The organism is Streptomyces sp. NPDC087422 (assembly GCF_044744145.1).
Taxonomy (GTDB): Bacteria; Actinomycetota; Actinomycetes; order Streptomycetales; family Streptomycetaceae; genus Actinacidiphila.
Genome location: NZ_JBIUXT010000018.1, coordinates 1 through 95,772, shown reverse-complemented (window position 1 = coordinate 95,772; position 95,772 = coordinate 1). Strand labels below are relative to the sequence as shown.

At 71.7% G+C, this 95,772-nt stretch carries 71 protein-coding genes, 1 tRNA gene, 1 rRNA gene and 3 pseudogenes; 21 read left to right on the top strand and 55 right to left on the bottom strand.

Annotated elements, in window-relative coordinates; genetic code table 11:
* Positions 1-90: 90 nt before the first annotated feature.
* Both ACIO6U_RS35125 and ACIO6U_RS35120 read right to left on the bottom strand, forming a co-directional pair.
* A pseudogene (locus tag ACIO6U_RS35125) lies at positions 91-1,077 on the bottom strand (DUF3631 domain-containing protein); the annotation flags it as partial.
* 139 nt (positions 1,078-1,216) lie between these two features.
* Entirely contained in the window at positions 1,217-1,423 is a 207-nt protein-coding gene (locus ACIO6U_RS35120; RefSeq protein WP_401725373.1) for a helix-turn-helix transcriptional regulator, read from the bottom strand.
* Positions 1,424-1,560: 137 nt separating this feature from the next.
* Between ACIO6U_RS35120 and ACIO6U_RS35115 the strand changes: the two genes are divergently transcribed.
* Together ACIO6U_RS35115 and ACIO6U_RS35110 are read left to right on the top strand one after the other, a co-directional pair.
* Positions 1,561-2,058 carry a helix-turn-helix transcriptional regulator gene (locus ACIO6U_RS35115; RefSeq protein ID WP_401725370.1) on the top strand — a complete coding sequence of 166 codons (498 nt, stop codon included), beginning with the start codon at positions 1,561-1,563 and terminating at the stop codon, positions 2,056-2,058.
* Positions 2,059-2,079: 21 nt separating this feature from the next.
* On the top strand, positions 2,080-3,195 hold the full coding sequence (locus ACIO6U_RS35110) for a tyrosine-type recombinase/integrase (protein ID WP_401725367.1): 1,116 nt from the start codon (positions 2,080-2,082) through the stop codon (positions 3,193-3,195).
* A gap of 94 nt (positions 3,196-3,289) precedes the next feature.
* Here the strand turns inward: ACIO6U_RS35110 and ACIO6U_RS35105 are convergent, their stop codons facing one another.
* The gene (locus ACIO6U_RS35105; RefSeq protein WP_355338286.1) at positions 3,290-5,410 is read right to left on the bottom strand and encodes a DNA topoisomerase IV subunit B; all 2,121 of its coding nucleotides are present in this window, start codon (positions 5,408-5,410) and stop codon (positions 3,290-3,292) included.
* 442 nt (positions 5,411-5,852) lie between these two features.
* Between ACIO6U_RS35105 and ACIO6U_RS35100 the strand changes: the two genes are divergently transcribed.
* Positions 5,853-6,083, top strand: coding sequence for a hypothetical protein (locus ACIO6U_RS35100; protein WP_188286081.1), 231 nt, complete (start codon positions 5,853-5,855; stop codon positions 6,081-6,083).
* Positions 6,084-6,222: 139 nt separating this feature from the next.
* Here the strand turns inward: ACIO6U_RS35100 and ACIO6U_RS35095 are convergent, their stop codons facing one another.
* From ACIO6U_RS35095 to ACIO6U_RS35070, 6 genes are all read right to left on the bottom strand, one after another.
* Positions 6,223-7,086 (bottom strand): S1 family serine peptidase, encoded by an 864-nt coding sequence (locus tag ACIO6U_RS35095; RefSeq protein WP_401725363.1) that lies wholly within the window; start codon positions 7,084-7,086, stop codon positions 6,223-6,225.
* Between the two features lie 169 nt (positions 7,087-7,255).
* Positions 7,256-8,818 (bottom strand): RNA polymerase sigma factor, encoded by a 1,563-nt coding sequence (locus ACIO6U_RS35090; protein ID WP_391048985.1) that lies wholly within the window; start codon positions 8,816-8,818, stop codon positions 7,256-7,258.
* A gap of 306 nt (positions 8,819-9,124) precedes the next feature.
* The gene (locus tag ACIO6U_RS35085) at positions 9,125-10,033 is read right to left on the bottom strand and encodes a FadR/GntR family transcriptional regulator (RefSeq protein ID WP_401725360.1); all 909 of its coding nucleotides are present in this window, start codon (positions 10,031-10,033) and stop codon (positions 9,125-9,127) included.
* A 105-nt stretch (positions 10,034-10,138) separates the two neighbouring features.
* Positions 10,139-11,917 carry an ATP-binding cassette domain-containing protein gene (locus ACIO6U_RS35080; protein WP_401725357.1) on the bottom strand — a complete coding sequence of 593 codons (1,779 nt, stop codon included), beginning with the start codon at positions 11,915-11,917 and terminating at the stop codon, positions 10,139-10,141.
* 48 nt (positions 11,918-11,965) lie between these two features.
* A complete protein-coding gene (locus ACIO6U_RS35075) occupies positions 11,966-12,700 on the bottom strand; it encodes an NUDIX domain-containing protein (RefSeq protein ID WP_188286086.1) in 735 nt (244 codons plus the stop codon).
* Between the two features lie 107 nt (positions 12,701-12,807).
* Positions 12,808-14,796 (bottom strand): glycogen debranching N-terminal domain-containing protein, encoded by a 1,989-nt coding sequence (locus tag ACIO6U_RS35070; protein ID WP_401725354.1) that lies wholly within the window; start codon positions 14,794-14,796, stop codon positions 12,808-12,810.
* 195 nt (positions 14,797-14,991) lie between these two features.
* Between ACIO6U_RS35070 and ACIO6U_RS35065 the strand changes: the two genes are divergently transcribed.
* Positions 14,992-16,302, top strand: a complete 1,311-nt coding sequence (locus ACIO6U_RS35065) for an alpha/beta fold hydrolase (protein WP_401725351.1) — start codon at positions 14,992-14,994, stop codon at positions 16,300-16,302.
* Here the strand turns inward: ACIO6U_RS35065 and ACIO6U_RS35060 are convergent.
* The gene (locus ACIO6U_RS35060) at positions 16,214-17,317 is read right to left on the bottom strand and encodes a DUF4192 domain-containing protein (RefSeq protein WP_401725348.1); all 1,104 of its coding nucleotides are present in this window, start codon (positions 17,315-17,317) and stop codon (positions 16,214-16,216) included. The two genes, ACIO6U_RS35065 and ACIO6U_RS35060, sit on opposite strands and share 89 nt — an antisense overlap.
* Positions 17,318-17,585: 268 nt before the next feature.
* On the opposite strand from ACIO6U_RS35060, the gene ACIO6U_RS35055 reads away from it, so the two are divergent.
* Positions 17,586-19,766, top strand: coding sequence for a DEAD/DEAH box helicase (locus ACIO6U_RS35055; protein ID WP_401725345.1), 2,181 nt, complete (start codon positions 17,586-17,588; stop codon positions 19,764-19,766).
* Between the two features lie 196 nt (positions 19,767-19,962).
* The gene (locus tag ACIO6U_RS35050; RefSeq protein ID WP_355338259.1) at positions 19,963-20,553 is read left to right on the top strand and encodes a hypothetical protein; all 591 of its coding nucleotides are present in this window, start codon (positions 19,963-19,965) and stop codon (positions 20,551-20,553) included.
* A 3-nt stretch (positions 20,554-20,556) separates the two neighbouring features.
* Here ACIO6U_RS35050 and ACIO6U_RS35045 read toward each other — a convergent pair whose 3' ends face one another.
* The 5 genes from ACIO6U_RS35045 to ACIO6U_RS35025 all read right to left on the bottom strand — a co-directional run bounded on the left by ACIO6U_RS35045 (position 20,557) and on the right by ACIO6U_RS35025 (position 24,590).
* The gene (locus ACIO6U_RS35045; protein WP_401725342.1) at positions 20,557-21,234 is read right to left on the bottom strand and encodes a hypothetical protein; all 678 of its coding nucleotides are present in this window, start codon (positions 21,232-21,234) and stop codon (positions 20,557-20,559) included.
* A 54-nt stretch (positions 21,235-21,288) separates the two neighbouring features.
* Entirely contained in the window at positions 21,289-21,975 is a 687-nt protein-coding gene (locus ACIO6U_RS35040; RefSeq protein WP_355338254.1) for a ribonuclease HII, read from the bottom strand.
* 49 nt (positions 21,976-22,024) lie between these two features.
* Entirely contained in the window at positions 22,025-22,930 is a 906-nt protein-coding gene (locus ACIO6U_RS35035) for an ADP-ribosylglycohydrolase family protein (protein ID WP_401311896.1), read from the bottom strand.
* Between the two features lie 69 nt (positions 22,931-22,999).
* Positions 23,000-23,662, bottom strand: a complete 663-nt coding sequence (locus ACIO6U_RS35030) for a histidine phosphatase family protein (protein ID WP_391049005.1) — start codon at positions 23,660-23,662, stop codon at positions 23,000-23,002.
* A 58-nt stretch (positions 23,663-23,720) separates the two neighbouring features.
* Complete coding sequence (locus ACIO6U_RS35025; RefSeq protein WP_355338245.1) at positions 23,721-24,590, bottom strand: SDR family NAD(P)-dependent oxidoreductase; 870 nt, start codon at positions 24,588-24,590, stop codon at positions 23,721-23,723.
* Between the two features lie 72 nt (positions 24,591-24,662).
* Here ACIO6U_RS35025 and ACIO6U_RS35020 point away from each other — a divergent pair, with 72 nt between their 5' ends.
* The gene (locus ACIO6U_RS35020; protein WP_401311887.1) at positions 24,663-25,418 is read left to right on the top strand and encodes a TetR/AcrR family transcriptional regulator; all 756 of its coding nucleotides are present in this window, start codon (positions 24,663-24,665) and stop codon (positions 25,416-25,418) included.
* Here ACIO6U_RS35020 and ACIO6U_RS35015 read toward each other — a convergent pair.
* The 4 genes from ACIO6U_RS35015 to nrdR all read right to left on the bottom strand — a co-directional run bounded on the left by ACIO6U_RS35015 (position 25,381) and on the right by nrdR (position 30,880).
* Positions 25,381-26,217 (bottom strand): sigma factor-like helix-turn-helix DNA-binding protein, encoded by an 837-nt coding sequence (locus tag ACIO6U_RS35015; protein ID WP_401725337.1) that lies wholly within the window; start codon positions 26,215-26,217, stop codon positions 25,381-25,383. The genes ACIO6U_RS35020 and ACIO6U_RS35015 overlap by 38 nt on opposite strands.
* Positions 26,218-26,378: 161 nt before the next feature.
* Complete coding sequence (locus ACIO6U_RS35010; protein ID WP_391049019.1) at positions 26,379-26,984, bottom strand: DUF4937 domain-containing protein; 606 nt, start codon at positions 26,982-26,984, stop codon at positions 26,379-26,381.
* 365 nt (positions 26,985-27,349) lie between these two features.
* Positions 27,350-30,247: a vitamin B12-dependent ribonucleotide reductase gene (locus tag ACIO6U_RS35005; protein WP_355338233.1), complete on the bottom strand. Its 2,898-nt coding sequence runs from the start codon at positions 30,245-30,247 to the stop codon at positions 27,350-27,352.
* A gap of 120 nt (positions 30,248-30,367) precedes the next feature.
* On the bottom strand, positions 30,368-30,880 hold the full coding sequence (gene nrdR, locus ACIO6U_RS35000) for a transcriptional regulator NrdR (protein ID WP_366567504.1): 513 nt from the start codon (positions 30,878-30,880) through the stop codon (positions 30,368-30,370).
* Positions 30,881-31,385: 505 nt separating this feature from the next.
* Here nrdR and lexA point away from each other — a divergent pair.
* Positions 31,386-32,159, top strand: a complete 774-nt coding sequence (gene lexA, locus ACIO6U_RS34995; RefSeq protein ID WP_355338227.1) for a transcriptional repressor LexA — start codon at positions 31,386-31,388, stop codon at positions 32,157-32,159.
* A 164-nt stretch (positions 32,160-32,323) separates the two neighbouring features.
* Here lexA and ACIO6U_RS34990 read toward each other — a convergent pair whose 3' ends face one another.
* A complete protein-coding gene (locus ACIO6U_RS34990) occupies positions 32,324-34,306 on the bottom strand; it encodes an ATP-dependent DNA helicase (protein ID WP_355338224.1) in 1,983 nt (660 codons plus the stop codon).
* 103 nt (positions 34,307-34,409) lie between these two features.
* Here ACIO6U_RS34990 and ACIO6U_RS34985 point away from each other — a divergent pair, with 103 nt between their 5' ends.
* Positions 34,410-35,579 carry an FHA domain-containing protein gene (locus ACIO6U_RS34985; RefSeq protein WP_391163810.1) on the top strand — a complete coding sequence of 390 codons (1,170 nt, stop codon included), beginning with the start codon at positions 34,410-34,412 and terminating at the stop codon, positions 35,577-35,579.
* A gap of 39 nt (positions 35,580-35,618) precedes the next feature.
* Positions 35,619-36,818: a serine/threonine-protein kinase gene (locus ACIO6U_RS34980; RefSeq protein WP_401725331.1), complete on the top strand. Its 1,200-nt coding sequence runs from the start codon at positions 35,619-35,621 to the stop codon at positions 36,816-36,818.
* Here the strand turns inward: ACIO6U_RS34980 and ACIO6U_RS34975 are convergent.
* The 5 genes from ACIO6U_RS34975 to ACIO6U_RS34955 all read right to left on the bottom strand — a co-directional run bounded on the left by ACIO6U_RS34975 (position 36,796) and on the right by ACIO6U_RS34955 (position 43,445).
* Positions 36,796-37,377, bottom strand: a complete 582-nt coding sequence (locus ACIO6U_RS34975) for an FHA domain-containing protein (RefSeq protein ID WP_401725328.1) — start codon at positions 37,375-37,377, stop codon at positions 36,796-36,798. The genes ACIO6U_RS34980 and ACIO6U_RS34975 overlap by 23 nt on opposite strands.
* A gap of 101 nt (positions 37,378-37,478) precedes the next feature.
* The gene (locus tag ACIO6U_RS34970) at positions 37,479-39,245 is read right to left on the bottom strand and encodes an IucA/IucC family protein (protein WP_401725325.1); all 1,767 of its coding nucleotides are present in this window, start codon (positions 39,243-39,245) and stop codon (positions 37,479-37,481) included.
* 123 nt (positions 39,246-39,368) lie between these two features.
* Complete coding sequence (locus ACIO6U_RS34965; protein ID WP_401725383.1) at positions 39,369-40,142, bottom strand: GNAT family N-acetyltransferase; 774 nt, start codon at positions 40,140-40,142, stop codon at positions 39,369-39,371.
* A gap of 55 nt (positions 40,143-40,197) precedes the next feature.
* On the bottom strand, positions 40,198-42,099 hold the full coding sequence (locus ACIO6U_RS34960) for an IucA/IucC family protein (protein WP_401725322.1): 1,902 nt from the start codon (positions 42,097-42,099) through the stop codon (positions 40,198-40,200).
* Complete coding sequence (locus ACIO6U_RS34955) at positions 42,096-43,445, bottom strand: diaminobutyrate--2-oxoglutarate transaminase family protein (protein WP_401725380.1); 1,350 nt, start codon at positions 43,443-43,445, stop codon at positions 42,096-42,098. Before ACIO6U_RS34955 ends, ACIO6U_RS34960 begins: the two co-directional genes overlap by 4 nt.
* 292 nt (positions 43,446-43,737) lie before the next feature.
* On the opposite strand from ACIO6U_RS34955, the gene ACIO6U_RS34950 reads away from it, so the two are divergent.
* Positions 43,738-44,901, top strand: coding sequence for a trypsin-like serine peptidase (locus tag ACIO6U_RS34950; protein ID WP_391052229.1), 1,164 nt, complete (start codon positions 43,738-43,740; stop codon positions 44,899-44,901).
* A 105-nt stretch (positions 44,902-45,006) separates the two neighbouring features.
* Here ACIO6U_RS34950 and hflX read toward each other — a convergent pair whose 3' ends face one another.
* The 5 genes from hflX to miaA form a co-directional block, all read right to left on the bottom strand.
* Complete coding sequence (gene hflX / locus ACIO6U_RS34945; RefSeq protein ID WP_391130308.1) at positions 45,007-46,503, bottom strand: GTPase HflX; 1,497 nt, start codon at positions 46,501-46,503, stop codon at positions 45,007-45,009.
* A 344-nt stretch (positions 46,504-46,847) separates the two neighbouring features.
* A complete protein-coding gene (locus ACIO6U_RS34940; RefSeq protein ID WP_391163803.1) occupies positions 46,848-49,019 on the bottom strand; it encodes an HD domain-containing protein in 2,172 nt (723 codons plus the stop codon).
* Between the two features lie 185 nt (positions 49,020-49,204).
* On the bottom strand, positions 49,205-50,122 hold the full coding sequence (gene dapF / locus ACIO6U_RS34935) for a diaminopimelate epimerase (protein WP_401311859.1): 918 nt from the start codon (positions 50,120-50,122) through the stop codon (positions 49,205-49,207).
* Positions 50,123-50,174: 52 nt separating this feature from the next.
* Positions 50,175-50,693, bottom strand: a complete 519-nt coding sequence (locus tag ACIO6U_RS34930; RefSeq protein ID WP_355338786.1) for a hypothetical protein — start codon at positions 50,691-50,693, stop codon at positions 50,175-50,177.
* Between the two features lie 105 nt (positions 50,694-50,798).
* Complete coding sequence (gene miaA, locus ACIO6U_RS34925; protein WP_355338191.1) at positions 50,799-51,713, bottom strand: tRNA (adenosine(37)-N6)-dimethylallyltransferase MiaA; 915 nt, start codon at positions 51,711-51,713, stop codon at positions 50,799-50,801.
* 120 nt (positions 51,714-51,833) lie between these two features.
* Here miaA and ACIO6U_RS34920 point away from each other — a divergent pair, with 120 nt between their 5' ends.
* Positions 51,834-52,070, top strand: coding sequence for an Rv0909 family putative TA system antitoxin (locus ACIO6U_RS34920; RefSeq protein WP_391052242.1), 237 nt, complete (start codon positions 51,834-51,836; stop codon positions 52,068-52,070).
* A gap of 86 nt (positions 52,071-52,156) precedes the next feature.
* Here the strand turns inward: ACIO6U_RS34920 and ACIO6U_RS34915 are convergent, their stop codons facing one another.
* A complete protein-coding gene (locus ACIO6U_RS34915) occupies positions 52,157-52,906 on the bottom strand; it encodes a hypothetical protein (RefSeq protein WP_401725316.1) in 750 nt (249 codons plus the stop codon).
* Between the two features lie 99 nt (positions 52,907-53,005).
* Positions 53,006-54,493, bottom strand: coding sequence for a tRNA (N6-isopentenyl adenosine(37)-C2)-methylthiotransferase MiaB (gene miaB / locus ACIO6U_RS34910; RefSeq protein ID WP_401725313.1), 1,488 nt, complete (start codon positions 54,491-54,493; stop codon positions 53,006-53,008).
* A gap of 112 nt (positions 54,494-54,605) precedes the next feature.
* On the opposite strand from miaB, the gene ACIO6U_RS34905 reads away from it, so the two are divergent.
* Entirely contained in the window at positions 54,606-55,622 is a 1,017-nt protein-coding gene (locus ACIO6U_RS34905; protein WP_355338179.1) for a TAXI family TRAP transporter solute-binding subunit, read from the top strand.
* Between the two features lie 97 nt (positions 55,623-55,719).
* Here ACIO6U_RS34905 and ACIO6U_RS34900 read toward each other — a convergent pair whose 3' ends face one another.
* Together ACIO6U_RS34900 and ACIO6U_RS34895 are read right to left on the bottom strand one after the other, a co-directional pair.
* Positions 55,720-57,210, bottom strand: coding sequence for a HAMP domain-containing sensor histidine kinase (locus ACIO6U_RS34900; protein ID WP_355338176.1), 1,491 nt, complete (start codon positions 57,208-57,210; stop codon positions 55,720-55,722).
* 18 nt (positions 57,211-57,228) lie between these two features.
* Positions 57,229-57,996, bottom strand: a complete 768-nt coding sequence (locus ACIO6U_RS34895; RefSeq protein WP_355338173.1) for a response regulator transcription factor — start codon at positions 57,994-57,996, stop codon at positions 57,229-57,231.
* A gap of 299 nt (positions 57,997-58,295) precedes the next feature.
* Between ACIO6U_RS34895 and ACIO6U_RS34890 the strand changes: the two genes are divergently transcribed.
* Positions 58,296-60,002: an FAD-dependent monooxygenase gene (locus ACIO6U_RS34890; RefSeq protein ID WP_401725309.1), complete on the top strand. Its 1,707-nt coding sequence runs from the start codon at positions 58,296-58,298 to the stop codon at positions 60,000-60,002.
* A gap of 197 nt (positions 60,003-60,199) precedes the next feature.
* Here the strand turns inward: ACIO6U_RS34890 and recX are convergent.
* The 3 genes and pseudogenes from recX to ACIO6U_RS34875 all read right to left on the bottom strand — a co-directional run.
* Positions 60,200-60,811: pseudogene (gene recX / locus ACIO6U_RS34885) on the bottom strand (recombination regulator RecX); the annotation flags it as partial.
* Complete coding sequence (recA, locus tag ACIO6U_RS34880) at positions 60,768-61,901, bottom strand: recombinase RecA (RefSeq protein ID WP_355338167.1); 1,134 nt, start codon at positions 61,899-61,901, stop codon at positions 60,768-60,770. The gene recA and the pseudogene recX, both read right to left, overlap by 44 nt.
* 237 nt (positions 61,902-62,138) lie before the next feature.
* Positions 62,139-62,333, bottom strand: coding sequence for a DUF3046 domain-containing protein (locus ACIO6U_RS34875; RefSeq protein ID WP_188286122.1), 195 nt, complete (start codon positions 62,331-62,333; stop codon positions 62,139-62,141).
* A gap of 101 nt (positions 62,334-62,434) precedes the next feature.
* Here ACIO6U_RS34875 and ACIO6U_RS34870 point away from each other — a divergent pair, with 101 nt between their 5' ends.
* Positions 62,435-63,337 carry a hypothetical protein gene (locus tag ACIO6U_RS34870; protein WP_391163794.1) on the top strand — a complete coding sequence of 301 codons (903 nt, stop codon included), beginning with the start codon at positions 62,435-62,437 and terminating at the stop codon, positions 63,335-63,337.
* 94 nt (positions 63,338-63,431) lie between these two features.
* On the opposite strand, the gene ACIO6U_RS34865 is transcribed toward ACIO6U_RS34870, so the two are convergent.
* From ACIO6U_RS34865 to ACIO6U_RS34855, 3 genes are read right to left on the bottom strand one after another with little or no spacing between them, the layout of a single operon-like run.
* Positions 63,432-63,758 carry an AzlD domain-containing protein gene (locus ACIO6U_RS34865; protein WP_391163793.1) on the bottom strand — a complete coding sequence of 109 codons (327 nt, stop codon included), beginning with the start codon at positions 63,756-63,758 and terminating at the stop codon, positions 63,432-63,434.
* Positions 63,755-64,618: an AzlC family ABC transporter permease gene (locus tag ACIO6U_RS34860; protein ID WP_401725305.1), complete on the bottom strand. Its 864-nt coding sequence runs from the start codon at positions 64,616-64,618 to the stop codon at positions 63,755-63,757. Before ACIO6U_RS34860 ends, ACIO6U_RS34865 begins: the two co-directional genes overlap by 4 nt.
* A gap of 10 nt (positions 64,619-64,628) precedes the next feature.
* Positions 64,629-65,477 (bottom strand): AraC family transcriptional regulator, encoded by an 849-nt coding sequence (locus ACIO6U_RS34855; RefSeq protein ID WP_355338155.1) that lies wholly within the window; start codon positions 65,475-65,477, stop codon positions 64,629-64,631.
* 105 nt (positions 65,478-65,582) lie between these two features.
* Here ACIO6U_RS34855 and ACIO6U_RS34850 point away from each other — a divergent pair, with 105 nt between their 5' ends.
* Positions 65,583-70,226 (top strand): ATP-dependent helicase, encoded by a 4,644-nt coding sequence (locus tag ACIO6U_RS34850; RefSeq protein ID WP_401725302.1) that lies wholly within the window; start codon positions 65,583-65,585, stop codon positions 70,224-70,226.
* Between the two features lie 240 nt (positions 70,227-70,466).
* On the opposite strand, the gene ACIO6U_RS34845 is transcribed toward ACIO6U_RS34850, so the two are convergent.
* Both ACIO6U_RS34845 and ACIO6U_RS34840 read right to left on the bottom strand, forming a co-directional pair.
* A complete protein-coding gene (locus ACIO6U_RS34845) occupies positions 70,467-71,063 on the bottom strand; it encodes an ankyrin repeat domain-containing protein (RefSeq protein WP_401725299.1) in 597 nt (198 codons plus the stop codon).
* A 159-nt stretch (positions 71,064-71,222) separates the two neighbouring features.
* Positions 71,223-71,789 carry a heme-binding protein gene (locus ACIO6U_RS34840; RefSeq protein WP_401725296.1) on the bottom strand — a complete coding sequence of 189 codons (567 nt, stop codon included), beginning with the start codon at positions 71,787-71,789 and terminating at the stop codon, positions 71,223-71,225.
* 254 nt (positions 71,790-72,043) lie between these two features.
* On the opposite strand from ACIO6U_RS34840, the gene ACIO6U_RS34835 reads away from it, so the two are divergent.
* From ACIO6U_RS34835 to ACIO6U_RS34820, 4 genes are all read left to right on the top strand, one after another.
* Positions 72,044-73,477 (top strand): histidine kinase, encoded by a 1,434-nt coding sequence (locus tag ACIO6U_RS34835; protein ID WP_401725293.1) that lies wholly within the window; start codon positions 72,044-72,046, stop codon positions 73,475-73,477.
* A gap of 62 nt (positions 73,478-73,539) precedes the next feature.
* A complete protein-coding gene (locus ACIO6U_RS34830; RefSeq protein ID WP_401725377.1) occupies positions 73,540-74,238 on the top strand; it encodes a LuxR C-terminal-related transcriptional regulator in 699 nt (232 codons plus the stop codon).
* A gap of 99 nt (positions 74,239-74,337) precedes the next feature.
* A complete protein-coding gene (locus ACIO6U_RS34825) occupies positions 74,338-75,141 on the top strand; it encodes a DNA-formamidopyrimidine glycosylase family protein (RefSeq protein ID WP_391052271.1) in 804 nt (267 codons plus the stop codon).
* Between the two features lie 33 nt (positions 75,142-75,174).
* Positions 75,175-75,972 (top strand): SDR family NAD(P)-dependent oxidoreductase, encoded by a 798-nt coding sequence (locus tag ACIO6U_RS34820; protein ID WP_401725291.1) that lies wholly within the window; start codon positions 75,175-75,177, stop codon positions 75,970-75,972.
* On the opposite strand, the gene ACIO6U_RS34815 is transcribed toward ACIO6U_RS34820, so the two are convergent.
* The 10 genes and pseudogenes from ACIO6U_RS34815 to ACIO6U_RS34770 form a co-directional block, all read right to left on the bottom strand.
* A complete protein-coding gene (locus tag ACIO6U_RS34815) occupies positions 75,904-76,239 on the bottom strand; it encodes a hypothetical protein (RefSeq protein ID WP_401725288.1) in 336 nt (111 codons plus the stop codon). The genes ACIO6U_RS34820 and ACIO6U_RS34815 overlap by 69 nt on opposite strands.
* A gap of 416 nt (positions 76,240-76,655) precedes the next feature.
* Positions 76,656-77,126, bottom strand: coding sequence for a DNA starvation/stationary phase protection protein (locus ACIO6U_RS34810; protein ID WP_355338135.1), 471 nt, complete (start codon positions 77,124-77,126; stop codon positions 76,656-76,658).
* A 292-nt stretch (positions 77,127-77,418) separates the two neighbouring features.
* Positions 77,419-77,811, bottom strand: a complete 393-nt coding sequence (locus ACIO6U_RS34805) for a helix-turn-helix transcriptional regulator (RefSeq protein ID WP_355338132.1) — start codon at positions 77,809-77,811, stop codon at positions 77,419-77,421.
* A gap of 94 nt (positions 77,812-77,905) precedes the next feature.
* Entirely contained in the window at positions 77,906-78,457 is a 552-nt protein-coding gene (locus ACIO6U_RS34800; RefSeq protein ID WP_355338129.1) for a CinA family protein, read from the bottom strand.
* Positions 78,454-79,242, bottom strand: coding sequence for a CDP-diacylglycerol--glycerol-3-phosphate 3-phosphatidyltransferase (pgsA, locus tag ACIO6U_RS34795; protein ID WP_355338126.1), 789 nt, complete (start codon positions 79,240-79,242; stop codon positions 78,454-78,456). Before pgsA ends, ACIO6U_RS34800 begins: the two co-directional genes overlap by 4 nt.
* 182 nt (positions 79,243-79,424) lie before the next feature.
* A pseudogene (gene rimO / locus ACIO6U_RS34790) lies at positions 79,425-80,948 on the bottom strand (30S ribosomal protein S12 methylthiotransferase RimO); the annotation flags it as partial.
* Between the two features lie 83 nt (positions 80,949-81,031).
* Positions 81,032-81,841: a RodZ domain-containing protein gene (locus tag ACIO6U_RS34785; protein ID WP_188286150.1), complete on the bottom strand. Its 810-nt coding sequence runs from the start codon at positions 81,839-81,841 to the stop codon at positions 81,032-81,034.
* 363 nt (positions 81,842-82,204) lie between these two features.
* Positions 82,205-84,985 (bottom strand): DNA translocase FtsK, encoded by a 2,781-nt coding sequence (locus ACIO6U_RS34780; RefSeq protein WP_401725283.1) that lies wholly within the window; start codon positions 84,983-84,985, stop codon positions 82,205-82,207.
* 127 nt (positions 84,986-85,112) lie between these two features.
* Positions 85,113-85,811, bottom strand: a complete 699-nt coding sequence (locus ACIO6U_RS34775; protein ID WP_401725280.1) for a two-component system response regulator — start codon at positions 85,809-85,811, stop codon at positions 85,113-85,115.
* A gap of 253 nt (positions 85,812-86,064) precedes the next feature.
* Entirely contained in the window at positions 86,065-91,548 is a 5,484-nt protein-coding gene (locus ACIO6U_RS34770) for a HAMP domain-containing protein (RefSeq protein ID WP_355338118.1), read from the bottom strand.
* A gap of 325 nt (positions 91,549-91,873) precedes the next feature.
* On the opposite strand from ACIO6U_RS34770, the gene ACIO6U_RS34765 reads away from it, so the two are divergent.
* Positions 91,874-94,546 carry a SpoIIE family protein phosphatase gene (locus ACIO6U_RS34765; RefSeq protein WP_355338115.1) on the top strand — a complete coding sequence of 891 codons (2,673 nt, stop codon included), beginning with the start codon at positions 91,874-91,876 and terminating at the stop codon, positions 94,544-94,546.
* A gap of 134 nt (positions 94,547-94,680) precedes the next feature.
* On the opposite strand, the gene ACIO6U_RS34760 is transcribed toward ACIO6U_RS34765, so the two are convergent.
* From ACIO6U_RS34760 to rrf, 3 genes are all read right to left on the bottom strand, one after another.
* Positions 94,681-94,753: transfer RNA gene (locus ACIO6U_RS34760), tRNA-Thr, on the bottom strand.
* A gap of 71 nt (positions 94,754-94,824) precedes the next feature.
* Positions 94,825-95,553: a DegT/DnrJ/EryC1/StrS family aminotransferase gene (locus ACIO6U_RS34755; RefSeq protein WP_355338780.1), complete on the bottom strand. Its 729-nt coding sequence runs from the start codon at positions 95,551-95,553 to the stop codon at positions 94,825-94,827.
* A 133-nt stretch (positions 95,554-95,686) separates the two neighbouring features.
* Positions 95,687-95,772 (bottom strand): 5S ribosomal RNA (gene rrf, locus ACIO6U_RS34750); the annotation flags it as partial.

Sequence of the window (95,772 nt, the reverse complement as noted above, 5' to 3'; positions counted from 1 at the left end):
GCATCGCCCGCCTTCACAACCTCACCCTCACCGGATAACAGGCAAACGAGCAGTTCAGCCTGCATGCCTCAGATCATTTACGGGACATCCTCTAGCGCCGCCGGGGTTGTCCTCCTCCGCCTGTGCTTCGTTGGCGACCATCCGCACGCACGCTTGCCGGGCCAGGTCGGGCCACGGTCCGCCCGCGAGGTCGGCGACGATGACCAGCGGCTCCCAGGTGTCGGCGGCACGGTCCTCCACCGGCAGCTCCGGCTCCAGGTCCGCGGCCGTATCCACCAGCGGTCCGGACCACGAGACGATGCGCTCCCGCAGGGCGTGGAGAGCGGGGGTGTCGCGCCTGGACCGGAACGGGTGGACCCGCTCGCCCTCGGCCCGGCGGCGCATCCGGATCACCACCGACCGGTCCATGATCGTGTCGGGGAGGTCGCCGATCCCGGCGAGCGCGGCCATGGCGAAGGTGGCGAACCGGTGCGGGGTGTGGTCATTGCCGACCACGCGGGTGACGTAACGATTGCGCTGGTGACCGGCGTTGAGCAGGCCGCGCAGCTCCTCGTTCTTCTCCGCGACCTTCACGCTGCCGAAGATCGTGTCGGCTTCGTCCACCAGAAGGGTTGGCGGCTGGTCGCCGATGGACCGGAAAACCGCAGCCGGGGTCGTGTTGACCGTCAGCATCGGTTCGTGAACCGTCTCGGTCAGCACGTCCAGCAGCCGGGACTTGCCGCACCGCTTGGCCGGGCCGACTACTGCCAAGCGCGGGGCGTGCTGCCAGGCGGCCTGCAGGTGCGTGGCCGCTACCCACAGCGTGGCCGCGTCAAGCGCGTGCGTGGAAGGCAGGATGACGAAGCGGGCTATCTGCGAGCGCAGTGCTCCCAGGAGCCGTGAGCCCTCGGCAGCACCCCAGTCCAGGGGCTTCGGCGCCGCGACATGCGCTGCCTCCACCGCCTCCGCTTCGGCCCGCTCGACAGCCTCGGCAGAGGCCGTGTCGGGCGTGTGGCGGCTCTGCTGACCCGGCACGGCGACCGGTGGCCATGGAGGCATCGCGGATGCGCCGTCGGGAGTCGGGGGCGTAGCATTCATGCTGAACTCCTCTCGGTGAGGCTGTGGCTGGCAGGCCCGCCTTCACCGTGGTGAATCGATAGCTCGGTTGCTGGGATGTTCACGAGGCCCTCGGCGTTGGTAGCGCCGGGGGTCGTTTCGTTTTCCGGGGCTGCGCGCATCAGGCCCCCAGGGTCCAGTCGTCGCGGCTGGGGCTCTGGTGGGCCAGGCGCTGCTCGAAGAGGGTGAGTTCGGCCTCGCTGTACAGGACGCGGCGGCCGATCCTCACCCCCTTGGGCCCGTAGCCGATGTGGCGCCAGTACCGCACGGTGCTGTCAGCCGTCCGGTAGCGCTCGGCCACCTCGGCGGTGGTCAGGTAGCGGTCCATCTCTCCCCTTCGACTAGATCGCTAGCGGTTTTGAATAATGGTCCCACACAAAGTGCCGCTATGCAAATCGAATAATCTGTGGTACATTTTGACTAGACCTTGGGGAACCCGACCACGCCGGAGAGGAGACACGAACGATGACCGGGACCGACCACGGCGGCGCCCCGCTGCTGTACAGCGAAGGCAACGCCGCCGCACGCATCGCCCTGGAACGCGAGACGAGAGGCTGGAGCACCACCGAACTGGCAGCCCGTATGACCAAGGCCGGCGTCCCGATGAACCAGACCGCCGTGTGGCGCATGGAGAACGGCAAGCCCCGCCGCAAGATCACTCTGGACGAAGCCCTCGGCTTCGCCCGCGTCTTCGAACTGCCTCTGGAAGAGCTCATGTCGCCGCCGCTGGACGGCATCGACCTCGAAGGGCGGCGCTTCGTCCAAGAGGCCGTCGAAGCCTTCTACGAATCCCGCGACGCCCAGGACCGCCTGCACGGAGCCGTCACCACGATCTCCGCCTACCTGAAAGCCCACCCGGACAGCTCCACCGCTATCCACCAGCAAGCCCTCCGCCTCATGGGCGAGGAGCGCGACGCACGCGCCCTGACCGAGTACATCGAGGACGGGGGCTACTACCACTGACCCACAGGAAGAGAGCCTGACTTGGCCAACATCCAAAAGCGCCCCAACGGCAAGTGGCGCGCCCGCTACCGCGATCCCAACGGCAAGGAGCACTCCCGCCACTTCGACCGCAAGGTCGACGCCCAGCGTTGGCTCGACGAAGTCACCGCGAGTGTCCTCACCGGCCAGTACGTCGACCCGAAGTCGGCGAAGAAGCCGTTCAAGGAGTACGCCGAGCAGTGGCGCGCCGGCCAGCCGCACCGCCCCTCAACCGCACGAGCCGTTGAGCAGCACCTCCGGTGTCACGCCTATCCCGCCTGGGAGGGACGGACCTTGGGAGGCATCAAGCCCGGCGACGTCCAGAGCTGGATCACCGGCCTGACGACGACCCACGGCCTCGCCGCCAGCACGGCACGTACGGTGTTCAACACCGTCAACGCCGTCTTCACCGCGGCCGTCCGCGACCGCATGATCCCCAACAACCCCTGCACCGGCGCCAAGCTGCCGACAGTGCCGAGGAAGCGGATCGTGCCGCTGACTGTCCCCCAAGTGCGCAACCTCGCCGGGCAGATAGCCCCGCCCTATAAGGGCCTCGTCCTCCTGACGGCAGCCACCGGGCTGCGGCCAGGCGAGGTGTTCGGTCTCCAGCGTCGGCACCTGGACCTGCCCCAGGCGGCCCTCACTGTCGACCAGCAGGTCCAGCAGACCAAGCACGGGGTGTTCGTGGGCCCGCCCAAGACCGACCGCTCCTACCGTGTCGTGCCGCTTCCGAGGATGGCTACCGAGGCCATGAAGGCGCATCTCAAGATGTTCCCGGCACCGGCGCCGCAGGACTGGCTGTTCACGGCACCCCAAGGCGGCGCCGTGGCGTACAACGAGTTCATGAAGCGGGTCTGGCGCCCCGCGTGCCGGAAGGCAGGCATACCGGACGGGATTGGCCCGCACGCGCTCCGACATCATTACGCCAGCCTGCTGATCAAGCACGGCGAATCCGTGAAGACCGTCTCCGAGCGCCTCGGCCACACCAACGCGGCCATGACGCTGAACATCTACACCCACCTGTGGCCCGATTCCGAGGAGCGCACCCGGGCTGCCGTCGACAAGGCGTACGCGGACGGCCCCGGCGACGGCAACACCCCGCCCCCAGAGGAGACGTAACCACTCCCCCGCACTGACGTCCTGTCAGTGCGGTTGCGGACTGTGTGCGGACCGCAGGGGCACCCCTGGGTCCGCTCGACCGTAAAGCCGCAGGTCAGACGTCGATCCGCGACCGGTCCAGGGTCGTGGCGGAGTTGGTGATGAACTCCTTGCGGGGGGCGACCTCGTTGCCCATCAGGAGGTCGAAGGCCTGCTCGGCGGATTCGAGGTCGCTGATGTTGATGCGGCGCAGGGTGCGGTGGCGGGGGTCCATGGTGGTTTCGGCCAACTGGTTGGCGTCCATCTCACCGAGGCCCTTGTAGCGCTGGATGCTGTCCTTGTAGCGGACGTTGCGGCGCTGGAGGTCGAGGAGGGTCTGGCGCAGCTCGTTGTCCGAGTAGGTGTAGACGTACTTGTCCTGGCCCTTCTTGGGCTGGACGAGTTCGATGCGGTGGAGCGGGGGGACGGCGGAGAAGACCCGGCCCTGTTCGACCATCGGGCGCATATAGCGCTGGAAAAGGGTGAGCAGGAGGCAGCGGATGTGGGCGCCGTCGACATCGGCGTCGGCCAGGAAGATGACCTTGCCGTAGCGGGCCTGGTCGATGTCGAAGGTGCGGCCGGACCCGGCTCCTATGACCTGGATGATCGCGCCGCACTCGGCGTTCTTGAGCATGTCCGAGATGGACGACTTCTGGACGTTGAGGATCTTGCCGCGGATCGGCAGCAGCGCCTGGAACTCGGAGTTGCGGGCCAGTTTGGCGGTGCCGAGTGCCGAGTCGCCCTCGACGATGAACAGTTCGCTGCGGTCGACGGCGTCGCTGCGGCAGTCGGCCAGCTTGGCGGGGAGCGAGGAGGTCTCCAGCGCGGTCTTCCTGCGCTGCGCCTCTTTGTGCTGCCGGGCCGCGATGCGGGTCCTGGCGGCGGCGACGGTCTTCTCCAGGACGGCGCGCGCCTGGGCCTTGGCGTCCCGCTTGGTGGAGGTCAGGAACTCGCGCAGTTCGGTGGCGACGACATTGGCCACGATGCGGTTGGCGGCGGAGGTGCCGAGCACTTCCTTGGTCTGGCCCTCGAACTGCGGCTCGGCCAGACGCACGGTGATCACCGACGTCAGGCCCTCCATGGCGTCGTCCTTGACGATGTCGTCCTCGGCGACGCGCAGCAGTTTGGCCGAGCGCAGCACCTCGTTCATCGTCTTGGTGACGGAGCGCTCGAATCCGGTCACATGGGTGCCACCCTTGGGGGTGGCGATGATGTTCACGAAGGACCTGGCGGTCGTCTCGTAGCCGGTGCCCCAGCGCAGCGCGATGTCGACGCCCAGCTCGCGGGTGACCTCGGTGGGGGTCATGTGGCCGCGGTCGTCGAGGACGGGCACGGTCTCCTTGAAGGTGCCGCTGCCGGACAGACGCAGGACGTCGCAGATCGGCTTGTCGGGGGCGAGGAACTCGCAGAATTCGCTGATGCCGCCGTCGAAGTGAAAGACCTCCTCGACGGGCTTGTCGGTCTCGATGCCGCGCTCGTCGCGCACCACGATGGTCAGGCCGGGCACCAGGAAGGCGGTCTGGCGGGCGCGCTGGTGCAGGTGGTCCAGGGAGAGCTTGGCGTCCTTGAGGAAGATCTGCCGGTCGGCCCAGTAGCGCACGCGGGTGCCGGTGCGGGTCTTGGGGACCCGCTTGGCCTTGGTGAGCCCGCTGGCGGGGTCGAAGGGCGCCTCGGCGCCGGATTCGGTGAAGATTCCGGGGACCCCGCGGCGGAAGCTGATGGCGTGCGTGGCGCCGTTGCGGTCGACCTCGACGTCCAGCCGGGCCGACAGCGCGTTCACCACGGACGCGCCGACGCCGTGCAGACCGCCGGAGGCCGCGTACGAGCCGCCGCCGAACTTCCCGCCGGCGTGCAGCTTGGTCATGACGACCTCGACGCCGGACAGGCCCGTCTTGGGCTCCACATCCACCGGGATGCCGCGGCCGTTGTCCCGGACCTCGACCGAGCCGTCCTCGTGCAGGATGACCTCGATGCGGTCGCCGTGACCGCCGAGCGCCTCGTCGACGGAGTTGTCGATGATCTCCCAGACGCAGTGCATCAGACCGCGACTGTCTGTTGACCCGATGTACATACCGGGCCGCTTGCGAACCGCTTCCAGCCCTTCGAGGACGAGCAGGTGCCGCGCGGTGTAGTTGGAGCCGTCGCGATCTGCACCCGTCAGCAGCGCAGAGGACGGCACGGATGTTTCGGCGGTCACGCGGGCAGCTCCTCGATCAGGAATGTTCTGAAGTTTTTTTCAGCCGTGTCGGTGAGAGGGTACCGATGCCGGGAGGGGTGACAGCGCCGCGACCCGGTATCCGGGCCTCAACACGGCCCTTGTCCTGGCTTCCATGCTAGCCCTCTTCGAGCACGTGTTCGATAACCCGCGCGAGTGATACACATGTCACGTTCCCAAAGAGGCATGAACCATTTAGGCTCCGGGCACGTCCTCAGCAACAACCGGCAAGCCAGCCGGGAGCAAGTCCGGACAACAGCTCCATAAGCGACATCTGACGCAACTGACTCCTATTCGCCGCCAATCGGTAACATCCAGTCACCCCGAGGTCGGTTTTCGAGGAAAAGCTGAGAGCGGGAACGTTTTCGGCCTGGTTGGATGTTGACCCTGGTACGACAGCTCGTCGAGCTAGAGAAGAGGCGACGTGACTACTGTTCTGACCCCCGCGAGTCCGCTGACAGCGGCAGACCGCTGCGACCGTTGCGGCGCTCAGGCATACCTGCGCGTTGTCCTCATCAGCGGTGGTGAGCTGCTCTTCTGCGGACACCATGGACGCAAGTTCGAGCCGGAGCTCAAGAAGATCGCTTCGGAAATACAGGACGAGACCGGACGGCTGACCGACACCCCGGCAACGGCGGGAGAAGACGAGCGCTGACACTTCGCATCAGCGACGAATTCGAGTCGGCGGGCGGACAGACCCCTCCAGGGGGTGTCCGCCCGCCGTCTTCCGTTCAACCGCGGCCCGCCGCAGCTCAGCTGGTTTCCGCCAGCACTCGACCGCGTTGCGCCAGCGCTCAGCTACTGTGCGCCGCCACCAGTGAGGCCATCGCCGAGACGCGCGTGTACACCCCTGGATAGGCCGCCTCCGCGCAGCCACTGCCCCACGAGACCAGACCGACGACCCGGTCCCCCACGACCAGCGGGCCGCCGCTGTCGCCCTGACAGGCGTCCCGGCCGCCGCCCTTGGCACCCGCGCACATCATCGAGGTGCGCACATAAGTGCCGTCGAAACTCCCCGGATACGCCTGCGCGCACACCGTGTCCGCGAAGACCGTGACCGTCGCGGAACGCAGCGTGTTCGAGTACGTGCCGCGGCCGGTCGTGTCACCCCACCCGTAGACCTGCGCCTGAGTGCCCGCCCGGTAGTCCTGCTCGTCGGAGGAGTCCGCGATCGGGATCGTGGCGCCCTTCGGCAGCGCTGTCGCCAGCGTGATGACCGCGATGTCGCCGGAGTTCGTCGTCGAGTCGAAGCCGGGGTTGACCCACACCTGCGACAGGCCCAGTTCCTGCCCACGACCGCCGCTGAGGTCCGTACGACCGGCGATCACACGCAGGTCGGGCAGTTGGTGCCAGTCGCTCGCTCCGAGCGCCTCACGGCCGAAGCAGTGGGCCGCGGTGATCACCGTACGAGGCCCGACGGCCACCGCGCCGCAGAACTGGCCGGACCTGCCGGAGCCGAAGCGCTTGCGGCTGGCCAGGGCCATCACCCATGGCGTGCTGTCCGTGCTGGCCGGGTTGCCACCGATCACGACACCGTTGGCGGCGGCCGGGGTCGCGGGCGCGGCCAGCGGGACGGCCAGCACCGGCAACAGCGCCGCCGCGAGACCGCCGATCACAGCACGACGACGACCGGTCACGGCACGGAAGGGGAAACGCATGCGGCCTCCTGACCCTGTGGAGCACTCTGGACACCCAGAGTGATCGATAGGGCCGGAGGCCGCATCCGCAAAGAGGCCATGTCGCCCGAAAGACGTCCGCGAAGTTCTCCGGAGGCCCGAAGGGCCCCGGAGAACTTCGCGGAAAAGACGTCGGGTCAGCCCGGCCGGGTCAGTCCAGGTAGTCGCGCAGCACCTGGGACCGCGACGGGTGACGCAGCTTGGACATCGTCTTGGACTCGATCTGCCGGATCCGCTCGCGCGTGACCCCGTAGACCTTGCCGATCTCGTCCAGCGTCTTCGGCTGCCCGTCCGTGAGGCCGAAGCGCATGGAGACCACGCCCGCCTCCCGCTCGGAGAGGGTGTCGAGCACCGAGTGGAGCTGTTCCTGCAGCAGCGTGAAGCTGACCGCGTCGGCCGGCACGACCGCCTCGGAGTCCTCGATGAGGTCACCGAACTCGCTGTCGCCGTCCTCGCCCAGCGGGGTGTGCAGGGAGATCGGCTCGCGGCCGTATTTCTGGACCTCGATGACCTTCTCGGGGGTCATGTCGAGTTCCTTGGCCAGCTCCTCCGGGGTGGGCTCGCGGCCCAGGTCCTGGAGCATCTGGCGCTGCACGCGGGCCAGCTTGTTGATGACCTCGACCATGTGCACCGGGATACGGATGGTGCGGGCCTGGTCGGCCATCGCGCGGGTGATCGCCTGCCGGATCCACCAGGTGGCATAGGTGGAGAACTTGAAGCCCTTGGTGTAGTCGAACTTCTCGACCGCGCGGATCAGACCCAGATTGCCCTCCTGGATCAGGTCCAGGAAGAGCATGCCGCGACCGGTGTAGCGCTTGGCCAGCGAGACCACGAGGCGGAGGTTGGCCTCCAGCAGGTGGTTCTTGGCCCAGCGGCCGTCCTCGGCGATGATCTCCAGCTCGCGCTTGAGCTTGGGGGCGAGCTTGTCGGCCGCGGCCAGCTTGTCCTCGGCGAAGAGACCGGCCTCGATGCGCTTGGCCAGCTCGACCTCCTGCTCGGCGTTGAGCAGCGGGACCTTGCCGATCTGCTTGAGGTAGTCCTTGACCGGGTCGGCGGTGGCACCGGCGACGGCGACCTGCTGTGCGGGCGCGTCGTCCTCGTCGTCGTCGGAGAGCACGAAGCTCTCGGACTCCGACTTCTCGGTCTCCTCCTCGCCGCCCTTGCCCGCGGCGGCCTCCTCGACCGTCTCCTCCGCGTCGACGGCCTCGTCCTCGCCTGCGGCCGTCTTCTTGGCCGCCACCTTCTTGGCGGGGGCCTTCTTGGCAACGGTCTTCTTGACGGCGGCCTTCTTCGCCGGCGCCTTCCTTGCTGGGCTCTCCGCCTCCACCGATGGCTCCACCGTGGTCTCGGCCTCGGCCTCCGCCTCCGGGGCGGCGGCCTTGGGCGCAGCGGTCTTCTTGACAGGGGTCGCCCTGGAGGCGACCGTCTTGGTGGCAGTACGCTTCGCCGGGCTCTTGGCTGCGACGCTCTTACGGGTGCGCTTGGGCGCCTCAGCGGCAGTCACCATCAGCGTCACACCCTCCTCGTCGAGGACCTGGTTGAGGCTGCGCAGAACGTTCTTCCACTGGGTTGCCGGAATCTGGTCCGCTTCGAACGCCCGACGCACGTCGTCGCCGGCGATCTGCCCCTGGGCCTTACCCTGCTCGATGAGCGCCATCAGAGACTCGGACTCGGCGATCTCGGACGGGAGCGTACGGGATGTGCTGGCCGACACGAACAACCTCTCGGAACGATGGGAACGACTCGGTGGAACCGCACAGCCACTCAGCGTCAAAATCGTCGCTGAATATTCCTTGTGCCGTGGCCACCTCTTAAGTCATCGCGCTGCCTCGCCAAGCGTTACGCCCACCCTACGTGGCCCGAGTCACACCCTAAATCGTGCAGATCGGTCATAAATCCGGACACATGACCCGTCCGGCTGTGCGAGGGCGCGGGAGAGCGGCCGGGAGAGCCACGGGGGACCACATGGGACCGCCGCCGACCCCAGGTGTTCCGGGGCCCGCGGCGGAGGGCGACACGGTCAGTGCTGCTCGCGCGGACCGGGGACGACGTGGTCGGCGGGAGCGGACTCGGGCGGCTCGGGCAGGACGGTGAGGAGCTGGCGCATCGCCGCCTCCGCCGTGCCGCCGTCGCTCTCGGCGAGCGCTTCGACGATCCGCTGGTGCAGGCCGACCGAGGTGTCGCCGGGGCGGTCGCAGCCGGTGACCGGGCCGCCGGACACGTGCAGCGCGGAGGAGACGATCCCCGACAGGTGCTCCAGCATCCGGTTGCCCGCGACCTGGAGGAGCAGGGCGTGGAATTCGGCGTCGGCCCTGGAGAAGGTCAGCGCGTCGCCCTGTGCGGCGGCGTGCGCCATGATCTCCGCCATGTCGGCGAGGCGCTGCTGTACGTCCTCGCGGCCGTGGCCCGCGGCGAGCCGGGCGGCCAGCGGCTCGATCGTCCAGCGCAGTTCGAGCAGTTCGCGGCGCTGGTCGTCGCGCTGCGGCCCGAAGGCGCGCCATTCGATGATGTCGGGGTCGAGCAGATTCCAGTCGCTCACCGGGCGGACCCGGGTTCCGACGTTGGGCCGGGCGCTGACCAGGCCCTTGGCCTCCAGTACGCGCAGGGACTCGCGCACCACGGTGCGGGAGACCTCGAAGCGCTGGCCGATCTCCTCGGGGACCAGCGGGCGGTCGGCGCCCAGATCGCCGGAGACGATCATCTGCCCGAGCTGCTGGACGAGTTGTCCGTGCAGTCCCCGTCCACGGCTGCCGCCGGCCCGGCGGCCCATCCGGTTCATATCCGGTTCCATGCCCTCCCAGGACGTCAGTCCAGGTCGGTCGGTGCCAGGGGCTTCGGCGTACGAATAGCGGTCCAGCTCGCCCGATCCGGCGATTCCGGAGTCGGCAGAACGAGCCGCGGTCATCATGGTGTGCGCAAGGGTACTCACGCATCCTTTGTCGGCGATGCCGATGCGCGCCTTGAGGGCTTTGCTGAAAAGCACACGAAAGGGTGAGCGCTCATCACCTCATAATTGACGTTTTATGGCGATGAATCATCCCTTCTTGCTGGTAAGCGGCGCAGTACGGCTGACGCGTGGGGCAGTTGGGCGGCGCCAGCGTCGCCGTCCGCGCAACGCGGTTGCCAGATAGGCGCAGACCAGCACGGTGAGTGACAACGACAGCGCGGAGACCACTGGTTGGGCGGCGAAGCGCAGCAGTCTCTCGACCGTTCCGCCGCCGCCCTGCGAGACCCCGCTGACCACCGACCACAACGCTCCGCCCGCGTCGGCGAGTTGTCGTGCCACCGGCCCACCGAACAGTCCCCGTACGGCCGGAGCGACCAGCAGCGGTACGGCGAGGACGGCGGCCACACCGAGCGCGGTGGTACGGAACACGCCCGCCGCGAGCACCCCCGCCCAGGCGCAGCCGACGGCGAGCGCCGCCCAGCCGCCGAGCGCGGCAGGAAGCGTCGTCAGATCCGGCGCCTTTCCCGGGCCGAGGGTCAGCCGCAGTGCCAGGGTGTCGGCGACGGCGGCGAACGCGGCGAGCAGCAGCGCGCAGACTCCGCTCACGGCGAGTTTGGCGCCGAGCAGCCGCAGGACCCGCGGCTCGGGGCCGTACCCCGGCGCGAGGGCGGGGTAGCGGAACTCCTGCCCGTAGGCGAGTGCGCCCAGCACGCCCGCGCCCACGGCCGCCGCGGGCAGCGGCAGCCGGACCGCCCATCCGGAGATCAACCGCAACGGCGGTACGGACACAGCCCCGGTGCGTGCCATCAGGACCGTGCCGAGCACCGAGCCGACCAGTGCCGCTCCGGCGATCGGCCACGGCGTGAGGACCCCGAAGGCGCGCCGCAGTTCGTACCGCAGTGGCCGGACCGGGCCGTGCTGCCGTGCCGGACGCCGCCGCGGCTGCGGCGGGGCGGGCGGTACGGCGGCCGCCACGCCGCCTTCTGCCTCGGGGGTGGCATCCGGGGTTGTGACGCCGTTTCCGCTCTCGTCGGCGAGGTGGTGCAGCAGGATGCCGTGGCGGTAGGCGGTCTCCCCCACCGCGGCCGAGGTGGTGCCGTAGACGGCGATACGGCTGCCGGTCGCGGCGATCACCTCGGCGCCGTCCTCGGTGAGCAGCGTGGCCAGGCGCTCGGCGTAGGGCGAGCGGACGGCCACGTACGGGCGCATCCTCGTGCGGGCGAAGTGCGCGGCCGACTGGTCCGCGACCAGGCGCCCCTTGTCGATCGCGATCACGTGGTCGGCGGTCCGGGCGAGGGCTTTGGTGTCGCGGCCGGTGAGCAGAACCGCGCCCCCGGCGGCGACGTGCCGTCGTACGAGCGCGTGCACCCAGGCGGCTTCGCGGGCCGGGAGTTCGCGCACGGGGTCGTCCAGGATCAGCGCGCGGGGGTCGGCGAGCAGGGCCGCGGCGAAACCGAGACGGCGGTCCATGCCCAGCGAGTACGTGCCGAGCCGCTGTTCGGCGACCTCGGCGAGGCCGACCTGGTCGAGCACCTCGTCGGCGCGGGCGGCGGGCAGTCCGAAGGCGGCGCAGAGCATGCGGAGGTGGCTTCGGGCAGTGCGTCCTGGATGTCCGGGCACGTCACCCAGGAGGGCGCCGACGACGCGGGCCGGGTGGGGGAGGTCGCGCAGCGGCCGGCCGTCGACGAGGGTGGCGCCGCGCCCGCCCTCCAGCCCGAGCAGCAGGCGCAGCGCTGTGGACTTTCCCGATCCGGCGGGACCGAGCAGGCCGGTGACTTCACCGGCCCTGATGTCGAACGTGAGGTCGGTGACGGCGGGCGGGGCGTTGCGGCGGGGCATGCTGGTCAACCCGATGGCCTGGATCACCCTTGCACCATAGCTCCGCAAATGGGCGTTTTGCGGAAAGAGCCGGTTCTACACCTCGGGCCGCAGCATCGGCGGATTGAGCAGTGCGGCCCCGCCCGCCCTGAACAACTGCGCGGGACGGCCGCCCTGACGGGTCGTCGTCCCCCCGGTCGGCACGAGGAAACCGACCGTGCCGGTCACCTTGCGGTGGAAATTGCGCGGGTCGAGCGCGACACCCCACACCGCCTCGTACACCCGCCGCAGCTCCCCCACCGTGAATTCGGGCGGGCAGAAGGCGGTGGCCAGCGACGAGTACTCGATCTTCGACCGCGCGCGCTCGACCCCGTCCCCCAGGATCCGGGCATGGTCGAACGCGAGCGGCGCCGTCTCCCCCGCGTGCTCCTGTCCCCCTTCGCCCAGCAACGTCCCGACCGGCGCCCAGCGCGCGCTGCGGGCGTCACCGCCCGCCCGAGGCGCGGGCAGGTCGGGCGCGAGCACCAGATGCGCGACGCTGACCACCCGCATCCGCGGATCGCGCTGCGGATCCCCGTAGGTGGCGAGCTGCTCCAGATGAGCGCCGCTCTGCGCCCGGAGCCCCGTCTCCTCGGCCAGTTCCCGCGCCGCGGCCTGGGAAAGATCCTCGTCCTCGCGGACAAATCCGCCGGGCAGCGCCCACCGCCCCTGGAAGGGCGGCTCGCCGCGCCTTACCGACAGTGCGCACAGCGCGTGATGTCGCACGGTCAGCACGACCAGGTCGACGGTGACGGCGAAGGGCGGGAAAGCCGACGGGTCGTAGGGCGACATGGCGCGATCATAGTCGTCTGCCTGACGATAATCAGCCGGATCAGGAGCCTGATCCCTATCGGATCGATACGTTTTCCCGTCCCTCCCCGCTCGGTCCCCGCCCATGGTCAGGTCCCGAGGCGCAGTCCCGGCGCCGCCTCCTCGATCATGGCCATCCCCAGACGGCTGACCCGAACGGAGAACGGCTGCTCCGCGACCCGCAACCCCGTCAGATGCACGGCTCCCAGCGGCGCGGCGCTGATCGGCCGGACCGCCACCGTGCCGCCCGGCGCGTCCGGCCGCACCCCGGCGAGCGCCGTCAGCAGATGGACGGCCCCGGCCGCCGCGACCGCCGCCGGACGGCACGCCATGGGGTGCGGGCACGGCGCACCGCCCGCAGAACGCTGCTCGCCCCCGTATATCTCCGGCATCCGCAGTCCGAACTCCGCCGCAGCGTCCAGCACCCCGCCCACCAGCGCGGACGCCTCCTGCTCCAGCCCCGCCGCAGCGAGTCCGGACACGGCGAGCGCCGTCTCATGGACGCGCACCGCGCCTCCGCGGTGGCCGAAGGGGCTGAAGCCGGGCGTCTTCGCCGACATCGTCCGCAGACCCCAGCCGGAGTTCATGTCCGGCGCGGCGAACAGCTTGCCGAGCTGTTCCGTCTGCCCCTTGTCCAACAACCCGGGAGCGAGCGCCCCTTCGCCGAGCAGCCCGGTGTCGAGGAGGTGCGCGAGCGACGAGGACAGCACCGGCACCGGTCTTCCCCCGGCGGCCAGCGCCAGCGCGGGCCGCCCACCGCCCGGATCCTCCAGCCAGAATCCCCGCCGGAAGCCCGCCCGCAGCGCCGCCGCGTACTCCCGCCAGCCGTCCGCCCCACTCCGTTCGTGGGCGTCGAGCAGATCCGCACCCTGCACCGCCGCGCGATACGCGTACGCCTGTACCTCCGCCCGCACCGGACCCTCCGCCGACGGGTCCACGACCAGGCCGGAATCCGTCGTCGCCGCCCGCATCCAGCCGAGGCACCGCTCCGCCGCCGGGAGCAACGGCTCCACCTCGCGGGCCGGAAGCCCCCAGCGTCGGGCCTCGGCCAGCACGGTCACGAAGAGCAGCGTCGCCTCCACGCCCGAATCCAACGGCGGCAGGTGCGGTCCGGAGTGCCGCGGCACTCCGGGCACACGGCCCGTCGCGGGGTCCTGCAACCTGGCCAGCATGCGGAGCGTGCCCGCCGCCAGCCGCGTGCCGAACGGCAGCAGCATCCGCGCCGCCCACAACGCGTCCACGGGCGCCAGCCCCATCCGCCAGGGCGCCCCGGCCGCGACGTAGAGGTCGGCGGGATGTTCCGGCGCGCGGAGCAGCAGGGCCTGTGCGTCCCCGAGCGAGGCGTCCAGCAGGACACCGGCTCTGGGGTCGTCGCCCTCCAGCCGCGCGTCGGCCCACATCGGCGGCGGTCTGTCGCCGACCGGTGCCCGCGCGCTGCCCGCCGCCGTGGCCGCCGGTGCCGGCTCCACCCGCAGCTCGATCATCCGTGCCGCTCCCGGCGCCACCTCCAGGTCCCACCTCAGCAGTCCCGACGCGCCCAGCGCCGCGTCCGGCGCGGGAGTCGCGGTGACCCGCGCCGATCCCCCGCCGCTCGACCAGCGCAGCCCCGAGCCGCTGACGCCGGCCGTCAGATCCGCCCCGGCCTGCCCTGCGGCCACCGCGGAGAGCGCCGCGAGATCCGTGCCGAACGCGATCTCGACGGGCAGCGCCACCCGTACCGGCCCCGCGTTGGCGAACGTGATCCGCTCACCGCCCTCGGCGGTCCTGACACGCTCCACCGTGACGACCGGGTCGGGGCCACGGTCGCCGGGTGTCCGGACGACCGCCAGGAAACGTGCCCGTCCCGCGTCGAGCAGCCTGGCCTGCACGGTCACCGGTTCGGCTCCCGCGACCGTCAGCTCGCAGCGGCTCAGCAGTCGCCTGCCGTCGCGGTAGAAGCCGTCCAGACCGTCGCCGCGCATCTGCCCGTGCTGTGCGGACACCGCGAGGGCCGGCGCCGCCACGCAGATGACGGCGTCGTGGACGGGTACCGGGCCGGGTGCCGCCCGGCGCGGTACGACGACCGGCGGCGTGCTCACCGGGCTCCGTCCTTCGCCGCGCGTGCGGCCCGGGCGACGGCCGGAGCCGCCGCCCGCTCGCACGGGATTCGTCTTCCGGGAGAGTGCTGCACGCCGGGTGAACGCCCCGCCGAGCGCACAGGTCACGGCCCGTCTACCGTTCCTGAACGGGAGCCCCGGCTCCCCGCACGGCCCGCACCCCCGAAAAGAGACTCCATGACCGTCCACCGCCAGCCAGGCACCGTCATCACCGACCACACGTTCGCCGTACCGCTCGATCACTCCTCCCCGGACGGGGAGCGGATCGAGGTCTACGCCCGCGAGGTCGTGGCTGCGGGCCGGGAGCGCGAGTCGTTGCCTTGGCTGCTGTATCTCCAGGGCGGTCCGGGCTTCGGCTCGCCGCGCCCGCTGGGACGGGACGGCTGGCTGCCGCGCGCGCTCGACGACTTCCGGGTGCTGCTGCTCGACCAGCGCGGCACCGGGCGCTCCACGCCCGCCACCCGCCAGACGCTGCCCACCCGCGGCGACGCCGCCGCCCAGGCGCACTACCTGTCGTACTTCAGGGCCGACTCGATCGTCCGGGACTGCGAATTCATCAGGCGTCAGCTCCTCGGAGAGGACGCGCGCTGGAGCGTGCTGGGCCAGAGTTTCGGCGGCTTCTGCGCGGTCACCTATCTGTCGTCGGCGCCCGAAGGTCTGCGGGAGGTGTTCGTCACGGGCGGCCTGCCGGGTCTTGATGTGACCGCCGAGGCCGTCTACCGCGCCGCCTATCCCCGCATCGAGCGCAAGAACGCCGGTCACTACGCCCGTTACCCCGAAGACGTCGAGACGGTGCGCACCATCGTCCGCCGCCTGCGCGACGAGGCGGTGTCGCTGCCCGGCGGAGGCCGCCTCACACCTGAGGCGTTCCAGTCCCTCGGTCTCATGCTCGGCACCGGCACCGGTTCGCACACCCTGCACTACCTGCTGGAGTACGCGTTCGTGACGGGTCCCTCCGGTCCGGTCTTCTCCGACTCCTTTCTCTCCCAGGTCCAGCAGCATCTGTCCTTCGCCGCGAATCCCCTTTACGCGGTGCTGCACGAGTCGGTCTACGGACAGGGGTCCGTCTCTCCTCACGGCACCGGCTGGGCCGCCGAGGCCGTCCGTGGTGAATTCCCGCGGTTCGACGCCGAGCGCGCGCTGGCAGGGGACGCTCCCGTGCTGTTCACGGGAGAGAGCATCCATCCGTGGATGTTCACGTCCGATCCGGCGCTCGCACCACTGCGCGAGACGGCGGAGCTTGTCGCGCGCCGCGAGAAGTGGCCGGACCTCTATGACACCCGCCAGTTGGCGGCCAATGAGATTCCGGTGGCGGCGGCGATCTACCACGACGACATGTACGTCGACACCGCCCACTCGCTGGCCACCGCGCGCGCGGTGCGCGGGCTGCGGACCTGGGTCACCGACGAGTTCGAACACGACGGTCTCCGGGTGAGTGGCGGCCGGGTCCTCGACCGGCTGATCCGACTGGCCCGCGGCGAGCTGTAGTCGAGGCGATCACGCGCTGCCGCCGCTCCTGCCGCAGGCTCCGCCGCAACAGCTCAGGGTCCAGACCCTCGTTGACGGAGTGGTGGAGCAACCGCGCGAAGGTGTAGTGGGGTTCGAGGTCCAGCGCGAGGCCGAGGGCGACCCGCGCCTCGGCGTCGTCCCCCGAGGACCAGGCGACCCAGCCCGCCAGGGCGAGCGGGGCCGCGGCATGGTCCGCGTACGGTCCTGCGCAGCGCCGGGCGAGCGCCCGCCACAGTCGAAGGGCGGCGTCCGCCCGCTCGGGCTCCATCCATTCGGCGGCGCGGTCGCGTGCCGTGCGGTCCTGGAGGCCGAGGATGACCGCCGCGGCCTCGTCGTCGGCGAGGAGCCGGTCGTCCCGCCGGTCCGCACGCGCGGGATCGTCGATCCGGGGCGCGGAGCGGAACTTCTCAAGTGCCGCACGGGCCAGGGCGAGTGTTCGCTGCCGGACGCTCTCGCAGTCACCGTCGTCGAGCATGCGGGGCACCAATTCGGCGCAGGCCGCGTCGAGGGCGATCTCGTGATCACGATTCCGCGCCTCGGACGGCTTCAGCCTGGCTTCCATGTCCCGCAGCGAACCCGGCGCCGGGATTCCCGCGTAGGCGCTGGCCGCCGCCATCGTGGACCGGCCGGGCGGAGCCAGGACCGTTCCCTCCGCCGGGACGGTCTCCGCGGGGCGGCAGTAGGACCACCAACGGCCGGCCGAGACGCACAACGCCTCGACGACGGGCACGTCCAGCGCCCCGCAGGCCACCCGGATCCGCTGGGCGAGCGGCCTCAGCCTTTCCATCACGGCCGACGCGCGCTCTCCTTCACGCGGGTCCCGGCACAGGAACAGCACGATGGCGTCGGGTCGCCCACCGCGACGGGTGCTGTTCCTCACGAGGCAGTCGGCGAGTTGGTCGGCGGTCTCCGGCCACTCACTCGGGTCCTCCGGCAGGCCCAGTCGCAGTCGGCCGCCGAAGCGGCCGTGCTCGCCGTGCAGTGCGACGAGCACGACGGAGTCATTGGGATGAAAACCCATCAAGTACGGCAATGCGTCGGCCAGGTCGGCGGGCCCGCGCAAGGTGACTTTGACGTCGGCCGCTTCGGATGATGACTCTCCGTGCTGAATCTCGTTGCTCTGTGTCATGAGATCGACGATGTCGTAATCGCGCGAATCACACCAGACCCCCCAAAAACCTGTGGATAACTTTCGGTGGAGTTATCCACAGGCCACGGAGCGGGGTTGGCGCGATGTCGGTGCGATCAGGTTGCATGGGGGCATGACCGAGACCCCCACCGCGCTGCGTTCCGCGGCCGACACCGTACTGAGCCGACTCGTCGGCGCCGAGCCGGGCACCGCACGGCTCCGCGAGGACCAGTGGCTCGCCGTCGAGTCGCTGGTCGCGCACGGCCGCAGAACGCTGGTCGTCCAGCGCACCGGCTGGGGGAAGTCGGCCGTGTACTTCGTGGCCACGGCGCTGCTGCGCGAGCGGGGCAGCGGCCCGACGGTCATCGTGTCGCCGCTGCTGGCCCTCATGCGCAACCAGGTGGAAGCCGCCGCACGCGCGGGCATCCGGGCCCGCACGATCAACTCGTCCAACACCGAGGAGTGGGGCGAGATCGAGGCGGAGGTCGCGGCGGGCGAGGTGGATGTCCTGCTCGTCAGCCCGGAACGCCTCAACAACCCGGACTTCCGCGATCAGGTGCTGCCCAAGCTCGCCGCCACCACCGGCCTGCTCGTCGTCGACGAGGCGCACTGCATTTCGGACTGGGGTCACGACTTCCGCCCGGACTACCGACGGCTGAGGACGATGCTCGCCGATCTGCCGCCCGGCGTCCCCGTGCTGGCGACCACGGCCACCGCCAACGCCCGCGTGACCGCCGATGTCGCGGAGCAGCTCGGCACCGGCGCCACCGGGGCCGATCAGGAAGGCGCCCTCATCCTGCGCGGGCCGCTGGACCGCGAGAGCCTGTCGCTCGGCGTGCTGCGACTGCCCGACGCCGCCCACCGGCTGGCCTGGCTCGCCGACCACCTCGAAACGCTTCCGGGCTCCGGCATCATCTACACCCTCACCGTGGCGGCGGCCGACGAGATCACCGCGTTCCTGCGGCAGCGCGGCTTCCCCGTCGCCTCCTACTCGGGGAAGACCGAGAACGCGGACCGGCAGGCGGCCGAGGCGGATCTGCTCGCCAACCGTGTCAAGGCACTCGTGGCCACCTCGGCCCTGGGCATGGGCTTCGACAAGCCCGACCTCGGATTCGTCGTGCACGTCGGATCGCCCTCGTCGCCGATCGCCTACTACCAACAGGTGGGCCGCGCCGGACGCGGCGTCGACCACGCCGAGGTCCTGCTCCTGCCCGGGCGCGAGGACGAGTCGATCTGGCGGTATTTCGCGTCGCTCGCCTTCCCGCCCGAGGAGCAGGTGCGCCGCACCCTGGAAGTGCTCGCGGCCTCCGACCGCCCGGTGTCCATCCCCGCGCTGGAGACACGCGTCGATCTGCGCCGCTCCCGCCTGGAGATCATGCTGAAGGTGCTGGACGTCGACGGCGCGGTGCACCGGGTGCGCGGCGGCTGGACCGCGACCGGGCGGCCGTGGGCGTACGACACCGAGCGGTACGCGTGGGTGGCCCGCCAGCGCGAGACCGAGCAGCAGGCCATGCGGGACTATGCGACCACCACCGGATGCCGGATGGAGTTCCTGCGCCGGCAGTTGGACGACGAGCAGGCCGCGCCCTGCGGACGCTGCGACAACTGCGCGGGCGCGCGCTTCCCGCTGGAGGTGTCGAACGCCGCGCTGGACGCGGCACGCGCGGCGCTCGGGCGCCCCGGAGTCGAGCTGGAAGCACGCAAGATGTGGCCGACCGGTCTCGAGGCGATTGGCGTCGCGCTCAAGGGGCGTATTCCGGCGACGGAACAGGCGTCCACCGGGCGGGCGTTGGGCCGTCTGTCCGACATCGGGTGGGGCAACCGGCTGCGGCCGCTGTTCGCCGAAGGAGCCGTCGACCAGCCGGTTTCGCCGGAAGCGGTGGACGCCGTGATCCAGGTGCTCGCCGACTGGGCCAAGGGGCCCGGCGGTTGGGCCAGCGGCGCGCCGGACGCCCCCGCACGCCCGGTCGGCGTGGTCGGTGTCGCCTCTCGCCGCCACGGCGTGCTGGTGGAATCGCTCAGCACCCGTATCGCCGAGGTCGGCAGAATGCCCCTGCTCGGCCGGGTCGAGTACGCGGATCAGGGAGACCCGGGCGGCGTACCGCGCAGTAACAGCGCACAGCGGGTACGCGCCCTGCACGGGGCTTTCGTCGTACCGCAGGAGTTGGCCGCGGCCCTTCAGGCGAATCCCGGTCCCGTGCTGCTGGTCGACGATCTCTCCGACACGGGCTGGACACTGGCGGTCCTGGCCAGGCTGCTGCGGCGGGCCGGTGCGACGGCTGTCTTCCCGCTGGTCCTGGCCGTTCAGGGGTGAATGTGCGTGGCGAGGCGCCGGACGGGACAGGATCTAAGCGGCGGACAGGTCCATACCGGTCGGCGGCTTCAATTGCCCGTTGCCGCGGGGCAATACGGGAGCGAGAATTGATGCCGGATCCCCTATCGGCTCATCGAGCCATCTGACCGGCGTGCGCCCGCGCCCGGTCTACGGGTGCATCCATGAAAGGAGGACCGTGACCATCGGCTTCGTTCCGGAGACGTCCTCCGCCGCAACTTCCCTCGCGTCGCGCACTCTGGAGCCGGCCGAATGGGCAGGCATCGGCGTACCTTTGCTGGCCAATCCGCGTGACGTGATCAAGGACCTGCACGCTCGGCACCTGCCGTCCCCGTCCACCGCGGTGATCGCGGTGTACGACCCGGACGGCCGGATCCGGGCCAGCGCCTCCTTCACCGCCCGCAGCGGGGTGGTCGACGGCTGGGAGCGGCGCAATGCGCTGCTCTCGCACCTGCGCCGCGTCATCCCGCACGATCTGCGACTGCGCAAACCGGTACGCACCGCTGTCCTGATGGTCTGCCGGGACGGTGGTCCCGGCTGGACCGAGGAGGACGGGGCGTGGATGTGGGGGCTGCGTGACGCCTGCACCCTGCACGGCCTTCGCTCCGGGTCGTACGTCACCCTGACCGCCGACGGCTGGAATGTCATCGGCGAGAACCGCGTCGGCCGCACACCGAACGCCGCTTCCTGGTCGCGGCGGCCGGGCGACGCGGCGCACGGCATCCCCGGAGGGACGACGCAGGCTCTTCGCCGCGCGGCCGCGCGCTGACGGTCAGGCGCTGGCGCCCAGCAGGGAATTGACCCTGGCCGGGTCGCCGCAGACGATCAGCAGGACGCCCGCATTAGCCAGTGCGCCCGCCAGCGCCCTCGGCAGCGTGTCGTCGCTGCCGCCGTTGACGGCGACGACCACGACCGGTCGCCCGGTGGTGCGCTCGGCGGAGATGTCTGCGTAGAAGACGTCGTCGGCCGCGTCGTACTGCGCCCAGTAGGACGCTTCGCCGAAGGTGAGTTCGTGCGCCGCCCACGGGTGCTGGTCACCGGTGGTGAGGACCAGGATCTCGCCGGGTGCCCGACCCGTGTCAAGCAGCAGGTCGACCGTCTCGTCGGCGGCGTCGAGCGCACCGTCGGTCGGCGCGGGGATGAGTTGGATCTGGGCGGCGGCGGGCTCTTGGGCGCGCTGCTGCGGCACGGTGGGAGGAACCGCCGTCGCGGCCGGGGTCACCGGGCCGGAGGGTGCGGCGGGACCAGGGGTACCGATGGGACGGGCGGGGCCGTGACGGCCCGGACCGACGCCTGCGGCGGCTTCCCTCGGCGGCGCGGGACGCGGCGCTGCGGGCCGCGGCGGACCGGGGACAGGACGGGGGGTCGACGCACTGCGGCCGGTGGCCGGAGCTGTACGGGGACCCGGGACGCTCTCGTGAATCTGAGGCTCCTCGGGGATGAGAGGCATGAGTTGATGTCTATCAAATGCGGCACGGATGCGCAGCGGGGGGTGGCGTGTGGATCAGAAATCGAAACCGAGTTGTTCCCCTGACTCGACCGGCTGACGGACCTTCTTGAGGTGCTGCCAGCGGGGCAGCGCGTCCAGATACGACCACGACATCCGGTGCTGCGCGGTGGGCCCCAACTCCTCCAGGGCCGCACGGTGAACAGGAGACGGATATCCGGCGTTGTCGGCGAAGGCGAACGGCGTGTAATCCGCGCCGAGTTCGGCCATCGCCGTGTCCCGCTGCACTTTGGCGATGACGGACGCGGCGGCGACCGCGACGCAGGACTGGTCGCCCTTGATCACGGTCCTGACCTTCCAGGAACCGCCGAGGTAATTGTGCTTGCCGTCGAGGATCACCGCGTCCGGCCGTTCCGGCAGTCCCTCCAACGCGCGTACGGCCGCCAGCCGGAGCGCGGCCGTCATCCCGAGGTCGTCGATCTCCTCGGGTGAGGCGTGTCCGAGGGCGTAGGAGGTGACCCAGTCGCCGAGGACGGCGGCCAGCCGGGCCCGGCGCTTGGGGGTGATCAGCTTGGAGTCGGTCAACCCCTCGGGCGCGCGACGCAGTCCGGTGACAGCGGCGCACACGGTGACGGGTCCGGCCCAGGCGCCGCGGCCGACTTCGTCCACACCCGCCACGGTCCGCGCCCCGAGGGTGGCACGAAGGGAGCGTTCGACGCTGTGGGTGGGTGGTTCGTACGGCATGGCAGTACCAAGCCTACCCCGCTGCTTCGCGCCGTCCCACGGTGGCCGGTCAGTCGGACAACGCCCAGTCCGGGAGGACTTCGGTCCGCTCCCGCCAGTCGACCGGCGGTTGGCCGCCCGGCCGGGACGCGACGATGCCGCCGACGATCGCGCAGGTCGTGTCCACGTCTCCACCGGCCCTGGCGGTGGTCCAGAACGCCTGCTCGTAGTCGTCGAGATGGCGGGCCGCCGCCCACAGGGCGAAGGGCACGGTGTCATGGGCGCTGGTGCGCCGCCCGCAGCCCAGCACGGCGGCCACCGTGGCGACGTCCGCGTAGTCGAGCATGTCCCTGGCCCGTCGGATACCCGCGTGCACCGCGCTGCGCGGTACGAGGTCGAGAACCGCCCCGAGGAGGTCGGACGGGGCCTGGGGTCCCGTGGGGTCGGCGACGAGGGCCGCCGCGGCGGCGACCGCCATGGCCCCGACGACCGCCTCACGGTGCTGATGCGTCGTGTAGGCGGAGATCTCCGCCTGGTGGGTGGCCTGGACGGCGTCACCCGCGTACCAGGCACCAAGGGGCGCAACCCGCATCGCGGCGCCATTGCCCCACGAGCCCTGCCCGTTGAACAGGCCGGCCGCGAGTTCCCGCCAGTCGCCGCCTTCCTGGCGGATCAGCCGCAGCATCCGGTTGACAGCCGGGCCGTAGCCGCGGTCGAAGTCGTGGTGCTCGGCGAAGGAGTGGGCCAGGGCGTCCTGGTCGACGCGTCCGTGCTTGATCAGCACCGAGACCACCGAGCAGGCCATCTCCGTGTCGTCCGTCCACCCCCATGTGCCGGGTGGCAGTTGGCCGTTCTGAAGTGCCGGGTAGTTGGCGGGGACGAAGAACTGGGAGCCCAGGGCGTCGCCCACGGCCAGCCCGCGGAGGCTGGCCACGGCGCGCGCGGCGCGGTCGGTTTCAGTGGTGTGAGGGGTCATGGCGTCGGAAACTCTGACATCGTGTTCAATCCCGGTCAATCTCCGTGTGCCCAAAGTCACCGGCCGACTTCACCACTCCCCGCCGCCAGGCGGGCCGGGCGTCCGCCACCTCGCGAACGGCCGGTCCAGGGTATAGCCGCCGGAGGGGCCGAGCAGGAGTGTGCGGGTCTCGGCGTTGTCGGGGTTGGACAGCGCCTCGAACTCCTCCACCGTCCAGTGGAACCAGCGCATGCAGAACAACCGCATCGTCAGCCCGTGGGTGACCACCAGCACGTTCGGCGGGAAGTCCTCCTTGTCGAAGGCGCGGTACAGCGTCTCCAGGAAGGCCCCGACCCGGTCGTAGACGTCCGCGCCGCTCTCCCCCATCGCGAAGCGGTAGAAGAAGTGGCCGTAGGCGTCGCGGGCTTTGCGCTGCCGCTGGATGTCCTCGACGTCCTGCCAGTTTCCCCAGTCCTGTTCCCGCAGGCGCGGCTCCTCCTTGGCCCGGGTCAGCCGGGGGTCGAGCCCCAGTGCCCGGAAGGTGTGCCAGGTGCGGCGGTACGGAGAGACGAATGCCTGGACCCGTTCCTCGCCGAACAGCTCACGCAAACCCGCTCCCGCCTCCCTCGCCTGTTGAAGGCCGGTGGCGGTGAGTTCCAGGGCGTGGTCCGGCACCCGCTCGTAAATGGTGTCGTCCCTGTTTCCCTGGGACTCGCCGTGCCGGATGAGCACAATGCGGCGAGGGCGTCCCATGACGATCAGCCTATTGCGCGACTGTCGCTCCGGCGCGCTGATCCGGGGGTCATCCGCCTCACAGTCGCGCCGTCAGCTCCTCCGACAGCTCCCGCAGCCGACGTCGGGCGTCCCCGTCGTACGCCTGCCGGTCGGCCCTGGCTTCCCGGGTGCCGTTGAAGTACCGGCCGGTGCCGACATCGGTGCCTTCGATGAGCCGCAAGGTCGCCTCCCCGCCCTCCTCCACCGAGCTCCACGGCGCTATGCCTCCCTCTCTGACCATGGTGGTGTCCATGTACGTGGCCGGATGCAGCGCGTTCACCGTCACACCGGTGCCTTTCAACGCCTCGGCCAGGTCGAAGGTGAACATGACCTGTGCGAGCTTGCTCTGCGTGTACGCCCGCCCGCCCTCGTAGTCCTTGGTCAGCATCGGGTCGCCGAAGTCGATCGCCTGCTGACCCGCGGAGGCGACGTTGACGATGCGGGACGGCGCCGACGCCGTCAGCAGGGGCAGGAGCCGGTGCGTGAGCCGGTACCCCGCCAGGTAGTTCACCGCGAACCGCCGCTCCACGCCGTGCTCGTCCGCCTCCCGCGCTCCGCCCGGCGAGGCGGTCCCGATTCCCGCGTTGTTGACCAGCACGTCCAGCCGGTCGGCACGGGCCAGCACCTCGTCGGCGAGTCGGTCGACCTGCCCGAGATCGGAGACGTCGGCGAGCAGCACCTCCGCGCGGTCCTCACCCGTCGCCTCCCGTATGGCGTCGCGAACCTCCTCGGCCCGGCGGGCGTCGCGGCCATGGATCAGCACACGGGCTCCGTCGGTCGCGAGGCGTATGGCGAGCCAGCGACCCAGGCCGTCGGTGGAACCGGTGATCAGGATCGTCCGCCGGGAGTCGGTTTCGGCCTTGCCCTCGGGGCGCTCCCCCCGGCCGCCGACAACGCGTTCGTTCATTGCGAGCTCCATTTACGAGACATGCTGACTCGTTAAGAGTATGCGAGACACCATGCCTTGTAAAGTGGATTCGTGGACGAGACACCCGCGCGGGGCAGACCCCGCAGTGAGACCGCCCGCCGCGCCGTGCTCGACGCGGCCCTGCGGCTCTGCCAGGACGGCGGTTATCAGGCCCTGACCATGAAGGGCATCGCGGAGAACGCGGGGGTCGGCCGCCAGACCGTGTACCGCTGGTGGCCCGCCAAGCAGGACGTCCTGCTCGACGCCCTGCGCGACCTGGGTCTGCGCAAGGCGGAGCACCTGGACCCCGACAGCGGCGACACGCTGCGCGACGTCCGTACGCTGCTCGACGCCACCTTCGTGCTCACCCGCAAACTCACCGGCAAGGCCCTGGTCGGACTGATGGCCGACGCCCAGCACGACCCGGACCTCTCACAGCGGCTCCAGTCCACGGTGATCGGGCCCCGGCGGCAGGCGCTCCGCGCGCTCCTGGCCCGCGGGGTGGAGCGCGGTGAACTGGCCGGGGAGGACCGGACGCTGGACCTCGCGGTCGACTTCGCCTTCGGCGCCATGTGGTACCGGCTGATCAGCCACCACGCGCCGGTGGACGCGAGCCTGGGGGAACAGATCACCACCGCCCTGGCAAAGCTGCTGAGGGCGGACGGACCCGCCGGGGCACGCGCGACCACAAGCGTAGACGCGAGCACAGGCGCGGCCTCATCGGCGAACGAGCAGGTGAGCGCGCAAGCGAAAGAGCAGGTGAGCGCGCAGGCGAAAGAGCAGGCACCGGTCAGCGCCGCAACCCCCGCCGCGCCCACTGTCGGTTGAGGAACACCAGTCGTCCCGGATCGGCCACCGTGCGGATGCCGACCAGCCCCTGCGGCCCGAACTCCGGCGCCACGACGGCCACCACGACATCCCCAGTCGTCGCCAGCACCGCCGCGTCGCCGTTGATCTCGACGATCCGGCCGCGCGTTCCCGCCGGTGCCTGGCTGATCAGTCCGGCCAGGAAACGGGCCACTTTGGCGGCTCCCAGGGCGGGACGCCGGGCCGTCCCGGGGACACCGCCGCCGTCCGACCAGGCCACCACGTCGTCGGCGAGCAGTTCCGCCAGCGCCTGCTGGTCCGCGTGCGAAGCGGCCCGCATCAGGTCCTCGGCCAGCTGCCGCCGCTGCGGCCAGGGCAGGTCAACGCCGGTGGCGGACTCCCGCACCCGTTGCCGTGCCCGGCGCCGCAGGGCGCGGCACTGCACTTCGGGCAGTCCGAGGACGACGGCGGTTTCCGCCGACCCGTAGCCGAAGGTCTCCCGCAGGACGTACGCGGCCCGCTCGGCCGACGACAGGCGTTCCAGCGCGACCAGCCGCGCCATGGACACCGATTCCCGGCTCTCGACCGTCTCCAGAACGCCCAGGGCGCCCATCGCGCCGCCCTCGGTGAGCACCGGTTCCGGCAGCCAGGAGCCCGCGTGCGCTTCACGCCGGTGCCGCGCCGCCTGCTCGGGCACGGCCCGTATCGCGCCGAAGACCTCGCGGACCAGCTCGGGCAGCGCGTCGCCCGCGCCGGTGTCGGCCGTACGGGTGAGCGCGTGCCGTACGGCCTCGTCCGCCGCGCACGCCGATCCGAGCATCCGATAAGCGGCCCCGAAAAGCCGCACCTGGTGCGGGGAAAGGGCTTGCGTATCGTCGGCCGCCACTGCTGTCACAGCGGTGGCTTCCACCCCACCCGTGACAGCGCCGCCTATATCCGGCGCGCGGTCGCCACCACCCGTGTCACCCGAGCCATCCGCTCTCAGACCGTCCACCCCTGCACCACATCCACCACGTCACCCGCCACGGACACCACATCGGTGTCGAGTTCGGCGCGCTCCGACAGCCGCGTCACCGCTCCCTCGCGGTATTTACCGCGCTCCGTCGCCGAATTCCACATGGACAGCACCAGGAAGTCGTTTCCCGGACCCTGGCCGAAGACGCCGCGCAGCATGCCGGGAGAACCCGCCATGGCGGGATTCCACACCCGTTGCTGCATCGATGTGAAGTGGTCGACGCGGTCCGGCCGCACTTTGCACAGCGCGACGCGCAGGACGTCGACGTCGGCGAAGGTCGGTTCGAAGCCGACCTTGACGTCCAGCCGGTGCTCGAAGAGATTCACCGCGAGCATCTCGTAGGTGTCGCCCTGCGACGCGGCGATCCCGTCGTGCGGCCCGGCCATGAAGGCGTCGTAGGACCGCCGGCTGTCCCAGAAGGCGAAGAGATGCGCCATTCCGGGCTGGGCACGGCTCCAGCCGCCGCCCTGCCCTCGGAAGCCGGGCTGGTCCTTGAGCGCCGCCCACCTGCGCTGCCCCCGGTCGAACCCCGCCTGATCCACAACCCCGCAGCGCATCCACTTCACCAACACCGCGCCATCGTAGTGGCGTTGACGCCGGAGATCGTCCCTGTGCGGGGGAGGCAATCGCGTGAGGGACCGGAAGGGCCGGAAAAGGGCGGTGGGGGGGGGGGGGGCCCCCCCCCCCCCCCCCGCCCCCCCGGGGAAAAAAAACGCGGCCCCCCCCGGGGGGAGGAAACAGCCGCCCGCCCGCCCCCCCCCCCCCCCAGGCAGCCAACCCCCCCTCCTGGTTTGGGTGTGTCCGCCGTTTTTTCGTCGGGGGGGGGGGGTCCAACGCGGTGGTGGCCGCGGTGGGGCCGTTTGTGGGGGGGGCCCCGGGGGCCCCCCGGCCCCACCGCCCTGACCAGTCAGTTCAACAAACGGGCCGCGCCCGGATGTCAGCTACAACCGCTCGTCGATCCGCAGCCCTCGCACAGGTAGCAGCTCCCCGCGCGGCGCATCTTAGTGCCGCAGGAGAAGCACAGCGGCGCGTCGGCGTTGAGGCCGAGCTGGATCTCCAGCAGTTCCGTGGAGTTGTGCGCTTCCTTGGGAGCCGGTACCGCCGCCGCGCCCGCTTCGGGCTTGGCCACGGCCAGCGGCTTACGGGGTTCTGCCTCGCGGACCTCGCGCGGCGCGGACTGCGCCAGGCCCTCGACGTCGACCTCTTCCTCGGCGGCCTCGTAGGAGCCGGTGTCCAGGTGGCGCTGCCGCTCGGGCGCGGAGTGGATGCCCAGCGCGGAGCGGGTCTCGAAGGGCAGGAAGTCCAGCGCCAGGCGGCGGAAGATGTAGTCGACGATCGACTGCGCCATCCGTACGTCCGGGTCGTCGGTGAGACCGGCGGGCTCGAAGCGCATGTTGGTGAACTTCGAGACGTAGGTCTCCAGCGGGACGCCGTACTGCATGCCCACCGAGACGGCGATGGAGAAGGCGTCCATCATGCCCGCGAGGGTGGAGCCCTGCTTGGACATCTTGAGGAAGACCTCGCCGAGGCCGTCGTCCGGGTAGGAGTTCGCCGTCATGTAGCCCTCGGCGCCGCCGACCGTGAAGGACGTGGTGATGCCGGGACGGCCCTTGGGCAGGCGCTTGCGGACCGGACGGTACTCGACGACCTTCTCGACTGCGGCGGGCGCCTCGGCGGCGGCCTCGGCCGGCTTCTCGTCCTTCTTCTTGGCCGAGAGGGGCTGGCCGACCTTGCAATTGTCGCGGTAGATCGCGAGCGCCTTCAGGCCGAGCTTCCAGCCCTCGAAGTAGACCTCCTCGACCTCTTCGACGGTCGCCGTCTCCGGCAGGTTGACCGTCTTGGAGATCGCGCCCGACAGGAACGGCTGGGCGGCGGCCATCATCCGTACGTGACCCATGGCGGAGATCGCGCGCTCACCCATGGCGCAGTCGAAGACCGAGTAGTGCTCGGGCTTCAGACCCGGGGCGTCGATCACATTGCCCTGCTCGGCGATGTGGGCGACGATCGCCTCGACCTGCTCGGCCTGGTATCCGAGCCGCTTGAGGGCCGCGGGCACCGTGTTGTTGACGATCTGCATCGAGCCGCCGCCGACGAGCTTCTTGAACTTGACCAGGGCCAGGTCCGGCTCGACACCCGTGGTGTCGCAGTCCATCATGAGGCCGATGGTGCCGGTCGGCGCGAGCACCGACGCCTGCGCGTTACGGAAACCGTTCTTCTCGCCCAGCCGGACGACGTCCTGCCAGGCCTCGGTGGCCGCTGCCCAGACGGGGGTGTCCAGGTCGTCCACGCGGGTGGCGGCGCCATTGGCGTCGGAGTGCTGCTTCATGACGCGCTTGTGGGCGTCCGCGTTGCGGGCGTAGCCCTCGTACGCGCCGACGACCGAGGCCAGTTCGGCGGAGCGCTTGTAGGAAGTGCCGGTCATCAGCGAGGTGATGGCACCGGCGAGGCCGCGACCGCCGTCGGAGTCGTACGCGTGGCCGGTCGCCATCAGCAGCGCGCCGAGGTTGGCGTAGCCGATGCCGAGCTGGCGGAAGGCTCGGGTGGTCTCGCCGATCTTCTGGGTCGGGAAGTCGGCGAAGCAGATGGAGATGTCCATCGCGGTGATGACCAGCTCGACGACCTTGGCGAAGCTCTCGGCGTCGAAGGACTGGTTGCCCTTGCCGTCGTCGCGCAGGAACTTCATGAGGTTGAGCGAGGCGAGGTTGCAGCTCGAGTTGTCGAGGTGCATGTACTCGCTGCACGGGTTCGAGGCGGTGATCCGGCCCGTCTCCGGCGAGGTGTGCCAGCGGTTGATCGTGTCGTCGTACTGGATGCCCGGGTCGGCGCAGGCCCACGCGGCCTCGGCGAGCTTGCGGAAGAGCGCCTTGGCGTCGACCTCCTCGATGACCTCACCGGTCATCCGGGCGCGCAGCCCGAACTTCGAGCCGGACTCGTACGCCTTCATGAACTCGTCGTTCACACGGACGGAGTTGTTGGCATTCTGGTACTGCACCGACGTGATGTCGTCGCCGCCCAGGTCCATGTCGAAGCCCGCGTCGCGCAGGGCGCGGATCTTCTCTTCTTCCTTGACCTTGGTCTCGATGAACGCCTCGACGTCGGGGTGATCGACGTCCAGGACGACCATCTTGGCGGCGCGGCGGGTGGCACCGCCCGACTTGATGGTGCCCGCGGAGGCGTCCGCGCCGCGCATGAAGGAGACCGGTCCCGAGGCGTTGCCGCCGGAGGAGAGCAGTTCCTTGGAGGAGCGGATCCGGGAGAGGTTCAGGCCGGCGCCGGAACCGCCCTTGAAGATCATGCCCTCTTCCTTGTACCAGTCGAGGATCGACTCCATGGAGTCGTCGACGGACAGGATGAAGCAGGCGGAGACCTGCTGGGGCTGAGCGGTGCCGACGTTGAACCACACCGGGGAGTTGAAGCTGAACACCTGGTGCAGCAGCGCGTAGGTCAGCTCGTGCTCGAAGATCTCGGCGTCCGCGGGGGAGGCGAAGTATCCGTGGTCCTCGCCCGCCTTGCGGTAGGTGAGCACCACTCGGTCGATGAGCTGCTTCAGGCTCTTCTCGCGCTTGGGGCTGCCCACCGCGCCGCGGAAGTACTTGCTGGTGACGATGTTGACCGCGTTCACCGACCAGGAGTCGGGGAACTCGACGCCACGCTGCTCGAAGTTGATCGAGCCGTCGCGCCAATTGGTCATGACGACGTCACGGTGCTCCCAGACCACTTCGTCGTACGGATGCACGCCGGGGGTGGTGTGGATGCGCTCGATGCGCAGACCCTTGCTCGCCTTGGATCCCTTGGTACGGGAACCGCGTGCCGGGCCGCTCGTCGTCTCTGTCATTCCGCCTCCCTATACGGGCGAAAACGCCCTAATGTGCGCGGATCTTCCCGCAACACGGTGATGTCTGCCGCCTCGGCGCACCTGGCGCTTCGGCAAATCTGTGGGTCCCCGCCGTTCCGCTCAGTCGGCGGCGACTGCGGGCGCGGGGACTCCGAGGTCCTCGTCGAGCCCGCCGGGAGTGGTGGGTGGCAGCTGCTCGCGCAGCTCCGTGATGGCCGTCTCGAAGTCCTCGAGCGAGTCGAACGCCCGGTAGACCGAGGCGAAGCGCAGATACGCGACCAGGTCGAGGTCCTGAAGCGGACCGAGTATGGCCAGTCCCACGTCGTGGGTCGACAGCTCGGCGCTGCCGGTGGCCCTGACCGCCTCCTCGACGCGCTGCCCGAGCTGGGCGAGGGCGTCCTCGGTGACGGGGCGGCCCTGACATGCCTTGCGCACGCCCGCGATCACCTTGCTGCGACTGAAGGGCTCGGTCACTCCGCTGCGCTTGATGACCATCAGTGACGCGGTCTCGACCGTGGTGAAACGGCGACCGCAGTCCGGGCACTGCCGACGGCGGCGGATCGAGGTGCCGTCATCGGTGGTGCGGCTGTCGACGACGCGGCTGTCGGGGTGCTTGCAGAAGGGGCAGTGCATGGTTCCCGGCTCCCTTCCTCACCCGCGGTGAGCGCACGACAAAATGGCCTTCGGGGGGCCTTGTCGGCCCCTCGAAGCAGTCCCAAGCATAGGCGATCCCGCGGAGTTTGCGGCCGCCGGCCCCCCGCGAAACCACTACGGGTGGTGGCTGGTGCATATACAACCACTAGATCTGGGGGCGGCGGGCAAACACCGCCGCTCCGCGTGTCGCGCTTGCGGCCGGAGGCGAGCCTAGGGGAAGTGTCGTGACGGCCCGCCGCCGGGGCACGGGTGGCAGACTGAGCCGCACGGAGCCCCCGGGACGCTCGGCAGGCCGTGGATAATCGAACTTCCATTCGACCAATACACCCGATACCTTGATCACGTCAGCGGATTTACGCAGATTCACTCGAACGTGTGTTTGGCGCAACCTTTCGAAACCCACTACCGTTGTACTAACTGCCCGCGACTGCGAAGCGGGCCGGCCGCAGTCCATGCGGTGGGAGAACATCGAAAAGGGGCCGCCGTGACCACCACCGCAGACAGCGCCACATTGACCGCCCATGACCGCTCCCAGGATCGGATCGGCCCGTTGGACGTGACAGGCGAAGACAACAGCCCGAAGCCCGCACGATCGCTCCCCGGGCGGCCCCCCGGTATTCGTGCCGACAGCTCCGGGCTCACCGAGCGGCAGCGCCGCGTCATCGAGGTCATCAGGGACTCCGTGCAGCGTCGCGGATATCCGCCGTCCATGCGCGAGATCGGCCAGGCCGTCGGCCTGTCCAGCACGTCCTCGGTGGCCCACCAGCTCATGGCCCTGGAGCGCAAGGGCTTCCTGCGCCGCGACCCGCACCGTCCCCGCGCGTACGAGGTCCGCGGCTCCGACGGCGGCCACCCGCAGCCCACCGACACGGCGGGCAAGCCCTCCGCCTCGTATGTGCCGCTCGTCGGCCGGATCGCGGCGGGCGGCCCGATCCTCGCCGAGGAGTCGGTCGAGGACGTCTTCCCGCTCCCCCGCCAACTGGTCGGCGACGGCGAGCTGTTCGTGCTCAAGGTGGTCGGCGACTCGATGATCGAGGCGGCGATCTGTGACGGCGACTGGGTGACGGTACGCCGTCAGCCCGTCGCGGAGAACGGGGACATCGTCGCCGCGATGCTGGACGGCGAAGCCACGGTGAAGCGCTTCAAGCGGGACAACGGCCATGTGTGGCTGCTTCCGCACAACGCGGCGTACCAGCCCATCCCCGGCGACGAGGCGACGATCCTCGGCAAGGTGGTGGCGGTGCTCCGCCGGGTCTGACCGACCCCAACGAACGGGCCCCGGGACCTCTGCGCCGGTTCCGGGGCCCCGCCATGCCCGCTGAGCGGCCGTCCTCCTGTCGACTGAGCCGTACGACTCCCCCGTGGGCCGCCAGCCTGAAGCCCCGCTCCCGTCGGCCCTGTCCCTGCCCTGTCCCCGTCCTGTCAGCCGACGACCGCCGCCGTCGCCGCCGCGTCGATCGCCGCCAGAGAACGCCGGACCTGATTGCGGTCGGTGGTGTACCAGAGGTCGGGCATGGAGGACCGCAGGAAGCTGCCGTAGCGGGCGTTGGCCAGCCGTGGATCGAGTACGGCGACCACGCCGCGGTCGCCCATCGCCCGGATCAGCCGTCCCGCGCCCTGCGCCATCAGCAGGGCCGCGTGGGTGGCGGCCACGGCCATGAAGCCGTTGCCACCGTGCTCCTCGACCGACTTCTGCCGGGCGCTCATCAGCGGGTCGTCCGGCCGCGGGAACGGGATCCGGTCCATCACCACCAACTGGCAGTTCACACCCGGCACATCGACGCCCTGCCACAGCGAGAGCGTCCCGAACAGACACGTCTTGGCGTCCTGCGAGAACGTACGGATCAGCTCACCGAGCGTCTCCTCGCCCTGGAGCAGCACCGGGTGGTCCAGGCGGCCCCGCATGGCCTCCGCGGCGGCCTGGGCGCCGCGCATGGACGAGAACAGCCCGAGGGTACGGCCGCCGGCCGCCTCGATCAGCTCGGCGAGTTCGTCGAGCATGTCCTCGCGGTTGCTGTCCCTGCCCGGCTGGTTGAGGTGCCTGGCGACGTAGAGGATGCCCTGCTTGCGGTAGTCGAAGGGCGAGCCGACGTCGATGCCCTTCCACTGCGGGACGTCCTCGCCCTCGGTGCCCTCGGGGGCCAGGCCGAGCGAGGCGGCCACCCCGTTGAAGTCGCCGCCCAGCTTGAGGGTGGCGGAGGTGAGCACCACCGAGCGCTCGGTGAAGAGCTTCTCGCGCAGCAGTCCGGACACGCTCAGGGGGGCGACCCGCAGCGAGGCCCCGTACCGGTCGTGCCGCTCGCACCACACCACGTCGAATTCGGAGCCGAGCACCAGCCGCTCGCTGACCCCGTGGATGTGCTCCACCGCGGCGAGCGCCTGCTTGCGGACCGCGTCCTCGTCCTGCACGGACTTGTCGCGGGTGTCGCCGATGGCGGTGATGACCTGGCGGCAGGCGTCGCGCAGCGCCGCGAGGACGTACCCCAGATCCTCGGGGATCTCCTCCAGGCGTCCCGGCAGGGCCAGCTCCATCACGCGCTCGAAGCCCTCGGCGGCGGTGAGCAGGGCGTCCGCGGCCTTCTCGTTGACCAGCCGGGACGCCCGCTTGACCGCGCGGTTGACGGCGCCCGGGGACAGCTCGCCGGTGGCGACGCCGGTGACGCGGGAGACCAGTTCGTGCGCCTCGTCGATGATCAGGACCTCGTGGCCCGGCAGCACCGGGGCGCCCTCGATGGCGTCGATCGCCAGCAGCGCGTGGTTGGTGACCACCACATCGGCCAGTTTGGCGCGCTCACGGGCGGCCTCGGCGAAGCACTCGGCGCCGTAGGCGCACTTGGTGGCGCCCAGACACTCGCGCGAGGTGACCGACACCTGGCTCCAGGCGCGGTCGGAGACGCCGGGGGTGAGGCCGTCCCGGTCGCCGGTCTCGGTCTCGTCGGCCCAGTCGCGCAGCCGCAGCAGGTCCTGGCCGAGCTTGCTGGTCGGCGCGGCGGCCTCGAAGGGGTCGAAGAGACCGTCCTCCTCGTCCTGCGGCACGCCCTCGTGCAGGCGGTGCAGGCACAGGTAGTTGGAGCGGCCCTTGAGCATCGCGTACTGCGGCTCACGGCGCAGCAGCGGCTTCAGCGCGTCGACGGTGCGCGGCAGGTCGCGCTCGACGAGCTGGCGCTGGAGCGCGAGGGTGGCGGTGGCCACCACCACGCGCTCGCCGTGGGCGAGCGCGGGCACCAGATAGCCGAGCGATTTTCCGGTGCCGGTACCGGCCTGGACGAGCAGATGGGACTGGTCGTCCACGGCGGCCTCGACGGCTTGGGCCATGGTGACCTGACCGGCCCGCTCGACACCTCCGACGGCGGTGACGGCGGCGTGCAGCAGGTCGGTGAGCGCGGGTGGGGGCGTGGCAGTCATAGGGAGGCAAGCCTAGAGGGCCGCACTGACATCGCCGTCCGCGCCGGGTGCCGCGGATCGTTCGGCGGACCGTTCAAGTCGGGCGGTGATAGCTTCTGGACACATGCCGTTCGAGCGCCGCCTGACTCTGGATGCCTCCGCCGCGGAATATGTGATCGACGTCGCGAATGTGGTGCGTGAACCGGCGCTCGGCGGGGAACGGGCGGCGGATCTGGCCCGGTTGTCGGGTCTGCTGGACGCGCTGGCGGAATTCACCCGCGATCCCGCCGTGCAGGTGTACGCGATCACCGACCGTTCCCTGCTGACCGACGGCCGTCTGACGCCCGAGGAGCGGCAGAGCCTGGACCGCTGGTATCTCGAAGGGCTGCTGGAGGTCCTGCCACGGGCGGACGACCGCATCCTGGAGCTGGCCGACGCGCTGGAGCTGCGGGTGGTCAGCGCGGACAATTTCCTGGACTTCCACCGCGCCTATCCGTGGATTCCCGGCAACCGGGACCGTTTTCTGCGGCCCTTCCTCCAGCCGGACGGCGTGATCGGCGTACGGCCGCGGATCATGCCGGTGCCTCCCGAGTGGCAGGTCTCCCGCAAGGAGGAGGAAGGGCTGCTCCTGGAGGCGGGCGTGTACCGGCGCTGGGACCGGTCGGCGCACCGGGCGGTCCTCAGCCGTGACTGGCGTTGTCCCGAGGCCGACTGCCCGCTGTTCGGCGCCGCCGACCGGCCGAGCACCGCGCTCCCCCGCCGCCGGAAATCCCAGGTTCTCTGCCCGACGCACGGGCTGCCCCTGGCGGACGCGGGTCCCCGTCCGTCCCGCGCGCAGGTGAAGGTGGTCATGGACGGGACGGTGCGGGGCCGCTTCATGGTGACGGCGGGCGAGCCGCTCGCGGTCGGCCGGGCGCCCGCCGACGGCGGTGTCGTCCTCGGCGCCTGGATCGACGACACCGAGGTCGAGTCGGTGAGCCGTACCCATGTGATGGTCAGTTACGACGGCACAGGGCTGAGCGTGGTGGACGAGCGCAGTGCGAACGGCACCTGGGTGCGGCGCCGCCGCCCCACTGGTGACGAGTTGGTGCCGCTGCCGCACGGCGCGCTGTGGCATCTGCGCCAAGGGGATTCCGTCGTCCTGCACGAACGGCTGGAACTGCTGCCCAGCGGCCGTCAGTTCGTCTTCGAGGAGGACCCGGCGGACGGTACCGTCGGACCGCGGGTGAGCGCGGACGCGGCGGGTCCCACCATGATGGCCGTACCGTGGCCGCCGGGGCAGGAGCCCGGGTGAACCGGGCCGCGACGGCGAACGAGCGGGGACGAGGACGACGTGTCGGGGGAGATCGGGATCGGTACGGTCCTCAGCGACCGGTACCTCCTGGAGGAGTCGCTGGGCGGCGGCGGGTACGGGCAGGTCTACGCGGCTCTCGACCGGAGTCTGGGGCGGCGTGTCGCGGTGAAGGTGCTGACGCTGCGCGCCGATTGGGGCGACGGCGAGCGTGACGAGCGCCAGGGCCGGTTCCGCAGGGAGGCGATGGCCGCCGCCGCGCTGAGCCATCCCAATGTGGCCACCGTCCATGACGCGGGCGAGCACCAGGGCAGGCCGTTCATCGTCATGGAATTGCTGCGCGGCGCGGACTTCCGCCAAGTGCTGCTGGACCGCGGCGGACTGCCGGTGGCCGATGTCATCGCCTATGGCATGCAGATCAGCGCCGGGCTGCGGCACGCGCATGAGCGCGGGCTCGTCCACCGGGACATCAAGCCGGAGAATCTGATGCTTCTCCCGGACGGCGTCGTCAAGATCTGCGACTTCGGCCTGGTGGCGCACCGCGACGACAGCGCCACGCGGTACACCGATCCGCGGGCGGTCATGGGCTCGCCGCCGTACTTCTCGCCCGAGCAGGCGCGCGGCGCCGAGGTGACCGCGCGGTCCGACCTCTATTCGCTCGGCTGTGTGCTGTACGCGATGCTCGCCGAGGGACCGCCCTTCTCGGCCGGGACATCCGTGGGATACGCGTACATGCACGTCCACGAGGCGCCGGAGCCCATCGAGCGGCGGCGCCCCGAGGTGCCCGCCGGACTCGCGCGCCTGGTGCACCGGATGCTCGCCAAGAAGCCGGACGACCGGCCGGCCGACGCCGGGGAGGTGGCCGAGCGGCTGCGCGCGCTGATGCGGCCCGCTCCCGTACGGCGCAGTCCCACGGTGCTGGACCGGAGCGCCGGCCATGTGCTGTGGGCGCTGCTGGAGGACGCCGAGGGGCTGCTCGCCGCGGACCGGTTCACCGACGCGGACGAGCGCTACTGGCAGGCGCTCCAGCACATCGCGCGCCAGGGTGCGGAAAACGAGGCCGCACCATTTGCGGCGCTTTTCGGCCGGGCGCGGGCCCTGGAGGGTCTGAACGGCACGACCGCCGTCGTCCGCCGCTTCGAGGAGCTGTCGGCCGACGCCGCGCAGGCGCTGGGCCCCGAGCACCCGCTGGCCCGTTGCATCGCCGCCTACGCGGAGGTCAGAGCAGTACGCGGACGGTGACGTCGGCGGCGAGCCGGAGGGTGTCGCCGGGGCGTACGGGTGCCCGCTCGCCGGGCGCGAGCCGGTAGCCGTGGACGAAGGTGCCGTTCGTGGAGCTCTCGTCGGAGATCCAGGCGGAGCCGTCGGGCTCGACGCCGATCATGGCGTGGATACGGGACAGATTGTCGTGCGCGGCGAGGAAGGGCACGGCGGGGCAGTGCTTCGGGTCGCGGCCGAGCCGGATCGAGTTGGCCGGCTCCACCGCGACGATCTCGCCGCTGGGGAACCGCAGTCGCAGCGCCCGCGGCGGTGCGTCCCTGCGCGTCTCCAGGGGTCGGGGCAGCGCTCCGGGGATCACGTTGATCACTCGGGTGTGTTCGGAGTCGGCGCCGTGGGCGCTCGGCAGCAGCGCGGTCGGTTCCGGGGATGCCTCGGGGGCGGCTCCCTGCGGCGGGGTCTGCGCGGCGCGGGCCGCGGCCATCAGCGAGAAGGGCACGAAGCAGCCCTGGCAGAGCAGTTGTCCCGGCCGCACGGCCGTACCGCACTCCGGGCAGGGTTCGACGCCCGCTGCCTCCCGCATGGCCGCCCCCACCTTTCCGCGGTGATTCCCGTACGCGTTCCGTACGGGATTCCGTACCGGGTCCCCGTGCTCGGATCGTATCGGCTCGGCCGCGGCGCGCCTCAGGGACGGGGAAGGTGGAGGGGGTTGGCGACCGTGCCGTGCACGGCGGCGTGCGGGCGCTGTGCCCGGTCGCGGTAGCCGTCGAGGTGCAGCCGATTGCGGTTGAGGCAGAGCCGGTCGATGCGGGGCGTAAGGAGGTCGAAGGCGGCGAAACGTTCCTTGAGTTCGGGAAAGCGCTCTTGGTGGCGGACGATCTCGTCCCGCACCAGGGTCCAGAATTCGGCTTCGGGCACGTCCAGTTGTGCCTCGCACAGGGGCGCGAGATAGCGCAGGACCCCGATGAAGAGGCCCGCGTGGATGAACTGGGTAAGGAATTCGGGCCGTTCGGTGAGCAGCACCTGGCGTACGTCGTCCGGCATGCCGTCGTGTTCCGGCAGTGGGTCCGCGGAAACGTTGATGTCGTCGACGAAGTCCTTCACCGCGAGGCGTACCGGGATGTCGTGCTCGTCGTAGACCACGATGGTGTTCTCGCCGTGCGGGGAGAAAACCGTGCCGTATTGGTAGAGAAAACGCAGGAGGGGCGGTAGCAGCGCCGCGAAGAGGTGGCGCAGCCATACGCGGGGCGCGAGACCGGACCGGTCGACGAGTTCGGCGGTGAAAGATCGCCCGTTCGGGTCGGTGTGCAGCAGCGCGGCGAGGGTACGGGCGTGCTCTCCCGGTTCCAGGTGGGCGGCCAGCGGCTCGCGCCAGATGCAGCCGAGCAGTTCGCGGTACTGGTACGGGACGGTGGGCAGCCGGTCGTACTGCGGGTGTTCGACGGTGACGGAGGCGACCTCGCCGAGCAGGATCACCCGCGTCTCGTCCCGCAGGAAGGGGTCGGCGTCCCGCAGTCCCCGCACCCAGGCGGTGACGGCCGGGGCGGCCAGCGTGCGTTCGGTCGGCAGGCCGCGCCAGACCAGGGTGTTGAGGACGGACAGCGGGAGCTTGACGGTGCGCCGGTGCGGGCGGCTGGTGTTGAGGAAGGTGCGGATCGACTGCTGGGGCAGCCGCAGGTCGTTGTCAGTGGTGAGGTGGAGGATGGATCCGTCGCTGATCGCGGGGGCGAAGAGCGGCGCGATCACCTGGTCCCACTGCCAGGGGTGGACGGGCAGCAGCAGGTAGTCGGCGGGGTCGCGGTTCCGGTCGGCGATGGTGTGCCGGAAGGTGTCGAGGGTGCCGGGGGTGAGTTCTTCGGCGTAGAGGAGATCGGGGGTGGCGAGCGTGGAGATACCGCGGTATTGGGCGAGGTCGCGGTGTACGGCGATCCAGGGCAGGCGCTCCGGCTTGCGCGCCTCGGGTGCCCAGCGGGCGGCGTCGGCGGCGGAGAAGCCGATACGTCCCTTGTTGGCGACCAGCCAGGGGTGGCCGGTCTGGTGGCCTTCGAGGTCGGCGTAGTCCAGGTCGGCGAGTTCGGCCGCCGTCAGCGCGGTGCTGCCGAGCCGCACGTCGGCGCGGAGCGTCGCGAGGAGTTCCTGGATCAGGTGCCCTGTGGTGTCGCCGCTCAGGCCGAGCACGCTCTCGTGGCCGTGCAGCAGGAAGTGCAGCGGGTCACCGGTCGGCGTGACACTGTCCGCGTCCACGTACCAACTGCCGTACGCGCCGCGCCGGGCGCGGAAGCGGTAGGTCACGTCCGGGCTGAGCCGTAGCCGGTACGCGGTCGGGCCCTCGGCGGGCTCCGGTTCGGGGACGATCAGCTCCTCGTACGCGAACTCGGCGAGCATCTTGGCCAGCAGGCGCCTGGCCGCGTGCTGCCAGGCGGCGGAGTCGGATACGGAGGGGGTGAGCACAGTGGGGCTCCTGCGGTGGGGACCTGGTGACCTGGAAGGCAGGGGTGAGGAGGGTTCGGGGAACCGCCGTCGAGGCAGCGCCCGAAGGACGCGGTGTCGGGGCGCAGGCGTTGCCGGCCGGGCTCAGAGCCGGTGGCGCAGCGAACGGTCGCGGATCATGAGGGCCGCCCGCTTGCCGGGCAGTTCGAGTTCCGCGGACAGGCGGAAGCCCGCGGTGAGGAAGGCGGCGACGGAGGGAGTGTTGCGCAGGTCGGGTTCCGCGATCACTCGTGGGCAGCCAGGGCGGTGGTCCAGAACGATGTCGCACACGGCGCGCAGCAGCGTGCCGCCGAGGCCGCGTGCCCGGTCGGCGACGCCGCCGATGAGCAGGTGGACGCCGATGTCGTGCGGCCGGGCCGGATAGAAACGGGCGACCGGGTCCAGATCGGCGCGGTAGATCTCCCAGTAGCTCATCGGCGTGCCGTCCAGCACGCCGAGGCAGGGCACGCTGCGTCCGTCACCCTCGGTCTGGCCGCGCAGGTGCCGCTCTGTGACGCGCTCGTCGCCGGCCAGCTCCCAGAATTCGGCGACGGCCGGGTCGTTCATCCAGCGGGTGAGCAGGGGCAGGTCGCGGTCGACGCGGACCGGCACCAGCCGGAAGGAGCCTGCGGGGGTCTCGACGGCCGGCCAGGAGGCGGCCGCGCCGAGGAGTCCTGGCTTCGCGGCGCCCGCCGGGTCCTCGGTGTCCGGTTCGGCGGCGTCGAACGCCGTCGCGGCGAAGAGGGCCAGGACCTCGGGCGGCAGCTTCAGGTCGAGGGTGTCCTCGGTACTGGAGTCGGCGGGTGTCACGGAAGCTCCTTCCTCTCCTGAGCGGGTTCCGGTCCTCGTCGGGGGTCCGGGCCGGTTCCCGGCGGGGATCCGGTGCGGGTCCGGGGGCGAGGACCGAGAACGGACGCGCGTCCGGACGGTCCGCTCAGACGGTCAGCGGGTTGGGCATGGTGATGTAGACCGACTGGGTGTCGACCGGTCCGACGAGTTCGTCCATTCCGTGCAGCCTGGTCAGCAGATTGGCCTTGCTGCGCAGTTCCGGGGCGTCCAGCAGCCGGGCGGGAAGGCTGCTGCGGCCTCCCGCGGCGGCGGCCAGGAAGCGGCGGAACGCGGCGAGCAGCACCTGCTCGTCCGCGAGCCGCTGGGAGCCGAAGGCGCCGATGAGGCCGAGGACGTTGTTGACGCCGAGGTAGTAGGCGATCCGCTCGTCCGCGATCTCGTCGGCGACGAAGGTGTCGCTGTCGGCCCCGATGCCCGGCTGCTGGCGTTCCAGCTCCGCGCGGTGCGACTCGCGGAAGTAGTACCCCTGGTTGTCGCGGTAGCGCCCGCCGCAGGGCCAGCCGGAGGCGTCGAGCAGGACGAGAGTGTTCTGCTGATGCGCTTCCAGGGCGATGCCCGCCTCGCCGTCGAGCCACAGCACCGGCCGTACGACCGCGTCGAGGTAGCGCAGGAACCACTCGGTGGCGACCGCCGTCGCGGGCCTTCCGGTGCGCTCCGCGAGGCGGGTCACGAGCATGGCCAGCCGGGAGCGCAGCGCGGGCGCGGGAACGCCGGGCCACGGGCGCGGCGAGGTGAGTCCCGCCACGCAGTGCGCCTGGTCGCCGGGGCCGAACGGGCTGTGCCTGAGCACGACGTCAAGGCCGGGCACCGGTGTGCCGTCCGGTGTGTCCACGCCCAGCCAGGCCGGGTCGCGGACGATGTCGAAGCCCGGGTGGGCGGCGTGCCACCGCGCGACGAGCCCGCTGCGCAGCAGCCGGTGCACCTCGGTGCCGCGCCTCAGCTCCTTGCGGAGATTCTCCCTGCGGGAGTTGGTGATGCGCAGCGCCAGGGAGAGCTTGAGCATCGCGGGCGCGTCGGGACGGTAGACGGTCCGCACGGAAGAGGTGGCGTACCACGGGTCGCCGACCGGGCCCAGGTCACGCAGCAGCCCGGCGTCCAACAGCCGCTGGACGGCGGGCCGGTGCAGGATGTCGCGCGCCTGCCAGGGGTGCAGCGGGAGCGGCGCGGTGCCTGCGGGGCACGCGAGTTCTGGCCCGGCCATCGCGGTCAGCAAATCGGCGGCCGGTACGGGTCGGCCGCGGTCGGTCCACGCGGAGTCGGTGGCGAGGACGGCGGCGTCCACGGCGAGCCAGTGCAGCGCGAAGGAGCCGCGCGTCTCGGGCGAGTACGCGGCGCTCTCGCTCTCGCTGAGCCCTTCGCGGGCCTTGGGCGCGGGATGCGTCGGGTGACCGAGGAGCAGGGCCTGTTCCGACTCCAGGAAGGGCAGTTCCGGCTCGGGCCGGCCGGGCCGCGCACGCCGCTCGCTGACGAACACGGCGGTCCTGCGTACCGAATCGGCCACCCTCGCCACCAGGTCGTCGCCCTCGGCCGCCGCGCCGCCGCCTTCACGGGCCAGCAGCGCGGCGAGCGCGACCGCGGTCAGCGGGCGGCTCGGGGCGGTTGTGAGGCGGACCGGTCCGAAGCGGTGGTGGCCGGTGGCCGACCAGTGCAGGACAGCCGCCTGGGCCTGCGTGCCGCTGGCGGGCAGAGAGATCCGCAGCAGGCTGTCGGCGGGCTCCGTGAGGCCCGTCTCGCGGACCCAGCAGCGCAGCAGATTCTCGGCGCCCGCCGCGTCGGCGACACGATACGGGTCCGGGTGCTCCAACGGGTCCGGATCCTGGTCGGCCGCGGCGGCGCGCGGTCGCTGCACTGGTACGGCGGCGGCCAGCGGCACCGCCGCGCCGGGCGGCATGGGGGTGCCGGAGTCCACGGGTGCGGTCATGCCAGGGCTCCACTCGTCGGTACCGCGCGGCGGCACGGCTTCTCGCGGTCGGTCCGCCGGGGTCATGCCGGGCCGCCTCGCGTCGCGGTCCGCGCGGCGTCGATGGCGGCGGCCAGCCGGTCGAGCACGGCTTCGGCCTGTTCGTCGGTGATGGTCAGCGGCGGCAGCAACCGGATCACGGCGCCGTGCCGTCCGCCCAGTTCGACGATGAGTCCGCGGCGCAGGGCCTCCTGCTGGACGCGGGCGGCGAGCCGGGGCGCGGCGGGAAGCGCCCCGTAGTCGTCGGGCTCGGCTTCGGTGTCGACGAGTTCGACGCCGATCATCAGACCGCGTCCTCGGACGTCGCCGATGCAGTCGTGGTGCGCGGCGAGTCCGCGCAGGCGGCTGAGCATGCGCGCGCCGACGGTCTCCGCGCGCTCGTGCAGCGCGTGCTGCCGTACGAAGCGGAGCGTGGCCGTGCCGGCGGCCATGGCGAGTTGATTGCCGCGGAAGGTGCCCGCGTGGGCGCCCGGCTGCCAGGCGTCGAGTTCTTCGCGGTAGACGATCACGGCCAGCGGGAGGCTGCCGCCGATGGCCTTGGACAGCACCATGACGTCGGGCACGATTCCGCTGCGCTCAACGGCCCAGAAGGTGCCGGTACGGCCGACGCCGGTCTGCACCTCGTCGACCACCAGCGGGATGCCGCGCGCTGCCGTGATCTCACTCATCCTGCGCAACCAGGTGTCGGGCGCCGGGATGACGCCGCCTTCGCCCTGCACCGGTTCGAGGAGCATCGCGGCGGGCGGCTGCACCCCGCCCTTGGGGTCGTCGAGGAGATGCGCGGTCCAGCGTGCCGAGAGCTCGGCCCCCCGGTCGCCGCCGATGCCGAACGGGCAGCGATAGTCGTACGGGTACGGCAGACGGGTGATCCGCGCGTCCGCTTCACCGACGGCGCCGCGGACCGCCGTGTCACCCGTAGCGGCGAGCGCGCCGGCCGTCATGCCGTGGTAGGCGCCGGAAAAGGCGAGGAGTCCGCCGCGCCCGGTGGCGATACGGGCGAGCTTGATGGCCGCCTCCACCGCGTCGGTCCCGGCGGGGCCGCAGAACTGGATGCGGCCGTGCTCGGCGAGTTGAGGCGGCAGCGTCTCGAACAGCGCGGTGGTGAAGGCGTCCTTGACCGGGGTCGCGAGGTCCAGGACGTGCAAGGGAGCGCCCGAGTCCAGGACGCCCCTGATGGCCTCCAGGACGACGGGGTGATTGTGGCCGAGAGCGAGGGTTCCCGCACCGGACAGGCAGTCGAGGTACCGGCGGCCGTCGGCGCCCTCCACGGTCATCCCGCGGGCGCGGACGGGTACCACCGGCAGGGACCGCGCATAGGTGCGGGCGGCCGATTCGCGCTGCGCCTGCCTGCGGAGAATCGCCTCCCCCGTCATGGATTCGTCGGCCGGTCCCTCGGCGGACACCTCGGCCGATGCCGCCAGTCGTTGTCCCGGCGCGCTCGAAATGGCGGCCACGTGCTCACTCCTCCGGGTCGGCGTCCAGGCAGTCGTCCCCCGTCCGTACTAACGACTGGGTGACGGCTCGATCACGGGCGGCCCGGAGACTTTCGGCGCGGAACCGGCGAACACCCCCGGCCGTCCCTCACACCAGCGGCATAGTGGTGGCCACCGCGCATCGGGGGCGGCAACTGCCGTACAGCCGAAGACATCTCAGGGGGAGCAGTCCATGTCATCCATACGAAGGCCCTTGGTGGCCGCGGCGGCGGCAGCCGTTCTCCTCGCGGGCACCGCCACCGCGTGCGGGTCGTCCGGTGACTCCGCGGACGCCAAGCCCAGTTCGTCGGTGACGGCGGGCAACAACCTCGGTCTGCCGACGTCCTTCCCGACCAGCCTCGACGACCTGAAGAAGTGGGAGCAGGCGTACAAGAAGGGCGGCTGGAAGAACTGGGACAAGGCGAAGTGGCTGCGCAAGGCGGCGGATTTCGTCAACCCGGTGATCAACGGGCTGTGGAGCGACGACCGCATGAAGGGCGCGGACCAGAGCGACAAGAAGGTGCCCACCAATGTGTCGGCCGACCAGGGCGAGAGCGACCCTGCGCCGGATCCGGTGCAAGCGAGCCGGGTCACGGCGCCCTACCACGAGGCCGCACCTGGTGTCGGAAAACTCTTCTTCGACGGGCCCAAGGGCTCGATGGTCTGCTCGGCGACGGTGGTCCGGGATCCGGCGCATCCGGGAAAGTCGAATCTGGTGTGGACGGCGGGCCACTGCGTGCACGCGGGTGCCTCCGGCGGCTGGTACCGCAACATCGCCTTCGTCCCCGCCTACAACGACACGGGCAAGAGCGCCGCGGCCCTGGAGGGCGCCTCGCGTGACGTGCTGGCGCCGTACGGCGTGTTCTGGGCCGACTGGGCCAGCACCTCCGACCAGTGGATCAGCACGGGCGCCGAGTCCGGCGGCAGCGGTTCGCCTTACGACTTCGCCGTGCTGCATGTGAAGCCGGAGGAGGGCGCGGGCGGCAAGTCGCTGGAGGAGACGGTCGGTACGGCGATGCCGGTGTGGTTCGACGCGCCGTCCGCGACGCGGATCGGGACGATGGGCGCCTGGGGCTATCCCGCGGCGCCCCCCTTCAACGGGCAACAGATGTACGACTGCGTGGGCAAGCCGGGCCGGCTGTCGCTGAACGCCCAGGCGCCGACGGAGTACCGGATCGGCTGCACGATGACGGGTGGTTCGTCGGGCGGCGGCTGGTTCGCCAAGCGGCCGGACGGGACGACGGCGCTGGTCAGCAATACGTCGATCGGGCCGGTGACGAACACCTGGCTGGCGGGGCCGCACTTGGGTTCCGAGGCGAAGAAGGTCTTCGACGGGGTGAGCCAGAAGTTCAACTAGCAGACGACGCATGGGTAAGGGGCCGCCTCTAGGAGGCGGCCCCTTACCCATGTCAGTGCGCGCGGCGGCGACCCGGCGTCGAACTGCCGTGGCGCCTCAGCCCTGTCAGGTCCTGGCGACGAGCGTGAACGGGGCCAGTTCCGCGGCCAGTTCCTCGTGCACCCGCACCTTGAGCAGCGTGCCGTCGCCGGTGTGCTCCTCGGAGAGGACCTCACCCGCGGCGTGCACCCGGGAGACGAGACCGCCGTGCGTGTACGGCACCAGCGCCTCGACTTCCACATCGGGCCGCGGCAGTTCCTGGTCGATGATCTCCAGCAACTCGTCGATGCCCATGCCGCTGCGGGCGGAGACCGCGATGGCGTGCTTCTCGTTGCGCAGCAGACGCTGGAGGACCAGCGGGTCCGCGGCGTCCGCCTTGTTGACGATCACGATCTCGGGCACGTCCAGCGCGCCGACATCGCGGAACACCTCGCGTACTGCCGCGAGCTGCTCCTCGGGTACCGGGTGCGAGCCGTCCACCACGTGCAGGATCAGGTCGGCGTCGCCGACCTCCTCCATCGTGGACCGGAAGGCCTCGACCAGGTGGTGCGGCAGGTGCCGTACGAACCCGACGGTGTCCACCAGGGTGTAGAGCCGTCCGCTGGGGGTCTCCGCGCGGCGCACGGTCGGGTCCAGGGTGGCGAACAGCGCGTTCTCCACCAGGACGCCCGCGCCGGTGAGCCGGTTGAGCAGCGAGGACTTGCCCGCGTTGGTGTATCCGGCGATGGCGACCGACGGCACCTTGTGCCGCTTGCGCTCCTGGCGCTTGAGGTCGCGGCTGGTCTTCATCTCCGCGATCTCCCGGCGCATCTTGGCCATCTTCTCGCGGATACGCCGACGGTCGGTCTCGATCTTGGTCTCACCGGGACCACGCGTCGCCATGCCGCCGCCGGACGATCCGGCGCCACCGCCACCCATCTGCCGGGACAGCGACTGACCCCAGCCGCGCAGCCTCGGCAGCATGTACTGCATCTGTGCCAGCGAGACCTGCGCCTTGCCCTCACGGGACTTGGCGTGCTGAGCGAAGATGTCGAGGATCAGCGCGGTCCTGTCGACCACCTTGACCTTGACGACGTCTTCCAGATGGATGAGCTGGCCGGGGCTCAGCTCACCGTCGCAGACGACGGTGTCGGCGCCGGTCTCCACGACGATGTCGCGCAGCTCCAGTGCCTTGCCGGATCCGATGTACGTGGCCGGGTCCGGCTTGTCGCGGCGCTGGATGACGCCGTCGAGGACGAGTGCTCCGGCGGTCTCGGCGAGCGCCGCCAGCTCGGCCAGCGAATTCTCGGCGTCGTCGACGGTCCCCGTGGTCCAGACGCCCACGAGCACCACGCGCTCCAGTCGGAGCTGCCGGTACTCGACCTCGGTGACGTCCTCGAGCTCGGTGGAGAGTCCGGCGACCCGGCGGAGCGACGCACGCTCGGAGCGGTCGAACTGGTCGCCGTCCCGGTCCTCGTCGATCTCATGACTCCAGGCGACGTCCTCTTCCATCAGGGCGTCGGCCCGAAGGCTCTCGGGGAGGCGCTGGCGGTTGTTCGAAGAGGAAGAAGAAGAGGAGGTCATTGGATCCTTTGGTCGAGCGGTCAACGAATCGGCGGTGTTTCTGCCGTTACTACGATGGTCGCACGCCGGACACTCGCGGTCACGCGAGTTTCGCCGCGGATACCCGCGAGGGCTGTCCGCCGGCCGACAGGACCGGATCTCCTGCGGCCGTCGCCGGAATCACTCGTGTGGGTGACGATCACCCCGGAACCTACGATCTGCCACCAGACGTTCACTGGGAGTAACGATCGAAGGAGACAGTGATGACCCACTTCACGAAGTCCCCGCAGGTGCTCACCCGGGCTTCCGCGCCCGCGTCCTCACGAGAGTCCTCGCGCGCGTCCAAGCGTGTGTACGCCCTGGTCTCAGGGCTGCGCCGCCGTGACGGCCAGTCGCGCGCGGTAGACGTCATAGACGCCTGGCACCGACCGCATTGCCCGCATCAGGACCGCCAGCGCCTGGGGGTCGGGCAGCTCCACCGTGTACGTGTGCCGCACCCGGTGCTCCTGCGGGGGCTCCACCGCGGCCGAGACGATCCCGACGCCCTGGGCCGCGATGGCCTCGGTGAGGTCGGCGAGCAGGCGCGGGCGGCTCAGCGCCTCGGCGAGGATCGTGGCCCGGAAGCCGTTGGCGGTGCCGTCGTCGCGCCAGCGGACGGGTACGGGCGCCCGTCCCGCCGTGACCATCCGGGCGGTGCTCGGACACTCGACGCGGTGAACGGCGACGGTACCGCCGCGGATGACGAATCCCGTGAGGCCGTCCGGAGGCACCGGCGTGCAACAGCGGGCCAGCCGTACGGTCGCGTGCGGCAGGTCGGTGACCGCCACCGGTTCGGCGGCGCGCGCCTGGCCCGCGGCGTGGGTCGGGCGTACCGCAGGGGCCGACGCCGGCTTGTCCTCGTCTGCCGTCGCCGGGTTCTGGGTCAGCCACCTGGTGATGGCGATCCGGGCGGCCGGGGTGATGGCGTGCTCCAGCCAGTCGGCGTCGGGGCCGGAGGTGGCGGAGTCGTCCATCAGGAGCTGGAGGGTGTCGCCGTCGCGCAGCCGGGTCCCCAGCGGTGCCAGCCGCCCGTTGACGCGGGCGCCGACGCACTGGTGACCGGCCTCGCCGTGCACCGCGTAGGCGGCGTCCACGCAGCTCGCCCCGGCGGCCAGCCGCATCGTGCCGATGGACTCGCCGGACTCGGTGGCGAAGACGGTGATCTCGCGGTCCTGGGCGAGGTCGTCCCGCAGAGCGGACCAGAAGGTGTCGGGGTCGGGGGCGTCGCGCTGCCACTCCAACAGCCGGGCGAGCCAACCGGGTTGGGTCGGGTCCACCCTCCCCCAGGTCTCCGCCGCGCTCGCGCCCTGCTCGGCCTCGGCGGCCTGCGGAGTCTCCTCCACGGCGTGCGGGTCACCGAGCGCGATCACCCCGGCTTCCGCGACCCGGTGCATCCGCCGGGTGCGGACCAGGACTTCGGCGATCCGGCCGCGCTCGTCGGCGACGGCGGTGTGCAGCGACTGGTACAGGTTGAACTTGGGGGCGGCGATGAAGTCCTTGAACTCCGCGATCACCGGGGTGAAACAGGTGTGCAGCTCACCGAGCACGGCATAGCAGTCGGCGTCCTCGGCGACCACGACGAGCAGGCGGCCGAAGTCGCAACTGCCGAGTTCCGCGCCGCCGCGCTTGAGCAGGACGCGGTGGACGGAGACCGCGTGCCGCGGGCGGATGGCGACCTCGGCGGCGATGTCCGCCTCGCGCAGCACCTTGCGCAGGTCCTCGGCGACAGCCGCGAGGAGGTCGGGTCCGGCGGCGTTCGCGGCGATCATGGCGCGGGTCCTGGCGTGCTCCTCGGGGTGGAGGATCGCGAAGACCAGGTCTTCGAGCTCGGTCTTCAGTGCCTGCACGCCGAGGCGTTCGGCGAGCGGGATCAGCACATCGCGGGTGACCTTGGCGATCCGCACCTGCTTCTCGGGGCGCATCACCCCGAGGGTCCGCATGTTGTGCAGCCGGTCGGCGAGCTTGATCGACATCACGCGTACGTCGTTGCCGGTGGCGACGAGCATCTTGCGGAAGGTCTCCGGCTCCGCGGCGGCGCCGTAGTCGACCTTCTCCAGCTTGGTGACGCCGTCGACGAGATAGCTGACCTCCTGGCCGAACTCCTCCCGTACCTGATCGAGCGTCACATCGGTGTCCTCGACGGTGTCGTGGAGGAGGGAGGCGGTCAGGGTGGTGGTCTCCGCGCCCAGTTCGGCGAGGATCAGCGTGACCGCCAGCGGGTGGGTGATGTACGGCTCGCCGCTCTTGCGCATCTGACCGCGGTGCGAGGACTCCGCGAGCACATACGCCCGCCGCAGCGTCTCGATCGCTTCGGGGCCCGCTTCGGGGTGGCGCGCGCGGTGCACCTTGGTGAGGTGCTCGATGGCGTCGGGCACGCGGTCCCGGCCGCTGGGGCCGAGCAGCGCCGCGCGGCCGAGCCTGAGCAGGTCGATCCGGCGCAGTCCACGGCGCGGGGCCCCGGCACTGCGGTCGGCGTCCACCGCGTTGTCTGCGCTCATCGGGCACCTCCAGCAGCCTGAACCGGCTGCGGACGCTCTCCACGCCCCGTGGGGCCGCGCCGGTGATTGATGCTACCGAGCCCACCACGTGCGGCAGTCACGCTCTCGCCGAGAGTGATCCCCATCACCCGTTCGAGGGAACGTGTGCGGGAATCCCGGTCGGATACCGCCGGAAAGGTGGTGGTTCAGGCACCGGGGTCGGCGGAGGGACCGCCGCGCCAGGCCGGGTCGATGACGCCCTCGGCGACGATCACCGCGGGTCCGGTCATCTCGATCTGTCCGTCGGCGGTCTCGGTGATCACCAGCCGGCCGCCGGGGACGTCGACGGTGTACGTGACCGGGCGGCCGGTGACGGCCGGGTCGGCGCCGTCGCGGCGGGCCGCGGCGACCATCACGGCGCAGGCGCCCGTGCCGCAGGAGCGGGTCTCGCCGGAACCGCGCTCGTGGACGCGCAGAGCCACGTGGCGCGGCCCGCGGTCGACGACGAATTCGACGTTGGTGCCCGCCGGGTAGGCGTCGGCGGGGGCGACCGCGGGGGCACGGAGGAGGTCACCGGCGTGGTCGAGGGTGTCGACGAAGGCGACGGCGTGCGGGTTGCCCATGTCGACGTGGAGCGCGGGCCAACTGCGGTCGCCCACGGTGACGGTGACGGCGCCTTCGGGAAGCGTGGCGCGGCCCATGCGGACCGTGATGTCGCCGGGAGTGCCGTCGTCGGCGTCCTTGGCGATGTGGACGTCGCGGACGCCGGCGCGGGTGGCGACGGACAGGTCGCCCGCGTCGGTGAGGCCGGTGCGCTGGAGGTAGCGGGCGAAGACGCGGACGCCGTTGCCGCACATCTCGGCGATGCTGCCGTCGCTGTTGCGGTAGTCCATGAACCACTCGGCCCGGTCGGAGAGTGCCGCGGCCTCGGGGTGGCAGGCGGAGCGGACCACGCGCAGCAGGCCGTCACCGCCGATTCCGGCGCGCCGGTCGCACAGGCGGGTGACGTCGGCCGGGGACAGGTCGAGCAGACCGTCCGGGTCGGGGACGATCACGAAGTCGTTCTCGGTGCCGTGGCCCTTGAGGAAGGCGAGCGGTGCGGTGTCGTGGCGCGCGTCAGTCACGTCATCGATCGTACGCGGGCGACGGAGGGGGACGGGCTGGTGGGCGGGGCCGTCAGCGCAGCCGGGCGACGCGCCATACGGCGAGCACCGCCAGCAGGGCGATCAGCGCGGTGTATCCGGCCACGTAGCGCCAGTCGACACGGGCGCCGGAGCCGCGGGCGGGCAGGCCGGGCCAGGTGTAGCCGACCCGGCGGGCGGCCATCAGGCCCCACCCGGCGGAGCAGCAGCACAGCAGAAGGCCGAGCATGGCGACGACAGGTCCCGCGTCGCCGGATTCGAAGGCGAGGGGAAAGGCGAACATCAGCGATCCGCTCACCGCGAGGGCGATGATCGGGGCGAGTTGCCAGATCCGCAGTCGGCGCTGGGGGCGCAGCTCGCGGAAGGACTGGCCCTCCTCCATCGGCGGAAGGGGCTCGATCGCTTCCAGGGAGCCGAGGGAGTCCAGGGGCTCGAAGGGCTCCAGGGTGTTCCTCGACTCGGGGATCGCGCCATTGCGCGGAAACTCCGGGGGAATCTGGGCTTCCGCCGCGGGGTCGCGCCCGGCTGGGGTGTCGCGTGGGCCGGCTTCCATCGCCACGCGCCCTCCCGATTCTCCGACACCGTAGCTAGATGCTCGATGATGGCACGGTCGACCGGCAGGTCCGGGACGCCGGAGCGTCCCGATGCCATCACGTGATCAGGCTGTAACCGCTTCTTGGAGCAACGTCAGCGCCTGGTGCGCGAGTTCCGTGCCGCGGGCCGTGAGCCAGTGCACACGCGGGTCGCGGCGGAACCACGAGTCCTGACGGCGTGCGAAGCGCTTGGTGGCGCGTACGGTCGTGGCGCGGGCCTCGTCCTCGGTGCACTCACCGGCCAGTGCGGCGAGCACCTGTTGGTAGCCGAGCGCGCGGGAGGCCGTACGTCCTTCGCGCAGCCCCGCGGCCTCCAGGGCGCGGACCTCGTCGACCAGACCGGCCTCCCACATGCGATCGACGCGCAGGGCGATGCGTTCGTCGAGTTCGGGCCGGGGGACGTCGACGCCGATCTGGACGGTGTCGTAGACGCCCTCGGGGCCGGGGAGGTTGGCGGCGAAGGGGCGGCCGGTGATCTCCACGACTTCGAGGGCGCGGACGATCCGGCGGCCGTTGCTGGGCAGGATGGCGCGGGCGGCCTCGGGGTCGACCGCGGCCAGCCGGGCGTGCAGGGCGCCGGAGCCGCGCATGTCGAGTTCGGCCTCCAGGCGGGCCCGGACGGCCGCGTCCGTGCCGGGGAACTCCAGGGCGTCGATCGCGGCGCGTACGTACAGGCCGGAGCCGCCGACGAGCACCGGGACGCGGCCCTCGGCGTGCAGCCGGTCGATCTCGACGCGGGCGAGGCGCTGGTAGTCGGCAACGTTGGCGGCCTGTGTCACGTCCCAGATGTCCAGCAGGTGGTGCGGCACGCCCTGGCGTTCGTCCGGGCTGAGCTTGGCGGTGCCGATGTCCATACCGCGGTAGAGCTGCATGGAGTCGGCGTTGATCACCTCGCCGTCCAGGATCCGGGCCAGGGCAACGCCCAGATCGGACTTCCCGGCTGCGGTCGGGCCGACGACGGCGATCACACGGTTCTTCACGTGGCCAGTCTCGCAAACATTGGCCGCTGACCTCGATCGATTGGCGTGAAGCAGGCCAGGGCGGGCACAGGTATGGTCGGGAACAGGGCGGGGGATTCACGATGCTTGGGAAGGTGCCGCATGGGCCTCAAGGACACGTTCAAGGACAAGCTGGGCTTGGCGAAGAGCAAGGCCGGCGACTTGGCGCAGCAGCACGGCGGCAAGATCGAGTCGGGGCTGGAGAAGGCGGCGCACACTGTCGACTCCAAGACCGGCGGCAAGTACAGCGACAAGATCGGCACCGGGGTGGACAAGGCCAAGGGCGCCTTGGGCAACCTCAAGGACAAGAGCGGCAAGGACGGCGACGCGACCGCTTGAGCGCTCGCGCGGCGCCCTGCCGTAGGACGTCCGAGTCGCGCGTCCAGGCGGGGGCTCCGGGTCAGGTGTCCGCGTAGCCCTCCGGCTCAGGTCCAGGTCGCCACGGCGTAGCCCACGCCGTACGGCGCCGCCTCGTACAGCAGCTCCCCCGCCAGGCCCGCGCCCTGTGCCGCGCCCGCGAGCACCTGCCACGGCGCCCGGCCGGACACCTTCAGCGCATTGGCCAACTCCGCGTCCAGCGCGGTGAGCGCGTCGGTGTCGGCCGCCGCCAGGGCCGCGGTCACGGCCACGTCGAAGGGCTCGGCGCGCTCGTCCAGGTAGCCGGGCGCCTTGACCGTACGGCAGGCGCTGCCGTCCCCCATCACGAGCAGGGCGACGCGTCCCGCGGCCTCGGCGACAGCGCGGCCCGCGGCGGCGCAGCGCGGCTGTTCCAGTTGCTCGCCGACCCCCAGCCCCTCGACGGGTGCGGCGTGCCAGCCGCGCAGCAACCAGGCGGCTACGGCGAGCGAGGGCGGCAACGTGCGTGCGGGCTCAGCGGCGGCCTCAGCAGCGGGGGCGGCCGTGGCGTCGGCCGCCGCGCCGCGTTCCGATCCGAGGCGGACGTCCAGCGCGACACCGAACGGCCGGAAAGAGCCCGTGGAACCCTCGGCGAAAGCACCGCGGTGCGGCCGGTCCGCCGGACCGATCACGACCAGCCGGTCGGGCCGGGAAGCGGCCAGGACGCCGATGGCGTCGGCGCAGGAGGCCCGCAGAGCGTCGAGTTCGGGTGCGGCGCCTGCCGCCACCTCCGGGACCAGCAGCGGCGGGCAGGGACAGACGGCAGCGGCGACCAGCATGATCGAAACCTTACCGGCGCGGCCTCACGGATAGACGGCCGTCGCCGGACAACGGCGTCGGCACGTTCGGCCACGCACCGGTGTCCGGGACCGCGCGCGTCACTGGACGCTGCATCCGCCCAGCGACGCCGGCTCCGTCACGGCGGGCGCGCCGATCGTCGGCAGACCCAGCATCACGCCCGTGCCGGTCGCGGCCGGGGCCGCGTTGCGCCGCTCCCACGCGTCGCCCGCCCGCGTACGGCGTACGGCGGCGGCGGGCTTCTCCGCGAGCAGATGGTGCGGCGCGGCGTAGGTGATCTCGACGGTCACCATGTCTCCGGGCCTGACCGGCTCGTCCGGGCGCTCGAAGTGCACGAGGCGGTTGTCGGGCGCGCGGCCGGACAGCCGCCGGGTGGCGTCGTCCTTGCGGCCCTCGCCCTCGGCGACCAGCACTTCGATGGTGCGGCCGACCTGCTTTTTGTTCTCCTCCCAGGAGATCTCCTCCTGGAGCGCGACCAGCCGCTCGTACCGCTGCTGGACGACGGCCTTCGGGATCTGGCCGTCCATCTCGGCGGCGGGGGTGCCGGGCCGCTTGGAGTACTGGAAGGTGAAGGCCTGCGCGAAGCGCGCCTCGCGCACCACGTGCAGGGTCTGCTCGAAGTCCTCCTCGGTCTCGCCGGGGAAGCCCACGATGATGTCGGTGGTGATGGCGGCGTCCGGCATCGCGGCGCGCACCTTCTCGATGATCCCGAGGTAACGATCCTGCCGGTACGACCGGCGCATCGCCTTCAGCACCGTGTCGGAGCCGGATTGGAGCGGCATGTGGAGCTGGTGCATCACATTGGGCGTCTCGGCCATGGCGGCGATGACGTCGTCGGTGAAGTCGCGCGGGTGCGGCGAGGTGAAGCGGATCCGCTCCAGGCCGTCGATGGTGCCCGCGGCGCGCAGCAGCTTGCCGAACGCCTCGCGGTCGCCGATGTCGGAGCCGTACGCGTTCACGTTCTGGCCGAGCAGGGTGACCTCGACGACGCCCTCGGAGACCAGGGCCTCGACCTCGGCGAGCACGTCGCCGGGCCTGCGGTCCTTCTCCTTGCCGCGCAGGGCGGGGACGATGCAGAAGGTGCAGGTGTTGTTGCAGCCGACGGAGACCGCGACCCAGGCGGCGTACGCGGACTCGCGGCGCGAGGGCAGCGTCGAGGGGAAGGTCTCCAGCGACTCGACGATCTCGACCTGGGCCTCTTCGGCGATCCTGGCCCGCTCCAACAGCACCGGGAGCTGCCCGATGTTGTGGGTGCCGAAGACGACGTCGACCCAGGGGGCCCGCTTCACGATGGTGTCGCGGTCCTTCTGCGCCAGGCAGCCGCCGACGGCGATCTGCATGCCGGGCCTGGCGGCCTTCTTCGGTACGAGCTGGCCGAGGTTGCCGTACAGCCGGTTGTCGGCGTTCTCCCGCACCGCGCAGGTGTTGAAGACGACGACATCCGCGCCGTCGGCGTCGGAAGGCGCGCGGACATACCCCGCGTCCTCCAGAAGGCCGGACAGCCGCTCGGAGTCGTGGACGTTCATCTGGCACCCGTAGGTGCGGACCTCGTAAGTACGCGCGCTCATAACAATCACCCAGAGTACGTGGTCGCCGGGGCCCGGCGCCCCCGCCTTCCCGGGACCGGCCGCCGCCGACCGCCCTTCCCCGATTCCCGCCCGGCTGGCAGGATCCCCATGCATGGACCTCCCCCGCCCCGTCGTACGCCTGCGCGATGCCGCGCTGGGCAGGCGGCGGCGCGTGCTCCAGGCGCTGCTGGCCGGGGTCTCCGTGCTCGCCCTCCTGCTGTGGTGGCTGCTGCCGAACGCGGGGCCTTCGTATCCGCGGGCGCCGATGTCGCTGGCCACCGGGGTCGCCAGCGGGGTGTACGAGAAGTACGGGCTGCTCCTCAAGGGCGATCTGCACACCGCGCTGCCGGGAGTGCGGGTCAATCTCGTGCACACCGAGGGCTCGGTCGACAACATCAAGCGGGTGGCGTCAGGACGGGCGGACTTCACCATCGCCGCGGCCGACGCCGTCGCCGATTACGACGGTCCCGGCAAGGACCAGTTGCGCGCCTGCGCCCGGCTCTACGACGACTACATGCAGCTTGTCGTACCGAGCGATTCCACGGTGCGGTCCGCGCGCGATCTGCGCGGGCTGCGGGTCGGGGTCGGCCAGGCGGACTCCGGGGTCAATCTGATCACCAGGCGGCTGTTCGCGGCGGCGGGCCTGGACATCACCAAGGATGTGGACGCGATACCGGTCGGCATCGACCAGGCGCCCGCGATGCTGCGCGACAAGCAACTGGACGCGTTCTTCTGGTCGGGCGGGCTGCCGACCGCCGCCGTGGCCGAGATGGCGCACTCCTCGCCGGGCATCAAGCTCGTCCAACTCGGCGACCTGGTGGCGAAGCTGCATTCCATGGGACCGCAGATGGCGTACTACCGGCAGGCCGTGATGCCCGCCGACGCGTATCCGCAGGCGCAGAAGGGGCAGGCGATCGCCACCATCGCCGTCGCCAATCTGCTGGTCACCACGGACCGCGCGAACACCGGCCTGGTCGAACGGCTCACCCGTGCGGTGATCGACAGCCGGGACGCGATCGGCAAGGAGGTGCACGCCGCGCAATTGGTGGACCTGCGGACCGCGGTGTTCACCGATCCGCTGCCGCTGCATGTCGGCGCGGAGCGGTACTACCGGTCGGTGAAGCCGTAGCGGGTGCTCCGCCGCGACCTCGGCCGCGCCGCGCGCTCACCCCGCCGCGCGCTCCGTGGTCATGATCAGACGGTCGTACGATCCGACAACCGGACGGTCACACCCCGACCGGCGCCGTCCTCGGCACCGTCAGGATGACCTCCAGGCCGTGCGGGTCGCGCCGCCCGTAACTGATGGCGCCGCCGCCCTGGCTCAGCAGGGCGCGGGCGATGGACAGGCCGAGGCCGGAGCCGTGCACATTCTGGTGGCGGGCGCTGCGCCAGAAACGATCGCCGATCCTGGCGAGTTCCTCGTCCGTCAGGCCGGGGCCGCTGTCGGCGACGGAGATCGCGGTGCGCTGGTCGTCCGCCGCCACGCGCACATGGACGGCCTCGCCGCGCGGGGTGAATTTGATCGCGTTGTCGATCACCGCGTCCAAGGCGCTGGACAGCGCGACCGCGTCGGCCCACCCGGTCACCTTGAGCGCCGCCCGCTCCCCCGGGCTCTCGCCCGCCCGCTCCCCCGCGCTCTCACCTCCCCGGTCCTCCGAGTCCTCCCCCTCCACCGTGAACTCCACGGAGATTCCCGCCTGGTCGGCGACGGGTCGCCAGGCCGCCGAGCGGGTACGGGCGAGCGCGGCGAGATCGGTGACGGCCAGATGACTGCCGGAGCGTTCGGCGAGCGCCAGGCCCAGCAGGTCGTCGAGCACCTGGGCGAGCCGGTGCCCCTCCTCCTTCACCGCCTCGGCCTCGTCGTGGCCGTCGGGCAGTTCCAGGCCGAGCAATTCGATCCGCAGCAGCAGTGCGGCGAGCGGATTGCGCAACTGATGCGACGCGTCCGCCACGAAGGCCCGCTGCTGGTCGAGGACTTCCTCGACGTTGTCGGCCATCTCGTTGAACGAACGGACCAGGCGGCGGAGTTCCGGCGGGCCGCCCGCCGTTCCGACACGCGACTTCATCCGGCCGGTCGCGATGTCGTGGGTGACGCGGTCCAAGGTGGCGACCGGAAGCAGCACCCAGGCGGTCAGGCGGACGGCGAAGAGCACGGCGATGGCCATCGCCGCCAGCTCCCCGGCCGCCAGCAGCAGCCAGCCGTGCAGGATGCGGGAGCGCAGCGCGCCGGTCGGCGAATCGGTCACGACGACGGCGACGACGTCCCCGTCCCGGACGATCGGCGAGGCGATGGCGAGTTTGCGGGTCTGCCACGGCCACACCTGGCGGGGGTCGTGGGTGCGGCGGCCGAGCAGCGCCGAGTTGTAGGCGTCGAACAGCTCGCCCTCGTCCGGCACCTTCCAGTCGCCGGGCGCGGCCGCCATCGCGGTGCGGTCGCGGTAGAAGACTCCGGCGTCGATGCCGTACAGCTCTTTGTAGCGGGTGAGTTCGGTGCGCAGGGTGTGCAGCCGCTCGTCGTCGGCGCTGTCCACGGCGGTCTGTTCGTCCCGCGCGGTGACGTACTGCGCGAGCGCCGCGAAGCGCGTGGTGTCGTCGATGCGGTCGACCACGACGCGCTGCTGCTGGGACGCGGCCTGGCTGGCGGCCAGCGGGAAGCCGAGGGCCAGCAGGACACCGGCCATCAGCACGATGAGCAGCGGGAGCAGGCGGGAGCGCAAGGTGGTGGCCTCGACGGGTCAGCCGACGGGGACGACGAGCCGGTATCCGACCCCGCGCACCGTCTCGATCATCGCCGGGGTCCGCAGCTTGGAGCGCAGGGACGCCACATGGACCTCAAGGGTGCGACCCGTACCCTCCCACGCGGTGCGCCACACCTCGCTGATGATCTGCTCCCGGCGGAAGACGACACCCGGCCGCTTGGCGAGCAGCGACAGCAGGTCGAACTCCTTGCGGGTGAGGGCGATCAGATCGCCCTCCACGGTGACGCGGCGGGTGGACAGTTCGATGGTGACCGTGCCGAGCAGCAGTTTGGCGCTCTCCTGCGGGCCGGTCTCGCCGGTCCGCGCGGCGGCCAGCACTCCGGTGCCCGCGACGGTCGCGCCGGTGGCCGTCGGCCCGGCGGCGCCTTGCGCGTTCAGCGGCGGGCGGCGGCTCACGGCGTGGATCCGCGCCAGCAGCTCGCCCGTGTCGTACGGCTTCACCACGTAGTCGTCCGCGCCCAGGTTGAGGCCGTGGATCCGGGAGCGTACGTCGGCCCGCGCGGTCACCATGATCACCGGGGTCGCGGTACGGCGGCGTATCCGGCTGCACACCTCGAAACCGTCCTGGTCGGGCAGCCCCAGGTCGAGCAGGACACAGTCGTACGCGGGGCCGTCGCCGGGCAGCAGCGCCTGGATCGCCTCCTCGCCGCTGCGGGCGTGCCGCACGTCGAAGCCGTGCTTGCCGAGGACCGCGGAGAGGGCGGAGGCGACCCTGTCGTCGTCCTCCACGAGGAGCAGTCGCATCGTCAACCTCCCTGTTCATTCGGTCTTATGATCATTTCGGCTGATCGTGTTGTTCGTGTGCGGTAGCGGTACCTGTGGACCGAATCCACGCCGATCGGCACGGGGTGCGTCAAGGCCCTACCGGCTCGCGCCGTGGACCGTTACCGACCCGGTACGCACCGGAGGTGCCCGAGGGCGCGCACGGAGCACGGAGGGCGCGTGGAGCGGCGCACCGCGCCGAGGCGGGACCGTCGCTTGACGTGGGAAGGCGCAGTGGGTTGCATACGCTTTGTGACCGCACTTCTTCCGGGGGCCTCTCCATGGACCCGGTGATCGTCGCGGGGGCGGGTCCCGTGGGCCTGGCCCTCGCCCTCGCTCTGGCCCGCCGCGACGTCCCCGTCATCGTCCTCGACGAGGCGGAGGCACTGACCGATGCCGACGGGTTACGGCGCCCACGCACCGCGGTCCTCGGCCCCGACACGGTCGCGTTCGTCGAACGGCTCGGCTACGCCGGTGTCCGCGGCGACGGAGCCTCCTGGTCGGCCTGGCGCACATTGCGCCGTCGTACGGAAGTGCTGCGCGTCGAATTCGGACCGCAGGACTCCCCCACGCACATCGCGCAGCACCAATTGGAGCGCGGCCTGCGCGACGCGCTGCTCGCCTGCGGGTCGGTGCGGATCGTGCCGGGCTGCCGGGTGGACGCCTTCGAGCAGGACGGTCTCGGGATCACCGTGCACACCCGCGGGTCGCACGACACCTGGTGGCGCGGCAGTTTCCTGGTCGGCTGCGACGGTCCCCGTTCGACGGTCCGCAAGCTGACGGGCGTACGTTTCCCCGGCCGCACCGCCGTCGACCGGCACGCGGTGGCGGTGATCCGCGCGGAACTCCCCGAACCGGGTGTGGCGTTGCTGCACCGCGACCCGCCGGGGGCGCCCGCGGGCCAGGAGGTGACGGCCCGTCCGTTGCCGGACGGCCTGTGGCGGCTGGACTGGCTGCTGCCCCCGCAGGGACGGCTGCTCACGTCCGACGCGTTGGTGGAACGGCTGCGGTCCACGCTCACCGCCTGGTGCGGCAGCGTCGTCCCGTACGAACTCGTCGGCTCGGCCGACTACCCGGTGCACCAGCGGCTGGCCAGGCGCTGGCGCAGGGGGCGGGTCTTCCTCGCGGGGGACGCCGCACACCTGATGGGCGCGCTCGGCGCGCAGAGCGTCGAGGAGGGGCTGCGGGACGCGGAGAATCTGTCCTGGAAGCTCTCGCTGGCCTGGCACGACGGCGCGTCGAAGATACTGCTGAACAGCTACGAGGCGGAGCGGCGCGGGGCGGTCGGCGCCCGGTTGCGCGCCACCGACCAGGCGCTTCCGCTGCTGCGGGCCAGTGGCCCGTGGCAGACGGTACGCCACGCGGTGCTGTCGGGCTCGGCGCGCGGCCAGGCGGAGTTGCTGACCGACAGCCATCTCGGCCGGGGGTCCGCCGCCGCGTCCTCGGTCTACGGGCGCTCGCCGCTCGCGCTGCCCGCGCCGCGCTCCGGAGGCGGCAAGTCCGGGCCGTCGCCGCTGGTCGCCGGGTGCGACACGCCGCCGGGCGGTGCGGTGACCGATGTGTCGGTGACCGCGCTCGACGGCACCGTCGGACGGCTGCGGGACCGGCTCGGCCGGGGGTTGATCGTGGTGCTGATCGCGCCCGGTACGGGGGTGTGGGACAGCCGTCACTGGCTGACCGCCGGGCTCATGCCCCGGCTCGCCTCCGCGGTCGCCGCGCTGCCGACCCGCGCGGAGTTGGTCGTCGCCGAGACGTATCCGGGGGCGACCGCGCACAGTGTGCTGCTGATCCGGCCGGACGGACGCCTGGTCACGGCGATGGTGGGCTGCCGCCCCGCGGAGCTGTACTCGTACGCCGACCTGGCCCGCGGCGGTCCGCCGGTGCCGGCGGGCAGCGAAGGTACGGAGCCGGACTCCGACGACGGTGACGGTGAAGGCGGCGGGCCCGGCGGCGCGGCGGGCACGCGGGTCAGCGGGCACACCCGGTAGCAGCCGGGCCGGGCACGCCCTGCCGGACGGTCACCGTCAGCCCGCCGGGCTGCCGGTCACCGGCACCGCCCCCCTTGGCGGATGGTCCCGGTGCCGGACGGCGGGGCGGTTTTGGGAGGCCCTGGCGGCAGGGCGACGTCCGGTGGCGGGGCCTTCGTACTCCCTCGCCTTCCAGGATTCCGCCGTCCTCGCCGCCGTCACTCCCACGGCTCCTCTTCGAGCTCCTCCTCGACGCCCTCGGCGGCGAGCGCTTCCCGCACCACCCGGAGGGCCAGGCCCTCGGAGTAGCCCTTGCGGGCGAGCATGCCCGCGACGCGGCGGATCCGCTTGTCGCGGTCCAGCCCGCGGGTGCCCGGCAGCCTGCGGCGTACCAGCTCGCGGGCGGTCTGCTCCTCCTGGTCGTGGTCGAGCAGTCCGACCGCTTCGTTCACCAGCTCCGCGTCCACTCCGCGGTGGCGGAGCTCCTGTGCGAGGGCACGGCGGGCGAGACCCCGGCCGCGGTGCCGGGACTCCACCCAGGAGTTGGCGAACGCCTGGTCGTCGATCAGCCCCACGTCCTGGAAGCGTTCCAGGACGCGTTCGGCGACCTCGTCCGGGATCTCGTGCTTGCGCAGGGCGTCGGCGAGCTGCCTGCGGGTGCGGGGCGTCCCGGTGAGCAGGCGCAGGCACAGCGCCCGCGCCTGCTCCTCGGGATCGAGCGGCGGCTCTCGCGAGGCCCTCGACTCGGAAGAGCCGCCGCGCTCAGGGGACCTGCGCGCCACGGCGTCAGGCCTTGGCGGCGGTCGCCTTGGTCGCCTTCGCGCCCTTGGGCGCGGGGACCTCGGCCTTGGGCGCGTCGGTCTTGGCCACGGCCGCGGGTCCTGCCGCGTCCGCCCCGGGCTGTGCGCCCGGCGCCTCGACCTTCGGCACGCCGACGCCGAGCTTCTCCTTGATCTTCTTCTCGATCTCGTCCGACAGGTCGGGGTTGTCCTTCAGGAAATTGCGCGCGTTTTCCTTGCCCTGACCGAGCTGGTCGCCCTCGTACGTGTACCAGGCGCCGGACTTGCGGACGAAGCCGTGCTCCACGCCCATGTCGATCAGGCCGCCCTCACGGCTGATGCCGTGGCCGTAGAGGATGTCGAACTCGGCCTGCTTGAAGGGCGGCGCGACCTTGTTCTTGACGACCTTGACGCGGGTACGGTTGCCGACCGCCTCGGTGCCGTCCTTGAGGGTCTCGATCCGGCGGATGTCGAGCCGGACGGAGGCGTAGAACTTCAGCGCGCGGCCACCGGTGGTGGTCTCCGGCGAGCCGAACATCACACCGATCTTCTCGCGGAGCTGGTTGATGAAGATGCAGGTGGTCTTGGTCTGGTTGAGCGCGCTGGTGATCTTGCGGAGGGCCTGGCTCATCAGACGGGCCTGGAGACCCACGTGCGAGTCGCCCATCTCACCCTCGATCTCGGCCCGTGGCACGAGGGCTGCCACGGAGTCGACCACGATGAGGTCGAGAGCGCCGGAGCGGACCAGCATGTCCACGATCTCCAGCGCCTGCTCGCCGGTGTCCGGCTGGGACAGGATCAGATTGTCCGTGTCGACGCCGAGTGCCTTGGCGTAGTCGGGGTCCAGCGCGTGCTCGGCGTCCACGAACGCCACCGTGCCGCCCGCCCGCTGGGCGTTGGCCACCGCGTGCAGGGTGAGGGTCGTCTTACCGGAGGACTCCGGGCCGTAGACCTCCACCACTCGGCCGCGCGGCAGTCCGCCGACGCCGAGTGCCACGTCAAGAGCGGTCGATCCGGTGGGGATGACTTCGATGGGTTCGTTCGGCCGGTCGCCCAGGCGCATGACCGCGCCCTTGCCGAACTGCCGTTCAATCTGCGCGAGCGCGGCGTCGAGCGCCTTCTCGCGGTCGTTTCCTGCCATGGGCTCCACCCGGGATGTCTGGTTCGATCGCTTCACGTCCACGACGCTAGCGCCTGGCACTGACAACGCGCCCGGCCGTCGCCCCGTGCTGTGGATAACTCCGGCGGAAACACGCTTCGTCACCACGGAAATCCACCCGGCACAAGCCATAAGAATGGATGTTCGAATTTGATGTCAAGCGACCCGCCGGGGGTGTCGGGCCACTCCTGAATCCGTCGCTCCGCTCGCGACGCCGCGTCAGCGCTTGGCGGCGGGCACGTCCATCGAGGCGCACACCGCGCGCCAGACGTCCTTGGCCTCCCAGCCGTCGTCCAGCGCCTGATGCACCGTACGGCCGCCCAATTCGGCCATCACATGGTCCCGCGCGAAGGAATCGGCGTACGCGTCGCCGAAGTGCGCGCGCATCCGCTCCCAGAAAATCGTCAACCGCATGACTGCCAGTATCCCGCGCCCGCACGCGTACCGTCACACAGCCGGGTGGCTCCTCGGCTCAGCCGTGTTCCAGGCCGCCGCGCACGCCCTAGGGTGCGCGCATGCCAGCAACTCCGCTAGGTCGCGCCGAGCAGTTCGTGTGGCTCACCGCCCGTGTGCTCGAGCAGCGCAGGTTCGCCTTCCACTTCCTCGACGGCGACGGCGACGCGGTCGAGACCGCGCTCGACGCGTACCGCAATGACGACGCCGGATACGGCCACGCGCTGGAGCCCGACCTGCGCGGCCCGGTGAGCCAGCCGCTGCACGTGGCGTACGCGCTGCGGGTGCTGGACGAGATCGACCGGTGCAGGGGCGGCAGGGCCGAGCGCATCTGCCGCTATCTGACGGCGTGCTCGACGGCGGAGGGCGCGCTGCCCGCGGTCGACGCGTCCTTGCGCGGCTATCCGTACGCGCCCTGGATGCGGATCTCCGACGACCCGCCCGGTGACCTGCTCGCCACCGGGCCCGTGGTGGGGCTGCTGCGCCGCAACGAGGTGTGGCACGCGTGGCTGTTCAGGTCGACGGACTTCTGCTGGGCGGCGATCGACGCCCTGGACCGGACGCATCCCTATGAGGTGCTGGCCTCGCTGGCGTTCCTGGCCTCGGCGCAGGACCGGCCGCGTGCGCAGGGCGCGGTGGAGCGGCTGGGACGACTGGTGCGCGAGCAGGGTCTGGCGCTGCTGGAGCCCGAGCGCGCCGGGCGGGTCGCGCCGCCGACCGGATACGCGCCGGGCGAACACCACTTCGCCCACGACTTCGCGCCCTCCCCCGACTCGGCCGCCCGGTCGTGGTTCACCGACACCGAGATGGAACGGTCGCTTGACCATCTCGCGGGGCAGCAGGGCGACGACGGCGGCTGGCCGATCACCTGGCGCGAGTGGGCGCCGGGCTCCGCCCTCGAAGGGCGGCCCATGGTGACGATCGAGGCGCTGCGGACGCTGCGCGCGTACGGCCGTCTGGGCTGACGGCGAGGCCGCGCGGGTAAGGGGCGCTGATCCAGGTGCCCGGTCCTTACGCCGGTGACCGGGCACCGGATGTCGCGGAGGACCGGCCCGTGGCTCACATGCCGGAGACGGCCCGTACGGCCGCGGTCACGACGACGGCCGCGGCCACCACCACGAGGAAGGGCGCCCGCAGCAGGAGGGCTGCGGCCGCCGCCGCGAGCCCGGCCGAGCGCGCGTCCACGGCCAGCCGCAGTCCGCTGGTGCCGAAGGTCTGGAGGGCGGTGAGCGCGGCGAGGAGCGCGATGGGCACGAGCGCGGCGAGGCGCTTGACCACGGGGCGTTCCAGCAATCCCGCCGGTACGGACAGGCCCAGCAGTTTGACCGCGTAGCAGCCGAGGGCCGTCACGATGACGGCGATCCAGGTACTCGCTCCTGTGCTCATTCCGCTGTCTCTCCCTCTTCGCGTGCCGGTGCCGATGCCCGTGCTGGTGCCTTTGCTGGTGCCTGTGCTGGTGCCCGTTCCGGCTTCCGTACGGTTCCTGACGCGTCCTTTCCGGTGCGCTTCGCACGGGTGACGGCCAGGACGAGGGGCGCCGCCAGGGCGGCGACCAGGACCGGGACTCCGGCGGGCAGGAGTGGCAGGCAGACAAGGCCGAGGAGGACGGCGACCGCGGCGACCGCCCGTTCGGCGCGCCCCTTGACCATGGGGGCGAGGAGCGCGAGGAAGACGGCGGGGCCTGCCGCGTCCAGCCCCCAGGAAGCGGGGTCGCCGAGCGCCGAGGCGCCCAGGGCGCCGATGAGGGTGGTCAGATTCCACAGGGCGTAGAGGCTGCCTCCAGTGACGGTGAAGCCCAGCCGCGCGGAGGCGCGGTCCGTCTGCGCCAGCGCGACCGCGGAGGTCTCGTCGATGACCCACTGCGCGGCCAGCGGCCGTATCGCGGCGGGCAGGCGGAGGAGTTGGGAGAGCCGGAGCCCGTAGAAGGCGTTGCGGGTGCCGAGGAAGAAGGCTCCCGCGGCTGCCGCGAAGGGGTTGCCGCCCGCCCCCAGGGCGCTGACCAGGGCGAATTGCGACGCTCCGGTGAACACCAGCAGGGACAGGGCGCAGGTCTGGGCGAGTGCGAGCCCGGCTCCGGCGGAGGTCACGCCGAAGGCGAAGCCGGAGAGCCCGACGGCGACGCCCACCCCGAGGGCGTCGCGGACGACCTGGGCGCGCGCGGAGCGTGGCTGCCGGTCCGCCGGCCCGGTGGATTCTCTGCGGTCGGCGGATTCCGCGGGTTCTGTGGCTATCGGATGTCCCGTCACCCGCATGAGGCTAGGGACGGCGGGACGGCGGGTCTTGTACGTTCTTGCGCTCGCGTTGGTAGGCGCCGGGCGGGACGCCGACGATCCGGGCGAAGTGCCGGTTGAGGTGGGGCTGGTCGGTGAAGCCGACGGCGGCGGCCGTGTCGGCCGGGCTGACGCCTGTGTCGAGCAGGCGGCGGGCGGCCCTGACCCGCTCGCTGGTCAGCCAGGCGTGCGGCGGCAGCCCGTAGGCGGCCTTGAAGGCGCGCAGCAGGGCGAAGGGGCCGGTGCCGACCTCACGGGCCAGTTCCTCCAGGCTCGGCGGGGCCGCCAGGCGGGTGGCCAGCAGGTCGCGGGCGCGGGCCGCGACGCCCGCGCCCGCGACGGGCGCGGGTCCGAGGGCCGCGGAGTTCGCGTGGCGGGCGAGCATCCGGGCGACGACGAGGCGCAGCTGCGTGTCGGCGGCGAGCGCGTTGTCCCCTTCGGCGGCGCGGTGGACGTCGGCGATCATGCGGGCGGTCACGGGGTCGTCGAGCACCGAGGCGTTGAAGGAGGGGGTGCCGCGCAGCGCCGTGGTCTCCGCGGCGACGGCGGCGACCACGGCGGGCGAGGGGTAGAGGACCCGGTAGCTCCAGCCCTCCTCGACGCCCGCGTAGGCGGTGTGCGGGGTCTCGGGGTTGATCAGGACGACTCCGCCCGCGCCCGCCCGCTCGGCTCCGCCGGGCAGCCCGATGCCCTCGACGCCTCCGGTGACCGCCGCGATCACGTAGCTGTCGTGGGCGTGCCGGGTGAAGGTGTGCCGGACATAGCGGGCACGCAGCAGGTCGACTCCGGGCAGTCCGGGGTGTTCCCAGTACCTGGCCTGCTCTCGCACCGTCACACGGCCATTGTGGACCGGTGGCGGGCCGGGGCGTCCAGCGAGTTATCCACAGGCTGAGGGGTCGGCCGCCGCGCGGTGTCGGTGCGGCGAGGCAGGATGGATGCCATGTCCAGTCGCAGCAGTCTCGACGCGTTCTCCCCGGCCACCCGCGCGTGGTTCACGGGGGCGTTCAGCGAGCCCACCGACGCCCAGGCCCGGGCGTGGTCGGCCATCGCCGAGGGCTCCGACGTGCTGGTCGTCGCGCCGACCGGCTCCGGCAAGACGCTGGCGGCCTTCCTCGCCGCCCTGGACCGGCTGGCCAGCACCCCGCCGCCCGCCGAGGCCCGCCGCAGGTGCCGGGTGCTGTACGTGTCGCCGCTGAAGGCGCTCGCGGTGGACGTCGAGCGAAATCTGCGCAGCCCGCTCGCCGGGCTGCGGCAGGAGTCGGTACGGCTGGGACTGCCGGAGCCCGAGGTCCGGGTCGGCATCCGCTCGGGCGACACGCCTCCGGCGGAGCGGCGGGCGCTGGTGACCAGACCGCCGGACATTTTGATCACCACCCCCGAATCGCTGTTCCTGATGCTCACCTCCGCCGCGCGGGAAGCGCTGAGCGGGGTCGAGACGGTGATCCTGGACGAGGTGCACGCGGTCGCGGGCACCAAGCGCGGGGCGCATCTGGCGCTCTCCCTGGAGCGGCTGGACGAGTTCCTTGACCGGCCCGCCCGCCGGATCGGGCTGTCGGCGACCGTGCGGCCGGTGGACGAGATCGCCCGCTATCTGTCGCCGCGCCGCAAGGTGACGATCGTCCAGCCGCCGTCGCAGAAGCGGTTCGACCTGTCGGTGGTCGTGCCGGTGGAGGATCTGGGCGAGCTGGGCGGCTCCCCGGTGGCCGAGCACACCGGGCCGGCGGCGGGTCCCGCCGAGCGGGCCTCGATCTGGCCGCATGTGGAGGAGCGGATCGCCGACCTGGTGCAGGCGCACCGCTCCACGATCGTCTTCGCCAATTCGCGCCGTCTGGCGGAGCGGCTGTGCAACCGGCTCAATGAGATCGCCTACGAGCGGGCCGAGGGCGAGGCGCTGCCCGAGGCGCACTCCCCCGCCGAGATCATGGCCCAGTCCGGCGCGGCCAAGGGCACGCCGCCGGTGCTGGCCAGGGCACACCACGGCTCGGTGTCCAAGGAGCAGCGGGCCCTGGTGGAAGAGGACCTGAAGGCGGGGCGGCTGCCCGCGGTCGTCGCGACCTCCAGCCTTGAGCTGGGGATCGACATGGGCGCGGTCGATCTGGTGGTGCAGGTGGAGTCGCCGCCCTCGGTCGCCTCCGGTCTGCAACGGGTCGGGCGCGCGGGGCACCAGGTGGGAGCGGTCTCCACCGGGGTGGTCTTCCCCAAGTACCGCGGTGACCTGGTGCAGTCCGCCGTGGTGACCGAGCGGATGCGGCAGGGCGCGATCGAGTCGCTGCGGGTGCCCGCGAATCCGCTGGACGTGCTGGCCCAGCAGATCGTGGCGATGACCGCGCTCGACACCTGGGACGTGGACGACCTGCTGGCCCTGGTGCGGCGTGCGGCGCCGTTCTCGGCGCTGCCCCACTCCGCCTACATCGCGGTCCTCGACATGCTGGCCGGGCGCTACCCCTCGGACGCCTTCGCCGAGCTGCGCCCGCGCCTGGTGTGGGACCGGGTGGCGAACACGGTGACCGGACGCCCCGGCACCCAGCGGCTCGCCGTCACCTCCGGCGGCACGATCCCCGACCGCGGGCTGTTCGGGGTGTTCCTGGCGGGCTCCGACCCGAAGAAGGGCGGCGGCCGGGTCGGGGAACTGGACGAGGAGATGGTGTACGAGTCCCGGGTCGGGGACGTCTTCACCCTGGGCACCACCTCGTGGCGCATCGAGGACATCACTCGCGACCGGGTCCTGGTCTCGCCCGCGCCGGGAGTGCCGGGACGGCTGCCGTTCTGGAAGGGCGACCAGCTCGGCCGCCCGCTCGAACTCGGCCGTGCGCTGGGCGCGTTCCTGCGCGAGGTGGGCGCGCTGGCACCGGAGCGGGCCAGGGAGCGGCTGACGGCGGCCGGTCTCGACACCTGGGCGACGGACAATGTGCTGTCGTATCTGGCCGAGCAGCGGCAGGCGTGCGGTCATGTGCCGGACGACCGGACGATCGTGGTCGAGCGGTTCCGCGACGAGTTGGGCGACTGGCGGGTCGTCATCCACTCCCCCTTCGGCGCGCAGGTGCACGCGCCGTGGGCGCTGGCGCTCGGCGCGCGGCTCCAGGAGCGCTACGGCCTGGACGCCCAGGCGATGCACGCCGACGACGGGATCGTGCTGCGGCTGCCGGACGCCGACTTGATGGGCCTGGACCTGCTGGACTCCGATCCCGTGCTGCGCGGAGCGGAGTTCGACCCCGAGCAGTCGCCGGTGGGCGCGGCGGATGTCGCCTTCGACAAGGGCGAGGTCGAACAGCTCGTCACCGATCAGGTGGGCGGCTCGGCCCTGTTCGCCTCCCGGTTCCGCGAGTGCGCCGCACGCGCCCTGCTGTTGCCGCGCCGCGACCCCGGAAAGCGCACCCCGCTGTGGCAGCAGCGCCAGCGAGCCTCGCAACTGCTCCAGGTCGCCTCGGAGTTCGGCTCCTTCCCGATCGTCCTCGAGGCGGTCCGCGAATGCCTTCAGGACGTCTTCGACGTGCCGGGTCTGGTGGAGCTGATGGGCGACATCGAGGCCCGCAGGGTGCGGCTGGTCGAGGTGACCACACCCGAGCCCTCGCCCTTCGCCCGCTCGCTGCTGTTCGGCTATGTGGCGCAGTTCCTCTACGAGGGCGACTCGCCGCTGGCGGAGCGGCGGGCCGCGGCGCTGTCGCTGGACTCGCGGCTGCTGGCGGAACTGCTGGGCCAGGCGGAGCTGCGCGAGTTGCTGGACGCCGATGTCCTGGCCGAGTTGGACACCGAATTGCAGTGGCTGACCGAGGACCGGCGGGTGAAGAGCGCCGAGGGGGTCGCGGATCTGCTGCGGGTGCTCGGACCGCTGACCGGCGCGGAGTTGGCCGCGCGGGGCGCGGAGCCGGGGTGGGCGGAGGAGCTGGAGACGGCAAGGCGGGCGATCCGGGTGCGGATCGCCGGGGCGGAGCACTGGGCGGCGGTCGAGGACGCAGGGCGGTTGCGGGACGCGCTCGGTACGGCGCTGCCGGTGGGCGTGCCGGTGGCGTTCACCGAGCCGGTGAAGGACCCGCTGGGGGATCTGCTCGCCCGGTACGCGCGCACGCACGGGCCGTTCACGACCAAGGAGGCGGCCGGGAGATTCGGCCTGGGCGCAGCGGTGGCGGACGGGACGCTGCAACGGCTGACGGCGGCGGGCCGTACGGTGCAGGGTGAATTCCGGCCGGGCGGTGCGGGCCAGGAGTGGTGCGACGCGACGGTGCTGCGGCGGTTGCGGCGCCGCTCGCTGGCCGCGCTGCGGCAGGAGTTGGAGCCCGTGCCGCCCGCCACGCTCGGCGTCTTCCTCCCGCAGTGGCAGCACGTGGGCACGCACAGCCTGCGCGGTCCCGACGGGCTGGTGCGGGCCGTGGAGCAGTTGCAGGGCGCGTCCGTACCCGCGTCGGCGCTGGAGAAGCTGGTGCTGCCGTCCCGGGTGACGGGCTACAACCCGGCGATGCTGGACGAGTTGACGGCCTCCGGCGAGATCCTGTGGGCCGGGGCGGGCGCCCTGCCGGGCAAGGACGGATGGGTGTCGCTCTACCTCGCCGACAGCGCCCCCCTGCTGCTGCCCGCCCCGCAGCCGTTGGAGCTGTCCCCGCTGCACGAGGCGGTGCTGGCCGCGCTGTCCGGCGGCTACGGTCTCTTCTTCCGGCAGATCGCCGAGCAGGTGCGGGCCGCGGGGCAGGACACCACCGATCCCCAACTGGCCGACGCCGTCTGGGACCTGGCCTGGTCGGGACGGCTCACCAACGACACCCTGTCGCCGCTCAGGGCGCTCCTCGGCTCGGGCCGCACGGCGGGTTCCACCGCGCACCGGGCACCGCGGGCCGTGCCGCGCGGTCGGTACAGCTCGCTGGCGACCGGCGCCCCGCGTGCGACGGCGTCCCGTTCCGGTCCGCCGACCACCGCGGGCCGCTGGTCCCTCGTACCGTCCGCCGAGCCCGACCCGACGCTGCGGGCGCACGCCCTCACCCACACGCTGCTCGACCGGCACGGCGTGGTCACCCGGGGCGCGGTGGCCGCCGAGGGCGTCGCGGGCGGCTTCTCCGCGGCCTACCGGGTGCTCGCGGCCTTCGAGGAGACCGGGCAGGCCCGGCGCGGCTACGTGGTGGAGGGACTGGGAGCGGCCCAATTCGCCATGGACGGCGCCGTCGACCGGCTGCGCGCCCTGAGCACGGCGCGCGACCGCGAGGAGGAGCACGCCTCCCGCGCCCGTACGGTGGTGCTCGCCGCCGCCGACCCCGCGAACGCCTATGGCGCGGCCCTCCCCTGGCCCGAGCAGCCCGCGGGCGTCACCCACAAACCGGGCCGCAAAGCCGGCGCCCTGGTCGTCCTCATCGACGGAGAGCCCGCCCTCTACGTCGAGCGCGGCGGCAAGACGCTGCTGGCGTGGCCCGACGACGAGATACGTCTCCAGGCCGCCGCGGACGCGCTGGCGCTGGCCGTCCGCGAGGGCGCGCTGGGCCGCCTCACGGTGGAGCGGACCAACGGTGAGTCGGCCCTCACCTCGCCGCTCGGCCGTGCTCTGGAAGCCGCGGGCTTCCACGCCACTCCGCGGGGCCTGCGCCTGCGGGACGGCGGATAGAGCCCGGTCGGACGCAGGGCGGCGGAAGCAGCGGGCCACTGCGTGGGGCAGTCGTGGCGGGCCGGGATCTCGACCTGGCCCCCCAGGGAGTCGCCCCGGTCTGCGGTCCGCCCGGACGCACCGGCCGTCGGGTGCGTCTCGCCTCGCCCTGGGCGACCGGTCGCCGGCTCACCTCAGCCGGTCGCCCGCCCCGCCCCGGCGGGGCGGGGACCGGCGAGGGGGCTGGGGCCGGGGCCTGCGTCAGGTCGCGGCGCGGAGTTGTTGGGCGATGGCGTCAAAGCCACGGCGTTCGGCGTGCTGGAGAGGGGTGACGCCGTCGGTGTCGGGGAGGGAGGGGGAAGCGTGGGCGGCGAGGAGGAGTCGGACGATTTCCTGGTGGTCGGGACCGCCGTCGCCGAGGATGACGGCTTCGAGGAGGGCGGTCCAGCCAAGGCGGTTGACGTGGTTGACGTCGATGTCGGTCTCGGCGAGGACGGCGCGGACGTAGGCGACGTGGCCGCGTTCGGAGGCGGGGATGACGGAGACGCCGCCGTAGCGGTTGGTGAGGGTCAGGTCGGGGTGCGCGGGCAGCAGGGCGCGCATCATCTCGACGCTGCCGGTCACGCCGGTGACCAGCCAGGGGGTGTCCTGGCGGTAGTCCCGCGCGTTGGGATCGGCTCCGGCGGCGACCAGCCTGCGGGCCGCTTCGGGGTGGTCGGCGAGTGCGGCGAGCAGCAGCGGGGTGCGCCGTTGGTCGTCGCGGGTCTCGATGTCCGCGCCCGCGTCGAGCAGGGCGGTCACCTGCTCCACGTCGCCGCAGTGGGCGGCGTCCAGCAGTCTGGTGTTCAGGTCGGCCATGCCGGTGTCTCCTCCTTCTCCGGAAAGCTTCTCCGGGTTTTCCGGTTTTTCCCGCTTCTCCGGGTTTTCCCGCTTCTCCGGCTTCTCCGGTGCTTCGGGCTTCCCGCACGTCTCATGTCTGTCGGGCGCCGGGGTGAGTGTCTCCCCGCCCGTCGGCCTTCAATGGCCGAGCGTTGCCGCTCCCGCCCGGGCGAACTGCTCGTCCTGGTCCCCGCTAGGCGCGCCCGCGACGCCGACGGCCGCGACGGGCCCGCTCTTGGCCGTGACCGGAACGGCGCCCGCGAGGAAAAGCGTGCCAGGGATGTCCTTGAGCTGCGGAGTCTGCTGGAGGCGCTGGGAGAGTTCGGAGGTGGGGGCGTTCCAGGACACGGCGGTGTACGCCTTGCGCTCGGCGGACTCGTACGACTGTGGTCCCGCGCCGTCGCCGCGCAGGGTGACGACGGTGTTGCCGTCCCGGTCGACGACGGCGACGGTGACGTGCTGGCCGGCGCGGTTCGCGGCGTCGAGGGCCGCCTGCGCGGCCTTCGTCGCGGCGGCGGTGGTGAGCCGGTCGACCTGACGGGTGTCCTTGCCGTTCGCGGCGGCGCTCGCCGAGGCGGGGGCGGCCTTGCCGGACGCGGCCGGGGCGGCGGCGGTCGCGGAGACGGCTCCGAAGGTGGCCGCGCCGACGGCTGCGACGGCCACGGCACCGGTCAGGACGCGGGTACGGGAGGACATCTTCTTCATGGACGTTCCAACTCCTCGGGTCTGCGGGACCGCCTTCGCGTTCCCGCCTCTGCCTTCGATCCTCGGGCCGGACCGGGGCCGCGCCGGTCCGCGATACGGATCGCGCGCGCGGGCATGATGGAGGACAGGCGGGTCATCCGATCGGTCGATGCGCGGGCCGTTCCGGCAGGTCACGCTGCGAATGGCGGCCGGTCACCGGGTCGCCTCCCGCACCGCTCGCAGCGCACCGACCCCGCCCTCGACCAGGAGCCCCGATGCACAGCTCGCCGCCGCCCGGCCAGGACCGGGACGCGCCCCCGGTCCCGACCCCGGAGCCGAACCGGACGCCGGAGCCGAACCGGAGGCCGCAGCCGCAGCCGGAGCCGGAGCCGGATTCGGATGCGGTATGGGAGCTGAGGCCGGAACCCGCATCGGAGCGGGACCCGGAGCCGAGCCCCGATCCGGACGGCTGGTGGCTGGCGGCGGTCATGAACGGCGCCTTCGTCGTCCTCCTCGCGGGCGCCCTCATCCGCTTCGTCGACCGGCACCCCGGCAGCGGTCGCCTGCCGTGGGTGATCGGGCTGAGCGTGGCGCTCACGGTCCTCCAGTTCGCGGGCCGTCGGCCCGGACGGCGACGCGAACCGCTCCCCCGCAAGTGGGAGCTGGCACGCCTCGCCGCCCTCGTCGCCTGCTGGACCGTCGTCGTCCTGCTGGCGCCGAGCTTCGCCTGGTGCGCCGTCCCGCTCATCTACACGAGCCTGCGGTCGCTGCCGACCCGGGCGGCCGTGGCGCTCGTGGCGGTGCTCGCCGTACTCGTCGTCATCGCGGAGTTGCGGCTGGCGGACGGGACGGACCCCAATCTGGTGCTGCTGCCACCCGCCGTCGCCACCCTCGCCACCGCCGTCTTCGTCCACATGCGGCGGCAGACCAGCCGCCAGCAGGCCCTCATCGACGACCTGGTGCGGACCCGCCGCGAACTGGCGGCCACCGAACGGCGCGAAGGCACCCTCGCGGAACGGCAGCGGCTGTCGATGGAGATCCACGACAGCCTCGCGCAGGGCCTGTCCAGCCAGCGGATGCTGCTCCAGGCCGCGGACCGGATCTGGGAGACGGCACCGGACGCCGCCCGCGGCCACGTCCGTACCGCCACCGCCGTGGCCGAGCAGAATCTCGCCGAAGCACGCCGCTTCGTGCACGACCTCGCGCCCGCCGCGCTCGTCGGACAGGATCTGGACGACGCCCTGCGCGCGCTCGCCGCGCAGCACTCCGAAGACTCTGACCGCTCCGAAAGCTCCGACCACTCCGAAGGCTCTGACGACTCCGAGCACGCTCCGCGCTCCCGGCCGTCGGCCCTCACGGTCCGCTGCCACGTGGAGGGCGCGCCCGTGCCGCTCCCGGACCGTACGCGGTCGGCGCTGCTGCGGATCGCGCAGGGCGCGCTCGCCAACACCGCGGAGCACGCCGGGGCCGCCCACGCCACGCTCACGCTGACGTACCTCGACGACCAGGTGCTGCTCGACGTCTCCGACGACGGGCGCGGCTTCGATCCGGCCGCCGTCGCCGCCACCGGGGTACGCGGCCACGGGCTGCCCGCGATCCGCGCGCGGGTGGGCCAGCTCGGCGGCACCCTGAGCATCGAGTCAGCCCCCGGCGAGGGCACCGTGCTGTCCGTCGCCGTCCCCCTCGAAGCCCTGGAGGCCGCTCCGTGACCGAGATCCGACCCGTCCGTCTCGTGGTCTGCGACGACCACGCCGTGGTGCGTGCCGGACTGATGGCGCTGCTGGCCAGCGCGGACGGCATCGAGGTGGTGGGCGAGGCGGGCAGCGGCGAGGAGGCCGTCGCGATGGCCGCGAAGACGCGGCCGGACGTGGTCCTCATGGACCTCCAGCTCGGTCCGGGCATCGACGGCGTCGAGGCCACCCGCCGGATCGCCGCCGCCGCGGCCCACGCACCGGCCGAATCCGTTCGGCCGGAGACGCCCGGAGCAGCCGCCACGCCCGGAGCAGCCGCCACGTCCGGAGCAGCCGCCGCGCCCGGGACAGGCACGGCGCCCGGGACAGGCATGGCGCACGGCGGCCCGTACGTCCTCGTCCTCACCACGTACGACACCGACGCCGACATCACCCGCGCCATCGAGGCGGGCGCGACCGGCTACCTGCTGAAGGCCGAGCGCCCGGAGGAGCTGTTCTCCGCGATCCGCGCCGCCGCGCAGGGCCGCACCGCGCTGTCGCCGCCGGTCGCGGGGCGCGTGATGGCCCATATGCGCGCGCCGGGACCGCAGTTGACCGCCCGGGAGCGCGACATCCTCGGCCAGCTCGCCCGCGGCCTCGGCAACCGCGACATCGCCCGCGCCCTGTTCATCAGCGAGGCCACCGTCAAGACCCACCTCGGCCGGATCTACGACAAGCTCGGCGTCGACACCCGCGCGGGCGCGGTGGCCGCGGTGACCGAACGCCGCCTGCTCGGCTGATCCCGCACCAGAACCCCCAGCACCCCGCCCCCAGGGGCGCGCCGAAACCGCCGCCGCCCCGACGTGACCCCCGCCCCCGCCCCGCGTCATCATGGACAGATGCCCGAGGGAGACACGGTCTGGCTGACGGCCCGCCGACTGCATGACGCGCTGGCGGGGCGCGCCCTCGTGCGGGCCGACCTGCGGGTGCCGCAATTGGCCACGGCCGATCTGACCGGCCGCCGGGTCCTCGAAGTGGTGAGCCGCGGCAAGCACCTCCTCACCCGGCTGGACGGCGGCGCGACGCTCCACTCGCATCTGCGGATGGAGGGCTCCTGGCACCTGTACGCGCCCGGTGAGCGCTGGCGCGGCGGTCCCGCCCACCAGATCAGGGCGGTGCTGGAGACGGAGCACAGGACGGCCGTCGGCTACCGGCTGCCGGTACTGGCGCTGCTGCCGACCGCGCAGGAGTCCGAGGCCGTCGGCCACCTGGGCCCCGATCTGCTCGGGCCCGACTGGGACCCGGCGCGGGCGCTGGCGCGGCTGGTCGCGGAGCCGGAGCGGGAGATCGCCGAGGCGCTGCTCGACCAGCGCAATATGGCGGGGCTCGGCAATGTGTACGTGGTCGAGCTGTGTTTTCTGCGCGGGGTGACACCGTGGACGGCGGTCGGCGACGTCAGGGCGCCGGAGAAGGTGGTCGCGCTGGCGAAGCGGCTGCTGGAGGCGAACAAGGAGCGCCCCGGCCACATCACCACGGGCGATACGCGGCGCGGCCGTACGCACTGGGTCTACGACCGGGCGAACCGGCCGTGCCTGCGCTGCGGCACCACGGTCAGGACGGACCGGCACGGCAGAGCGGACCAGAGCCGGGTCGCGTACTGGTGCCCGAGCTGTCAGAAAGGTCCGCCTCCGCACGGCAATTGACGGACCGTCAGATACGGTCGTACGGTCGGACGCATGACGGTCACGGCGTACGACCTCAGCGGGCGGGTCGCCCTGGTCACCGGAGCGGCGAGCGGGATCGGCCGGGCCAGCGCGCGGTCGCTGGCGTCAGCGGGCGCGGTCGTGGTGTGCGCGGACCGGGACGAGCCGGGGGTACGCGAGACGGCGGCGCTGATCGATGAGGCGGGCGGGCGGGCCGAGCCCAGGGCGCTCGACGTCACCGACAAGGCGGCCATCGCCCGGACCGTCGCCGGCATCGTCCGGGACCACGGCGGCCTCGACATCTTGGCGGCCGTCGCCGGGATCATGCACAGCAGCGGCGTCCTCGACACCAGCGACGACGACCTGGACCGCGTCCTGGCGGTGAATTTCCGCGGGGTGCTGCACTGCGCCCAGGAGGCGGCCCGCGCGATGGCCGACCGCGGCGGCGGCAGCATCATCACGATGTCGTCCAGCGCGATCGACACGGGCGCGCGCGGCCTGCTCTGCTACAGCGTCTCCAAGGCGGCCGTCGTCCAGCTCACCAAGACCCTCGCCACCGAGCTGGGCCCGCTCGGCGTCCGCGCCAACACCGTGGCTCCCGGCTTCATCCGCACCCCGATGACCGCGCACTACGGCACCGGCGCGGACGGGGTGTTCGACGAGAGGGCGCAGGCCCGCGCCGAGGAGTCGCTGGCACGCATGTCCCCGCTGGGCCGGGTCGGCAGGCCCGAGGACGTGGCCCCGGCCGTGCTCTACCTCGCCTCAGACGCCTCCGCCTTCGTCACCGGTCAGATCCTCCGCCCCAACGGCGGGGTGGCCATGCCCTGGTAGGACGCATCCCCGGAATCCGGCGTCGGGCGACAGCCGTCCGGTCCGCACCCGTTCCATCGGCCCCCGCGGAAAGAACGGCCCGTCCGCGTCACCCGCCACGGCCGCCCGCATCCGCCGCTTCACCGTCGGCACCGCGTGCAGCGGTATGAGCCCGAGGCTCCAGCCGCCCGCGGCCATCGCGCCCTCCCACGGCCCGACGGCCTCCGGCCGTATCCACAGCCGCAGCACCGCCCACCACCACAGCAGCCCGCAGGCGAGCGCGAACACGACGGCGGCGGAGCGTACGCCCCGGCCGGATCCCGTACGGCGGACGCCGGATTCAGCACCGCGGCCCGCGCATCCCCTACCGCGGACCGGAGAACCGTCCGGCGTCTCGCGGCCCGGCGGCCGCACCGATGACCGGCGCCGCGACCGACCCCGTGACCCGTCCCATGACCAGCCCCCCACCCGGTCCGTGGCCTGGAGCACGAAAACTCGCAGTGCGCGCATGGCCGCCTCCTTCGGACCCCCGAGGTTGCGGCGGGAGGCCGCCCGCGGCGGGTCCCGTACTCAGGTGCGATGCCCTGCCGCCAAGATCGCTAGCCGCGCGCCGGCAGGCCCCGGGCAACGTTCACCCGAAAGGGTCGCCGCACGGCCACGACCAGCTGCGACATATGCACGCAAAGCGACATTCCGGCCGTGCGTCAGACGTTCTCGGCCTGGAACATCCAGTGGAACTTCTCGATGTCGGCGGTGATCCCGATCAGGATGTCCTGGCTGACCGGATCGGGCTGCTCGGTGGTCTCGATCCGCTCGCGCATCCGCACGATCACGGCGTCCAGCGCGGCGACCAGGATCTCGACGACCTCGGTGTCTTTGACCCAGCCGTCGGTCACCGTGTCGATCCCGCTGGTCTCGGCGACCGTGCGGGCCCGCCCGTCGGGCGTCACGCCGATCGCGGAGGCCCGCTCGGCGACCGTGTCGGAGTGCAGCCGGGCGGTGTCGACGACCTCGTCGAGCTGGAGATGGACGGAGCGGAAGCGCGGGCCGACGACATTCCAGTGCACCTGCTTGGCGAGCAGCGACAGGTCCAGGAGGTCCACCAGGGCGCCTTGCAGCGCGTCTCCGACGGTCTTCCGGTCCGGCTCCGACAGCGGGCTCTTGACGACAGTCATGCGGTTCTCTCCTAGCGGATCGACACCATGAGGTCCGTTTCGCCCCCCTTGACCCTCCCCGCCTACCCTGCCTCGGGCTCGCACACATGGCAAAAGCACGAACAACAGCGCGGACGAAAGCGCGGCCCGAAGCACGGCGCGAAGCACGCCGGGAGAAGGGCGCGAGAAGGGCGAGAGATGGCCGGGAGAAGGGCGGAGGAACGGCCGAAGCCCGGCGGACGTACGGGCACACGCCGACGGCCCCGACCGGGAGCGAGCCGGTCGGGGCCGTCGGAACAAGCAGGTCAGAAGGCTAGGCGGCGACCACGTCGACAGCCTCGGCAGACTTCTTGGGCGCCTTGATAGTGATCCGTTCGTCCGGTGTGGACGTCATGGACGTGACAGAAGTGACCGCACCCAGCAGGGGCCGCATCGGCGCGGCAGTGGTCTCGGACGCCGCCGACTGTGCCAGCTCGGCAAGCGACAGATCGTCACTGACCTCCCGCATCACCTCGGACATAGGAACGTCCAAGGCGTCGCAGATCGCCGAGAGCAGCTCGGATGACGCTTCCTTCTGCCCCCGTTCGACCTCTGACAGATAGCCCAGGGAAACCCGGGCGGACGAAGAGACCTCACGCAGGGTGCGGCCCTGGCGCTGGCGCTGCCGACGCAGCACGTCACCAAGCAGGCGACGGAGCAGGATCATCGGTGGCTCCCTCCTCGGACCGCGAATCCGCATCCTCTTCGCCCCACCGTACCGCCTCGGGCACCGGCCGTGCGGGGAGCGATGTCGTGTTCACTCAGGGCTGCAAACATCCCTTCCCCCCGTGTTCTTCCCTATCCTTCGCCTCCGGACTCTTCTCGGGGCGGGTCTTCCTCAGCTCCGAGGTCAGCAGTTCGAATACGGCGGCCACGGTCGCCCGCCGGATCTCCGTACGGTCGCCCGACAGCCTGAGCGCGGCGCCCACCGCACCGCCGGGACCCGCGACGGCCACGAACACCGTGCCCACCGGCTGCCCGTCCTGCGGGTCCGGTCCCGCCACCCCGGTCGTCGCGGCGCCCCAGTCGGCGCCGAGCCGGTCCCGTACGCCCTCGGCCATCTCGCGGGCCACCTGGGCGTCCACGGCGCCGCGCGCGGCCAGCAGGGCCGCGTCCACGCCGAGCAGTTCGTGCTTGAGGGCGGTCGCGTACGCCGTCACCGAGCCGCGGAAGGTCCGGGAGGCGCCGGGCACCCCGGTCAGCTCCGCGGCCACCAGACCGCCGGTCAGGGACTCCGCGACGGCCAGCGTCCGGCCGCGCTCGTCCAGCAGCCGCAGTACCTCCGCCGCGTCCGCCCGCCCAGCGGCGGTCATACGCCCTGCGGTCGCTCGGCCCCGGCCTCGGCCTCCAGCTCGACGCCGGCCACGGAATCCGCCGCGGTCGCGCCCGCCGGAGCGCCCGCCGGAGCTTGGGCCGGAGCGGCGGCCGCTTCCGCGACCGCCTCGGAGGCCGCCGCGACCGCGGCGCGCTCCGCCGCCAGTCCCGCGCGCCGCAGGACGACCGCCTGCCGTACGTAGTCGAAGCCGGTGGCGACGGTCAGGACGACCGCGGCGCCCATCATCCAGGCCCGTACGGTGGCCAGCGGGCCGGTCAGGATCAGGACGTACATGCCGACGGCGATGCCCTGCGTGAGCGTCTTGAGCTTGCCGCCCCGGCTGGCGGGGATCACGCCGTGCCTGATCACCCAGAACCGCATGGCGGTGATGCCCAGCTCGCGGAAGAGGATGACGACGGTGACCCACCAGGGCAGGTCGCCGAGGGCGGACAGGCCGACGAGCGCCGCGCCCATGATCGCCTTGTCGGCGATGGGGTCGGCGATCTTGCCGAAGTCGGTGACCAGGCCGTAGCGGCGGGCCAGCTCGCCGTCGAAGAGGTCGGTGATCATCGCGACGGCGAAGGCGGCCCAGGCGAAGGAGCGCCAGGCCGGGTCGTGCCCGTCGCCGTGCACGAGCAGCAGCACGAAGCCGGGGACCAGGACCAGCCGGGCCATCGTGAGCATGTTCGCGATGTTCCACAGGTCGGCCTTGGGCAGCACCGGGTCCCCGAGGTGGTCGGGGGTCGAGGAGGCCGGGGCGGCGGGCGCGGGGGCTCCGGTCATCTGCCCACCTCCTGCAGGCCGCGCGGGGTGTCGGTCACGCCCCCCGCGGCACTCGCGGTCCCGGTCGTATCCTCAGGAATCTCAGGAATCTCGGGAATCTCAGGAACCGCCGGAATCCCAGGAACCGCACGGCTCGCCGGAACCGCCGGAACCGCCGGAACCGCCGGAACCGCCGGGACGTCCAGCGGCTCCGCGATCAGGTCCACGCCCTCGGTCGCCGTCACCTTCGCCATGACGAAGGTCCCCGGCAGCGGGGCGGGAGCGCCGTCGGGCACCGCCAGCACGACCTGCCCGTCGGTCTCCGGCGCCTGGTGGTCGGCCCGGCCGGTCACCTCGCCGGTCTCCTCGTCCACCGCCTCGACCAGCACCCGTACCGTCGCGCCCAGCCGCTCCTCCGCGCGCTGCGCGGTCAGCTCCTCGGCCAGCCGCGAGACCCGCGCGAGCCTGGCGGCGACCACGTCCTCGTCGAGCTTGTCGCCGAAGGTCGCCGCCTCCGTACCGTCCTCGTCCGAGTAGCCGAACACGCCGATGGCGTCCAGCCGCGCGGAGCCCAGGAACCGTTCCAGCTCGGCCAGATCGGCTTCCGTCTCGCCGGGGAAGCCGACGATGAAGTTCGAGCGGACACCCGCCTCCGGGGCCTTGGCCCGGATGGTGTCCAGCAGTTCGAGGAAGCGGTCGGTGTCGCCGAAGCGGCGCATGGCGCGCAGCACGGCGGGCGCGGAGTGCTGGAAGGACAGGTCGAAGTACGGGACGACGCCCGGAGTTCCGGTGAGCGCGTCGATCAGGCCGGGGCGCATCTCGGCGGGCTGGAGGTAGCTCACCCTGACCCGCTCGATGCCGTCGACCGCCGCCAGCTCAGGCAGCAGCGTCTCCAGCAGGCGGATGTCGCCGAGGTCCTTGCCGTACGAGGTGTTGTTCTCGCTGACCAGCATCACCTCCTTGACGCCCTCTCCGGCCAGCCAGCGGGTCTCGCCGAGGACGTCGGAGGGGCGGCGGGAGATGAAGGAGCCGCGGAAGGACGGGATCGCGCAGAAGGTGCAGCGGCGGTCGCAGCCGGAGGCGAGCTTCACGGAGGCGACGGGTCCCGAGTCCAGGCGGCGGCGCAGCGGCGCGCGCGGGCCGGAGGCGGGCGCGACGCCCTCGGGCAGATCGGCGGGCGCCTGGGCCGCGAAGTCCTCGGAAGCCTCAAGAGCGCTCGCGGCGGCCTCGACCGGCTCCTCGCCCGACGTCCCGTGCCCCTGGGCGTGCCCCGGCAGCGCCACACTCGCCGCCTGCCGCTCGGCCGGGCTGATCGGCAGCAGCTTGCGCCGGTCGCGCGGGGTGTGCGACGCGTGGACGCCGCCGGCCAGGATCGTCCGCAGCCGGTCGGAGATGTCCGCGTAGTCGTCGAAGCCGAGTACGCCGTCCGCCTCGGGCAGCGCCTCGGCCAGCTCCTTGCCGTACCGCTCGGCCATGCAGCCGACCGCGACGACGGCCTGGGTGCGCGCCTGCCCCTTGAGGTCGTTGGCCTCCAGCAGCGCGTCCACCGAGTCCTTCTTGGCCGCCTCGACGAAGCCGCAGGTGTTCACGACCGCCACATCGGCCTCGGAGGCGTCGTCGACCAACTGCCATCCGTCCGCCGCCAGCCGGCCGGCGAGTTCCTCGGAGTCCACCTCATTGCGGGCGCAGCCGAGCGTGACAAGAGCGACGGTACGGGGTTCGGGCATACGCTCAGCGTACCCGGCCATGTCGCCGCCGCCCCCGCGCCACCGGTGCTCGCGGTGGTGCCGGGACGGCGGGGAAGCACAATTCAGCCCTGCGTGGGGTCACCCGGCGTGTAGGTGAGACGCACCACCTGGCCGTCGGTGCCCGCGGCGCCGAGGTCCTTGCCGTTGACGAAGAGCTTGACGGCGCCCGCGTTGCCGACGACGAGCTTGATCTTCTTGTCGTCGGTGAAGGTCTGGGACTCGCCCTTCTTCAGCGACTTCTGGAAGAGCTGCTTGCCGTTGCCGTCACTGGCCTGGACCCAGCTCGTGCCGCTCTCGGCGCTGATCTTGACGGTGACCTTGCCGGGCGGGGCGGCGGCGATGGCGCTGTCGGTCGGGTCCGTCTTCGGATCGGCGCCGTTGCTCTGCGGCGACTGGGTGACGGCGGGCGCGCTGGTGGTCGCGGACGGGCTCGGGGAGTTCGCCGCGGTCTTGTCGCCGCCGCTGCCGCCGGTGAAGACCGTGAAGCCGACGAAGCCCACCACGGCGACGATCGCCGCGACCATGGCCGCCGTCCAGTTCGCCCGGCGCGGCTCCGAACGGATCTTCTGCGCCTCGTAGAGCGGCGCGACGGGAGCGGGCGCCTCCTCGCCGATGTGCTCGGCGACGTACTGCTCGACCAGCGGTTCGGGGTCGACGCCGACGGCGCGCGCCAGGGTCCGGATATGCCCGCGGGCGTAGACGTCGCCGCCGCACCGCGAGAAGTCGTCCTGTTCGATCGACTGCACGATCGGGACGCGCACCCGCGTGCTGGTGCTGACCTCGTCGATGGAGAGCCCCGCCGCGATACGGGCCTGGGCGAGGGCGTGACCGACCGAAGGCCGGTCTTCGGAGGGCGAGTTGCCGACGGACACGAGGGCGCCTTTCGAGGGTGCAGCCACCTGCTGGAAGTTCAGTCTAGGGGGGGTACGAAACGCGGCGGCAACCGGACGATCACTTTTTGTCCGCCATCAGGATTGCCATCGGGATCGCGGTCGGGGTTGCCATCGGGATCGCGGTCAGGATCGTCGTCGGAAGCCGACAGGTTCACCCGTGTGCATCGATACGAGCCCCCCTGTATCAACTTGACGTACGAACAGGAGAAACGGTTGCCCCAACACATTCCCCGAGTCCCGTGACTTACGCATTTCCGTGGGCCGTCCGGGCCCCCGGTACGTACAGGACCGGCCGTTCCCGCGCGCTCGACCTGCCGACGCCCGGCTCCGGACCGGCCGCTCCTACGCTCCTCCGCCGCGGATCTCGGCGAGGACGTCGTCCAGCTCGTCGGCCTTCACCATCACGTCGCGCGCCTTGGAGCCCTCGCTGGGGCCGACGATGCCGCGCGACTCCATCAGGTCCATCAGCCTGCCCGCCTTGGCGAAACCGACCCGCAGCTTGCGCTGGAGCATCGACGTGGAGCCGAACTGGGTGGAAACCACCAGCTCAGCGGCCTGGCACAGCAGGTCCAGGTCGTCGCCGATCTCCTCGTCGATCTCCTTCTTCGGGCCGCTGCCGACCGTGACGTCGGAGCGGTAGCTGGGCGTGAGCTGCGCTTTGCAGTGGTCGACGACCTTGGCGACCTCGTCCTCGGTGACGAAGGCGCCCTGCATACGAATCGGCTTGTTCGCGCCCATCGGCAGGAAGAGCCCGTCGCCCTTGCCGATCAGCTTCTCGGCGCCGGGCTGGTCCAGGATGACGCGGCTGTCGGCGAGCGAGGACGTCGCGAAAGCGAGCCGGGAGGGCACATTGGCCTTGATCAGACCGGTCACGACATCGACGCTGGGCCGCTGGGTGGCCAGCACCAGGTGGATGCCCGCGGCCCGCGCGAGCTGCGTGATGCGGACGATGGAGTCCTCCACGTCACGCGGCGCGACCATCATGAGGTCGGCCAGCTCGTCCACGATCACCAGCAGATACGGATACGGCGTCAGCTCGCGCTCGCTGCCCTCGGGCGTCTTGGCCTTGCCCGAGCGCACGGCGGCGTTGAAGTCGTCGATGTGCCGGAAGCCGTACGCAGCGAGGTCGTCGTAGCGCAGGTCCATCTCGCGCACCACCCACTGGAGGGCTTCCGCGGCCCGCTTGGGGTTGGTGATGATCGGGGTGATCAGGTGCGGGATGCCCTCGTACGCGGTCAGCTCGACGCGCTTGGGGTCGACCAGCACCATCCGGACCTCGTCGGGGGTGGCGCGGGCCATCACCGAGGTGATCAGGCAGTTGATGCAGGAGGACTTGCCGGAGCCGGTGGCGCCCGCGACCAGGACGTGCGGCATCTTGGCGAGGTTGGCCATCACGTAGCCGCCCTCGACGTCCTTGCCGAGCGCGACGGTCATCGGGTGGTCCTCGCCCGCGGCCTCCGCGGAGCGCAGCACGTCGCCGAGGTTGACCATCTCGCGGTCGCTGTTGGGGATCTCGATGCCGACCGCGGACTTGCCGGGGATCGGGCTGATGATCCGGATGTCGGGGCTGGCGACCGAGTAGGCGATGTTCTTGGCGAGCGCGGTGATCCGCTCGACCTTGACCGCGGGGCCCAGCTCCACCTCGTAGCGGGTGACCGTCGGGCCGCGGGTGAAGCCGGTGACGACCGCGTCGACCTTGAACTCCTTGAAGACCTGGCCGAGCGCCGCGACCACCGCGTCGTTGGCGGCGCTGCGGGTACGGCCGGGGCCGCCGCGCTCCAGCAGGTCCAGGGAGGGCAGCGCGTAGGTGATGTCGCCGGAGAGCTGGAGCTGTTCCGCGCGGGGCGGCAGCGGCGGTCCCGTGGTCTCGGGCGACTTCTTGGTGAGGTCGGGGACGCCGCCGGACTCCGCGGGGACCCCGCCGGACTCCTCCGGGGTGTCCTCGGCGCGCGCGGCCGGCACCGGCTTCCTGATCCGGCTGGTGAGGTCGGCGACCAGCGGGGAGGGCTGCACGCCGTGCAGCACCGCGCCGTCCAGCGCGGCGGCGGCAGCGGCGGCCACGTCCACCGCGTCCCTGCCGTCCTCGTCCCGGTCGCCGGGCAGCGCCTCGGAGCGGCGCCTGGGGCGGCGGCGCGGCTTGGGCTCGTCGGCGCCCGGGTCGCCCCCGGCCGCGGACGCGACGGCGGAGCGCTCGTCGGGGTCGGTGTCGCTGTCGACGTCGTAGGGCTCCGCGGCCGATTTGCCGAAGCGGATCGGCAGCCGCCGTACGGGCGACTCATCGGTGGTGGCGGCGGTGCGGGGGTCGTCCTCGTCCTCGAAGAACTCCTCCAGCGGGACCGCCTCGGGGTCCGCGGGCGCCTCGTACACGCCGAGCCGGGTGGCGGCCTGGCGCAGCCGCTGCGGGATCGCGTTCACCGGGGTGGCGGTGACCACGAGCAGGCCGAAGCCGGTGAAGAGCAGGAGCAACGGGACGGCGAGCACCGAGCCGACGGTGTAGACGAGCGGGGAGGCGGCGGCCCAGCCGAGCAGGCCGCCCGCGTCGCGCATCGCGGTCGCGCCCTCGCCGCGGTCGGGGGCGCCGCAGGCCAGGTGGACCAGGCCGAGCGCGCCGATGACGAGGGCGGACAGGCCGATCACGATCCGGCCGTTGGCCTCCGGCTGTTCCGGGTGGCGCATCAGGCGTACGGCGACCGCGCCGAGCAGGAACGGCACGAGCAGGTCGAGGCGGCCGAAGGCGCCGGTGATCAGGACCTCGACGAGGTTGCCGACCGGGCCCTGGAGGTTGGACCAGGTGCCCGCGGCGACCACCAGGGTCAGGCCGAGCAGAAGCAGCGCCAGGCCGTCCTTGCGGTGCGCGGGGTCCAGGCCGCGCGCGCCGCGCCCTATGCCGCGGAAGACGGCGCCCACGGTGTGCGCCAGGCCGAGCCACACGGCGCGCGCCATGCGGAAGAGCCCGCTGGTCGGCGACGGTGCGGGCCGGGGCGCGGGTCTGGCCGCCGCTGCCTTCTTGGCGGGCGGTCTCCCCGCGGCGCTCTTCGCGGCGGCGGGCTTCTTCGCCGCGGTCTTCTTGGCCGCAGGCTTCGCCGGGGCTTTTTTGGCGGTGCCGGACGTACGTGAGGCCATGGTGCCGAGGTTACCGCCCTTGTGATCGGGTGACACGCGTGCCTGAGAGTACGCCCGTTCGTGTCGTCCGGCCGGGGCCGGGGACTGACGCGACGTCAAAAGCGGCGCGCGGCCTTCCCCGTACGGCTCACTCCTGATTCGGCAGCTTGACGACGCCGTTGCCGGTGCCCGGTTCGAGCGCGTCCAGGGCGCGGCGCAGGCCGGTCAGCTTGCGCTCCAGGTGGGCGGCGGTGGCGACGGCCGCGGCGTCCGCGGACTCGTCGAGCTGCTTGGTCAGCGCCTCGGCCTGCTCCTCGACGGCGGCCAGCCGCGCGGACAGTTCGGCGAGCAGCCCCGCGGGTTCGCCCCCGCCGCGTCCCCTGCCGTTGGCGCCCGCGGCGGACGGCACGCCCTGTTCCAACTGGAGCCGCAGCAGTGCCGCCTGCTCCCGGAGCTGGCAGTTCTTGGTGTAGAGGTCGACGAAGACCGACACCTTGGCGCGCAGCACCCACGGGTCGAACGGCTTGGAGATGTAGTCGACCGCGCCCGCCGCGTACCCCCGGAAGGTGTGGTGCGGGCCGTGGTTGATGGCGGTGAGGAAGATGATCGGGATGTCCCGGGTCCGCTCCCGCCGTTTGATGTGCGCCGCGGTCTCGAACCCGTCCATGCCCGGCATCTGGACATCGAGCAGGATCACCGCGAAATCATCGGTGAGCAGCGCTTTCAGCGCTTCCTCCCCGGACGATGCCCGTACCAGCGTCTGATCGAGCGCAGAGAGGATCGCCTCAAGCGCCAGCAGATTCTCCGGCCGGTCATCGACCAGGAGGATCTTGGCCTTCTGCACCATGGCCCGCCCTCCTCGCCCCGGCACTACACCGGTCGCCGCCCCCGGGGACGACTCCGTCGTGCCGCCCGTCCTTGTGCCGGTCATGGTAGCCGCACCCCGCCGTTCGCCACACCCTGTCACCGCCAGGTCACTCAACACGTACCGCAAACGTAGGCGGAGACCAGAAGGTTCCCCTTAATCGGCGCCCTCACACCTCATCGGGCGCACGATCCCGGGCGCGGGCCCATGGCGTCGCCGGGCCCGCGCCCGGCCGTCACCGGGCGTGCATCCACTCCTCCATCAAGGTGAGCAGATGGTCGGTGTCGACCGGCTTGGTCACGTAGTCCGACGCCCCGGACTCGATGCTCTTCTCCCGGTCGCCCTTCATCGCCTTCGCGGTGAGCGCGATGATCGGCAGCCCGGCGAACTGCGGCATCTTGCGGATCGCCGTGGTCGTCGCGTAGCCGTCCATCTCCGGCATCATGATGTCCATCAGCACCACGGCGATGTCGTCGTGCTGCTCCAGGACCTCGATGCCCTCGCGGCCGTTCTCGGCGTACAGCACGGTCAGGCCGTGCTGTTCGAGGACGCTGGTGAGGGCGAAGACATTGCGGATGTCGTCGTCCACGATCAGCACCTTCTCGCCGCTGAAGCCGCCGGAGAAGCCGGTGTACGCGTCGGGGTGCCCCTCGTCGGACCAGGTGTCCTCGGTGCCCGCTCCGCCCGGACCCCGCGACTGCGCGGAGCCGTTGGCCGAGCCGTTCGCGGACCCGCCGCGCGGACCCGACCCGTTCGAGGGCGCAGAGCCGTTGGACTGGCCGCCGCCCTCGGGCAGTTGCGGGGGCTGCGCGGAACGGCGGCGCAGCCGGGCCAGGCTGCTGCCCGGGCGCGCCCGGTCGCCGGCCGAGCCCTGCTCGAAGTCGCCGCCGTGGCCGCCCGCGGGCAGTTGCGGCAGCGCCTGCGGGAAGTCGCCCAGGGACAGCGGCAGATACAGCGTGAAGGTCGAGCCGCGTCCCGGCTGGCTGTCGGCGTGGATCTCGCCGCCGAGCAGCCGGGCGATCTCGCGGCTGATCGACAGACCGAGGCCCGTACCGCCGTACTTCCGACTGGTGGTGCCGTCGGCCTGCTTGAACGCCTCGAAGATCACCCGCATCTTGCTGGCCGCGATGCCGATGCCCGTATCGGTCACGGAGAAGGCGATCAGCGGCTGGTCGGGCTCGCGCATCGTGCCCGCTTCCAGCAACTGCTCCTTGATCGACTGCGGCACCTCGGTGCCCGCGGGCCTGATCACCAGCTCCACCGAGCCGCTGTCGGTGAACTTCACCGCGTTCGACAGCAGATTGCGCAGCACCTGGAGCAGCCGCTGCTCGTCGGTGTGCAGGGTGACCGGCAGTTCGGGCGAGACCCGGACGGAGAAGTCCAGGCCCTTCTCCGCGGTCAGCGGCCGGAAGGTGGCCTCCACGTAGTCCACGAGCTGCACCAGGGCGATACGGGTCGGCGAGACGTCCATCTTGCCGGCCTCGACCTTGGACAGGTCCAGGATGTCGTTGATGAGCTGGAGCAGGTCGGAACCGGCGCCGTGGATGGTCTCGGCGAACTCGACCTGCTTGGGCGAGAGGTTGCCGTCCGCGTTGTCGGCGAGCAGCTTCGCCAGGATGAGCAGCGAGTTGAGCGGGGTGCGCAGCTCGTGCGACATGTTGGCGAGGAATTCCGACTTGTAGCGCATCGAGACCGCGAGCTGTTCCGCGCGCTCCTCCAGCACCTGGCGGGCCTCTTCGATCTCGGTGTTCTTCACCTCGATGTCGCGGTTCTGCCGGGCCAGCAGTTCGGCCTTCTCCTCCAGCTCGCCGTTGGACATCTCCAGGGCGGCCTGCCGGTTCTCCAGCTCCGCCGAGCGCTCCTGGAGCTGTTCGGTCAGCTCCTGGGACTGCTTGAGCAGTCCCTCGGTCTTGGTGTTGACCGAGATGGTGTTGACGCTGATCGCGATGATGTCGGTGATCTGGTTGAGGAAGTCCTTCTGGATCTGGGTGAACGGCTGGAAGGCGGCCAGTTCGATCACGCCGAGCACCCGGCCCTCGAAGAGCACCGGCAACACGATGACGTGCGACGGAGGTGCCTCACCGAGCCCCGAGGTGATCTTCAGATAACCCGGCGGCACGTTCTCGATCAGGATCGAGCGCTTCTCCACCGCGGCCTGGCCGATCAGCCCCTCCCCCGGCAGGAAGACCGACGACATCGTCCGCTTGGAGAAGCCGTACGCGCCGATCAGCCGCAGCTCGTACTCCTCGCCGACCTCCTGGGTGTCCTCGGCGAGGAAGAAGGCGCCGTGCTGCGCGGAGACGACCGGGGTCAGCTCGCTCATGATCAGCGCGGCCACGTCGCCGAGGTCGCGGCGGCCCTGCATCAGGCCGGAGATCCGGGCCAGGTTGCCCTTGAGCCAGTCCTGCTCCTTGTTGGCGAGCGTGGTCTCGCGCAGACGGACGATCATCGTGTTGATGTAGTCCTGGAGTTCCAGGATCTCGCCCGCCGCGTCCACGTCGATCCGCAGATTGAGATCGCCGCGGGTCACCGCGGTCGCGACCTGCGCGATGTTGCGGACCTGGCTGGTCAGGTTGTTCGCCATCAGGTTCACGGACTCGGTGAGGTCCTTCCAGATGCCCGAGACGTCGGGCACCCGCGCCTGACCGCCCAGGCGTCCTTCCGTGCCCACCTCGCGGGCGACGCGGGTCACCTCGTCACCGAAGGCGGAGAGCTGGCCGACCATCGTGTTGATGGTCGTCTTCAGCTCCAGGATCTCGCCGCGCGCGTCCACGTCGATCTTCTTGGACAGGTCACCGCGGGCGACCGCCGTGGTCACCTGCGCGATCTGCCGCACCTGACCGGTCAGGTTGGACGCCATGCCGTTCACCGACTCGGTGAGGTCCTTCCAGGTGCCCGCCACGCCCGGCACCCGCGCCTGGCCGCCGAGGATGCCCTCGGTGCCCACCTCGCGGGCCACGCGCGTGACCTCGTCACCGAAGGCCGACAGCGTGTCCACCATCGTGTTGATGGTCTCGGCGAGCTGCGCGACCTCGCCGCGCGCCTCGACGGTGATCTTCTTCGTCAGGTCGCCGTTGGCCACGGCCGTGGCGACCGACGAGATCGAACGCACCTGGCTGGTCAGGTTGTTGGCCATCAGGTTGACGTTGTCGGTGAGGTCCTTCCAGATGCCCGACGCGTCACGGACCCGCGCCTGGCCGCCGAGCTGGCCCTCCGTACCGACCTCACGGGCCACGCGCGTGACCTCGTCACCGAACGCGGACAGCGTGTCCACCATCTGGTTCACCGTCGTCACCAGCGCCAGGATCTCGCCCTTGGCGTCGACGGTGATCTTCCGGGACAGGTCGCCCTGCGCCACCGCGTTGGTGACATCGGCGATGTTGCGGACCTGACTGGTCAGGTTGTTCGCCATGAAGTTGACGGACTGCGTCAGGTCCTTCCAGGTGCCGCTGACGCCCTGCACCTCGGCCTGCCCGCCCAGGATGCCCTCGGTGCCCACCTCGCGGGCCACCCGGGTCACCTCCGCGCCGAACGCGGAGAGCTGGTCGACCATCGTGTTCAGGGTGTTCTTCAGCTCCAGGATCTCGCCCCGGGCGTCCACGTCGATCTTCTGCGACAGGTCACCGCGCGCCACAGCGGTGGCGACCTCGGCGATGTTGCGGACCTGGGCCGTCAGATTCCCCGCCATGCCGTTCACGGAGTCGGTCAGGTCACGCCACACACCGGCGACGCCGGGCACCTGCGCCTGGCCGCCGAGCCGCCCCTCCGTACCCACGTCACGGGCCACGCGGGTCACCTGCTCGGCGAACGACGAGAGCTGGTCGACCATCGTGTTGATGGTGTTCTTCAGCTCCAGGATCTCCCCGCGCGCGTCCACGTCGATCTTCTGCGACAGGTCACCGCGCGCCACAGCCGTCGTGACCTGCGCGATCTGCCGCACCTGGGACGTCAGATTGCCGGCCATGAAGTTGACGGAGTCCGTCAGGTCCTTCCAGGTGCCGGCCACCCCGTCCACCCGCGCCTGACCGCCCAGCCGCCCCTCCGTACCCACGTCACGCGCCATCCGCGTCACCTGGGCGGCGAAGGAACCGAGCTGGTCGACCATCCGGTTCACGGTGTTCTTCAGCTCCAGCATCTCGCCGGAGACGTCCACCGTGACCTTCTGCGTCAGATCGCCGTTGGCGACCGCCGTCGTGACCTGCGCGATGTTACGGACCTGGCCGGTCAGGTTGCGGAAGGCCGTGTTCACGGAGTCCGTGAGGTCCTTCCACGTACCCGCCGCGCCCGGCACCTGCGCCTGACCGCCCAGCACACCTTCGACGCCGACCTCGCGGGCCACCCGCGTCACCTCCGCGCCGAACGCGGAGAGCTGGTCGACCATCGTATTGACGGTGTTCTTCAGCTCCAGCATCTCGCCGGAGACGTCCACCGTGACCTTCTGGGACAGGTCGCCGTTGGCGACCGCCGTGGTCACCTGGGCGATGTCGCGCACCTGGCCGGTCAGGTTGCGGAAGGCGGTGTTCACCGAGTCGGTGAGGTCCTTCCACGTACCCGCCGCGCCCGGCACCTGCGCCTGACCGCCCAGCAGACCCTCGGCGCCGACCTCACCGGCGACCCGCGTCACCTCGTCGGCGAACGTCCGCAGCGTCTCGGTCATCGCGTTGATCGTCTCGGCGAGCTGCGCGACCTCGCCGCGCGCGCCGATGGTGATCTTCTGCGACAGGTCGCCGTTGGCGACCGCCGTCGTCACCTGCGCGATGTCCCGCACCTGGGCCGTCAGATTCCCGGCCATCAGGTTCACGGAGTCCGTGAGGTCCTTCCACACACCGGCCATGCCCGGCACCTGGGCCTGGCCGCCCAGCTCGCCCTCGGTGCCCACCTCGCGGGCCACCCGGGTCACCTCGGAGGAGAACGAGGAGAGCTGGTCCACCATCGTGTTGACGGTGTTCTTCAGCTCCAGCATCTCGCCGGCCACGTGCACGGTGACCTTGCGGGACAGATCGCCCTTCAGGACCGCCTGCGTCACCAGCGCGATGTCCCGCACCTGGGCCGTCAGCCGGTACGCCATGGTGTTGACCGAGTCCGTGAGGTCCTTCCAGGACCCCGCCATGCCCCGGACCTTCGCCTGGCCGCCCAGCTTGCCCTCGGTACCGACCTCGCTGGCCACCCGCGTCACCTCGTCGGTGAACGCGGAGAGCTGGTCCACCAGCCCGTTGACCGTCCGGCCGACCTTGAGGAATTCGCCGCGCAGCGGGTGCGCCGACCCGTCCGCGTTCTGCGACCGCAGGTCCATCCGCTGTTCCAGGTCGCCCTCGGCCACCGCCGACAGCACCCGCCCGACCTCCGACACCGGCCGTACGAGATCGTCCACCAGCGCGTTGGACGCCTCGATCGCGGCGGCCCAGGCGCCCTCGCAGGCACCGGTCTCCAGCCGCTCTGTGAGTTTTCCCTCCCGGCCGACGACCCGCCGGACCCGGGCCAGCTCACCGGTAAGGTGCTGGTTACGGTCCGCGACCTCGTTGAAGACGGCGGAGATCTCCGCCATCACGCCGTCACCCGACACCGTCAGCCGCTTGCGGAAGTTCCCGTCCCGCATCGCGGCCAGCGCTCCGAGGAGCTTGACCAACGCGGCCGAATCGACCTCTACGGTCCCACTGGCGCGGGATCGCCCGTTCTTCGTGCGCGTGCTCGTGCCCCGCGCCGATGCGCCAGACTCCACCGTGTCCCTCCTGGAGGGTCGACCGACCTGCAAAAGTGCAAGATTGCTGCCTTGAGAGCATGCCCAGTGTTTCACCATGGCCCCACCCGGCCATAACAGTTCGGCGGCATCGCTTATAACCCGTGGCACGTTCGGGGTGGAAACACCCGCAACCGGCGCACGCGGTGTCCGCGTGGGTAAGTAACCTGGCTCTTGTGTCGGCGGCGCCGCACCTTGCCAGGCGTACACCTCAGGGGGCCGCCGACGAGGACCGGGCAGGACGGCGGCGGCACGGGCGGCGGGACCGGTCAGCGGACCCGCCCACGGACGAGCAACGAGGAGACCGGTGATCACGGCGCGCGCTGCGGCCAGCTTCGAACCGGTGGGGCGGTCGGTCGCCGTCGCGCGTGCCTTCGTACGCGACACCCTGCACGGCTGGGGCTTCGCCGACGTCGTGGACGACGCGGTGGTGCTCACCAGCGAACTGGTGACCAACGCCGTCGTGCACGCGGGCACCGCCGCCGACGTGCAGTGTCTGCGGTACGAGACGGCTGTACGCGTCGAGGTCGCCGACCACTACCCCGACCGCGAGATCCCCATCCAGGGCAGAGGCCGCCAGTTCCGCGACCCCGACAACGAGGGCGGGCGCGGCCTGCTGCTGTGCGCCGCCCTGGCCAGCCGCTGGGGCGTGGAGTACACCGGCGCGGGCAAGCACGTCTGGTTCCAGCTCGACCTGCCCGAGCGCCCCGCGGGCACCCGCTCCGCGGGACCCGTCCTGCCCGCCGCCGACCTCCCGCTCACCGACGAGAGCGTGCGCGTCGCCGTCGTCCAGGTCGACCGCATGGGCTCGATCACGCGCTGGAACGACGACGCGGCCGAGCTCTTCGGCCACCCCGCCGCCGACGTCGTCGGCAAACCGCTCGCCGACCTCACCGCCTGGCCGCAGACCCCCGGCACCGGCATCGGCCTCGCCGAGGCCCTGCTGCACTCCCGCTGGGAAGGCACCTACGGCCTGCGCGACGCCGACGGCCGCGTCCTGCCCGTGTACGGCTCCCACCTGCGGGTCCGCGACAGCGAGGGCGAGCCCTCCACCGTCATCCTGCTGGTGCGCGCCGAGGAGCGCGCCGTGCTCCAGACGCCGTCCCGCGGCTCCGGCAGCGCGGAATCCGGCCTCGGCCAGCGCGGCAAGACCACGGACGCCTTCGAGGTCTTCATCGGCTCCCCCGCCCCCGACGACCTCGACAGCCTCCTCCAGCGCACCGTCGAACGCGCCCGCGACATGCTCGACGGCGACGCCGCCTACCTGCTGCTCGCCACCGACGACGAGACCGAGCTGGAAGTACGCGCCTCCACCGGCCTGCCGTCCGCCCGCCAGCGCTTCGCCCGCGTCCCCGTCGAAGCGGGCACCGGACGCTACGGCAGCGCCCGTATGCCGGCTGTCCACGAGGACCTCACCGCGGTCCCCGGCGCCGTACCGCTGCTGTCCGGCACCGGCATGCGCTCGGTGGTCACCGTGCCGCTCAAGGTCGAGGGCCGCCTGACCGGCTCGCTCGGCGTCGCGGCCGAGGCCCCCGGCCGCTACAACAACCAGGAAGCGCTGCGGCTCCAATTCGCCGCCGACCGGATCGCGCTCGCCGTGGAGAGCGCCCGGCTCACCGAGCTGGAACGGCTGCGCCGCGGCTCGCTGTCCTTCCTCGTCGAGGCGTCCGACCTGCTCGCGGGCACGCTGGAACGCGACCAGACGCTGGCCCTCATGGCCCAGATGACGGTTCCGACGCTGGCGAGCTGGTGCGCGGTCTACACGATCGCCGAGCAGTCGGAACCGGAGCTGGCCTTCGTCCTGCACGAGGACGAGGACCGCATCGACGGCATCAAGGCGCTGCTGTCCCAGGTACGGCCTCCGGAGCCCGACCCGACACCCGGCGCCCGCATGTGGACCGCGCCCTCCGACGCGGCCCACTCCAGCGCCCTGCGGGCCTCTCTGCGCAGCCTCGGGGTCGGCGCGCGCTCCGCGCCCTCCTCGTCCGCGCCGAACGCCGCCACGCCCACCTCGGGCAAGGGCGGGCGCGCGCCGAGCGCCCCCGGTGTCGCGCTCGCCACCGCGGCGGCCGTCGGCGGCGAAACGGTCGTCCTGCCGCTGGTCGCCCGCAACCGGGTCATCGGCATGCTCACCCTCGGCAAGCCCGCCGACGAACGCTTCCGCCAGGAGATCCTCGAACTCGCCGAAGACCTCTCCCGCCGAGCGGCGCTCGCCCTGGACAACGCCCGCCTCTACAGCGAGCGCACCGCGATCAGCCAGGCCCTCCAGCGCAGCCTCCTGCCGCCGGAGCTGCCGCACATCCCCGGCGTCGAGGTCGAGGTCGTCTACCGCGCCGCGGGCGAGGGCAACGAGGTCGGCGGCGACTTCTACGACCTCTTCCCGATCCGCGACGGCTGCTGGGGCTTCGCCATCGGCGACGTCTGCGGTACGGGCCCGGAGGCCGCCGCCGTCACCGGCCTCGCCCGGCACGCGCTGCGCCTGCTGGCCCGCGAGGGCTTCGGCGGCCCCGCCGTCCTCGAACGCCTCAACGCCGCCATCCTCGACGAGGGCGCCCGCAGCCGCTTCCTCACGCTCCTGTACGGCGAGTTGTGGCCCCAGCACGACGGCAGCGCCGTCCTGCGCATGGTCTGCGCCGGCCACCCGCTCCCGCTGCGCCTGCGCCCCGACGGCACTGTCGAACCCGCCGCCGAACCGCAGCCGCTGCTCGGCGTGATGGACGACCTCGAACTGTACGAGCAGACCGTCTCCCTCGACCCGGGCGACGTCCTGCTCTGCGTCACCGACGGCGTCACCGAGCGCCGCGAGGGCACCCGTATGCTCGGCGACGACGGCCTCGCCGACGTCCTGTCCACCTGTACGGGCCTGACCGCGGGCGCCGTGGCCGCCCGTATCCAACGGGCCGTTGAGCGCTTCGCCTCTGACGCGCCGTCCGACGACATGGCGATCCTGTCGATGCGGGTCCCGAAGAAGTCCGAGTAGCGCGGGTTCTTCGCACGGGGATTCTTCGCGCGGGGATTCTTCGCGCGGTCCTCGGCGCGCGGTCCTTGGCGCGGGTCCTGGTGCGCGACGGCATGAAGAAGGCCCCCACCTGACGGTGAGGGCCTTCTGTGCCGAGCCCCAATACGGAATCGAACCGTAGACCTTCTCCTTACCATGGAGACGCTCTACCGACTGAGCTATTGGGGCGCGTCGATGGGAAGATCCTATCCCATGAACGCGGGTGCTCGAAGCACGCTCAGGGGTCGTTCAGCGGCGGTTCACAGCAGCCCGCCGAGCGCGTTGCAGGCGTCCGCGATGTGCGTCAACTCCCGCTGGGTGATGCCGGGGTGGACCGGCAGCGACAGGCTGTCCGCGGCCACCAGTTCGGTCTGCGGCAACACGGCCCCCGACCGGTGCGCGGGCATCCGGTGCACCGGTACGGGCACGCTCACCGTCGCCCGCACGCCCCGTGCCGCCAGGGCCGCGGCGAAGGCGTCCCGGTCCGGCCGGCCGTTGCCGGGAATCCGTACCGCGTACTGCCGGTAGAGGTGGTGCGCCCCCGGCTCGGTGTACGGCACGACCACGCCCTTGAGCGCCGAGTCCAGGAACCGCGCGTGCGCCCGCCGCCGGGCGACCACTCCCGCGTCCTCCTCGACACCGCCCTCGGTGCCCTGCTCCACGAGCGCCAGACCACGGCGCGACGCCAGGTCGTCGAGCCGCGCCATCGGCGCGGGGTGCCCGAATACGTGGACGGGTACGATCGCGGCCGTCCGCGCCGTGACGCCCGCGGCGACGGCCTCGGGGGCCAGGCAGAACGTCCGGGGGTCGATGTCCGCGAACACCGGTGTGGCGCCCGCGAGTCGGACGGCGTCGGCCGGCGCGCCCGGTCCGAACGACGGGACGATGACCTCGTCCCCTGTCCCGATACCCAGCTCCTCGAGCGACGTGCGCAGCGCGGCGGCCGTCGCGTCCGAAGCGATCCTGTGCCGTCGTCCGGCAGTCGTCATCTGCTGCACGTCTCCACACCTCCGCCTATCGGGAGGCCCAGAGTCTCGGAGCGACGTGAACATAGGGTAACGGAAAACAAAAATGCCTTGGCCCCCGAGTCGAAGCTCGGGGGCCAAGGCATTTATAAAGATTGTTCGGCGGTGTCCTACTCTCCCACAGGGTCCCCCCTGCAGTACCATCGGCGCTGAAAGGCTTAGCTTCCGGGTTCGGAATGTAAC

What these genes read in the sequence shown, in the direction of transcription:
- ACIO6U_RS35120 (WP_401725373.1), bottom strand. Translation starts at nt 1,423, where the DNA reads ATGGACCGCTACCTGACCACCGCCGAGGTGGCCGAGCGCTACCGGACG.
- ACIO6U_RS35115 (WP_401725370.1), top strand. Translation starts at nt 1,561, where the DNA reads ATGACCGGGACCGACCACGGCGGCGCCCCGCTGCTGTACAGCGAAGGC.
- ACIO6U_RS35095 (WP_401725363.1), bottom strand. Translation starts at nt 7,086, where the DNA reads ATGCGTTTCCCCTTCCGTGCCGTGACCGGTCGTCGTCGTGCTGTGATC.
- ACIO6U_RS35075 (WP_188286086.1), bottom strand. Translation starts at nt 12,700, where the DNA reads ATGTCGCCCTACGACCCGTCGGCTTTCCCGCCCTTCGCCGTCACCGTC.
- ACIO6U_RS35065 (WP_401725351.1), top strand. Translation starts at nt 14,992, where the DNA reads ATGACCGTCCACCGCCAGCCAGGCACCGTCATCACCGACCACACGTTC.
- ACIO6U_RS35055 (WP_401725345.1), top strand. Translation starts at nt 17,586, where the DNA reads ATGACCGAGACCCCCACCGCGCTGCGTTCCGCGGCCGACACCGTACTG.
- ACIO6U_RS35045 (WP_401725342.1), bottom strand. Translation starts at nt 21,234, where the DNA reads ATGCCTCTCATCCCCGAGGAGCCTCAGATTCACGAGAGCGTCCCGGGT.
- ACIO6U_RS35040 (WP_355338254.1), bottom strand. Translation starts at nt 21,975, where the DNA reads ATGCCGTACGAACCACCCACCCACAGCGTCGAACGCTCCCTTCGTGCC.
- ACIO6U_RS35035 (WP_401311896.1), bottom strand. Translation starts at nt 22,930, where the DNA reads ATGACCCCTCACACCACTGAAACCGACCGCGCCGCGCGCGCCGTGGCC.
- ACIO6U_RS35030 (WP_391049005.1), bottom strand. Translation starts at nt 23,662, where the DNA reads ATGGGACGCCCTCGCCGCATTGTGCTCATCCGGCACGGCGAGTCCCAG.
- ACIO6U_RS35025 (WP_355338245.1), bottom strand. Translation starts at nt 24,590, where the DNA reads ATGAACGAACGCGTTGTCGGCGGCCGGGGGGAGCGCCCCGAGGGCAAG.
- ACIO6U_RS35015 (WP_401725337.1), bottom strand. Translation starts at nt 26,217, where the DNA reads ATGCTCGGATCGGCGTGCGCGGCGGACGAGGCCGTACGGCACGCGCTC.
- ACIO6U_RS35005 (WP_355338233.1), bottom strand. Translation starts at nt 30,247, where the DNA reads ATGACAGAGACGACGAGCGGCCCGGCACGCGGTTCCCGTACCAAGGGA.
- nrdR (WP_366567504.1), bottom strand. Translation starts at nt 30,880, where the DNA reads ATGCACTGCCCCTTCTGCAAGCACCCCGACAGCCGCGTCGTCGACAGC.
- ACIO6U_RS34990 (WP_355338224.1), bottom strand. Translation starts at nt 34,306, where the DNA reads ATGACTGCCACGCCCCCACCCGCGCTCACCGACCTGCTGCACGCCGCC.
- ACIO6U_RS34985 (WP_391163810.1), top strand. Translation starts at nt 34,410, where the DNA reads ATGCCGTTCGAGCGCCGCCTGACTCTGGATGCCTCCGCCGCGGAATAT.
- ACIO6U_RS34975 (WP_401725328.1), bottom strand. Translation starts at nt 37,377, where the DNA reads ATGCGGGAGGCAGCGGGCGTCGAACCCTGCCCGGAGTGCGGTACGGCC.
- ACIO6U_RS34960 (WP_401725322.1), bottom strand. Translation starts at nt 42,099, where the DNA reads ATGACCCCGGCGGACCGACCGCGAGAAGCCGTGCCGCCGCGCGGTACC.
- ACIO6U_RS34955 (WP_401725380.1), bottom strand. Translation starts at nt 43,445, where the DNA reads ATGACGGGGGAGGCGATTCTCCGCAGGCAGGCGCAGCGCGAATCGGCC.
- ACIO6U_RS34950 (WP_391052229.1), top strand. Translation starts at nt 43,738, where the DNA reads ATGTCATCCATACGAAGGCCCTTGGTGGCCGCGGCGGCGGCAGCCGTT.
- hflX (WP_391130308.1), bottom strand. Translation starts at nt 46,503, where the DNA reads ATGACCTCCTCTTCTTCTTCCTCTTCGAACAACCGCCAGCGCCTCCCC.
- ACIO6U_RS34940 (WP_391163803.1), bottom strand. Translation starts at nt 49,019, where the DNA reads ATGAGCGCAGACAACGCGGTGGACGCCGACCGCAGTGCCGGGGCCCCG.
- ACIO6U_RS34930 (WP_355338786.1), bottom strand. Translation starts at nt 50,693, where the DNA reads ATGGAAGCCGGCCCACGCGACACCCCAGCCGGGCGCGACCCCGCGGCG.
- ACIO6U_RS34920 (WP_391052242.1), top strand. Translation starts at nt 51,834, where the DNA reads ATGGGCCTCAAGGACACGTTCAAGGACAAGCTGGGCTTGGCGAAGAGC.
- ACIO6U_RS34915 (WP_401725316.1), bottom strand. Translation starts at nt 52,906, where the DNA reads ATGCTGGTCGCCGCTGCCGTCTGTCCCTGCCCGCCGCTGCTGGTCCCG.
- miaB (WP_401725313.1), bottom strand. Translation starts at nt 54,493, where the DNA reads ATGAGCGCGCGTACTTACGAGGTCCGCACCTACGGGTGCCAGATGAAC.
- ACIO6U_RS34905 (WP_355338179.1), top strand. Translation starts at nt 54,606, where the DNA reads ATGGACCTCCCCCGCCCCGTCGTACGCCTGCGCGATGCCGCGCTGGGC.
- ACIO6U_RS34895 (WP_355338173.1), bottom strand. Translation starts at nt 57,996, where the DNA reads ATGCGACTGCTCCTCGTGGAGGACGACGACAGGGTCGCCTCCGCCCTC.
- ACIO6U_RS34890 (WP_401725309.1), top strand. Translation starts at nt 58,296, where the DNA reads ATGGACCCGGTGATCGTCGCGGGGGCGGGTCCCGTGGGCCTGGCCCTC.
- recA (WP_355338167.1), bottom strand. Translation starts at nt 61,901, where the DNA reads ATGGCAGGAAACGACCGCGAGAAGGCGCTCGACGCCGCGCTCGCGCAG.
- ACIO6U_RS34875 (WP_188286122.1), bottom strand. Translation starts at nt 62,333, where the DNA reads ATGCGGTTGACGATTTTCTGGGAGCGGATGCGCGCGCACTTCGGCGAC.
- ACIO6U_RS34870 (WP_391163794.1), top strand. Translation starts at nt 62,435, where the DNA reads ATGCCAGCAACTCCGCTAGGTCGCGCCGAGCAGTTCGTGTGGCTCACC.
- ACIO6U_RS34865 (WP_391163793.1), bottom strand. Translation starts at nt 63,758, where the DNA reads ATGAGCACAGGAGCGAGTACCTGGATCGCCGTCATCGTGACGGCCCTC.
- ACIO6U_RS34850 (WP_401725302.1), top strand. Translation starts at nt 65,583, where the DNA reads ATGTCCAGTCGCAGCAGTCTCGACGCGTTCTCCCCGGCCACCCGCGCG.
- ACIO6U_RS34845 (WP_401725299.1), bottom strand. Translation starts at nt 71,063, where the DNA reads ATGGCCGACCTGAACACCAGACTGCTGGACGCCGCCCACTGCGGCGAC.
- ACIO6U_RS34840 (WP_401725296.1), bottom strand. Translation starts at nt 71,789, where the DNA reads ATGAAGAAGATGTCCTCCCGTACCCGCGTCCTGACCGGTGCCGTGGCC.
- ACIO6U_RS34835 (WP_401725293.1), top strand. Translation starts at nt 72,044, where the DNA reads ATGCACAGCTCGCCGCCGCCCGGCCAGGACCGGGACGCGCCCCCGGTC.
- ACIO6U_RS34830 (WP_401725377.1), top strand. Translation starts at nt 73,540, where the DNA reads ATGGCGCTGCTGGCCAGCGCGGACGGCATCGAGGTGGTGGGCGAGGCG.
- ACIO6U_RS34825 (WP_391052271.1), top strand. Translation starts at nt 74,338, where the DNA reads ATGCCCGAGGGAGACACGGTCTGGCTGACGGCCCGCCGACTGCATGAC.
- ACIO6U_RS34820 (WP_401725291.1), top strand. Translation starts at nt 75,175, where the DNA reads ATGACGGTCACGGCGTACGACCTCAGCGGGCGGGTCGCCCTGGTCACC.
- ACIO6U_RS34810 (WP_355338135.1), bottom strand. Translation starts at nt 77,126, where the DNA reads ATGACTGTCGTCAAGAGCCCGCTGTCGGAGCCGGACCGGAAGACCGTC.
- ACIO6U_RS34805 (WP_355338132.1), bottom strand. Translation starts at nt 77,811, where the DNA reads ATGATCCTGCTCCGTCGCCTGCTTGGTGACGTGCTGCGTCGGCAGCGC.
- ACIO6U_RS34800 (WP_355338129.1), bottom strand. Translation starts at nt 78,457, where the DNA reads ATGACCGCCGCTGGGCGGGCGGACGCGGCGGAGGTACTGCGGCTGCTG.
- pgsA (WP_355338126.1), bottom strand. Translation starts at nt 79,242, where the DNA reads ATGACCGGAGCCCCCGCGCCCGCCGCCCCGGCCTCCTCGACCCCCGAC.
- ACIO6U_RS34780 (WP_401725283.1), bottom strand. Translation starts at nt 84,985, where the DNA reads ATGGCCTCACGTACGTCCGGCACCGCCAAAAAAGCCCCGGCGAAGCCT.
- ACIO6U_RS34775 (WP_401725280.1), bottom strand. Translation starts at nt 85,811, where the DNA reads ATGGTGCAGAAGGCCAAGATCCTCCTGGTCGATGACCGGCCGGAGAAT.
- ACIO6U_RS34755 (WP_355338780.1), bottom strand. Translation starts at nt 95,553, where the DNA reads ATGACGACTGCCGGACGACGGCACAGGATCGCTTCGGACGCGACGGCC.